Origin of the sequence: Advenella sp. (genome assembly GCF_052108595.1) — a bacterium.
Classification (GTDB): Bacteria; Pseudomonadota; Gammaproteobacteria; order Burkholderiales; family Burkholderiaceae_B; genus Advenella.
On record NZ_JBQEAU010000001.1, the window covers coordinates 1 to 85,013 of the forward strand.

An 85,013-nucleotide genomic window follows, 5' to 3' on the forward strand; every position below is an offset into this window, starting at 1 on the left:
ACAATGGCCAGGGTCGGGGTCTGGACCCGGCCGATAGGCGGCTGGAAAAAGCCCCCGTCCTTGCTGTTGAAGGCAGTCATGGCCCGCGTGCCGGTGATGCCGAGCCGCCAGTCGGCTTCCGCGCGCGAGCGAGCCGCCGCTTCCAGCGGCTTCATCACGCTGTCGTCGCGCAGATTGTCGAAGGCCTCAATAATGGCGTTGCGAGTCATGGACTGCAGCCAGAGCCGCTTGATGGGCTTATTGACGCCCGCATACTGGATAATGTAGCGGAAGATCAACTCTCCCTCTCGTCCGGCGTCACATGCATTGATAATGGCAGTAACATCCTTGCGTTTGAGCAGGCGCACCAGCATTTTGAGGCGGTCGGTGGCTTTTTTGTCCGACGGTTTGAGGTCAAACGCTTTGGCCGGGATGGCCGGCAGATGATTGAAGGACCATTTGCCGCGGACAACATCGTCGGGATTGGTCAGGGTGAGCAAATGCCCTACGCTGGACGACAGGACATACTGGTCGTTCTCAAAGTAGTCGCCTTCACGATGCATGCCGCCCAAGGCACGGGAAATATCGAGTGCAACTGAAGGTTTCTCAGCGATAATCAGGGTTTTCGTCATGGTTTTCCGAAGTTATGAACCGCAAGCGGATGTGTTATTTTTCACCGAGTGTACTACACGGTTATTTTCCACACAGCTATAATCGCTTGCCGTGCTGTTTCTGGTGGCCGGCACTTTCCCGTCAGCCCAAACGCGGATAATACGAGAGGTAATTCAATTGATGCAAGCTCCGACGGCTCATTCTGCACAATCCGGGCATGATCAAATCGTCCGGTGGCGTCTCTTTTTCAATATAGGATTGCGGGTACTGGGTATTGGGCTGCTGGCCAGCGGCATTGTGACCTGGATCGCGGCAAACTGGGACGGCCTTGGCAAATTTGAGCGTATTGCGGGTGTCCAGCTGTTACTGGTTGCCGTTGTAGCCGTTGCCTTGGTGCAGGCCTGGCGGGGACAGCCCAGGTCCGGCCATACCCCAGGCGTTCCGGACCTGGCTCGCTCAGGCCGCCAGGGCGTACCGGTTTTTGCAGGCGCGTTGTTTCTCGCTTGTGTCGTTACCGGTGGCCTATTGGCGCTTCTGGGGCAAACCTATCAGACCGGCGCCGATCCCTGGACGCTCTTTGGCTGGTGGGCTCTGCTGGCGATTCCCTGGCTGCTGGTCGCGCGCAGCTGGTTTGTCATCGTTCTGTGGCTGGTCGTGCTAAATACCGCCATCATATTGCTGCTGGGTACGCAGGTGCTGATCAGCCCGCAGCGTTATACACCCATGGGCTATGCATGGGTGGTGGCCGCAATCAATGCCGGCCTGCTGGCGGGCGCCGAGCGTTTGCGCAGCCACTACAGCGATCCCTATCGGATGGTTCCCCGGCTGCTGGTGCTTATCATACTGATTGCCTTGTTTTGTACGCTGGCCGCGTCTGTGGAATCACTGTTTGATGATGGACCCAATCAGGCCATGCTGCTGCAGGCTGTGCTGGTTGGGGTGGTTGTCTCAGGCGGGTTCTATCTTTATCACCGTGTCAGGCCCGATTTTTTCATTCTTTCGCAACTGGCCGTCTTTACGGTCCTGTATGCGGGTACCTACGTGCTCATCGCAAGCTGGCTGTTCGCCGAGTCGATCGAGCTGAGCGTGGCGCTGGCCTTTGTGGTGGCACTTGGGGGGATGCTCGGTTGCGTGTCCTGGCTCAGGAAAGTGTATCAATCGCAGGCTGACGCGCCCGGCCAGCCAGCCCCTTCGGATAGTTCGGCAGCCTTACCTGCTGCGGTCACAGATACAGCCACAAACACAGCAAAGGCTGAATCTGCAGTCACCCCGGCGCAAAGTTCGCCGTTGTTGTTCCTTTTTTCATTCGGTTTTATATTTTTGCTGGGCCTGGCCCTTATTGTGGTCCTGGAGATACCGCTGGCAGGGGCTGCAGGTGCGGCGCTGGTCGCCGGGCTGTTGGCATACTTCGCCGCGGGCGGAAAAGGGCGTGTCAGCGGTGTAACGCTGATGCTGGTCGGTTTGCTGTTGCTGGCATTCGAGGTTTTCAACGGAACCTATATAGACTACGCGGACCGCGCTTTGCCGGTATTGGGTCTGATTGCCGGCCTGCTGCTTCTGTACCATATGCATCAAATACCGTGGTTTCAGTTCCTGTGCGCAGTCGCAGCGCTGGTGCTCTTTGCCATTCTTTGGCCGCAGTACAGTCCTGGTCTGGCATTCGATCATGCAGATACCGGCCTATCGGGCTATCGTCATGACGCAGACTGGCAGTCGTTTGTGAGCGAACTGGCGCCTGTTTATATTGTGCTGGCCACCGTGATTCTGATAGGGTTGCCACAGGCCTGGCTGCGTCGCTACAAAATGCTTGCTTGGGCGCTGCTGTGCGTCCCGCTTGGCGCTTATGTTATTGATATGTCGGGGTTGCCCTACAGCGGCAATCACAGTGCGCACGATGGGCAGAACATGCTGGCCATGGTGCTGAGTAAATGGCGTCTGCCCACACGGTTCCCGATGGTTTATCTGTGTAATTTGGTGTTTGCCCTGCTGCCTGTGGGGGTCGCGTGGCTGTCTGCCAGGCGGTCACGCGTTTGCGCGGTGGATCAGGCCGTTGTGCTGCTGGTCCTGTTGGCACTGGGCGTACTGTGGGGCGACCTGCCCGGTGTGCAGTTGGGGCTGTTGTTGTGCCTGCTGGGCTACGAGCTGCGTTACCGCAGCATGCTGGTTGTCGGCGTGGTCAGTATCATCGCCTTTCTGGCTCGGTTTTATTTTCAATTGCATTTTCTTCTGCTCGATAAAGCATACTTTCTGATCGCTCAGGGCGCCGTTCTGCTGGTGCTTGCACTGCTGTGGTACCGGCTGCGTCCTGTTGCGGTCATTGGCGGGCGACCCGCCGATCATCATGGCGCATCGGATCCGATCTCCGATACGCCCGCCGGGCGCGACGGGTCGCGCTTGCCCACGCATGACACCCTGTCTGCTCCTGAGACCAGATCGGGCCGCGGGTGGCCAAGGGTGCCGGTGCTTGTGAGTATCGTGGCCGGGCTGGTTGCCGTGCTGGCAGTGGCCAATGTGGACATCCTGCAAAAAGAGGCCATCATTCGCGACGGGACGCGTTTTGTTGTTGCATTGCGGCCGGTGGATCCGCGCTCTTTGATGCAGGGCGACTATATGACGTTAAATTTTGCGTCACAGCGGGGCGACGATGGGAATCTGTTTTCCGACTATTCACACCGATATGTCGAACTGAAACCCGATGCGCAGGGTGTCTACCACTTTACGCGAACGCTACCTCAAATGGCACCGCCTGCGCAGCCCGGTAATGTGGTGGTGCGTTATCGCCGGCAGCTGGATGAGCGGGTGCTGTTTGTGACCGATGCCTATTTTTTCCCGGAAGGGCAGGGCGAACACTATGCGCGTGCCCGCTATGGGGAGTTTCGTGTCAATCAGGACGGCGTGGCATTGTTAACCGGGTTGCTGGATGAAAAGCAGAATCGGCTTTAGGGCTTGAGCATCACTCGATAAGCACTTGAGACCGGCACGGCGGGGCTCGGTGGCCGTTATGCAGGGGCTCACTTGTGGGGGCGTGCGTTGTGCCGCACATTTTGCAGTGTGCGTTCGGGCGTTGGCGGTCACTGTACAAAGGCAAAAAATAACGGCTAAAAATCATAACCGCCCAAAACAGCGGTTACACATAACGGTCAAAATAGCGGCGGGAAATAACGGTTAAAACGGGCGTCAGCGTATGGTAAAACGTTGGCGCCATGCCGCCACTGCTGCGTCCCAGAAGTCGTTCACCGTGTTTACGGGCAGCACATCAAACCCCAGCGCTGCCCAGGCCCGCTGCAGGCTTTTAATCGGGTTGTGTACATCAATGGCCTGTGCGTGATTCTGTTTCGAGAGCTTTCTGCCATCTGCGTCCAGCACCAGAGGAACATGCATCATCCGCGGTGGCATAAAACCCAGCATGCGAGCCAGTTGATGCTGCCTGGCTGTAGAAGAAAGTAGGTCCTGGCCTCGCACAATGTCCGTCACCTGCTGATCGTAATCGTCCACAACCACAACGAGCTGATAGGCGAACAGGCCATCGGCGCGTTTGACGATCATATCGCCGACGGCCTGGGCAACGTTTTGGGTTCGTGCGCCCACCCATCGATCGGTAAAGGCGTATGCTTCATCGGGCATTCTCACGCGCCATGCACGGGGTGAGCGGCCAGCAGCAATACCGGCCCGACAGGTGCCGGCGTAGGGGCGCTCACCGTCCTCTCCCAACAGCCCTGCCCGCAGGGCGTTGCTGGCGATTTCCTGGCGTGTACAGGCGCATCCGTAAATCAGGCCTTGTCTGCCAAGTTGCTCGTATATGTCAGCATATCGTGACAGCCGCTGCGACTGCCAGATAATGTCGCCGTCCCAGCGCATGCCCAGTTGTTGCAATTGCGACAGGATAATTTGGTCGGCACCCGGCGCCACGCGCGGCGTGTCGATGTCCTCGATGCGTAACAGCCAGCGGCCGTGATGGGCGCGAGCGTCCAGAAAGCTGGCCATGGCCGCGACAAGCGACCCGTCGTGAAGGGGACCGCTGGGGCTGGGCGCAAAACGCCCCGTATAGGGGGCGCAGGTGGTGTAAGACGAGTTGGACAAAATCAGCGGGGGCAAGTAGATAGAGTAGACACGAGCAGCCACTGGCCTGGCTGCAAACATGCTTATGTTCGCATAGGTTATGGCGGCGTGCTTGCCTCATGGTCGCTTCATGCGACACATGGCGCAACCACGCCGCCGAACCTTCGGATCAGTGAAACAGTTTTTCTTCGTCGTCGGTAACCAGTTCTTCCAGGATCAGATGATCAATTTCCGCTTCCTGGCTCCACAACACCATCAGCGTGATGATTTTGATGTGCTGCAAGGACAGGGGAGCCTCCGGCGCTGCCATGGCCCGATCAATGATGATTTCACGCAGTGGTGGTGCCACTGCCCCGCTATACTCCAGAAAACTCAGGAACCCGAGGGCCGCAACGCCCAGGTGTTGTTGTTCGCCTGGTGTATAAAAACGTGTGCTGGAGTCTGACATGCTGGTCAGTTCCACGCATTTTTCTGTGGATTCGGCCAGACCGAAAAGCCAGCCGATCGCATCGTCAATGTCATCGTGCTCAAAGCCTGCAGCCATGAGCCTTTTGGTCAGGACGTCTGCGGAAGGGCAGGATTCTGGAGTGTAATAGTTCTCGAAGAGATAAACCAGGACATCATACATAATGCGTTTTCCCCAAAAGGTTTATTCAATGATAGCCCTTCAGTCAAATGACACCATCCTGCCTTCAAAATTCTTTAATTAAGCTGAAAGCGTATATAAATGGTGCTATATGACAGGCTACACCCGTCAGCCGTTACGCAGGCTTAATGATTATACTGTACGGGTTTTTGCGTGGGCAGGCAACGGTTTATTGGATCTCGTCATAAAAAAACATCACAGTGGCTTCCAGGCTCATGATTCCAAAAGACTTTCCGATGACAGAACCGTTGTCTGGCCGCCGCGCCTTCTGTTTCAGTCGATTGCACTGTACATAGCTGGCCGGCCCAGTAGCGCAAAAAATGAGCAAAAAAAAAGCGCAGATGACGCCGTTGATTTGACCATGCTGGCGCGACAGGTTAGCGCAGGAAAACAAGCTAAGCTGAGGAGGCGGCAAATGGCGCTGCGCAAAGAACACCCAAGCGCCAGGCCAGGTGCGCGAACAGGGAGTGAGCGGCGCGAGTTAAATCCGGGCGTCAGAGCAAAGAACCGGGAGTCAGAGCAAAGCGTTAAAGTGTAAAGCGACGTGTGCAACTGGGAGTTAAATCCGGGATAAAAATCGAGCGTTAAAGCTTGGTGCGTGAAAGCGGTAGGTGCAAAGATTGCCTTTTGGCAGATCGATGGGTCGCGGCAACCGGCCTGCGTAAGCGTGTATTTTTCATGCAGACCGGACAGCCGGGGGGAATTTGAATACAATGAAAACTTACTTCGTCCCCCATTTGCATTTATAAGGAAATGCCATGTCATTCAGTTCTGCCGATGCTCAGTCGCTAATGGAGATTACCGCCCGTCCACCTTTGTATTTCGTCAGTGGCGAGGGTTCCTGGTTGACGGACGACACAGGCAAGCGATATCTGGATTGCATTCAGGGCTGGGCGGTAAATTGCCTGGGGCATTGTCCGCCGCAATTGGTCAAGGCGCTTGCCGACCAGGCCGGAAAACTGATCAACCCATCTCCTGCGTTTTTCAATGAGCCGTCCGTGGCGCTGGCCAAGCGGCTGATTGATGCGTCGTGCTTCGATCGGGTGTTTTTCACCAACAGTGGCGCCGAGGCCAACGAGGGCGTGATCAAGCTGGCGCGCAAATGGGGCCAGAAAAACAAGAAGGGCGCCTACAAGATTATCACTTTCGACCATAGTTTTCACGGCCGCACATTGGCTACCATGTCCGCCTCGGGCAAGGCTGGGTGGGACACGAAATTTGCGCCCCAGGTCGATGGCTTTCCCAAGGCTGAACTCAATAACCTGGAGTCGGTCAAGGCGCTGATTGACGACGATACCGTTGCTATCATGCTGGAACCGGTGCAGGGCGAAGGCGGCGTTATTCCTGCAGAGATGGCGTTCATGAAAGCGCTGCGCGAACTGACCCGCGAGAACAATATGCTGCTGATCGTGGACGAAGTGCAGACAGGCATGGGCCGCTGCGGCGAACTGTTTGCCTATCAGGCTTATGGCATTGAGCCCGACATCATGTCGCTGGGCAAAGGGATCGGCGGCGGCATTCCCCTGGCCGCCATGCTGGCCCGCGAAGAAGTGTCGTGCTTTGAGCATGGCGATCAGGGTGGAACCTACAATGGCAACCCATTGATCACCGCCGGTGGTATTGCTGTTTTCGATACCTTGGCTGCCCCCGGTTTTATGCAAAGTGTTCAGGCCCGTTCCGAACAGTTGTCGCAAGGACTGCTGGCGCTGTCGGAAAAATGGGGCATGAAAGGCGAGCGTGGCATGGGCATGTTGCGTGCGTTGATCCTGGACAAGGACGACGGACCGGCGATTGTGGACGCAGCGCGTGAGCGCGGTCCGGAAGGCATGCTGCTGAACGCGCCGCGGCCGAATCTGCTGCGCTTCATGACCGCATTGAATATGACTGAAGATGAACTCAAGTTGATGCTGGCATGGCTGGACGAAGCGATTGCCCAGGTCAGAACTTGATCGATCCCTGTCTGCCGACAGGGCAATGAGGTAACCGGATGGTCGAATCCGTCCGGTTTCTCCCAACGGATGACAAGGAGCAGACATGCAGAACGAGATGGAACTCAAAGAGCTGGTAATCGAGCTATCGGATAATCTGAATCAATGCATGGCGCAGCAGGCGGCCCTGCAGCATGCGGTGTATGCATTGCTGGCCAATGTGAGCGACAAAAAGGCCGTGCGCAATTCGCTCAATATCTGCGCCGAAAGTTTTCTGGAAGCCCAGGAGTCTTTGGGTTTGCCGGATGATATGATTGAAACTTATCAGGACGAGATCGCTGAATTGCTCGATACGCTGTCAGACGATATCGAACAGCAGCGTGATGCTGAGTGGGCCAACGAAGGTGGCAATATACATCTGGACGAAGGCAAGCAGTAAGACCACGCTTTTGAACAATGGAAAATACGGGCAGCGGCTGGCGCTTCACGTGCCAGTCTCATGCGCCGGGCAAGTGACGGCAAACGGTTGCTCGCAACGTTCTTTTGATTTGACGGCCTGATTTGGCCGCGCATTCAGCGTAGGCAATCTGGAACGGCATGTAAATAGCGTGGACCAATCTGGAAAATAGGCGGAAATTTCTTCTCGCATACCGCCTTTCTGTTATTTCTAAAGCGCAGTCCGGGACATGGTGGGATGTGTATTTGCAGAGAATTCCGAGACAGTGTCTCGGAATTTTGATTTCTTCAAATTAGCTCAGATCGTCATCTTGCCCGGGTTCTTATCCGGGGCCGTTTACGTTCGACTTCTTTTTTTTGTGAAAGAGAATGCGAAAGGTCAGGTGTCGGCCTCTTCAATCCTGATCAATTCCGCTCCATCCGTTACCTGATCGCCAACAGCAAAGAACACTTCCTCGACAATGCCCGATGTGGGTGCGGTAATGGCGTGTTCCATTTTCATGGCCTCCATGACCATCAGGGCGTCGCCTTTTTTTACGGTGTCGCCGGCCTTGACCGACAGAGAGATGATCTTGCCTGGCATGGGGGCGGTCAGGTTGCCACCATGGTCGGCGCTCTCGTCGGCGGCATGGCGCAACATGTCCGGCAGGCCAAAAATACGGGTGCCACCGGTTTGTCCGGTGCCAAACAACCAGGCCTGTTCTCCCTCGCGCACGACGGTACCGCGATAATTGCGGCCATCCAGGTTGACCTGGGTGTGCCAGCTGGCGCCATCGGCTTGGGCTGACCATGACAGGGGATAGTTACGGTCCTGGTGCACCAGTTGCCACTGTCCGTCAACGCGCTGCATGTGCAGCGTGTGCGCGATATCGCCATCGAGCAGTTGCAGGGTCTGTCTATAGGAACCCGACAGGCGCCAGCCGTCGGTGCTGTCCCATGGGTCGATACTGTGATCGCCCTGGTTGCTGTTATGGCCGGTTTGTCCCTGGGCGCTGATCCAGGTGGCCGCCACGCAGGCCAGCGCCGGCAATGTGGCTTCGGTATGTTCGGGCAGCAATTGCTCGCGGTTTTTTTCGATCAATCCCGTATCCAGGTCGGCGGAGGCAAACGCCGTGTTTTCCATGAGCCGGCCAAGAAACGCCAGATTGGTGCGCACGCCAACAACATGCGTTTGCGCCAGTGCCGTATGCATGCGCGCAATGGCCTGTTCGCGGTTTTCACCCCAGACAATCAGCTTGGCGATCATGGGGTCGTAATAGGGCGAGATGGTATCGCCCTGGCCCACCCCGCCATCGACACGAACCGTGCCGTTGCGGAAGGTGACATGTTCAGGCAGGCGCAGGTGGCTTAGCGTGCCGATGGACGGCAGAAAGCCGTTGTCTGGATTTTCTGCGTAGATCCGTGCTTCAATGGCATGGCCTTGCATGGTCAGTTCGTCTTGCGTCAATGGCAGGGGCTGCCCGGCGGCAACGCGCAATTGCCATTCGACCAGGTCCAGCCCGGTAATCATCTCGGTGACCGGGTGCTCCACCTGCAGACGGGTATTCATTTCCATGAAGTAAAAGCGTCCGTCGGGTTCAGCGATGAACTCGACCGTGCCGGCACCCACATAGCCCACGGCCTTGGCGGCAGCGACTGCCGCCTCGCCCATTTGCTTGCGGCGTTCGGCGGTCATGCCCGGCGCCGGGGCCTCTTCGATGACTTTTTGGTGGCGGCGCTGTACCGAGCAGTCACGCTCGAACAAGTACACGGCATTGCCCTGGCTGTCGGCAAAGACCTGGATCTCGATATGGCGCGGTTTGGTCAGATAGCGTTCGATCAAAACCATGTCGTCGCCAAAGCTGCTGATCGCTTCACGCTTGCATGAAGCCAGTGCGGCGATAAACTCCTCTGAGCTATTGACCACGCGCATGCCTTTGCCGCCGCCGCCGGCACTGGCCTTGATCAATACCGGATAGCCGATGCGGTCGGCTTCCTGATGCAAAAGGGTGGGGTCCTGGTCTTTGCCGTGATAGCCAGGCACCAGCGGGACGCCTGCCCGTTCCATCAGAGATTTGGCGGCAGACTTGCTGCCCATGGCGGCAATGGCAGAGGCCGGTGGTCCGATAAAGGTGACGCCTGCCTGCCCGCAGGCCAGGGCAAAGGCTTCGTTTTCGGACAGAAAACCGTAACCGGGGTGAATTGCCTGGGCGCCCGTCGCCCGGGCAGCGTTCAGGATCACATCGCCCAGCAGATAGCTGGCGCGAGGTTCGGCGGCGCCAATATGAACCGATTCATCGCAGGCATGCACGTGCGCTGCGTTGGCATCGGCATCGGAGTAGACCGCGACAGTGCGAATGCCCATGCGGCGGGCAGTGGAGGCCACGCGGCAGGCGATTTCGCCGCGATTGGCAATCAGGATGGTATGGAACATGGTCTAGTCTCCGGTCAGATGCGGAACACGCCGAAACGGGTGTCTTCTATCGGGGCGTTCAGGGCTGCGGACAGGCTCAGCGCCAGCACCCGGCGGGTGTCGGCAGGCTGGATGATGCCGTCATCCCACAGGCGTGCAGTGGCATAGTAAGGGTGACCTTCGCGTTCGTACTGATCGCGAATCGGGGCCTTGAATAGTTCTTCTTCGTCGGCAGACCAACTGCCGCCCTTGGCCTCGATGCCATCGCGGCGGATCGTAGACAGCACGCTGGCCGCCTGCTCGCCGCCCATGACCGAGATACGGGCATTGGGCCACATGAAGAGCATGCGCGGATTGAAGGCGCGGCCGCACATGCCGTAGTTGCCGGCACCGAAAGAGCCGCCAATGAGGACGGTGATCTTGGGGACTGACGCGGTGGACACGGCGGTGACCATTTTGGCGCCGTGACGGGCAATGCCTTCGTTTTCGTATTTGCGACCCACCATAAAACCAGTAATGTTCTGCAAAAAGATAAGCGGGATCTTGCGCTGGCAGCACAGTTCAATAAAGTGTGCGCCTTTTTGCGCCGCTTCGGAAAACAGAATGCCGTTATTGGCAATGATGCCGACCGGCATGCCATGCAGATGGGCAAAGCCGGTAATCAGCGTGGTGCCAAAGCGCGCCTTGAACTCATCGAATTCGGATCCGTCGACAATGCGCGCAATCACTTCGCGAACGTCGTAAGGCTTGCGGGTATCGGCCGGAATGATGCCGTTCAGTTCCGCAGGATCGTACAGGGGCTCACGCACCGCTTGCAGTTTAAGGGGTATGTTCTTTTTGATATTTAAGCGCGCCACCGTGTCGCGTGCCAGCTGCAGGGCATGCAGGTCGCTGTTGGCCAGATGATCCACCACGCCCGACAGGCGCGTGTGCACATCGCCGCCGCCCAGGTCTTCGGCAGTGACGACCTCGCCCGTTGCCGCTTTTACCAGTGGCGGGCCGCCCAGAAAGATGGTGCCCTGGTTTTTGACGATGATGGATTCATCGCTCATGGCAGGCACATAGGCGCCGCCGGCCGTGCATGAGCCCATGACAACGGCAATTTGTGCAATGCCCATGGAGGACATGACCGCCTGATTGTAAAAAATGCGTCCGAAATGATCGCGATCCGGGAACACCATGTCCTGGCGCGGCAGGTTGGCGCCACCCGAATCCACCAGATAAATGCAGGGCAGGCGATTTTGCTGGGCGATTTCCTGGGCCCGCAGATGCTTCTTGACCGTCATGGGGTAGTACGTGCCGCCCTTGACCGTGGCATCGTTGCATACGATAACGCACTCGATGCCATTGACCCGGCCGATGCCGGTAATGACGCCGGCGCCGGGCGCGTCGCCCTCATACATCCCGTGCGCTGCCATGGGCGAGAGTTCGAGAAAGGGCGAACCGGGATCCAGCAGTCGTTCAACACGGTCGCGTGGCAGCAGTTTGCCGCGTGCCACGTGTTTGGCGCGGGCGGTTTCGCCGCCACCCTGCGCGGTTTTTTCCAGGTGCTGCTTCAGATCATCAATCTGTTGCTGCATTGCTTGGGCGTTTTCCAGAAAGCCTGCGGAACGGGCATTTATTTTTGAGGTGATAACGGGCATAAAACATTTCCATGCAAGTGGCCGGCAGCTGCGTGCCGACCGGCGCGAGCAACAGGGTGGATGGTTGGGTGTGAGCCGTGCCGGGCAGATTGCTGCCCGACACGGATAAACCACAAGGTCAGATCATTTCGACGGCCAGCGCCACAGCTTCTCCGCCACCGATGCACAAAGAAGCCACGCCGCGTTTTCCTTTGGTCTTGCGCAGCGCGCCAAGCAATGTGGTCAGAATGCGTGCGCCGGATGCACCGATAGGATGGCCCAGCGCAGTGGCGCCGCCATGGATATTGACTTTGGCGTGATCCAGTTCCAGCTCTTTCATGGCGGCCATGGTTACTACGGCGAACGCTTCGTTGATTTCGTATAGGTCAACGTCGTCTTTGCTCCATGAAAGCTTGTCCAGCAGTTTTTTGATGGCGCTGACCGGCGCAGTGGTAAACCACTCGGGTTCATGAGAGTGCTGGGAATGGCCCACAATACGCGCGATAGGCGTTGCCCCCAGTTTTTTTGCGGTGGACTCACGCATGATGACCAGTGCTGCCGCGCCATCGGAAATGGATGACGAGTTTGCCGCCGTGACCGAGCCGTCTTTTTTGAAAGCAGGCTTGAGGGCGGGAATTTTCTCGGGCTTGGCCTTGCCGGGCGATTCATCGGTACTGACAATGGTGTCGCCGCCCCGGCCACTGACGGTCACGGGGGCAATTTCCCATTCGAAGCTGCCATCGGCAATGGCGGCATTGGCGCGCTTGAGTGACTCGATGGAAAACGCGTCCTGGTCCTGGCGACTAAAGGTGTATTTATCAGCGCATTTTTCAGCAAAAACGCCCATGGCGGTACCGCGCTCATAGGCGTCTTCCAGTCCGTCCAGCGCCATATGATCATAGACGGTAGAGTGACCATAGCGATAGCCCTGGCGGCCTTTGAGCAACAGATACGGGGCGTTGCTCATGCTTTCCTGGCCGCCGGCAACCACGACCTCGGCACTGCCGGCCAGCAGCAGGTCATGCGCAAGCATGGCCGCTTTCAGGCCCGAGCCGCAGACTTTATGGATGGTGGTGCATGCCACGCTTTTAGGCAACCCGCCGCCCAGTGCTGCCTGGCGTGCCGGTGCCTGGCCCTGTCCTGCCTGCAGGACGTTGCCCATGATCACTTCCTGGACGTCGTCGGCCTTGATGCCCGCCCGCTCTACGGCGGCGCGGATGGCGGTGGCGCCCAGTTCATGTGCAGCCAGCCCGGAAAGGCTGCCCGTCATGGCACCCATGGGCGTGCGGGCAGCAGAAACGATTACGATAGGATCATTCATGTCGATTCCTTTAATGAATTATGTTGCCGCGGCACGTCTGCACGATGCAGACAGCGCTCGGCGGGGTAGGGAAAGATATCTTCGATTTTACCGGACGCCACCCGGTTCTGCCGGTTCTGCCACCATTGGTAGTCCAGCAGTTGGGCATGGTGTTTCAGGAATGCCCGCCGCACGCGGGGGTCGCCCAGCAGGAATCGTTCGAATTCCTCGGGAAACACGTCATTGGCGTGAACGGCGTACCAGGGCTCGTCGGACATTTCGGCTTCTTCGTTGGGGGCCGGTGGAATCCTTCGGAAAACCATCTCGGTGATCGGCTGTATTTCGTCATAGTCATAAAACACGACGCGGCCCAGACGGGTGACACCGAAATTCTTGTACAGCATATCGCCTGCAAAAATATTGGCCGCAGCCAATTCAGCGATGGCATCCCCGTAGCCTTTGACGGCGTCTTCAAGTGCAGCATCGCTGGCCCGGTTCAGATACAGGTTCAGCGGCGTCATGCGGCGTTCGATATAGACATGTCGAAAGATGATGGCACTGTCGGTCTCTTCGATCAGACTGGGCACTTCGGTGCGCAGCTCTTTGAGCAAGGCATCGGAAAACCGATGTAGCGGCAGGGCAACTTGTGAATACTCCCAGGTATCTGCCATGCGTCCGACCCGATCATGCAGTTTGACCATCTGGTATTTCTGGCGAACGGTCTTGTGCACCATCCCGTCCTTGCGGATCTTGTCGCGGATGAGCTTGAACACATAGGGATAGGAGCCCAGTGTAAATACGGTCATCACCATTCCTTCGATACCCGGGGCAATGTCGAAAGTATCGGTCGAATGCGTGAGGTGATGCAGGAAGTCGCGGTAGAACAGGGTCTTGCCCTGTTTCTGCAGCCCGATAGCCGTATACAGTTCTGCCTTGGGTTTGGCTGGCATCAGCGTGTGCAGGAACGAGACGTACGAGGAGGGCGTTTCCATGTCTACCAGAAAATAGGCACGGGTAAAACTGAACAGCGTGCTGATATCGGCGCGGGTATGCAGCAGTGCATGCAACCTCACTTCGTGGGCCGGCGTATGCAGCAGTGGAATGGAAAACGGATAGAGCTGTCCGTTGTTGATGAAGCGACCTATGATATAGGCGCCCTTGTTACGGAAAAACAGACTGCGCAGCACATGAATCTGACAGTCGGGCGCAATGCGCGAACCGCCAGTTTTGATGATCTCCCTACGCAGCACGCTGACGGCGCGACGGGCAAGCAGGCGGGCATCTGCGGGCAGGTCATGGTAAGGCAGGGCCAGCCCGAAGTCGGCCACCATGTCGATAACCGTGGATACAATGCCGTGCGTGTGAGGGTAGTAAACGCGATAGGAACTGCCCTGGGCATCAATGTAATCGGTGGCAACGGCGGGGCGCACGAACAGGAAGTCGTTATGAAAATAGTCGCGGTGCATGATCCGGCTGCATACCGAATTGAAGAAGGTTTCTGCACACTCGGGCTGGCTATGCTCCAGCAGCAGTTGCGTATAGGCTTGCTTGATATCCTGCCAGTACTGGCTTTGTTCTTCGGTAAAGGCGCCGCTGACCGTCGGATCCTGCATGGCCATGCGGGTCCTGTCCAGCAACTGGGTGATCTGTCGTGTGCATTCGCGCACCCGCGTGTCGTAGTAGTCTATCCGCTCGCGGTTGACCCGCTGCATGCCATGCCAGTCGTGTGACTCAAACAGCGCTTTGGCCCGTTGCGCGACAAAGCGAAACAGCGAATAGTGCCGGTTGAAGCCGGCCAGGATTTCGGCGGCCAGGGCAGAAGGTTCCGGCACGGGCGGATCGACTTGTCGGACTTGCTGATGATCTGCGGTGAGCGGCATAGTCATGTGTCTTTTGTCTTGCAGCTAGCGGCCCGGTTCGCCGACCGGGCCAAATGACTAGCGTGTTTCGTTGAACAGCTCACGTCCGATGAGCATGCGGCGGATTTCGCTGGTGCCGGCGCCGATTTCGTACAGCTTGGCATCGCGCCACAGACGTCCCGTGGGGTACTCGTTGATGTAACCGTTGCCGCCCAGGATCTGGATGCCTTCGCCGGCCATCCAGGTGGCTTTTTCTGCGCAATACAGGATAACGGCGGCGCAATCTTTGCGCACTTCGCGCACATGGCCGTCGCCCAGGCGATCCAGGTGTTTGCCGACGGTGTAGCAAAAGGCCCGGCTTGCCTGCAGCGTAGTGTACAAATCGGCCATTTTCCCCTGAATCAGCTGGAACTGGCCGATAGCCTGGCCAAACTGCTGGCGCTCATGCACATAGGGCACGGTGATATCCATCACGGCCTGCATGATGCCCAGCGGCCCGCCGGCCAGCACGGCGCGCTCGTAATCGAGCCCGCTCATGAGTACCTTTACGCCGCCGTTGAGCTGGCCCAGTATATTTTCTTCGGGGACTTCACAGTTTTCAAACACCAGTTCGCCGGTATGGCTGCCGCGCATGCCCAGTTTGTCCAGTTTCTGGGCGACGGAAAACCCCTTGAAGCCTTTTTCGATGATAAAGGCGGTGATGCCTTTGGCATTGGCCTGTGGGTCGGTTTTGGCGTACACCACCAGGGTATCTGCATCCGGGCCGTTGGTAATCCACATTTTGGTGCCATTGAGCACATAGCGGTCGCCTTTTTTCTCGGCGCGCAGTTTCATGCTGACCACATCGGAACCGGCACCCGGTTCGCTCATGGCCAGTGCGCCGATATGCTCGCCGCTGATGAGTTTGGGCAGGTATTTTTGCTTTTGCGCTTCGGTGCCGTTGCGATGCAACTGGTTGACGCACAGGTTGGAGTGAGCGCCGTAGGACAGGGCCACCGAGGCGCTGGCACGCGAAAACTCTTCCATGACGATCATATGAGCCAGATAGCCAAGGTTGGCGCCGCCATATTCTTCACTGACCGTCATGCCAAGCACGCCCAGATCACCGAATTTTTTCCACAGGTCCATGGGGAATTGGTCGTCGCGATCCAGCTGGGCAGCACGTGGGGCGATTTCTGCCTTGGCAAAATCGGCTACGGCATCGCGCAACATATCCAGATCCTGGCCCAGATCAAAATTCAAACCGGGAAGCGTCATGAAAAGTCTCCGTCGTTGTGGTGTGTGAGTGGACCCACAGAATAAGGCCGCACTGACAGATATAAGTTTACGTGAACCGGATCACGGCTTGATGACCGAAGTGGGTAAACAAGGGTAATCGCCAGTGTGGAAATTGCCCACTGATCATGGGTATCGCACCAGTCCGGAATAAGCGCTTAATATATCATTACGTTTACGTAAACGTCAATAAGAGACCGATCAGTATAAACCCGTAAGCCGGCGGTGTATTTCTGGTGTATTTCAATAGGCAGGATGGGCGACGCGCGCAGCGTATCTACACGTTCCTGCCAGGTACGGGTGGTAATGATTTTTCCGTCAAACTCAAGCGAGGCATCCTGACTGTGGTTGCCGTAGCCTATCCGGGCTCCCATAGCAGTGGCGCCTGCCTGCGCCGGAGGGCTTATGCGCTCACTTTGACGCAGCGGCAGCGTCCACTTCGCTCAGCAGTTTCAGGCAGTTTTTTTCCTGTTCGTCGATTTCCGCCAGGGTCTGGTCCAGGTCCTGCTTTTGCTGCATCAATTGCAGTTTGTGGCGGGTGAGGATGGTCAGGTAGCTTTGCAATTGCGGCTGCGTACTGCCAGGGCCCTCGTACATGCCGATAAGCGAGCAGATTTCGGACAATTGCAGTCCCAGTCGTTTGCCACGCAACGCCAGCTTCAGGCGCGTCCGGTCCCGATGGGTATAGATACGCTTTTGTCCGTCCCGGATGGGATTGACAATGCGGTGATCTTCGTAGAAACGAAGCGTTCGCGGCGTGATATTGAATTCTTCCGCGAGTTCGGAAATAGACCAGGTGCGTGGGTTCATGGAGGCAAAGCAGCCGGAAAAGGGATTCGGACTTGCATGTTTACGTTAACGTAAACTATGATCTATGAATTAAAACCAAATGTCAATGAGGAGCGGTACGCATGAACGAACTTGAAGCAAGACTGGATTATCCCTTCGGCGATGAGTTGCCACAACCGGGGCAGGCCAGAGAAATTGCCCCCGGCGTCAAATGGATTCGCATGCCCCTGCCGTTTGCATTGGATCATATCAACTTATGGTTGCTCAGGGATGAGGTCGATGGCCGCCAGGGCTGGACGGTAGTGGATACCGGCATTGCCAAGCCCGAAGTCAAGGCGTTGTGGGAAACCATTTTTGAAAACGCGCTGGAAGGCCTGCCGGTCCTGCGCCTGGTTGTCACCCATATGCACCCCGATCATACCGGTCTGGCTGCATGGATCTGTGAACGCTGGAACGCACCGCTGCATATGAGCATGACTGACTTTTACGTGGCATCGCTCTGGTCGTCACGCCCGGCAGGCGGCGCGGGCACCGGAGGCGATGTGGCGGTTGCGCATTTTGCGCGCCATGGTCTGACCGATGCGAATGCGCAGGAGCAGATCCGCCAGCGCGCCGGCTACTATCCTTCGCTGGTTGAAGGCATGCCGCGGCGTTTCGTGCGAATGCTGGGCGGAGAGCGCCTGCACATCGGTGGCCGCGTGTGGGAGTTCATTGCGGGCTACGGTCATGCGCCGGAACACATCAGCCTGTACTGTCCGGAACTCAAGGTGCTGATTTCCGGCGACATGGTGCTGCCGCGCATCTCGACCAACGTCAGTGTCTTCGATCATGAACCCGACTCGGATCCTTTGAAGCTGTATCTGCAATCGCTGGACAGCTACGAACCGCTGGCCGAAGATACCCTGGTGCTGCCTTCGCATGGCCGACCGTTCAAGGGCCTGCATGAGCGGCTTCGCCAGCAGCACGCCCACCATGCCGAACGGCTGGCCGAAGTACTGCAATGGTGTCGTGAGAAACCGATGTCGGCGTCGGACGTGGTGCCGCTGATGTTCAAGCGCAAGCTGGATCTGCATCAAATGACATTTGCCATGGGTGAGGCGTTGGCCCATCTGCATACGCTTTATCACGAGGGTAAACTGACACGCACTGAGGACGACAACGGTGTGCTGAGGTTCTCTGCAACAGCCTAGTTCAAAGGCCCGGCTGCTGTCGGCTTGACACGAGGTCGCTCGTTTCGTATCAGATGGATAAATTCGGCGCGCGTGTCCGGGCACCTTCCAGGCCATGACACGGGCCGGCGTGTCGCGCGTTCTGGATACGTTGCACGAGCCGGTCGGTAGCGCATTGTCAACACGTTTTCTGCTTTAAGTCTTTCCTGCCGCCTTGACGCTTGTTCAGGCGCGGGATTGATGTTATATTTTAAAGGTCATAAGTATGGCTTTTTCGCCTTTTGTTTTTTCGCCATTAACATTCATCATGACACATTCACACTTGCGGCATTCACCAATGTGACCCTGGCGTCGGGCAAAACCATGACTTTGGCACACACGGAGACAAATAATGTATTTCGATATGCAGGCACTGGAAGGAAAAAATACCTACAAACTGATGGGGAGCGTCGTGCTGCCGCGCCCCATCGCCTGGGTGGTCACCCAGGCTGAGGACGGCGCCTACAATGCTGCGCCGTTTTCTTTTTTTAACGTGCTGTCCGGTGATCCGCCTGTCGTGGCGCTTGGCATTGGTCATCATGGTGACGAAAAGAAAGACAGCCTGCGCAATATTGAACGCACTGGCGAGTTTGTTATCAATCTGGTGCCGGCCTCGCTGATGGACGCCATGAACATCACCGCCACCGAGTATCCCTTTCACATTGATGAGCTGCGGGAAGCTGGACTGGCTACGCTGCCTTCGGAAAAGATCAAGCCAGGCCGGATTGCCGGCAGCCCTGTGGCGCTGGAATGCCGGTTGTGGAAGGAAATTGATGTCGATAGCAAACGCATCATTTTGCTTGCCCGGGTCGAAGGCCTGCACGTGGATGATGCCGCCGTGATTGACGCAGACAAATGCTATATCGACGGCAATAAGCTGGACCTGGTCGGACGCATGCATGGCGCCGGCTGGTATTCGCATACCAGGGATGCCTTCCAGCTGGCCCGTATCCCCTATAAAAAAGCCGTGTCCTGACCAACCGCAGGACGCCTGAAAATTGCAACTTAACTATCAAGAGACATGATGAAACTGCATTGGTCACCCCGCTCGCCGTTCGTGCGCAAAGTAATGATCGTTCTTCACGAAACCGGCCAGGCTGACGCCGTTGAGCTGGTTCGCACGCCGGTTGCCATGGCCGAGCCGAATCTGACATTGCTTCCCGACAATCCGCTGATCAAGCTGCCCACGCTGGTGCTTGACGATGGTTATAGCCTGTTTGATTCGCGCGTCATTTGTGAGTATCTGGCCTGGCGTGCCGCTGAACGGGGCCTGGCGTTGTTTCCTGCAGACCCGCAACAGCGCGTGCGCGTGTTAAGGCAGCAGGCGCTGGGCGATGGCTTCATGGATGCCCTGCTGTTGTTTCGCCAGGAACGCAATAAGACCGAAGAAAAACAGACGCCTGCCTGGTTAAGCGCGTTTGCGCTTAAAACCGAAGCGACGCTTAATTTTCTGCAGGACAACGTGGACGATATTGAGCAAGGGCAGTTTGATATGGGGGCCATCACGATTGGCTGCGCGCTTTCCTATCTTGACTACCGGTTTGCCGATCTGAACTGGCGCCAGCGTGCGCCCGATCTGGCGCGCTGGCATGCCGACGTATTCGTGCGCCGCTCTTCCGTTGTCGCCACCGAACCGGCAGAAACTCCCTGACTGCCAGGGTGCCTGCCCTCTGTTTTCAAAAGATATCACTGCAACAACTCCAGGAACATTTATGAGTCGTATCCCTTTTCCCACTGTAGAGACCATGAACGAAGCCCAGCGTGCCGTCTATGACGACATCGTGAGCGGCCCGCGTGGCCGGCTGGTTGGACCATTGCGCGCCGTACTGCACAATCCTGAGCTGGCCCAGCGCTGGCAGAAGCTGGGCGAAATGCTGCGCTTTGGCACCAGCCTGCCGCCTCGACTGAACGAGTTGGCGATTCTGGTGACGGCGCGCCACTGGAATAGTCAGATCGAGTGGTATATCCACGAGCAGGCTGCGCTGTCCGCCGGCCTGCCGCAGGCAATTGCAGATGAAATCAAGCACTGCCAGGCGCCGGGTTTTACCGAGCAGCAGGATGCCGCTGTTTATGAGTTTGCGCGGCAGTTGTTGGCGCACGGCACCGTTGCGCCCGCTGTATATGAGCGCATCCGCGCCTGGTTCGATGTGACCGGCGTTGTCGAGCTGACCGCCGTGGTGGGCTATTACACCATGGTGTCCATGACCCTCAATGCCCACGAAATTCCGCTGCCCGATGGCGCGGCCAGCCCCCTGGTGCCAGCGCAGCGTGACGGCGTACAGGCCCTGAGTACGCTGGCGGCCATCTGCCTGGAGGATATTGCGGCGTGACCGAAAACTACATTCCCGATAGCGTGGAAATGCCGCGCATGCCAACGTCGCCCGCGGTGACGTTGTTCGACGACAGTTGTGATACTCATTGCCATGTCTTTGGCCCCTATGGCGATTTTCCCTTGCACTTGCGCTCTACCTACGCGCCGCCGGATGCGCCCGCAGCCCGTTATCTGAACATGCTCGATACCGTCGGCATGCAGCGTGGGGTGCTGGTGCAGCCAGCGCCTTACGGCACCGATGTATCGGCCATCATCGACGCTATCGCGCAACGGCCTGCGCAACTGCGTGGTATTGGCGTGGCCGCGCCGGGAACCGATGCCCAGCAGCTGCTTGCCTGGCGTGCTGCCGGCATTTGCGGTCTGCGCTTTATCGAAGCGCGCGATCCGCAAGGCAATCTGTTTCCGGGAAGCGTGGGGTTTGACAGTATCGAGGCGTTGGCGCCGGCCATGCGCGCTGCCGGTATGCATGTGCAAATGTGGGGCCCGTATGAGCGCTATGCGCCGTGGCTGGAGCGCGTGACAGATCTGGGCCTGCCTGTGGTCATTGACCATATGGCCAGTGTTGTGCTTTCCCAGGGTGTGCAGGACCCGCTGTTCCAACTGATCTGCCGGTTGCTGGGTGAGAACCGTTTGTGGATCAAGCTGTCGGTGTGTCGGGTATCGACCCAGGCACCGGACTACGCTGATGTGCGGCCGTTTCACGATGCGCTGCTTGCGGCCAATGTAAACCGTGTGCTGTGGGGATCAGATTGGCCGTACGTTCGAATGGGCGAGCGGGCTCCGGATGCGGGTCGGCTGATCGAGCTGGCCTGGGACTGGTTCGGCACCGACGCGACTCGCCAGCAGGTATGGGTGAACAACCCATCGAAACTGTATGAATTTGCTCAGGGAGCAGGAAAGTAAATGTCACTGGACAAGCAACAAATCGATGCCTTTGGCGACAGCGCCAGGGATTTTCTGTCACGCACCAATCACGCTGAGCGCATTCGCCAGCGTGTATTGCAGCCGCCTACCCTGGACCGTGCGTTCTGGCAGCAAATGGCTGAAGCGGGCTGGCTGGCCGTGCTGGTTCCCGAGGAGCAGGGCGGGTTGGGTCTGGGTCTGGGTGAAATGAACGCCATTGCCCAGGAACTGGGTGCCGCGTTGCCGGCAGAACCACTGCTCGCTGTGGCCGTGCAAACCGTGACGCTGCTGTGTTCACTTGCGCCAAGCCCGCTGCGAGATCGCCTGCTTGCAGCGATTGCGGATGGGTCCCTGGTTGCCGGCACTGCCTGGCAACAGTTCCCGGGACAGGTCCAGGCATGCCCGGGCCCGGTCGTGTCAGGGGATGGCGCAGCGCGCGCTGTTTCGGGACGCTTTGTAGGCGTGTCGCCCGGCACGGGCGCCAGCGGTTGGCTTATTCTGGCGCGCGAGCAGAACGACGATGTTCTGTTGTGGATTCAAGCGGGCACAGAAGGCATGCAACTGACCGACTTGCGGCGGGTGGATGCGGGTAGCATGGGGTCACTGCAATTGCAGGCATGTCCCGTTGATGAGGCACAGGTGCTTGCGCGCGGCTCACAAGTGCTGGCTGCAGTGGATAAAGCCAATGATTACGCCCGGATTGCGCTGTCGGCGCAATTGCTCGGCTGCGCCCGGCGCGCCTTTGATACCACCCTCGAATACATGAAGGTGCGGGTGCAGTTTGGCAAACCGATAGGTTCATTCCAAAGTCTGCAGCATCGCATGGTAGACAGTTATATCCAATTGCAGATGCTCGAATTTGCCCTGTGGGAAATCACTGCGGCGCCAGGGCAGACGCCCGCTGTGCTGGCCATGCAGGCCAGCCGACTGAAGGCTCGCGCCGAACAGGCCGCGGGTCACGTGACCCGTCTGGCAGTGCAAATGCATGGCGGCATGGGGTATTCGGACGAATCCGATGTCGGCCTGATGCTCAAAAAAGCCATTGCGCTGTCCAGCGAGTTGGGCAACCGGCGCGCTCATGTGACGCGTTATTTGAAGGCGCTGCAACAGCAGCCGGCCGGGTCGGCCGACCCCGCTGGCAACGCGGAAGCACCAGAAAAAACCTGGACTTCGTTTCCCACCGAAGGCGATTGGGACGCGATGCCTGAAACCGAGTTCCGGCAAATGTTGCGTGCTTTTTATCGGGGGCACTATCCGGAGCACTTGCGCCATCGCACCCGCCGCCTGCACTGGCACGAGATCGGCGACTGGTATCGCACGCTGGCGCGTCAGAAATGGATAGCGCCTTCATGGCCCAGGCAATACGGCGGCATGGCATTGTCTGCGGAAAAAATGATTGCCTATATCGAAGAGCAGGAACGCTACGGCGTAGGCCGCCCGCCCGATCAGGGTCTGGTCATGCTGGGGCCGATTTTGATTCGCTACGGCACGCCGGAGCAACAGCAAAAGTACCTGCCGGCCATCCTGTCGGGTGAGCATGTCTGGGCGCAGGGCTATTCGGAACCCAACGCCGGGTCCGATCTGGCATCCCTGCGCTGCGAGGCTGTGGCGCAGGATGAGTATTTCGTTGTCAATGGCCAGAAAACCTGGTCCACGCTGGCCCAGGATGCGAGCCATATGTTTATGCTGGTGCGCACCGACAAGGAGGTGAAGAAGCAGGCAGGCATCAGCTTTCTGATGGTGGATCTGCGCACGCCCGGCATCACGGTCAGGCCGATCCGCACCATTGCCGGAGACGAGGAATATTGCGAGATCTTCTTCGATGATGTGAAAGTGCCCAAAGAGAACCTGGTGGGACAATTGAACCAGGGGTGGACCATTTCCAAGGCGCTGCTCGGCTTCGAACGCCTGTTTAGCGGCAACCCCAAACATGCACAGAACACGCTGGCCATGATTGACAAGGTTATCGGCGCGACCGGGCTGAACGAAGATCCGGCCTTCATGGCCGAGTATGCCCAGTTGCATATGGATATTGTCGATCTGTCTTCTGCCTATGCGGCGTTTTCCGATATTGTCCGGCGCAATGAGCCGTTGCCGGCCAATGTGTCGCTGCTGAAAATATGGGCGACGGAAACGCACGAGAAGGCATCGCTTCTGCTGCTGGATGCGGCAGGAGAACAGGCAGGCACGGCAGGCGCCGCCGCATTTTTGGCCACCGGCCAGGGGCAGGTTGATGAGACCGGTGAGCAGGTCGTGACCGTGGATGATTTGCAGATGCCCCTTTACAACGCCGCAGCAGCCAAGATATTCAGCGGAACCAACGAGATCCAGCGCAATATCCTGGCCAAGGTGGTGCTGGCGCTGCCAGTGTCATGACCAGGAGCCTTGCCGGCAGCGCGCGGGTCAAGCCGTTGACATGCGCCATTGCTTCCATCCGGAAAAACAGGTTTTCCGTCCGGAACATTGTGGCGCATAACGTCGCGGCGCCGGACATGGCGAGAACACAACTGAAAATCGCCATTGAATAGCGCGTTCAATGGCGCATCTGACTATAGCAACTGAAATGAAATTGGAGTAGACATGGCACAAACGCTTTCGCATATCCGGGTCCTGGACCTGGGACGGGTATTTTCCGGGCCGTGGACCGGTCAGATGCTGGCCGATCTGGGTGCAGACGTAATCAAAGTGGAGCGCCCCGGTCGCGGCGATGATGTCCGGCAGCAGGGCTACCGGGCCAGGGATGAAGCCGGCAACGACACAGCCGAGACCTCGTCGTTTCTGGCGATGAATCGTGGCAAACGCTCGGTCACGATCAATATCTCCAGCCCGGAAGGCCAGGAGATGATTCGCCAGTTGGTCAAGCAGTGCGATGTGCTGATCGAGAACTTCAAGGCCGGCGATCTGGCCCGTTATGGTCTGGATTATGCGTCGCTCAAAGCCGTCAATCCGCGTCTGGTGTATTGTTCCATTACCGGCTTCGGCCAATCCGGGCCCTACAGCCATCGGCCCGGGTACGATCCGATATTCCAGTCCATGAGCGGTCTGATGAGCCTGACTGGCAACCCTGCAGAAGAGCCAGGGGGCGGGCCACAAAAAGTCGGCTACGCGGTGTCGGACCTGACGGCAGGCTTTTACGCCATTATCGGTATCCTGGCAGCGCTGAATCATCGCGATGCGGTTTCGGGCGAGGGTCAGCATATCGACATCGCCCTGTTCGACGCGCAGGTGGCATCCATCGGGCATGTCGCCATGAATTATCTGGTGTCGGGCATTGTCCCAAAGCGCATGGGGACGGCATCGCCCATTACCTGCCCGTACCAGGCCTTTGAATGCAGCGATGGCTATCTCATGATCGCAGTTGGCAACGACTCGCAGTTTCGCCAGTTTGTACAACTGCTGGGGTTGCCGCAGCTGGCAGACGATCCCCGTTTTGTGCTGAACCGCCTGCGCGCGCAAAACCAGAAGGAGCTCATTCCGCTATTGCAGGCCGAGATGGCCAAGCATCCGATCCGGCATTGGCAGGATCAACTGGACGCCATGAACGTGCCCTGCGGGCCGATCAACGATCTGAGCCAGGTGTTCGAGGATCCGCAACTGCAGCACCGCGATATGCTGATGCATATGCAGCATACGACCGCGGGCCGTATCCCGCAAATTGCCAACCCGTTGAAACTGTCGGCAACCCCGGTCAGCTATCGACGTCCGCCTCCGACTCTGAGCGAACATACCGACGAGGTGCTCAATGAGTTACTGGGGTTGGACCCGGCGGCCATTGCCCAGTTGCGCGAGAAAAAAATTATCTGAAATTGAACCGCAGCACATGCCGCGCACGCAGGCTTGGCTATCGCGCCAGGCGACACGCTGGCGTTGGCATGCCGGCAAGCATAGGGTTGCAAATTCTTTTAATATTGAATGAAGCAGGGTGCGTATTCCGATTTTTTTCGAGGGAGGCTGCCTTGCTTGTGCCGGCTGGCGTTATCGCTGGTGTTGGCAAACGGGGCGAGCGTTGTCCAGATTAATGACGGCTGCCCGTGTCAGGTGCGAGGGGGCGTGGTTTGGTCTGAATTTGCCTTGGTCCGAATAATACTCTGTGGGCATTGAGCGCGTTACTGTAGATGTGCATTGATGCGAATGCCGGCGGCAGGCAGGGCTGCGTATCTGGCACGCTTCGGCTTCGATAGAGGCATCTGCTGCCGGGTATGACCCGCCGTATTTTAGTTGTCATAAATAAGCAGCAGCATGGTGGCGACCAGTGCGGGTCGCGTTTCCCCTTTTATTTCAAATGTATTGGAAAACGTAAAGAGCGTACCACCGTTTTTCGGTTGCGCATCTTCCAGTGTCTGCTGCAGCCGTACCTGCGAGCCTACCGGCACCGGGCTGACAAAGCGCAAGTGATTCAGGCCATAGTTCAAACCCTTGCCGCGCCGGCTGATTTTGAAAATATCCCTGGCCATCACCGGAATCAACGAGAGAATAAAAAAGCCGTGCGCAATGGTCTTGCCTTCGGGCATCTCTCGCTGCGCACGGTCAACATCAACATGTACCCAGTGATCATCACCGGTAAGACGCGCATAGTGGTCGATCTGATCCTGCGTGACGGTAAACCACTGACTGGTGCCCAGAGATTGTCCGCAATGGGTTGCCAGTTCGGCAGGGGTATCTACAAGCAGCATTCACATTCCTTTCATCAGATGCGCCCGCCTTGCAACAGGCGGGCGACAGAAAAAATCAGATCGCCGAAAAAATCAGGTTATCGACCGACGCTGCCCGTGCGTCACGCGCCGGCCGGCTATTGTCGCAAGCTTCCGTGGCCGGCCGGCTTACTGTCCATTACTGCCCTTTATTGCCCGATTGTCACGCCGGTCGTCTTGACAATGGTTTCCCATTTCTTGCGATCGGTTTCAACAAACGCTTTGGCCTGTTCCAGCGACATGGGCACCGGGGGCAGATAGCCCTGGGCATCCAGGCGAGACACCGTGTCTTGTTCTTTCAGAACCTGGTTCATGGAAGTGTTCAGGCGCGCCAGGATGGCCGGATCGGTTTTTGCAGGCGCAATCAGCAAGTTCCAGATCTCGATGTTCAGGTCTGGATAGCCGCTTTCGACCAGCGTCGGAATCTTGTCCATTTGCGGATAGCGCTGCGCACTGCTGACGGCCAGAAACTTGAGCTTGGGATTGCTCAATTGCGCTTTTGCGGCCGGCCCGGTCAGAATGCCGATAGGAACCTGGCCGCCGATCAAATCGCTGGTCAGCGGCGAGTCGCCTTTGTACGGGATATGCACGATGTCAAGGTTGGCGATTTTTTTGAAGTACTCGAATACCAGATGGCCGGGCGTGCCTGCGCCGGAAGTGCCGTAAGACAGACTACCCGGCTTGGATTTAGCCAGCGCCACCAGTTCCTTGATATTGCTGACCGGCAGGTCCTTATTGACGGCAACCACAAGTGGGAGCGAGCCGATGTTGGCAATGGGGACCACGTCTTGCGGCTGATAAGGCACTTTCATGCCGATCAGGCGGCCAATGATCGTGCCGCCTACCGGACCTACACCCAGATTATAGCCATCGGGCTGGGCACGGACCACCGAAGCGATGCCAATCGTGCCGGCGGCACCGGCGCGGTTTTCCACCACCAGGGTTTGTTTCAACTGCTTGGACATGCCGTCGGCCAGAATGCGCGCGGCAGTATCGCTGGAGCCACCCGGTGGAAACGGTACGGTCACCTTGATCGGCTTGGACGGATAGGCGTCGTCGGCAGCCAGCGCCGGCATGGGTGCCAGCAGCGTGGCGCAGAACGTCAGCGCAACTGCCAGGACACCCTGGATGCGCAAACCGGCGCCAGGGGCAAGGGACGAAATAGGGGAAGACTGTCTCATTGAGTTCCTCATTAATAATGTGTTGTGCCCGTTTGTTTTTCTATCTAAGGCTGTGGCGGGTATCGCAGCACTGGACACCGAACATGCTAGGGTATTCTGTATGTAATGTCAATAGGTCGTATTATTGAACTATATAGGCTATAATTATGTCCTATTGGTGCAGCGCGATATCGTGTTCGGATGTTGGTATACCGGCACATGCGGCGCAGACGATGCGCCAGGATAAATCGTCATGGTTTGTTGACGGTGCGCATGACCACCGAAGCGGTCATGCCAGTTTAAGGAGAGGGAAGGATGAGTCAGAAAAGCGGGCCACTGTCGCACGTACGGGTGCTGGATCTGAGTCGCATCATGGCTGCGCCATGGGCGAGCCAGTTGCTGGCAGACATGGGAGCGACGGTCATCAAGGTAGAACGGCCCGGGCAGGGGGACGATACACGGGCATGGGGTCCTCCGTTTTTACAGGACGGTGCGGGCAACAACACGGCCGAGGCCGGCTACTATCTGTCGGTCAATCGTGGCAAGGAATCCATCACCGTGGCCCTGGATACCCCTGAAGGACAGCAGATTGTGCGCGATCTGGCTAAAGACTGCGATATCGTGCTTGAAAATTTCAAAACGGGCGCGCTGGCAAAATATGGTCTGGATTACGCCAGTCTGAAACAAGTGAATCCGCGTCTGATCTATTGCTCGGTGACCGGTTTCGGCCAGGACGGTCCTCGTAAAAACGAAGCTGCCTACGACTTTCTGATTCAGGCCATGGGCGGCTTGATGAGTGTGACCGGCGAGCGGGACGACAAGCCCGGCGGCGGGCCGCAGAAAGTGGGCATCCCCATCGTCGACCTGATGACAGGCATGTATACGGCGGTGGCTGTGCTGGCAGCACTGGCCAATCGCGAGCAGACAGGCGAAGGCGAGTATATTGATCTGGCCATGCTGGACGTCCAGACTGCTGTGCTGTCGAACCAGGCCATGAATCATCTGCTGTCCGGCAACACACCCAGGCGCGGCGGCAATGCGCACCCGAATATTCAGCCGCAGGATGTCTATTGCTGCCAGGATGGGGATGTCATTCTGGCTGTCGGCAACGACAGGCAATTCGTCAAGTTATGCGATGCACTGCAGCGGCCCGAGTTGGCCAGCGATGCGCGATTCAGTGTCAATGCCCAGCGAGCGCGCAACGTTGCCGAACTGACGGCGCTGTTGCAGGAAGAGTTTGCCCGCTGGCCGCGTGCCAAACTGGTTGCGGCCCTGAGCGCAGCCGGCGTGCCTTGCGGCCCGATCAATAGTATTCCCGAGGTGTTTCAGGAGCCGCAAGTTCAGCATCGTCGCATGCTGCGTAGCGTGCCGCATCCTGCCGGCGTTGCAGTGCCACAGGTCGTCTGCCCGATCAATTTCACCAACCAGCCGCTGCAGTTTGAGTCGCCACCGCCGCTGCTGGGACAGCATACAGAAAAAATTCTGACTGATCTTGGTTATGACGCAGCGAAGGTTCGCCAGCTACGCGAATCTGGCATTGTTTGAAGCAAAGGAAAATCAATATGAATGAAATCCAATTGGAAAAGCAGGGAAACATCGCCATCGTCACACTAGACTCGCCACCGGTCAATGCCCTGACCCTGGCGCGCTATGAGGCCATCACCCGGACGTTTGAATCGATCAATGCCATGGACGATATCAATGTCGTCGTATTGACCGCCAAGGGCACCAAAGCCTTTTGCGCCGGACTCGAACTCAAGGAGTTTCTGGCCGCAACACCGCAGGAAGATCCCGCAAGGGCCAAAGTGGTGCGCGCCACATTCCATGCTATTCGCCATTGTGTTGTTCCGGTCATTGCGGCGGTCAATGGGCCGGCGCTGGGCGCTGGCAGTGTGCTGGCCAGCAGCAGCGATATTCGCGTCGCTTCGGAAAAGGCCACTTTTTCCATGCCGGAAATTAATGTCGGGCGTTGTGGTGGCGGTGCGCATACCGGTCGCCTGGTGCCGCAAGGCAGCTTGCGCTATATGGCGTTTACGGGCGAACAGATTAGTGCCTGGGAAGCGCATCGCGTAGGCTTTGTGGAGCGGGTGGTTGCGCCAAGATTGCTGATGCCGACTGCGATGGATATGGCGCAGGTCATTGCGTCCAAAAGCCGGATCGGCCTGGTGACCATGAAAGAGGCTTTGAACCGGATCGAAGCCATGCCGGTGGACGAAGGCTATGAACTTGAACAGCAGTACAGCACCAAACTGATGAATTCGGAAGATGCGCGCGAGGCTGTGCGAGCCGTGGTTGAAAAGCGGACGCCGGTGTTCAAGGGACGATAGTCTGATTGATATGCCTTTGGTTACATGGCCGGCTGCATGACTCGGTATAATGCACTAGTTAATGGCGGTGTCGCAGGTGGAAAGGTGCTTATGCATTTTGTTTTCCGGCCGGCCGCGCCAACACAATGGACAGGAAGATGACGCAAGCGCAGACCAGAAACAGCACCGCACCAATTGATTTCAGCCGCAGCGCTGCCGCCCGCTATGTACAACTGGCCAGCCTGTTTCGGCGGCGGGTCGAATCGGGTCAGTGGCCTGTCGGCTCGCAAATTCCGACCGTTGATGAATTGGCCGAGGAATGTCAGGTCGCCCGCGCAACGGTACGCCAGGCCCTGGACTTGCTGCAAGCGGAAAAGTTGATTGAGCGGTATCGCGCAAAAGGCACCTTTGTTATCGGCAAGCCGCAAGAACAGTTCTGGTGCGAAGTGGCATCCAACTGGGACGGTCAGCTTATCGCTCCCGAGGGGGTGAGTATTGAAATTCTGTCAGCCAGGGACCGGCGCATGCCGTCCTCGGCCGACCTGTCGTTGGGCAAGCTGGCGCAAAGTTACCAGTACTGGCACCGCCGTCACTGGCGCAACGGGCGTCCCTATTACCTGGGCGAAGTCTTCATCGACGAGAAGGTGTGTCGGCGTATTCCGGCCAAGGCTTTCGAAACCAAAACGTCCATGCGCATTTTGCGTGACTTGCCCGGGCTGGACATTGTCGAAGCCCACCAGACATTGACGCTGGGTTCGGCTGACCCTGAACTGGCCGACCTGCTGCAACTGCCCCTGAACGCACCGGTTGCCCATGTACACCGCAGCGCTGTTGACCAGAATGGCACCATTGTCTTTATTGGCGACGGTATTTATCGGGGCGACGTGGTCCGGCTGGATATTCGCCTGAAGTAGGCGCTGGCCATGGCAGGCGGCGGTTGCGGCAACAGGGCCATACGGCAGCGCTGCGGTACGGCATTACGGTACCAGGACGAACTGGCTGCACAGGCTATCAAGCAGAACAGGCAGATGTGCACCCGACAGGCCCGGCGTTTTTATTTGCTGCTCGTGGCCAGTTTGACCGCCAGGCCGACAAATATCACGGCGGCCAGTTTGTTGAGCACGTGCTGGGCCAGTGCCGATTGCTTCAGATAACGTCCCACAAAACTGGAAAAGGCTGCCACCAGGTTGAAGACCAGGAGCGCGCACACAATGAATATGGCGCTGAGCATCAGCAATTGCAGTGTGACTGAGCCCGCCTCGGGGCGGGCAAATTGCGGCAGAAAGGCCAGGAAAAAAATACTGAGTTTGGGATTGGTGGCGCTCATCAGAATGCCGCGTCGGTAAAACTGCAGGTCACTGCGGCGCGAGGGGGCGGTCTCGCCCGAGGCAAAGACCGGCGGCGCGTGCCATGCCTGCCAGGCCATGTAGAGCAGATAGGCGGCGCCAACCAGCTTGAGCACCAGAAACGCAGTCTGCGATGCGGCGATCAGGGCGGCGACGCCGATCGTCACGATGAAGGTATGCCAGAGCAAGCCGGTGCACAGCCCCAGCGTTATCATGAATCCGGCACGCCAGCCCCAGAACATGGATTGAAACAGCACAAACAGATTATCGGGCCCTGGCGAGAGCGCCAGCAGGCAGGCAATACCCGCGAAAACGAATGCGGTGTCGACGCTGATCATGATGTCTCCGGATCGGACGTGGCTATAATGGTTGACTGTTTGAATCATAAACCACAGGGTCGCACCATGTCTTCTGAATCTTCCATTCATACCCGTTTACAGCATCTGGGCACTGCGCCGTGTGACGCGCAGCATCCGGTTGCGCCAGTGGGTCTGCCGGCTATCCGTACCAGTACAGTCAGATTCAATACGGTCGAAGACCTGGAGGACACCTACAAACGCAAAAGCCGCGGCGAACGCCTGGTCACTTATGGTCGCATGGGCATGGAAACTCACGCCGCCCTGGAAGATATATTCTGCGCGCTCGAAGGCGGGCAACGCGCCTTTCTGGCCTCGTCGGGCCTGGGCGCCATCAGCATGGCGCTGCTCTCGCTGCTGAGCGCGGGCGATCACCTGCTGGCTGCCGATTGCGTATACGGGCCGGTTTATCACCTGAACAATACCGTGCTGCAGCGCATGGGGATTGATGCCACCTTTACGTCGGCCAAAGACCTGCACGCGCTGGAGCAGCACGTGAAGCCAAACACCAAAATACTGTATGTGGAAGCGCCTGGGTCTTTGCTCATGCAAATGCTGGATATGCCGGCGCTGGCTGAATTCGCCCGGCGGCACGGGCTGATCCTGGTTGCCGACAATACCTGGGGTTCCGGCTACGCCTACCAGCCCCTGGCATTGGGGGCCGATGTCAGTATCGTGGCCGGCACCAAATATGTGGCCGGGCACTCCGACCTGATGCTGGGCGCAGTCATTGCCAACGACCCCGAGCTTATCAAGACCATCGACACCAATCAGTATGCGATGGGTTTCTCCATCAGCGCAGATGATGCCTGGCTGGCCATCCGGGGGGTGCGTACGCTGCCGGTGCGCATGGAACAGCATGCGCGCAATGCGCTGGCAGTCTGCCAGTGGCTGGCGCAGCAGTCTGTGGTGCAACAGATTTTCCATCCGGCCTGGCCGCAAGATGCCGGTCATGATTTGTGGAAGCGCGATTGCACCGGTTCAAACGGCTTGTTGTCGGTTGCGCTGGCCCTGTCTGCCGAACAGATGCGCACCTTCGTCAATGCATTGACGCTGTTCGGTATTGGTTATTCCTGGGGCGGTTACGAAAGCCTGGTGCAGTGGGTCGATACCGGCGCGTTGCGTAACCATGCCTACTTTGGCGATCTTGCAAATGGTGATGCGCAGGTGGCGCGCCTGCATATTGGCCTGGAGTTTGTCGACGACCTGATTGCCGATCTGCAGCAGGCCTTGAGCAAAGCGGGCGTGGCCTGAGCAAGGACGGTCGCCCGTACTCGGTCGCAGATATCTGTGAAGTGTACGGGATCGGTGAGAAAGGCCATGCGGCGGGTACGTGCTGAAGATGCGTTCGATAGATAAAGATGCGAGATGGCATGTGTCGCGTCGAGCGTCCTGATGGCCATGCCAGGCGCCTGCTGCGCAGCAGGCAAAGACTATTCGGCCCGGGCTGCCTGGCCTGGCATAAAACCGGTGGCAGGGGGAAGCAGCAGTTCGGCCGATTGCGCCTGGCGGGTAAGTGTCAATGCGCCAATCAGTTGATCACAGGCGTAACTGGCTGCGTCAAATAGCGATGCGCCGCTTAGCAACTGGCCTGTGAGGGTGGCGCTGAACAGATCACCCGTACCCTTGGGCGAGGCATCAATGCGGGCATGGCTCAGGATCTTATGCTCATGTCGCGTCACCACGGCCACCAGCATCTGGTTTTCGGGCCAGGCGGCAGGTGCCGCACTGGTGACCACAATCCATTGCGTGCGGCCGATCAGCAAACGACGCGCGGCAGTGACCACGCCATCAATATCCGATCCTACTACACCCGTGAGCTGTTGCAGCTCGAAGCCATTGGGAGTGAGTCCGTCGGCCAGCGGCAGCAGATGGCGCAGATAGGCGTCTGCCATATCCGGGCTGACATACTGCCCGGTGTCATGATCGCCCAGGACGGGGTCGATCACTACCTGCAGGGCGGGACGGGCCTTCAGGACACGCACAAGCCACTCAGCTAATAACCGGGCCTGCTGCGGGCCACCCATGTAGCCGGTCAGGACGGCCCGCAGCTGTCCCAGTGCATTGCGTGCGAACAGATCGCTCAGGTACCCGTTGAACCATTCGGTGGGAATAGCGCCGCCGTGAAACGTGGGATAGTGCGGAGTGTTGCTGAAGACCACGGTCGGGACCGTGGCGACGGTCAGGCCCTGTGCCTGGAGCGCGGGTACAGCCACGTTATTGCCCACCCGGCCATAGACGACCTGCGACTGGACCGAGACCACGTCAATCGGGAGCGGGCGCAGCGAAGATACCTGGTCGGTGTACGTTCCGGGTTCTACTGTATCGGTCAACGTGCTTCTCCTTGTTCTGCTGATGGCCAGTAATAGGCGTCAGGCGTGTCGCGTGCGCCGAAAATGGCCTGGCCGACGCGTACCACGGTCGCGCCTTCTTCAATGGCAATTTCGTAGTCGCCCGACATGCCCATGGATAGTTCATCAAGTGCGATGCTGGCAGGCGCGTCCTGGCGCAGTCGTTCGCGCAGTTCGCGCAGCAGGATGAAACAGTTGCGCACGCGCGAGGCTTCGGCCGACAGCAGCGCCAGCGTCATCAAGCCTCGCACACGCAAGGCCGAAAATGCCGGTAGTTGCTGCAAAAAGGCGGCGACCTCCTCTGGCGGCAGGCCATATTTGCTGGCTTCTCCCGAGGTGTTGACCTGCACGAATACATCGAGCCCGCGGCCCTCGGCCTGCAGGCGCCGCTCCAGGGCCTCGGCCACACGCAGGCTGTCCAGCGCCTGGAACTCAGTGGCAAAGCGCGCGACCAGCTTGGCCTTATTCGTCTGCAAATGGCCGATCACCGACCAGTGCAGATCGGTCAGGTCGGCCATCTGCTCCCACTTGCGGTAAGCTTCCTGCGGCTTGTTTTCGCCGAACTGGCGGCAGCCGGCCGCATAGGCCAGGCGCAGGCTTGCCTCGGGTTTGGTCTTGCTTACCGGCAGCAGACGCACGCTGGCCGGATCGCGTCCGACTCGCTGGCATGAGGCCTGGATGCGTGCCTGAACCGACGCAAGATTGCGGCGGAAGTCTTCGACAGATTCAGCCTGCGGCCAGCGGCCGTGCTGATCGTGCAGGGTAGGGGTGTCCAAAGGGGGGCGTGTGCTCATGTGTCATCTCGCTGCCGACAGGCCTGTTGCATTCAATGGTCGCGCAGGCGAGGCGGCCATTGGCGTTCACACCGGGATGAACGTCCTTGAAAGCATTGCGTAGCCGCGACTGCGTTCTCTTGAACTGCAATAATGCGCAATTATCGCAAAATTGGAAAAGAGGATCGGATCAACGGTCAGTATAAACCCAAGCACCCGGTTTTCCCGTGGCGTGATCTGGCTGCGGGCACCTTGACATTGACAACCCGCAAGCGATCGGGCGGCGTCGGCACGCGTCGCACACCGTGCAGTATGCGAGGCGCGCAGATCCAGCACGCGTTTGCTGCCGTTTATTTTTTCTCGGCGAGAACCTGGTCAAGCAGTTTCTGCGCTTGCGTGATGCTGGACGCATAGTCGCCCGTCATGCCAGGAGATGTCACGTACTTTCCGCCGATGGCAAACGAAGGCGTGCCTTCAATGGCGTAGGTGTCGGTCATTTCTGCGGCACGTTTGACCTTAGCCGTCACGCCGAAAGAATCGAATGCAGCGGTAAAGGCCGCCTTGTCGATGCCCTGGCTGGCAGCCCAGTCGATAATGGCAGCCTTGGTAAACAGTTTTTTGCCTTCCTGGTGAATGGCATTGAATACTTTCGGATGCAGATCAAGCTTATCCAACGCTTCCAGCGAATAATACAGTTGCTGCATGGGTTGCATGGCGGCATTGAAAGCGACTGGAACTCGTACGAACGCGACGTTGGCAGGCAAGGTTTTTGCCCATTTTTCCACCATCGGTTCCATTTCTGCACAATGAGGGCAGCTATAGGCGAAAAATTCCATCACTTCAACTTTGTCTGCTGACCCTGACGGCTGGGCGGTATTCAACGTTTTGAATGCCGGTCCGGACTGGGCCATGACGGGAACAAAGGCTGCAGCACCGGTAAGCAGGGCGGCAGATACGAAACGGAGCACAATGGAGGATGATTTCATAGTCTGTTTGTAAAATGGTTAATATTCGGGCACTCATGCCCGCGAGCCGCCACTGGATCCGGCGGTACTGCATTAGGACCTGCTGCGCCCCGTAAAGTTCCCCGCCTGGCGTGCCCTGGCCTAGCGCACAATGGTGGAGTTTATCTTGGCCCCGGAGAGCTGGGCACGGGATTCACTCAGTTCCTTATCGCTATCGAAGGGGCCGATACGGACGCGATTGACGTCCATATTGTTCACTCTGGCTTTCTGGATCTGCACGTTGAAGCCCATCATGATCATGCGGGCGCGAAAGGCATCGGCCTCTTTCTCATCGCGATAGGACCCCACTTGCAGGTAACGCGGTGCGCTGCTGCGCGTCTGCGCTGTGGGCGGCGTATTTGCTGCGGTGGCCTTGGGCGCGGTGCCCGGGCCTGCGGCTGTCTGTCCGTTTTTGGAAGGGGTCGCTGCTGGGGCCGGCGCCTTGGTGGCAGTCGCTTGTTCTCCAGGCAGCGTATTAATCAGTGACGCAATCTGGTCGTCATCTGTTTTGGGCGCCGCTTTTGTAGGTGGTGTTGCGGGCGTCGGGGTGCCGCCAGCCGTAAACGGCATATCGTCGGCGTTTTCCGGGATGCCCAGTAGTGGGGGTAGTGGTTCAATTTTCGGGCGGGACGGCGGCTGTTGAGCAGAATTGATGCTGCCGTCGCTGTTCATCCACGCGTTTGGATCGATCAGTGTGGCGCCCGGGCTGGTTGGGGCCTGGCCGGTGAGGGCGCCAGGCTGGCCGGTTGTCGGTTGCCGGCGGTCCTGAATGGGAGAGGGCGAACGCATGATCATGAATGCGGCCACGGCAGCCACAGACAGACCGATGATCAGGCCCAGCAGGATAGACGAAAATGTCATGCCTTTGCCGGAAGAAGACCGGGAACTGCGGGCGGCGGGGCGTTTCTTGCGTGTTGCCATAGTGGAGCTGTCTCGCTTACATTTGCTGGGGTGCGGACACACCCAGTAGGCCAAGGCCATTGGCAATGACCTGACGGGTGGCATCGGCCAGACGCAGCCGCGCACGTTTCAATTCGATATCGTCAAGCATGATGCGTTCGGCGTTGTACCACGAATGGAAATCGGCTGCGCATTCCTGAAGCCAGAATGCGACCTGATGCGGCGACAGTTCCTGGCCTGCCGTTTGAATCAGGCCAGGCAGCTCTGCCAGGCGCTTCAGTAGCGTGATTTCCGTAGGGGCCACCAGCCTGCTGCTGTCGGCGCTGGCCAGACTGTCTGTCAGGTCGGCCGAGTCACGCAGCAGCTTGCAGATACGCGCATGTGCATACTGAACATAATATACCGGATTCTCTTCGCCCTTTGCCAGCGCCAGATCAATATCAAATACAAATTCGGTATCTGCCTTGCGCTGAATCAGGAAGTAGCGAACGGCATCCTGCCCGACCCAGTCGATCAGATCGCGCATGGTGACATAGCTGCCGGCGCGCTTGGAGATTTTGACCTCCTGCCCGTTGCGCATAACCTTGACCATCTTGTGCAGGATATAGGACGGATAGGTTTTGGGAATGCCCAGATTGAGGGCCTGCAGGCCAGCGCGCACGCGGGCAATGGTGCCGTGATGGTCTGTGCCTTGGATGTTGATGGCGTGGGTATAGCCGCGATTCCATTTGCCCACGTGATAGGCCACGTCGGGTACGAAATAGGTGTAGCCGCCATCGGATTTGCGCATCACCCGGTCTTTATCGTCGCCGGTGCCCAGTTCCGTCGTTTTCAGCCACAAGGCGTTTTCATGTTCGTATGTGTAGCCGCTGGCGATCAGCTTGTTGACGGTATCTTCCACCTTACCGTCGCTGTAGAGCGAGCTTTCAAGATAGTAATTGTCGAATTTCAGCCCGAACGCCAGCAGATCCAGGTCCTGCTCGCGACGCAGGCAGGCCACGGCAAACTGGCGGATGTCTTCCAGTGAATCGAGCTCGCCCGTGGCGGTGATGCTGCGGCCGTCAGCCACAACGGTTGCCTTGTTGACGTAATCGCGGGCGATATCGGCAATATACTCGCCACGGTAGCCATCGCTAGGGTAGGCCGCATCGTCGGGGCTGATGCCGCGGGCGCGGGCCTGCGTGCTCACCGCCAGGTTGTGAATCTGGTTGCCGGCATCGTTGTAATAAAATTCGCGCAGCACATCGTAACCGCCGGCATCAAGCAGCCGGCAGACGCAGTCGCCCAGGGCCGCCTGGCGGGCATGGCCGACATGCAGGGGGCCGGTGGGATTGGCAGAGACAAATTCCACAATGACTTTCTCGTTGCGCCTGGCGGCATTGCCATACTGGCTGCCCTGCTGTGCAATGGTCTGCAGGACCTGCTGGTGCGTTGCCTGCGTCAGTCGCAAGTTGATAAAGCCAGGACCGGCCACATCGGCCGATTCCACCACGCCGGCTGCGGCCGGGTTGGCCAGCACATGGGCGACAATCTCCTGGGCCAGTTCACGCGGATTCCGACGGGCAGGCTTGGCGATCTGCATGGCGACGTTGCTGGCAATATCGCCGTGATCGGCCTGCTTGGGGCGTTCCAGTTTGATAACCGGGCTGGCCTCGGGAAGGGTATGGTGAACGGCTGCCTGAAGCAGTGAAAGTAAGTGTTGTTGCAGCTCGGGGAGCATGGCGTCCGGAGGGTGGAAAAAAGGCAGATTTTACCATACCTGGCCTGTCTGTAACTCAAAGCCCGTGGTTTCCCGCAGCCACCGCGCATATGCCTGGATATCGGCGCGACCGACAATCGGCTGGCTGACCAGCGTCTTTTCTTTACCGGGCGGCACCGCCATCATGTTGCCGTAAAACAGGTCGGCTATCGTCAGCGGCCGGGTCTGCGGCAGATCACGCTCGATAAACTGTTCTACCTGCATGCGTCTGGCCCTGCCGACACGTGCAGACTGATGCTGCCTTATTGAGGCGCGGTCGGCGCCTTCCATTTCGCGGTCCGGCGCGAGTGTCTCTCTGGCCGGGTCTTGCCATTTATAGCGCATGAGATTGTTATGGACCAGCGGGTTGCGGATGCGCAGGGCGGTTCGCGGCAGCGGGCGCCAGGTTACGCCCGCCGCCCGTCCCTGTTGGTACATCCATTGCAATGTCACGTTACCCAGATCGCCGGGCAAGCCGCTGGCGTTGGCCACGTGGGTCTTATCCGCAGTCTGTATGGAACCGCCCATATCGGAGTGGTTGCCCATAAAGCCGACTTCGTAAAAGTTCTCATGCTCACTGTCGCCGATGGAGGTTAACGGGAAGATATTGGTATATTCGTTCAGGGCCACTGCATGGGCGACCCACTGCCAGGCGGGAGACACCTGATAGTTGTAGGCTGCGTTGTTCGAGCCCAGCACGCCAAGCTGCGTGACCGTATCGAACAGGCCCATGAAACGCAAGTCCAGGCAGGCGCTGACGGTCGTGAAGGCATCCGGGGTCTGGCCATTGTTGGCAAAGGGCGTGTGGACCCGGGCGCTGAACAGGCCGTCTCGTGTCTGCTGCAAAATCTGGTTCGCAAAAATGCGTGCTGCCGCCGCGCCGCGGGAAAAGCCGATGACATCGATCGGAATATGGCCGTTGGCGTTTCGCAGTGACTGCGCATCCCTGAGCAGAGTGTCAATCAGGCGATGCATCTGGGTGCGCACGATGCCGGCGACAGATTCTCCTGCCATGGCATCTGCAGGGCGCAGCAGTACGCCCAGCGGGCCCATGATGTAAGGGCTTTGCAGGGGATTGGCCGCGCCATAGACAGCCGGTTCGGCAAACGCAGACAGCCCGTCGTTGGTGCCCGGGCCGCCAATATAGTGTACAGGCCCTGAATCGTACAGTTTTTGCAGTTTGTACACGTTCGAATTGGTGTTGCTGCCTTGGTTGCGGGTGCCGTCGAAGGCGAATAACAGCAAGCCCAGCGGATCGACATAGCGGCGCGGTTGCGCGGCTGCATATCCCAGGGGATCGGCGCCGGGCACGGGGCCGATGGGGTCGGGTTCCAGATAATGGCCAAAGGCAGGGTCGTAGGTGCGATAGATATTATCGAACCAGCCGGTCGCTTCGTCTTCATACTGGCCCGGATAGCGCAGGGGGAGTTGTACGCGACTGATCAGTGGCGTCATCTTCCCTTCCGGTTCAGGCTGTGCCAGCCAGACGGGTTGCGCCTGCCCGTCGGTCACAGCCAGCGGCAACCCCTGGGTATCCGTGTGGATAAAGTGCAGCGTTCCCGCAGACCTGTCGCTCAGCAGACGGCGCAGCGCAGATTGAATGGACAGATCTGCCGGCTGCGACCCGTCGCTGAACGCTGCGGGCCTGGCGTATTCGATAAAGGCAACCGCAATGGCCCCAGCATAAATGTAGCGTCGTGAAATGGCGCCATTGGAGGGAGCCCGCAGTGGCGCGCCCGTAGGCACAGACCAGTGGCCGATAACCCGGTTGTCCTGATAATAAAAGTGGGTAAACGCCTGCGGATCGCGGCGGGCAATACGGTGGCCCTGGCCGTTGTGCAGATTTTGTTGAATACGCCGACCCTGCCGGTAAACCTCATTAAGGCGGCGGTTCACCCCATAGCGCGTATCCAGGCGGTCAACCTGCATCGGCAAGCCGCTGGCGTCACGCATGATACGGCTGCGCTGCGTACGGTGGCCGTCAAATCGCGCGATACTGGCGCCGCTGCGATCCCAGGCATACCAAACGCGCCGCTTTCCGGAAGCGACCGGCGTGTGTGACAACTGCCCTTTGGTGTAGAGGTAATGCTGCTCGGTCATTCCGGCCAGCCGCTGCTGCCTGCCGTAAAAATAATATCGGCGAACGGCGCTGGCTACTGCCGGATAATAATAGTCCTCCTTGAGGACGCGCCCGCTGCCGGCTACCAGGCGTTCCAGGCCCAGGATCGGACGACTGGATGTGCCTGCACGAGCCACCAGATGCAACTGCTGACGGCCAAAGTCATCCTGACGGTACTGCATCCGTACCTGGTTGCCGAACGTGGCATGCCCCGCAGCAGCTATCTGCAGAACCGGGTGTTGTTGTTGCCTGGCGTCTTCCCAGACAATGCTGCGCAGTCGCTGGCCCGGCGTATATGTGTAGAGCAGGCGACCGCCTTCGGGCAGCAGCTGTATCACCTGACCGGTCTGCGGGTGGCGCAGGATAATGTCCTCATAAAAGACCTGGTAAGGGTTGTTTGTGCTGGGGGGTCTGGAAATACGGGTACGCAAGGCGCCGCTTGCCCGATTCATGGCATGCACTTGTGTTTCGTTGGCATGCGTCAGCGAGAAGCCATCGTCTTCTGTGTAATGAAGGGTGGTCGTGGCAACGGCAGATGCCGTGCGGTCCGGGTCCTGGCCAGAGGCAGACGCCGGTAGGGTGGCCTGCCGCAAGGTGCGCAGGCGTTGCTGCGCATCATACTCGTATGACCAGTGCACCCCGTTGGCAAAGATCTGGGTGGTGGGCTGCCCCTTGCTGTTGTACTGGATGCGCTGGCTGCCGGTGAGCGTACTGGACCAGAAAATGCCCCGCCCTTGCCGGTCATAGTGCAACTGCAGGTCGGGCCAGAACCCTTGGGGCAGACTCAGCCGTGCCGGCATGCCGTTGGGGTGGCGGGCGATGTACAGGCCATTGATGTACGACAGACGCCCCTGCTCGTCATACGCGGCCTGTAGCCCCGGCGCGGCGCAGCCGATGCAGCCATGGCCTTTGACCGATTCGAGCAGATAACGGCCATGGATGCGTCGCCAGACGAAGCCGGTGTGCTGGCCGTTGCCGTCTGTGACGCGGGTGAAGCTGCGTTGCGTGCCCGCGACGCCATAGTTGAACAACTGGGTTCCTGGACCGACAGGCTGATCGTGCAATACGGCCCGAATCACTTTGCCGCTTTGGTCGTATTGCCAGGTCCGCAAGCGAAAGGACTGCGGCAGGAGGGGGTCAGACAGACTCGCTACGTGCGCAGAGCGGCCTGCCAAGGCCGGTATGGCGGTGCGCAGGACCGGGATGTCCAGCGCCGGCATAGCGCCTGCAGCGATATTGTTGCCGGCGTTCCTGTTGTGGTGGGGCACGATCGCCATGCCCGTCAGTTTGTATGGGTCGCCTGCCTGATAAGCTTCCTCGTACAGGTAGAGCGTCTGGCTGCCATCAGCACGCGACGCCGACATCAGACGCCCGGCAGGCAAGTCGTAGCGATATTGGATGGGTCCTTGCGGCGTGTCGATTCGGGTCAGGCGTGCGCGGGCATGCACGCGGTCGTCCTGGATGTAGTGAAACACCAGAGCGTGGCCGGCATCGCTTGTGACCTGACGGATCCTGTCGGCAAAAATCGAGGCGCGGCTGTGTCGCTGTATTTGCAGGTGGCGTCCGTCCACGTTCAGTCGGGTAAGTAACCCCTGGCGGTCAAAGGTAATGGTGCTGCCGTCAGGCCAGTGCCAGTCCCAGCCGCTGTCGGCAATCACCAGCCGCCCATGGGCAGGGATTGCGGCCGGAGCCGCTTTGCCAGCGCGTCTGCCGAACAGGATGCGGGAACCGTCGGCCTGGGTAATCTGCAGGCCGTCGGGCGTGCGTTGCAGATTAATATCGAAATTGTGCCGCCAGCCAACGCCCAGTCCCCGGTCTGCCCGGTCCATTGCGTTATAGCTGCGCATCACCAGCAAGCCGTCATGACGTAGCGGCAGATCGATTGTTTCCTGATATTTGTTGCCGGTGGCCAGATTAACCGGGTTGCCGGCGCCGCTATTGATGGCCGGCTCAATTGCGCCCAGGGTAAAAGGGTTGTTGCTGCGGCACGGATGACCGGTGCCGTTGGCCGGGCGCACGCATTGCGCAATATTTGCTTGTCCGGCAACGGCCTCTGGGGCAAAATGGAGCATGCCTGCAAGCACTAGAATCAGGTGCCGGAAAGCAGGAAAAATTGAGCGAGGACGGGTTCGCATGACCAATAACCTGAAAAATGCGTATCATCACCTTTTGAATGCATTTGCAGTGGTCGCAGTTCAATAAAATATCTAATGAGGAAAACCGTATGCTGATTACTTTTCGTTCGGATATAGCCGGCGATGTCCTGATGATGGCCGAGCAGGCCAGGACAGTATTGCAGGCGGCGGGGCGTGAGTATGAGACCGTACCTGAAATGGGCGTCTTTACCGTGGCTCAGCTGGAAGAAGCCATCCGTCATCTGGAACAGGCTATCAATGCGGATCCGGATTCTGCGCCTGATCATCAGTTTGATGACAAAGATCGCGAAGACGAGGACGACGAGGTCGCCGTGCACCCTATCAGTGAAAATGTGAGCTTGCGTCGTCGTGCCTACCCGTTGCTGGACATGATGCGCCAGGCCAAGGCAGCGGGCAAGGAAGTAGTCTGGGAAAAAGGCAGCGCCTGGTAAACAGGGCGGGCCAGAAATAGCGCAGGCCTTGCATGCCGATCCGATCAGCATGCAAGGCCTGGACAGCGGCTTTCCCGATATGAGGCAAGGGTCAGGCAAGGGTTGATTAATGCGACGCTAACGCACGCAGGCATCAGCCCTTTTCGGTTAGGATCGTGTTGGCATGACGGTGACGTTTGTCTGGAAAGCGTAATGATAATACGCGCCGGTGGCAACCCGGGCCTGTTGCCCGTTGGGTTGTCCGATCAGTATCCGCTGGCATTGCGCCAGCAAGGAAAGCAAGCGGGTACCGGTCTGCAAAGACACACGCCTGGCGCCCGAATCACACGTTGTTGCAACGATAAACATCAATGGACACCCGCCCCTGCCGCAGGCAGGTGACGGGCTCGGGTTGATCGCCTTGGACCCTTAAGCGACTTCGCGCAGAGCGGCGCCTTCTTTGGCCTGCTGGTTCAGATGGCGGTTGACCGCGCTCAAGACGGCCACAAATGACGCGGTAACGATGTCCTTGTGGATGCCCACGCCAAAACCGGTGGCAGATTCACCAAGCCGCAGTTCCACATAGCAGACGGCAGACGTTTTTTCGCCGGACCCCATGGCGTGTTCGTGATAATCCATAAAGCGGATAGGCAGACTCAGGGCGTTGATGAAGGCTGAAATGGCGCCTTCGCCGCTTCCTTCCACTACTTTGACCTGACCGTCCACCTCAAGCTCGGCGCGGATGCTGAACTGGTCGCCGGCTTCGCCATCGGCCTTGCTATCGATCTGGTGGCGCACCAGTTTCCATGGCGTGGTCTGTTTCAGGTACTCTTTTTCAAAGATGTCGAACACGGCATTGCCGTTGACTTCCGTACCGGTTTCGTCGGTCACGCGCTGGATGGCGCGGGAAAATTCGATCTGCAGGCGACGCGGCAGGTTCAGGCCGCGTTCGTTTTCCAGAAGATAAGAGACGCCGCCCTTGCCCGACTGGCTGTTCACTCGGATGACCGCATCATAGCTGCGTCCGAGATCGGCCGGATCAATGGGCAGATAAGGCACTTCCCAGACGCCGTCTTCTTTTTGCACGGAGAAGCCTTTCTTGATGGCATCCTGGTGCGAGCCCGAGAAGGCGGTAAAGACCAGGTCGCCTGCGTAGGGGTGACGCGGATGTACGGGCAACTGGTTACAGTATTCTGCAGTGCGACGCACGTCATCTATATCGGAGAAGTCCAGGCCAGGGTGAATGCCCTGGGTGTACAAATTGAGTGCCAGGGTGACCAGGCACACATTACCCGTACGCTCGCCACTGCCAAACAGGCAACCTTCGATGCGGTCTGCACCGGCCATCACAGCCAGTTCAGCGGCGGCAACGGCTGTGCCGCGGTCATTATGCGGGTGCACGCTGACAATGACGCTTTCGCGATTATTGACATTGTTGCAGAACCATTCGATCTGGTCTGCGTACATATTTGGCGTGGTGGCCTCGATGGTCGCAGGCAGGTTGAACACGATCCGGTCTGTCGCGGTAGGCTGCCATACCTCGGCTACGGCGTTACACACTTCTACTGCAAACTCCGGCTCGGTGGTGCTGAACACTTCAGGAGAGTATTCATAGCGCCATTTGGTTTCGGGGTGCCGGCTCATGGCCGTTTTGATCAGTGCCGTACCGGTGGTGGCGATATTTTTGACTTCTTCCTTGTTCATATTGAAGACGATTTTGCGAAACGCGGGGGCGCAGGCGTTATACAGGTGCACCATGGCCTGACGGGCGCCGGCCGCCGCTTCCACCGTCCGGTTGATCAGATCTTCGCGCGACTGGGTCAGCACGATGATCAGGACATCATCGGGAATATGGTTTTCTTCGATCAGGATGCGAACGAAGTCGAAATCCGTCTGAGAGGCGGCGGGAAAGCCAACTTCAATCTCCTTGAAGCCGATTTTGACCAGGTGTTTGAAAAAACGCAGCTTGCGCTCGATGCTCATGGGCTCGATAAGAGACTGATTGCCGTCGCGCAGATCGGTACTCATCCAGATGGGTGGATGTTCGATTTTTTTGCTGGGCCACGTGCGTTCCGAGAAATCGCGTTCGAACGCCTTGAAAGGAATGTATTTGGAAGCGGGGTTGGAGATCATGATGCACCTATTTTGGGGAGAATCCCGGTGCGAACAGACTGGAGTTAAGCAGCGACGCCGGGATTCAGAATAATAAAACGGAATCCTTGTGGCTTGTACAGGGGCTGTCGAACTGCCACGAACGCTCTAGGCTCGACAACCGATCGCTAGCAGTAGCGCAGAAGATGTGGCAACAGCAGAAAGCGTTGCGTCAGGTGTAGCAGCAGCCCACAGCTTAGCCGCGGCGCAAGCAGTGTTGCTACCGGTTAAAGCGTTGCGAGAAAATGCGGGCTGGCTCTTCATGCCTTAACTATAAGAAAAATTACCCCGGCGCGCAAGCGTTTTTTCGCCTGCGCGCCGATAACTGCAGTTTTGATTAGGTAATAGTATGTTTGACCTCATCGCGTGGCGGGCGCAGATGCGTGGTTTCGGGGCGAGCAATGGTCGGTTCCGTCTGTTCGGAGCTGGAGACCGTTGGTTGCTCTTTGGCCGGTTCATCAGGGATGACCGGATCGTTCTGTGTGGGCTTGACAGCATCGGTTGCGGCGTCTGCCACGTTGGCCGGGCGCTTCGGTTCAGAGGCCGCCGCGTCAGCCGTTTTTGGCTGAGAGGCCGGTGTGGTACGGGCGATTGCAGGCTCAACCGTTGTGGCATTGGACGCTGAACCCAGCGTGCCCGCAGTCGCCGCGCCGGCAGCCGGCGCTGTTGGGCGGGTATCGGTAGCGACGGGTTTGGCCGCTTCGGGTTCTGGCCGCAGGGTCGGCACCTGGCCAGGCTCCTCCTGCTCCTCTGTTTGTGCTAGTGTGGCGGCAATGCGATTGTCTGCCGCCACCATCGGGCCCGGGCCCAGCAGCCTTTCCTGTTCCCGGATCTGAGCCAGTTTGCTCACCCGGTTGTTATCCAGTTCATCCTTGGTGGTTTTCAGGTTACCGATATTGATGGGTTCGCTGCGGTCACGCCAGACCCAGCCGAGCACGTCCCGGCCTTCCGGAGAGAGGCTGCCAATCAATTGGGCTGCCGTATCTGCGGGCACGGTCTTGTATGCAGCGCGCTCAACGCTTCCGCTATACCAGGCACTCAGGAAGAAGTAGACGATCAGGGTGCCTAGCAGCACTACTGCCCACCACAGGTAGGTATTGATACTCTGTAAAAAAGAGACCAGTTGTACGTTAAACTTGTTCAGAAAAACGTAGTCTTGGGCGGCACCGAACTCAAGGATACTTGCGGCAACCCACAGCCAAATCACGATTGTGACAATAATCACGACGGCACGCATTATAATCCTTGGGGTAGCCAGTTTAAGCAGCGTTTTGCTTACCAATCTGGCATCATTTTGCTGAACCGCGGCATTACTGTATTTCATAGGTATTCCAAATCGATATGCGTCATGCGTTAGAACTTCGAACTGGCCAGCAGTTGGTGCTGACCCCGCAACTGCAACAATCCTTGCGCTTGTTGCAGTGTTCTGCGCTGGATCTCCAGACAGAACTGGCACAGGTGTTGCAGGACAACCCCATGCTTGAACTTGTCGATAATAACCAAATATCCGAAGATAGTACAAATACAAGCGAAAATGATGCCGAGCTTTTACAACAGGACTGGACCTCGCAGCCGGGTCAGAAATCGCGAGATGACGAGTATTTTCAACCCGAAACAGCGGTAGGGCTGTCGCTTTCCGAGCATCTGCGGGAGCAGTTGCGGCTTACCCACGCATCGGAGCGGGATGTCAGTCTGGCCGACTACCTGATCGAGGAACTGGACGATAACGGGTATCTGATGTCCAGCCTGCAGGAAATAGCAACGTTGTTTTCGGAAGAGGCCGATGTCAGCGAAGACGACCTGGCGGTTGCCTTGCGCCTGCTGCAGTCGTGTGATCCGCCCGGGGTGGGCGCGCGTACGCTTTCTGAATGCCTGCTGCTGCAATTGGATGTTTCTTCTCTGGCCAACCCGCCAGAGCCCGAGGTACTGGCTTGCGCCCGCCTTATTTGCGAGCACGGGCTGGAGGCGCTTGGACGTGCCGATATGGCGCAACTGCGTTCCGTTACCGGCGCCGATATTGACCGGATTCGACAGGCTCATGCCCTGATCCGGCAACTGGATCCGCGGCCTGGCAAGCAATTTAGCACGCCCACGGCCGATTATGCCGTGCCCGATGTTCTGGTGCGCAAGATAAAAGGGGAGTGGGTCCTGACCATCAATCAGGCGGTCATGCCATCGCTACGTATCAGCGAAGGATACGAAAGCATGATTCGTCGTCTGGGCAAAGAGGCTGGCTCGGCAATGAGCGAGCAACTGGCCGCGGCCAAGGGTTTTATGCGCCAGGTCAGTCAGCGCTTTACGACGATTCTGGACGTCTCGCGTGCCATTATGGACAAGCAGCGCGACTTTCTGGAGTACGGCATGGCGCGCCTGCAGCCTTTGACCCTGCGAGATGTGGCCGATGCAGTGGGGATGCATGAATCAACCATCTCCCGGGCCACGACGCAGAAGTTTATCGCGACGCCGCATGGGGTATTTGAGCTGAAACGGTTTTTTGGCTCCGGCGTGGCGACAGACAGTGGCGAAAATGCATCGGCAACAGCGGTGCAGATCCGCATTCGCAATTACATTCAGGCCGAGCCAGAGGGCAAGCCGCTATCGGACAGTCGCCTGACCGACCTGCTGGCTCAGGAGGGCATTACCATCGCGCGCCGCACGGTGGCCAAATACCGCGAAGTCCTGGGCATTCCATCGGCATCGCTGCGCAAGGCGCGGGCCAGTCTTAATCAGGAATAGGGACACGCAAGGAGACGCGGCCTCCTGCTGCGGCCGTAGAAGACGGTGATCAGGTTTGGCTGGCAACCTCTTGCGTGCCCTGCCGGCGCACCGCCTTGGCGCCCTGGTTGCACGCACCCATAGACCCGTGCACTGGCGGTGGCAGCGCCGTACGTGCCATGCCCCATAAATCTCAAAAAATTGCGGTAACACCCTGAAAGAACGGAATTGTTGGACATTTTCATCAAACCCGGCAAGGCGCTTGCAACTTTTTTTGCCTTGGATGATAATAACTCTCATGTATATTTGCATTTGTAATGCCGTCACCGAAGACGCCGTTGTCAGCGCTATTTCCCAGGGCGCCAGCACGCTGAGTGACCTGCAACGAGAACTGGGCGTCGCCACCAATTGCGGGTGCTGCGCACAAATGGCCTGTAGCTATCTGGAGCGCGCAGCCTGTACCGGTGCGCCTGTTGCTCATGATGGCGCCAATGACCATTGCGGCAAAGACAAATGTGACGCGCTGGCAACAGAATCTGTGGTGCTCTGGCGTTCGGCCGCCTGATCGGCTGGCGTTGCAAAGCACAAGTCACCATGCCACAAGGTTCACGCCTTCAAAAATCATTGCTACCAATAATGCTCAAAATCATAAGCCGCAAATAATAATTCGCCAATGATAAGCGGCAAATAATTAGTCCTAAATCACCATTTGCGGACCGGCGCCTGGTTTCTCTGCCTCAGCGCATTTTCAACCTCACGCTTGCAGTGCCACGTTCCCAACATTCAACTGCGTTATCACTTTCGCAATATCACCCGGATCGATCCTGATTTGTGCGCCGCGGTTGGCAGACAATTTGGCCATCCCATAGAACTGAACGAGGATATTATAGCTACAGCGCAAAAGTTGCACATTCAATCTCGGGGGTGGATTCCTTGGGTTTAACTCAACCCCGCCATCAGCTCACAAAGAAGAGTGCGTGCTGCCTCAGTCGTTCGAGTCACAGGGTAGGCAGTGCTCCATACTATATTGATGCTACGGCTGACTTCCGGAGAGCAAAGCCGGATATAAGTGATTCCATTTACTACGGCGGGGGCGCCACCCAGGTAGGGCCGTATCGAATAAACCTTATTCTGACGCATGAGCATATTGATCAAATGGGTCGAATTTGTGCTTAGAACCGGACTAACCTCGGAGCCAATACTGGTCGCTGCATGATCAATCATTTGGCGCATCCGGTTTGGACGCATGGTCAAAGCCAATGGCATCGACAACGCCCGCTTGAGTTCAATCTTTTTGGGAAAATTCGACATCGCCTCTGTTGCGCCGCACAAACAAAGTACCTGGCGACCACATTCAATCGTGTGCAAACTTGTGTCGTTTTGACCTTCCGGCAATAAGCCTATCTGAGCCATACCGTTGGTGATCCACTGATGAATTGCGTGACTATCACCTTCGAGCATCGTGAGCCTGATCAATGGATACTGGTCCGTGATTGCGGTAAAGAGCACAGGCCCCAATTGTTCAACCAATGCGTTCGGGACAGCAATCACCAACTCACCTGAGGGATCCGCCCCTACCCGGGCCATAGCCGCTTCGGCTTCTGCAACGTTCTGGAAAATTCGGCGCGCGAATTCAATGAGTTCGGTACCCGCTTCCGTGAGTATGACGCCGCCGGCTGTACGCTCAAACAGTGCCACTCCCATCGCCTCTTCAAGTAGCTTAATTTGCCGTCCCACTGCTGTTTGCGCACGCAGCAATCTTATAGCGGCACGATTGATGCTGCCCTCTTCTGTGACGACCAAGAAAGCATGCAGGTGATCGAGATTGAGCGCCAAGTCCAAGACTCCTTTGGGTGTGCAACTTTTTTGAGAAGGGGGCTGCGCCGATTGTACTACCACCCCTTGGTAATACTTCTTTAGACTGACATCGATTCTTACGCAAAACATCATACCTAGAACGAAAAGGGAGACATTCGGAAATGTTAATGAATCGGCGTCACTTACTTAAAACAGCCCTAGGGGGGGCGGCTTTCTGTGCCATACCCAAAATCGTCATTGCCAAAGGCTATCCAGACAGAGCGATAAAATTTGTCGTCCCGGTGAGCCCTGGCGCCGGCACTGATAGCGTTGCCAGGATAATGGCAGATTACCTATCCCGGACAATGAAAACCACCTGGGTAGTCGAAAATCAGGGAGGCGCAAGCGGTCAAATTGCGACCCAGGCAACGGCCCGTGCATCCCCAGATGGCTACAACCTGATCCTTGGTTATGTCAGCACCCACGGTACGCTGCCGGCCTATCGCAAAGTTCCTTACGACCCAATCAACGATTTTACGCATATTGCTATGATGGGAGGCGCCCCCAATGTGTTAGTCACCAATACGTCGGGGCCAGAGACTTTTGAGGAATTTCTGGAATTAACCAAAAAGAACCCTGGAAAATTCAGTTATGCATCCGGAGGCGTGGGGAGTATTACCCATCTGGTGTTCGAAGGTTTAAAACTGAGTACCGATATCGATGTGCTGCATGTCCCCTACCGGGGCCTGGGACCGGGCTTCAATGACATGGTGGCTGGTCAAATACAATTCTGTATGCCAGGGCTGGCAGGAGCGACTCCATACATCAAATCTGGCAGGATGCGTGCACTTGCCGTAAGCGGAGCGCAGCGCGCACCCCTATTGCCAGATGTCAGAACATTAAAAGAGATCGGCATTCCAGAACTGGAAACCGTTCAATGGCTTGGCATCATGGGCCCCAAAGATATGCCCCCAGACATCACTCACACACTGTGGTCGGCAGTGGATCGCGTGCTGGCTGAGCCAGAAGTCAAAAAAAGGCTAGCCGGCGAAGGAATCGAGATAATGCCGATGACCCAAGAAGCTTTTTCCAAATACGTTTCGGATGATTTGGCTCACTGGCAGAAAATCGTGAACAGTCAAGGCCTGAGGGAGGCATAAAGATGAATTCAATAACAACAAAACAATCTGGGCGACGTATAGCAATCGTTGTGATGTCAGATGAACATTCTGGCGTTGCTCTGTCCTCTGCCGGGCACCCTTGGATCAAAACACCATATATGGACTCATTTGGGGGCGCAAACACAAGATTTGCCTCAGCCTACACCAACTCCCCCATCTGTATCCCAGCTCGAGCCGCATTCACCACGGGTCTCTATGCGCATGAAAGCCGAAACTGGGACAACGCGCTTCCATATTATGGAACGCCAAAGGGCTGGACACATAAACTACGTGACGCAGGCATAGACGTAACCTCAATAGGAAAACTCCATTATCGCAGTGAGCAGGAAGATACAGGCTTTACACGACAGATATTGCCAATGCATGTGGTAAATGGCGTTGGCGATTTATTGGGTTCGGTGCGAGACCCTCTCCCCGTGCGTCACAAATCGCGCGCCATGGCCGATGAAGTGGGAATTGGAGAAAGCAGCTATACCCGATATGACAGAGATATCGCCAAAGCATCAATAGAATGGATCAAAGGTCATGCCGAGAAGGATCGATGGGTGCTCTTTTCTTCATTCGTTGCCCCGCACTTTCCGCTGATTGCTCCCGAACAATTTGCTTCCCAGTACCGATTGGAAGATATTCCCCTGCCAAAGCTATCCAAGGAACAAGATCGCAACGACCACCCCTGGATTGATAGCTTTCGCAAGTGCTTTACGCACGATAACTATTTCGATGACCAGAAACGGCGGCACGCACTGCTCAGCTATGGGGCACTCTGCAGCTTTATGGATGATCATTTCCGGCAAATTTGCGAGACAATCGACGAATGTGGACTGGCTGATGAAGCGCTCGTCATTTACACATCAGATCATGGCGACAATATGGGAACCCGAGGTTTGTGGGGTAAATCCACCATGTATGAAGAGGCTTCTCGAATTCCTCTGCTCATGCGTGCACCAGGACATACCACAAGTCGTGTTGTAGGCACTCACGTTTCACTCGTGGACGTTGCGCCAACACTATTGGAGTGGATGGGAGTCCCAGTTCCTGAGTCTCTACCTGGTAAATCACTCCTAAAGATTGCCGCCCAGCCAGATGATCCTCAACGGGTCGTCTTTTCTGAATATCATGCGGCAGGAGCAGAATCTGCGGCATATATGGTGAGACAAGGAAAATGGAAACTAATTTACTATGTAGGCAGGGAGCCACAGCTATTTGATATGGACAACGATCCTGAAGAATTAAACGATCTTGCCTCAGGAGAAAGCTATAGCGCAGTTGTTGAGCAACTGAAAACCGTATTGCGCACCATTGTCGATCCGGAACAACAGGATGCCATCGCAAAGGATGATCAGATAAAGCTGCTGGATGAGCACGGAGGCCGACAAGCTGTTATTGACCGAGGTGGGTTTGGTGCAACGCCGGCGCCGGGCGCACAACCTGAGTTTCGCTGAGGAAACAATAAAGCCAGTTGCGTGATTAAAGTAGAAAATTCGCCCCTATCGCACGAAGAATAGATAATTGTGCAATCAAGTTCGTATAGTCAAAACGCGGTGGATGCCGCAATAGCACAACGGCGTTCCCACGTTTGTCTATGTTCGCAAGCTCGCCTTTGCCCGCCGCCTTAAAAAGGGAAATGCGGGCAGAAAGGATGGCAGGAAATGAAGCCTGGTTGCTGAACAAAAACACTTTCATTTCCATTCTCATTTACCACCTGCAGGGCTTTTGTGGTAAACCGGAGCAAAGCTTGCGTCTTCCCTTATAATTTCTCTTAACTGCACCACCGGGCTGCCTTCGCAGCCAATCAGCCGCTACTGACGGTGCCTCTCACAGCAATGGAAACTATCATGAAAGGCGACAAGGACGTTCTCAAATTTCTGAATAAGCAACTGACCAACGAGTTGACTTCAATCAACCAGTATTTTCTACATGCCCGCATGGTCAAGAACTGGGGGTTGAATCGCTACAACAAAAGCGAATATCATATTTCCATCGAAAAAATGAAGAATGCCGATGCCATCATCGAACGCATCTTCCTGCTCGAAGGCCTGCCCAATCTGCAAGACCTGCACAAGCTGCACATCGGCGAAAACGTACCGGAAATTCTCAAATGCGATCTGAAGATCGAGATTGACAATCACCGGACATTGACCGAAGCGATTGCACACTGTGAAAGCGTGCGTGACTATGTCACGCGCGACCTGTTCCAGGAAAACCTGGAAGACGTTGAAGAACAGATCGACTGGCTTGAAACCAATATTGAACTGATTGGTAAAATTGGTCTGGAGAACTATCTGCAAAGCCAGATGGGAGACAATGACTGATTGCAGAACAAGGGGCCGAACAGGCCCCTTGTTCATTGTGTGTCAGATTCAATAGGGCAGATATGATCATGTTCAACAACACACCGCGTTACCGTGCAGTCGGTTGATCATCATTTCTGGCACCTTGCCCGTAAAGGGCAGGATCGTTTCCCCATGATGCTGTCTTTGCTGATAGTGGCACCTGCTTTTGCTGCCCGAGCACGATGGCCACGCGCACGGCACTGCCAATTGCGATGAGTGGCGCAATGGCCAGTATGGCGAATACCCAGAATGCGGCACTGGAAGTGCCTTCGATACCGCCCGGATGATTGATCCCGCCCAGGTTGGCAAGCATTCCTGCCAGTGCTGACCCTAGCGCCGTGGCGAGCAATTGCACCGTGGTAATAGAAGTGGCTGCGGTATCCTGGTCATCATCGGGCGCAAGCTGCAGTACTCGCGTCAGCAAATGCGGCCAGCCCAGGCCGATACCGAAGCCGATCAGCGTCAATCCCAGGCAGATAAAGGCAAGCACGAGCCAGCCGCCCTGGGCGTGGATTGGCGTGCTCAAGGCCAATACCACCATGCCGGCCAGTACCAACACCGGGCCACTCACTATAGCGCGACGTATACCGCTATGTTTGTAGTTCGAACTCCATATTTCCGATATAGTCCAGCCCGCTGCCATCAGCGCGGCCAGATAGCCGGACATCAGCGGTGTTTGTGCATGCAGTGTCTGCAAAAAATACGGCACGAAAGTTTCGCTGGTCATGCCGATAACCAGCAGGCCGATGGTAAGGTACAGAGCCAGCAACGGTGAATTGCGCCGTAGCGCGTTTCTGGGAAGCAGGCGCACCTGGCTGATGGATTCTTTGTAAACCAATAGCAGCATGAGCACGATCGCCAGCAGTACACCGGCGATATTCCATAGCGGGTCGGAAGACGCGCTGCCGACACTGACTGCCAGGACCGCAGCAATCAGTAGCAGCAACTGCGCGATCGGTATCTTGCTGGTTGTTGGCGTTGTTGCACGGCTGCGTGTGGGAAGCACCCACCATACCAGCATGATATAGAGCAGAGTCACGGGAATCAGTATGCCGAATGCGGCCCGCCAGGCATCCATTTGGGCAAACATGCCGCCAATGGCTGGACCCAGCAATGTTGCCACGCCCCACATGGCGGAAATCAATGCCATTGCTTTGGGCCAGAGGTATTCCTCGAAAACGGCATAGATCATGGCGTAGCTCAGGGCAAACAGAAAACCGCCTCCCAGTCCTTGCAACGTGCGGCCGATCAACATGACCGGCATGCTTGGGGCCAGTGCGCAGGTCAGACTGCCTGCGATGAATAATATCGTGGCTATCGCGTATGCGCCGCGTGAACCCGAATGTGATAGCAGCGTGGGTGTGAGCGCCGAGCCAAGAATCGAGGCGACCACAAACAGCGTTGTATTCCAGGCATACAGTTCAAGACCACCGATTTCCCTGACGACCGAAGGCAGCACCGTGGTGGCCACAAAGACGTTGATGGCGTGAAGTGCCACACCGCCAGACAGCGCCAGGGAGTGAGCCATATTCGGGCCGGAGAGCAGATTGCCCCAGCTTGCTTCTTGTTCTGCCATACAAACTCCAGATAAACGGACGCAGCCATTGCCAGCGATGACACGATGCGCTACAGTAATAAAAAAAGTAAACTCTTTGTATATTAGAAAGGCATCAATATTTTGTCAAGCAATCACTTGGAAAATTCAGGAAAAGCGCCATCGACCACCGGGCAACGGTTGTTGCATTTGCTCAAGACAAGAGGGCCGCAGCAGGCAGCCGACGCCGGTGAGGTTCTGGGCATGACGGCTGAAGCTGCGCGCCAGCAACTGGCCAAACTCGCTTCTACAGGCATGGTTGAAACCTTCTCGCAGGTGCGCGGCGTTGGCCGGCCAAGCCAGTTCTGGCAGCTCACCCAGGCGGGAAACAAGCATTTTCCCGATACCCATTCGGAGTTGACGGTACAGTTACTGGATACGGTGCGCCAGGCATTCGGAGAACAGGCAATTGACCGTCTCATCGATATGCGTGAGCAGACAAGCCGCCAGTTGTACCAGCGTGAGCTAAGCGGGTTACCCGAATTGAAAGATCGTGTCGCCAGACTGGCACAGTTGCGCACGCGCGAAGGTTATATGGCCGAGTTTGAGGAGCTTGAAGACGGCACGTTTCTGCTGATAGAGAACCACTGTCCGATTTGTGCGGCGGCAACAGCATGCCAGGGGTTTTGCCGGGCCGAACTCATGGTATTTGAGCAGGTGCTGCAAGCGCGGGTTGAGCGTGTTGAACACATCCTGGCTAAGGCCCGACGCTGCGCATATACGATCAGGCCATAGATCTGTATGGCCTGCTGTCGGCGTTGCATAGCACTTGTCATAAAGCCCTTATCACAAAGCACTTAGCATGCCTGATGCCTGACCATCTGTGTGCGCTGAGTATGGATAACCCTTGCTGCCCGGTTCGCAGCAGCGTAATGCTTAGCGGCTGAATGCAGAGGAAGATTCGTGTCCCAACGCTCGGCCTATTTCGGTCGTGTCAAAGTAATAGGGCCTGCCTTCAAGCAACAGCCCGTTTTCAAATCTCAGTATTTCTACGAAGGGTTGTTGGATTGTGATTCCGGTGGCCCTGGCAGTCAGGAACAGATTGCATGAGACATATAAATGCGCCTCGGTACCGGCGCATTGCAAGTCCTGTACGCGCATATCACTAAAGCACCTGTCCATCTGGCACAATAATGTGGCAATACCGTGCAGCCCGTTCCAGTCGCCGCAATAGGGAAGGGACGACGGTTCATGCACGACAACATCGGGATGGAACGCGGTAGCCAGGATTGCGGTGTCTTTGTGCCCGGACTTCATGTAAGTCATTTCCGCCAAAAACATGCGTTCAAGCATCAACATTGCAGATGTATCTGTGGTCGACATAGCGTTCATACCTTTTGATGGCGATTGGGAGTATTGCGAGTGTGTCGCATAACGCATCCGGGCACTATCTGTAACTTGCTTTTGATTTTTAATACTTAGCGGTTTCGTTTAACCCTGTTGTGATTTCATTGAACCCCGTAGCGTCTGACACAGATAAGGTCGCTTGCAATATCGGGCGCGCCTCGCTAAGCGTGCAGTAAAGCAGATCAACAATTTCCGTACGTTATGTATGTCTGTCCATTCCCAGGTCTGCTTCCTGGGCCGCTCCTGCTCGGCCAACTGGATGCCGGATCTCGAATAATTGCGCCATTTATTTCAAATGCAATAAAAGCAGTCTGATGTGCAGCAGGTTGGAAAGTCACGCCAGGCTGACTATACACAGCAAAAAAAACCACCTTCAAATGCCGTTGTTTTATCAGGCTGTTGAAGGTGTTGTGTGATCCACAAAAAAGCGTTGTCTTTGTGGTCAGGGTCGGGAGGCGATCATCGTGACGGGCAGTCGGACACATTGCCCCATGCGTTGTTCGCGCCGCAATACTGATTGCGTACCCGCGACAGGCAGGCCGGACGATCAAAAAAGCCCATGGCGCGACATTCACTCATTGCCTGATGAAACGCCGGTTCCCAGTTGCCTGCTGGTGCCGCGCGGCTGGCCCGTGACGAGCGCCGGATAGGGACCATGCCCTGGTCAATGTCGCTGGCATTGCCGCCGTCAATCGTATCGGTCGCTTCACCAATGGTTACTTCACTATTGGTCGTGGTGACGGCCTGTTCAATGGCCTGCTCACCTTGCTCTACATCCACGTGCCATTGAACCGGATCTGGCCGCTTGGGAACACCCTGGGCACCGCTCATCAACGGCTGCTGGGGTTGCAGTTGAATCGGACGGCCTTGTGCATCCACCATGGGATTAGGGTCGGACTCCATGACGTTAGGTACATTGGCAGAGACAGGTGCGTGTTCAATCAGCCAGTCTCCCGCCTGCAGGCCGCCCCATGTGGCTACGCCAGCCACAATGAGAAGGGACAAAAATAATAAACGCCAGGACATCTGCATACCTCGGTTGTAATTCGGCCAATTTTAGCCGTTTTCCCCAAATACTTTGCCGCCATGTTCACGCATGGCGTGAAAATTAATCTCCGGATTCAGCTCCTGCGCCACCCGCAACTGCGCGGGTGAAGAAATCAGGAACGCCAGTGCATCCACCACATCGTAGGCAATATGTGCTGCATTGCTGTCGATGAACTTCTTGAGCGCTTTCGGGTTCTCGCTGGTGACCCAGCGCGCCATGGTATAGCGCGAGGGGATCATGCGGGCGTCGGCGCCGTATTCCGTCTTGAGGCGATGCGCCACAACTTCGAATTGCAGTTGCCCGACCGCGCCCAGCAGCAAAGCGCCGCCTGCGGCCTGTGGACGGAACACCTGAATCGCCCCTTCCTCGCCTAGTTGGGTCAGGCCGGTGCGCAACTGCTTGGTGCGCAGGGGATCCTTGACTTCCACGCCCTGGAACAGTTCCGGGGCAAAGAACGGCAAACCGGTAAACTGCAAGGTTTCGCCTTCTGTCAGGACATCGCCCAGCTGCAGCACGCCATGGTTGGGGATACCAATCACGTCGCCGGCATAGGCTTCATCAAGCAGGTCGCGTCGCTGGGACAGGAAAGACACCACGTTATTGGGGCGGATTTCCTTGCCGGTACGACTCACTTTCAGGCGCATGCCACGCTCAAAGCGACCGGAACTGACACGGACAAACGCGACCCGGTCCCGATGCGCAGGGTCCATATTAGCCTGAACTTTGAATACAACCCCTGAAAATTTGGTTTCATCCGGTTGCACGACGCGCTGCAGAGCCTGCCGCGCACCCGGTTTGGGCGCCCATTCGACCAGTGTATCCAGTACTTCCTGCACGCCGAAGTTGTTGATGGCCGAGCCGAAAAACACCGGCGTCTGCTTGCCCGCCAGAAAAGCTTCGTGTTCGAAGGCTGGCGCGGCGTCCTGCAGCAGATCGATCTCTTCCTTGGCCTTGTCGAACGCGCTGCCGAAACGGCGGCTGATCTCAGGGTTATCCAGGCCGTCGATGATGTCTTCGTCATTGTTGCGGCGTTGCTGGCCGGCGCGGAAAACACGCATGCGATTGCGTCGTATGTCGAACACGCCACCAAATGACTTGCCCATGCCCACGGGCCAGGAAAACGGCACGGCGTCCATGGCCAGATGCGATTCGATTTCGGCCAGCAGATCCAGCGGTTCCTGGACTTCACGGTCCATCTTGTTGATGAACGTAATAATAGGCGTGTTGCGTGCGCGGCACACCTGCAACAGGCGAATAGTCTGCGGTTCGACACCGTTGGCGGCGTCAATCACCATGAGCGCGGCATCCACAGCGGTCAATACCCGATACGTATCTTCGGAGAAGTCCTGGTGGCCCGGTGTGTCCAGCAGATTGATCACGCAGTCTCGATATTCCATCTGCATGACAGAAGAAGCGACCGAGATTCCACGCTGCTTCTCGATCTCCATCCAGTCTGAAGAGGCATGCCGACTGGCCTTGCGCGCTTTGACGCTGCCGGCAATCTGAATCGCACCCGCGAACAGGAGCAGTTTTTCGGTCAGCGTTGTTTTACCGGCGTCGGGGTGAGAAATAATCGCAAAAGTCCGACGGCGGGCGACTTCCTGCGGAATGGAATGAGTAGACATCTAGGGCTATTTTCTGAATTTGAAGAAGGGAGCAAGGGCGAATGTGCCCGAAGAATGGGCCGATTGCCTGCAAACCCTACATGTTAAACGCAATTGGCGTATCTGGTCTCGGAAACGGGGCTGGATGCAAATGATTCATCGAGTATGCGTCGGCGACCGGTTGGCGGGCCGGTGGCCGACTGAACAAGGCGGCATCAGGTTCGGGCCGCCAGCACGCCCGGATCGCCGGCGCCGCCGGCAGGCCACACAATAGTCGCTGTTGACGATTATTGATCGTCATAGTAATGACAAGCCTTCGTGCCCTTTTTGAGACCGAGCTGATGGCGCTGATTCACGCCCAAAATATCTCGCCGGCGGCGCTGGTCAGAACAAGCCTGGAGCGCGCCGACGCGCTCACTCCTGCCCTGAACTGTTTCATTACCATTGGCGGCGCTAAGGCTCTGCGGCAGGTGCGGGAGATAGGGCGTTGTGACCTGCTATGGCTTTTCTTTCGCGCTGAAAAACAGAATCAAATACCCGAGGACGGCCGCAAGTACTGAACCGGCAAATACGCCGATCTTGGCCAGATCCTGCACCGCCGGGTCAGTAAACGCCAGGGCGCCGATGAACAGGCTCATGGTAAAGCCGATGCCGCACAGCATGGCCACGCCGTAGATCTGCGGCCAGTTGGCCCCTTCCGGTTTTTTTGCCAAACCGAATTTGACCGTTAGCCAGACCAGTCCGAAAATACCCAGTTGCTTGCCAAGAAACAGGCCCGCGGCGATGCCCAGCACGACCGGGTGTCCCAACTGGCTCCAGGAAAGTCCCCCAAACGAGACCCCGGCGTTGGCAAAGCCGAAAATCGGCACGATCAAAAATGCAACCCACGGCGACAGGCCATGTTCCCATTTAAGCAGCGGGCTGGAGTTCATATCCTGATTTTTGCCTGACATGGGCAGCGTCAGCGCCAGCGCGACACCGGCCAGCGTAGCGTGAATGCCGGACTTGAGCACGAACCACCACATGAACACGCCCAGGATGGCGTAAGGCAGGGTGCGTACGACGTTGTTGCGGTTCAGCAGTATCAGCGTGATAAGGGTGCCTGCAGCGAGTGCAAGGTACAGGCTTTGTATTTGCGCCGTGTAAAACAGGGCGATCACGACAATGGCGATCAGGTCATCAATAATTGCCAGCGCCGTCAGAAAGATCTTCAGCGAGGTGGGTACACGGGAACCAAGCAGCGCCAGCACGCCAAGTGCAAAGGCGATATCGGTTGCTGCCGGTACAGCCCACCCGCGGATTTGTTGCGGATCATGATAGTTGAAGGCAAGGTATATCAGGGCCGGAGCAACCACACCCGCAATAGCGGCAATGCAGGGAAGCAACCGCTTCTGGTTGCTGGACAGCTCTCCGGTCAGCAATTCCCGTTTGACTTCCAGGCCCACATAAAGAAAAAACACGGCCATCAGCCCGTCATTGATCCAGTGCAGAACCGATAGGCCTGCAATGTAGCTCGACAGAGTCGAGAAATAGGCATCGGCCATGACGGAGTTGGCGAGCCAGATTCCCAACACGGCAGTAACCATCAGGATGATGCCGGAGGCGGGTGCGCTATTGAAAAAATAGACAACTTTTTTTGGAATATATCGTTTCATTCTACTGAGCGGTTAATGAAGGGCTGTGGATTTGTTACGGGATTTAAAAGGCTAACATAAATTCAGCTTTGTGTAAGTTAACTGAGCCAAAATGAGTCCGGTTTTTTGGCTTGCGCGTGGACGATGGACTGGACATGGCTCGCCGGTTATGGACTCATCATATATGGGCTTACCGGTTTGAGGCAGGCAATCTGGTAACAAGGAGAGATCAAAGGGGATATCAGGCCGGCAGGGGCAGGACACCATTGACCAGAAAAAAGCTGATGCCATAGGTCATGACTTTGCCCGAGCGCAGTTGCGTGAACGATACCTGATCTGCGCTGACCGCACCAAACCACTGGCTGGTCTCTTGTGGTTTTTTTTGTTTGAATGCCACTGGGGAAAAGAGGGCAACACACAGGCCGTGTTCAGGATCGCGGGCCGAGCAGTATTCGAAGGCTTCAATGTTGGCCTGGCGCATGGCGCTGCCCATCTGCTGGGCAGCCTGGTAATTGACCGGATCAGTCAGCTCGGCCTGATACTGATCAAACGGTTGTTCCTGAAGCTGTATCCCTTTTTCTGTGCCGTAGCGTACCGAAAAAAGCGTATGTTCGCTGCGGATCCTGTCCTTGACCGGCATGCCATCCATTGAGTGCCAGAACACGAAACGATAGAATGCGCTTTCGGCAAGCACGGCACCGATATTCTTGCCCCCGTAGAACAGGCTGCGTTCGTGCACCCGGCCGAAGCGCGAACCCCATTTGAGCGGCGGGTAGCGGAACGGTGTTTTGAGCAGATAATGCAGGGGCTCGCAGTCTGGTTGCGAAACGGGCTTGGCCTGGTCCAGCATCTGTTCCAGCAGAGCCTGTTCGTCCAGCGTGTCTACATAGCCCAGCGTGGCAATCTGCTCCTGGCTTTCCACAAGCCGGTACAGCTTGCCGTCAATAGGCCGAATATGGTCGGGACCGTTGCAGGCTTGCCAGATCATTACACTTTGCCGCGGATGGCATCGACGAACTGCAACACCGTGGTCATTCCCTGGATGGTTTCAATCTGGGCTGCAGGGATGCCGCCGGTGATTTTGTTTGGCGTGCGCATGAAGTGGCGGATCCATTCCTGGTCGCCGCCCGTGAGGGCGAAAAGGGCGCGGGCAAGACGCAACAGCAGCAAGGCCAGTTCGCCCTGTTTGCTGTCAGGGTCCAGCGATGCGGTGGTTTTGAGGCGGCTGATTGCGGTGCGGTGCATGCCCAGCACCGCGGCCAACTCTGCCTGCTTCAGGCCGAGTTGTTCGGCAGCGCGCAGCACCGCTTTGGCCAGAACGGCTTCGGGCGCGGGTTTGGGTTGTTGCAATGCGGTCATGGCTAAGCCTCCGATGGGATGAGACGTTAGTTCAAGTATAGCTCATTTGTGCGTATTTCACAAAATATATATAAAAAGTGCCATTTGAACACAATATCCGAGGTTGATCGGAAGACACGCTTTCTGCTGCCGACAGCGATTGCTGCGGCAGTTTGCCAACTGCCACCTCACGCGCTACCGCCTGCCGGGTATCAACCACCAGCCATCAGTGACCCATTAACGGTTGCCTGTCATCGCTGCCCGCTGAGGGGGGCAGAAGCGATAATTGTCGCGCATCGCCACAAGGCCGCCTTTGTAGGCAGCACGTCACGCCAAACCCTCAATTTAATGAAATTAACACTCTGCAACGCGTCTGCAGGGCTCCAATTGCATCGGCCTGCAAAAAAAACGGCTATCATTAGGGCATTGTTTTTTCCGATTCACTACCTTATGGGTTGCTACCAACATGAAACGATTTTTCGGAATGATCTGCGCATTGATGATGGCCGTGTTTTTGTCCGGTTGCGGCTATAACCAGATCCAGACGCTGGATGAGCAGGTCAAGGCGGCCTGGTCCGAGACGCTTAACCAGTATCAACGTCGTGCAGATCTGGTTCCCAAGATCGTCGCCAGTGTAAATGCCTATATGGTCAACGAGCGCGAAGTGCTCACACAGGTCACCGAGGCGCGCTCCAAGGTGGGCACCGTACAGATTTCTGCCGATACGATTCCCTCGCCGGAACAGTTGCAACAGTTTCAGGCTGCCCAGAACCAGTTGGGTTCCGCGCTGTCACGGCTGATTGCCGTATCGGAAAACTATCCGCAACTGAAGGCCGACGCCCTGTTTCGTGACCTGAATGCGCAGCTGGAAGGGACAGAAAACCGGATCGCTACCGCACGTGGCCGCTACATTAAGGACGTCCAGGCATATAACACGCTGATTCGCCAGTTCCCGACATTAATCACCGCCAAAATAATGGGCTATCAGGTCAAGCCCAATTTCGGCACCGATAATCAGGACGAGATCATGCGCAATCCGGAGGTCAAGTTTGACACGGGCGCCCGCGCCCCTGCGGGTAATGCAGCACCGGCCCAACCTGCGCCCGCCCAGTAATGCTACTGTCTGTCGTTTTTCAATCCTGCCGATCGATTGTCATGTGTCGTTTTCAATCGCTGTTTCGCTTCCTGATTCTGCTGGTTGCAGTGGCCGCTTTCGCGCCGGCCATGGCGCAGCAGGAAGTACCGGTCCCGCAACTGACTGCCAGAGTGACCGATACCTCTGGTACGCTTGACCAGGGGCAGAAGGCGGCGCTTGAAGCCAAGCTGCAGGCGCTGGAAGAAAAGAAAGGCGCGCAGGTGTTTGTACTGATGGTCCCGACCGTGCAGCCCGATACCGTCGAGAGTTATTCGCGCCGTGTATTCGATCAATGGAAAGTGGGCCGCGCCAATGTGGATGACGGTATCCTGTTTCTGATCGCCAAAAATGACAGGCGCATGCGACTGGAAGTTGGCTACGGGCTGGAAGGGGCGGTGCCGGATGCCCTGGCCTCGCGCATTATCAATGATTATGTCGCACCGCATTTCAAGACCAATGATTACGCCGGCGGCGTCAATGCCGGCGTCACGGCCCTGGCGTCCCTGATCGAGAACGAAGCGCTACCTGCGCCCGAAAGAAAGCCGGTGGGCGATAGCGATGGGTTTGATGAAGGTTTGTTTGGTGCGTTAGGCCCCATGCTGATGTTCGGCTTTTTTCTGATCGCATTTTTTCCGCCCGTGATCAGCGCGGTAGCGGCCGGCGTCATGTTGTTTGTGATCACCGGCAATATTATATGGGCAGGGCTGGCCGCCATTGCAGCATTGGTCATCAGCGGTATTGCCCGAAAAATTGTCCCCCGTGGCGCAGTGCGAGGAGCACGGCGTAACGGCACTATTCTTGGCGGTGGTCTGGGGGGCCTGGGTGGCGGTTTTGGTGCCGGACGCGGTGGACGCGGCGGTGGTGGCTTCGGAGGCGGCGGCTTCGGCGGTGGTTTCGGTGGCGGTGGCGGCAGCAGCGGTGGCGGAGGAGCTTCAGGTGGCTGGTAATAAATGGGAATGGCTGGGACTGGACGGGCTCGATGGTTGGTGGCTGTCGCGACGTGTGTTTACGCAAGCTATGATGGAGCGGCTGACTGGCGAAATACGCAAGAGTGAAGCGCGCCATTCCGGGGAGCTGGTGCTGGCAATTGAACACGACACACCGGGGCACAGCCGGGAGACCGCCATCCGGGCGCTGGAAATATTCGGACGCCTGAAGGTATGGGATACGCCTATGCGCACCGGCCTGCTGCTATATATTTCACTGAATAAACACAAATTCGAGATTGTCGCCGATCGCGGTATTGGCGTGGATCCGCAGCAGTGGGATGAAATCTGCGCGATACTGCAGACGCGTTTTGCCGCCAGGCAATACGAACAGGGACTGCTGCAAGCGATCGGCGCTATCGAAGCGATATTGCAGACCTCATGTGCCGAGCAGCCGTCAGGCGACGATGGACGCAATCATCTGCCGGATGCGCCCGTCCTGTTGTAAGCAGACTAAGGTAGCGCGCGCCGTTTTCTAGGGCTGGCGCGCGCAAAACGGTCTGGCGGTTTAGGGTTAAACAGGCCAAAAAGCAAACAGACCCAACTGGCTAAAAATCCAAAAAACTAAAGCCTCGAAAACTAAAGATTAAAAATTAAAGACTGAGAAATAACGGACGCCTTCCTGGCGTCCTGCATCTGTTGTTGCTGTGCTCGTTTACTGCGATCGCACGATTGCAGGACCGCTATTGGGTGCCGATGCGAGCGAGTGTTCTGCCCAATTGCCCTACCGCGACGTTGCGTCGCGAACCCGGCGAAAAATGATCTCCCAGCCTTGACCATTCTGGATGGCTGCGCGCCTCTTGCAATTGTTCGGGCAGGGCCTGTTCCTTGAGTTCGTCCTGGACGGCTTGCATCGAGATCTGCACCGGCGCCATATCGGCATGGCCGCGTAGCTCTAGCGCACGTATCAACTGGTGTGCGCGAATGGCCAGCAGACGCAGAATGCTGTCTTCGACGGTAATTTCATGAAAGCCCTGCAGGCGTCCGTACAGCCGTTTGCCTAGCTTGTCGGTGCCCTGCCAGACGCTGCCCAGGACGCCGCCAATCAGCGCGGCGGTCCCCAGGCTCAAGCCTGCGGTAAATACATCTACCGCGGCGCCGGCCATGGCGCCGGCGGCGAAGCCTTTGCCAACGTGAATGCCCGTGTCCAGCAGAGCCTGCGGATTGAACAGATCCATATTCCATCGACCCCCTTCAAGCGGCAGGGGCTGGCCGGGATAATCTTCAGGACGGAAACGGTAGTGTGTCAGCAATGCCTTGATGCCGGCCTGCTCGCGTTGCCGCACTTTGTCCTGCATGAGCCGGGTGCTGTTTTTGACACTATCGTCGTCGGTTTGGCTGCTCAGGCGCAGCGCGGCAACGTCGATCAGCATATCGGCAACCAGCGCAAAGGCGGCATTGCGGCGCCGTTCGCGCTGTACGCCGACATCTTCGGACAGCGCCTGCAGTGTTGCCGCGTGCGTGTCGAGCACTAGCGCCAGCTTCTGATAAAGCTGCGCTTCGCCATCGAGCGCGGGCGCGACTGTGTCAAATTCGATAACGACATGCAAGCCCAGGCGTGCCAATGTTTCCTTCCAGTCCTGCTTGCGCGCGTGGGCATCGTTGATGAAATTGAGCACCGGAACCAGGGGCTTGCCGCAGCGAGCCAGAATGGCCAGTTCATCCTTGTGCTTGGCCAGGACCGGATCCCTGACGTCAATGACATAGAGCCCCGCATCACATCCGATGAGTTTGTTGAGCACACGGGCTTCCTGCTCGAACCGCCGTTTGCTCTCCGGCGAGTCAAGAAATCGCGCAATGCTTTCGGGGCCATCATGCCGGCTGCCGGTTTGGGTCTGCAACTGATCCAGATAATCCAGCAGCCCGATACCGTCTTCCAGACCAGGGGTGTCGTACAGTTCGACCGCCGCTACGCCATTGAGCAGCAGGCGCGCGCCTTCCACGTGGCGGGTGGTGCCGGGCGCATCTGAAACCTGCCCGAAGCCAGCATCGTGTGTGAGCGTGCGCAACAGCGAGGTCTTGCCGGTATTGGTATGGCCAACGACAGCCAGACGCAGTGCAGTGTTTGTGGTCGTCATGGCGCAGCGATCCAGTCTGGAAGCGAGGCGGGGTCCAGGTGGAGCGTATCGGGCAAAAAGCCGGCGTCTGCCAGTTGTGTCTGCCAGGTCTGTTGGCGCGATGCCTGGCCGTCGCGCTGCCACAGCAAAATATGGGTGGCGCGAGCCAGGCCGGCCAGTTCCGAAATCAGGCGCAGGGTGCCGCGATCGGGCGTCTGCGCCGCGTCCACGACCAGCAGCAGGCCGTTGACGGGCTGGGCATGGAGCCGATCAAGCAGGGCATGACGCTGTTCACGCGATTCGAGCACGCCGCCATCCTGCACGCCTGCGGCGACGGGAAACACGGGCCAGGTAGTGTCGGGGGGCAACTCAATGCCCACATAAACAGGTTCGGACGAATAAGCGCGCGTGACGGTGTTGCCCGGTGCCGATAGTGTGTCATCGCTGGCCGGGGCATCAATGCCCAGGTTTTCGCTGGTCGGCGCAAGCCGGGAAACCAGTGGGCTGTACGAAGGCAGATCAATATCCAGCCTGAGTGCCAGCAACGCCCGGCGCAATTGCCAAAGACATATTGCCAGACTGACGACGCGCAGCAGCAGGCCGTAGCACAGGACTACGCCCAGCAGCCAGGCCGACCAGATGGCATAGGTGCTTTCCGATAGCGTTGCGCCAGCCGTGCTCTGGCGCACCAGTTCGGCATCCGGTACGGGAAAGCCCAGCATGGCGGGCAGCCCGCCCAACGTGCGCGTCAGCGAGACAAAAACGTCGGGAGACAGAATGGTCGTCTCCCAGCCAAAGGTATAGCGCTGCGCTGCCAGCAGACCCAGCATGGTCAGCAGGGCGGCAAGAAAAAACAATACCCAGAATCCATGACTGACACAGGACAAAGCCCACTTGAGTGCGCTGTTTTGCGCCAGCAGCGAGACAAAAGACTGTGGCGCCAGCGCAGCTTCGGGGCCGCGCGCGATCTTGCGGCTGAGCCACAGCCAGAGCTGTCCCAGCCAGCTGAATGCCCGTGAGGACAAGAACAGGGAAAGAATCCAGAACAGGAATGTCAGGCCGTGTACGCCGAGCAGGGTCACAATGGCCAGCAGTACATTGATATGGCGATTGGCAGAACCCAGAACGCCAGCGGCAGCGCCTGTACCACCCAGCAGGGCCACTACGGCCAGGATAAGCAGGGCCAGTTTCGCACCTTGCGTCCACTGTTCAACAAGCGTGGTGGTGTTTTCGCGATCCGCGAGCAGGCGCGCACGGCGCACGATTTTTTCTTCGGGGCTGTCGTTGCCACTGCGCAACTGGCGAATGAGGGCGGCGTCATCAAGCGGTCCCCAGTGATCTTCGCGCAGGCGAACAGCCTCGGTCAGCCAGAAATCCTTGAATGAAAAATTACGACGAGCCATCGCGTGGATTGTCTTGGGGGGTGTCAGTGCTTGAACCAGCGTTTGGCAGCCTGCTCGGCCTGCTGCCTCACTTCTGGCGTAATGTAGTAGGCGACGGCAGCCAGTGCGGCGGCAAGCACGCTCAGGTCGTCGGTATACCCAACGCCCGGTATGAAGTCCGGCAAGGCATCCAGCGGCAACACGAGGTAGGCCAATGCGCCGTATATGACCCGACGGGCCCAGGCGGGCGTGGCCGGATTGCGAACGGCATAGTACAGTAGCAGGGCTTTCTGAATAGCGGTACGCCCGGCACGTTTGGCGATACGGGCAATTTTTCTGACAAGACCTGCCGGTTTTTCGGCGTCCTGAGTGTTGGCATCAATCGTGTGGTAATGAGTCATGAGCCTCCCGTAATCAATGAAAATAAGGCGGATAAAACGAAAAATGCGTGCCACTTGGGCACGCACTCTTTATAACATGCCGGTGTCAGGAGCGCTTGGCGATCAGACCATATACGAAAAGAACAATAATGGCGCCGACAACAGAAGCGATCCAGCCTGCAGCGTCACCCTGCGCGTACCATCCCATCGCCTGACCCAAGTAGGTTGCAACGATAGACCCGACGATACCCAGAATCGTGGTAAGAATGAGCCCCATGGACTGGTTGCCCGGCATCACGGCGCGAGCGATCAAGCCAATAATAAAACCAATCACGATAGTAATGATAATCGACATATTCTTTTACTCCTGAAATGAGTGGATTTACCGACTGCATGTAACGATCAGATCATATAGGAAGGATTACTTCCGCACAAATGGAAAATGTTTCCATATATTAGTAAAGCGATCGCTGCCGCAGTCTGTCCTTAAAGCATACCGGCTATGCGCGTTCCCTGTGTGACTATTGACTTTTATTTTGAAACGCACCGGCGATTTCGTGGTTTATCTGCCTTTGTCTGTTGCTGTACGTACACGAATATCCTTTTTTTGCGGCGCCTTACCTGCCCGTACGCGAGACAGTTTGCCACCGAAAATATTGATGGCCAACCCCATGACAACCACGGCGCTGCCAAGCCATTGCACCAGCGACAGTTTTTCGTGCAAGACCAGTTCAGCCGACAGCAGACCGACCACGGGAATCATCAATGACATTGGGGTCACCAGGCTGACCGGGTGGTGCGCCAGCAGGCGCCCCCATAAGTAGTAGCCAACGAATGAGGCCGCATAGGCCAGGTACATGACCGAGCCGACGCCGGTCCACGACAGATTGGTCAGACTGTGGGTCATCGCCTGGGGACCTTCGAACCACAAGGAGGCCAGCAGAAAAGGAAAGACAGGAAATACGGCGCCCCAGGTCAGCAGACTGAACATATTGACCGCTGGGCCGGCCTTTTTTATGACGATATTGCCGCAACCCCAGCTGAATGCCGCACACAAGGTAAGAAAGAACGCAAACAGCGGCACCGGCTGGGCACTGTCAGCGCCCATTTCAATAACGGCCAGACCGATGGCGGCCACGGCCATGGCAATAATACTGTGCAGCCGTACTTTTTCATTCAACAGTAGCGCTGCGATCAAGACAGAAAAGAATGCCTGCGACTGCAGCACCAGCGAGGCCAGGCCCGCCGGCATGCCCATTGCAATGGCGCTGAACAGAAAGGCAAATTGTCCGAAGCATAGCGTCAGGCCGAAAAGCAGCAGCAATCGCAGTGGAATGACTGGTCGGGGGATAAACAGAATGGCGGGGAAGGCGACCATGGCAAAACGCAAGGCGCCCAGCAGCAAAGGAGGAAATTCATCGACACCAAACTTGATCACCACGAAGTTGAGCCCCCACAGGAGGACAACAAGAAGGGCAGCAAGCCAGTGACGCAAAGGCATGGAAATTCCGGGTAACGGTAAGAGGAGGGAAGCAGGACCGATTATGCGCCACCACATAGGCGGCTTGCAAGCCGCAGCGGCGTTTTATCCGGCAGGCGCGATAGTTATGGCCACGTGATGCTCGCGCCAGCCATTGACGAAATACCCCGTATTGTCGGTGGTGAAGTCGGGCTGCTGTTGTCCGGCGGCATTGGTGGCGCGGCAGGCCAGTTCGATGGGGCCGGGTGGCAGGCTAAGCGAAATCTCGAACAGGCGCCAGGCGAATGGGCCCAAATCGCTCCCGGTAAACTGGGCGGGGTGCCAGGTGGCGCCGCCGTCGGCGGTCACCTCGATTCGGGTCACGGCTGAAGCGCCTCCCATGGCCACTCCACGGATTGGCACGGTGCCTGCTTTGACCGGTTCGTCCGAGCCCAGGGGCTCGGTGATCCAGGATTTGACTGGAAGTCTCCAGGCAGGGATGGTAAGGCGTGGTTCGCCCGGTCGCAGCGGCACCCGGAAATCGGCTGTCTGGATGTGGGCGCTGGATTCTTCGGTGGTGAAGGCGATGCGCCTGACATACTTGATGTAATTGATGCCGGCATAGCCCGGCAATACGAGACGCAGCGGGCCGCCATGCGCCAGGGGAATGGGCGCGCCATTGAGGGTCCAGGCCAGCAGGGCGTGTTCGAGTGCGGATAACGGGACCGAACGTTCAACCCGGGTGAAGTCCGAGGCAATGCCATCGGGCAGGCTATCGGCCCCTCTGGCGGTGAGAAAACGGCTGCCGGGGACAACGCCCCCTAGCTCATGTATGACTGTTGTCAATGGCACGCCCGTCCAGATCACACAGGCGGCGCCGCCCGTCTGCCATTGCGTGCCAATGGCCGGCCTGCTTTGCAGGGCGCGGCCGTTTTCGGCACACTGCAGCACCGTGGCCACCGTTCGGGTGGGCATTGCCTGCAACTCGGCCAATGTGTAGGCGTCAGGCTGGGCGACCCCGTCGAAGGCGACGGGCCATTGCCCAGCCTCGGCCAACAGCCGCGCAGGCGGAGGCAGGGCGTTGTCGCGGACAAACAGGCACTGCGTCGGGGTAATTAACTGGCGACCAAGCACCGCGCGGCGCGTTTCAATGGCATGCGGGTTATGAACAAGCAGGCTGTCGGCGTCTTTCCAGGCCAGGCTTGCGGGTAGCGGCGCCGGCTCGGCCGGCGGCGGCAAAGGGGTGCTTGTGTTCGCGGCGGCAGGGGATGGCGGTGCATCGGTCGGTGTTGGTGCTTTTGTTGTTGCGTCGGCCGAGCCGCCGCGGGCGCTGGTGGCAGCGGCATGGAGTTTGCCGCAGGCCGCGCTCAATGCAAACGCGAGCACCTGTATCAGCCGTGTGCGTCTTTGCGGGTTGACCGTGGCGTGGCGTGGCATGGTGTGACCTGTCAGTGAACGATGTGTGGGCGAGTCCGAAGCGGGCTGCCGCAGGAAAAACAGGCTCCATGTTATGGATTAATCGGTTCGCTGTAAACCGGAAAAAAATGTCCCGTTGCTGCCGGCTGTGTCGGGCGTTGCATCCGTTCTTTTCACGCAGTGCCGGTTTACCAAGGTATTATTCGGAATGTCACAATCATGAAATATAAAGTTTTTACTATCGTTCAATTCTACCGCTTATAAAATGAGGTCTTCATGAAGGTCGCAGTAAACTCAATTGCAGCCGCGCTGTTGGCGTTTTCCGGTGTCGCTGCCGCCGATACGCTGGTCCTGTATACAAGCCAGCCGGCAACCGATGCGCAGATGACTGTTGACGCATTCCAGAAAGCGCACCCGGATACCACGGTAGAATGGGTCCGCGACGGAACGACAAAACTGATGACCAAATTGCGTGCGGAAATGAACGCGGGTGTTGCAAAGCCCGATGTGTTGCTGATTGCCGACAGCGTGACCCTGGAACAATTGAAAAAAGAAGACCAGCTGCTGGCTTATAAATCGCCGGAAAGCGCGCAATATGACCCTGCGCTGTATGACAACAGTGGCTATTACCATGGCACCAAATTGATTACGTCCGGCATTGCCTATAACACCAAGGCCGCGCAAAAACCCCAATCATGGAACGACCTGGTCAAGCCTGACTATAAAAACCAGGTGTCCATGCCCAGCCCCCTGTATTCGGGCGCAGCCATGATTCATCTGTCGGCCCTGACCAGCAATCCTGATTTTGGGTGGAAGTACTATGAGGATCTGAAGGCCAATGGTGTGGCTTCACAAAAAGGCAATGGCGGGGTGCTGACCGATATTACGTCTGGCGGCAAGCCCTATGGTATTTTGGTCGACTACATGGCAATCCGTGAAAAGGCGAAGGGCGCGCCGATTGACTTTGTCTTTCCTGTCGAAGGGGTGAGCCTGGTGACCGAGCCTGTTGCCATCATGAAGTCGGCAAAAAATCCCGACGCTGCAAAAAAATTCGTTGATTTCCTGCTGTCGCAGCAAGGCCAGGAACTGGTGCTGCAGCAGGGCTATATTCCAGGCCGCAATGGCATGAAAAACCCCCCGGGCTTTCCACCACGCGACCAAATCAAACTGCTGCCATTTGATGCCGCTGCAGCACTACAGAATGCGGGTGCGAACAAGGAAAAACTCAGCAATACCTATGGCGGTTGAGCGCATTGTGCGATAGTGCCCGCAAACATGCTGTCCGCGCATGCCCGGGTAGCGCAGGGCAACGTTGCAATGTGACGCTTGCCAACTATGCTTCCAATCGCAGGGCTGCAGGTACAATGGCGCAGGCGCTTGCCGGCGCGTGGACCCCGCGGCCCCATCAGGGTCGACATAAACCCGCCCCGGCGATGTATCCCGATATGTTTGAACACAACACGATTCGAAATCAGGCGGTCGGGCAAGCCAGACCACAAACCTGAATTTCATTATGGCGACATCTCTTTCCTTTTGGCGGCCGTTTGGCAGAAACCCGGCATCGATTTTGACGCCAGTGCTGCTGTGTCTGGTGCTGGCGCTGGCCTTGCTGCCACCGGCGCGGCTGCTGATCATGGCAATGACCGATCTGCCCGGGGACGACGGCGGGGCCATGTGGTCCATGCTGCGCAGCGCATCAACCTGGCGGGCGACCGGCAACAGCCTGCTGACTGCCGGCCTGGCCACTTTGCTCTCTGTGCTGCTGGGTACCACACTGGCGTTGCTGGTGGTGCTCACCGACATCCGCGCCAAAGGTTTCTGGGTGTTTATGATCATGCTGCCCATGATGATCCCGCCACAGGTAACCGCCCTGAGCTGGTTGCAGTTAAGTGGACCGGGTAGTGCGCTGCTGCAAATGCTTCATCTGGCTCCGCCGCTGGGCAGTCCGCAACATCTGCGTTCCTGGTGGGGTATTTCCATGCTCATGGGAATCCAGCATGCGCCCCTGGTCTATTTGGCGGTTCGTGGGAGCCTGATTGCCCTGCCCAAGGAATTGATCGAAGCGGCCCGTCTGGCCGGCGCCTCGCAACGTGATGTGGTCCGCGATATGATCCTGCCACTGTGCCGCAACGGTCTGCTTGCCGACACAGCCATCGCCTTTGTCTCCGCCCTGGGTAACTTCGGGATTCCGGCAATGCTGGGCATCCCGGTGTCCTATTACGTATTGCCCACGTTGATCTACCAGAAAATGGCCGATTTCGGACCCGATATGCTGGCCGACGTGTCCAGCCTGTCGGTGATCATTGGCGTGATTGCGCTGGTGGGCGTGGTCGCGCAGCAGCATTTTTCCTCACGTATGCCGCTGACCGGCATGCCAGGCAGCCCGCTCGCGTTTTCTCTCGGGGCACGGCGCAGGCTGGCAGAGCTGGCGCTGTTTTTGCTGGTGCTGGCCATCGTCGTGGTGCCGCTGATCGCCTTGATTTCCAGTTCACTGGTTGCGGCCATGGGGATTCCGCTGTCGCTGGATACCGTCAGTCTGCAGGCCTACTGGCAGATACTTTTCCATCAGAGCGTGACCTTTCGGGCCTTCAGCAATAGCATCCTGCTGGCCGGCTCTGCCTCGCTGATCCTGGCCTGCATCTGCCTGCCCCTTGCCTATCTGTTTGTGCGCTTTCCTTCGCGCAGCAACGCTCTTTTACAGGGGCTTATCGATATTCCCTATGCCATTCCTGGTGTGGTGCTGGCAGTGGCGTGTATTCTGCTTTTTGCCCGCCCGCTGCCGCTGATTCAGGTGACGCTGTATGGCACGTTGGGGCTGATTCTGTTTGCCTATCTGTCCCGCTTCATGACGGTGTGTCTCAAACCGATACAGAGCAGCATGCAGCAACTGGATCCTGCGCTTGAAGAAGCGGCGCAACTTTGCGGGGCCGGGCCGATGCGCCGACTGCGTGATATCGTTTTCCCGCTACTGGCTCCCGCGGCATTCGCTGGCATGCTGCTGGTCTTTTTGATTGCAGTCAATGAGCTTACGGTATCGGCCCTGTTGTGGAGTGCCGGCAACGAAACCCTGGGTGTACTGGTGTTCAATCTGGATGATGGCGGTGAAACGGTGCTGTCCTCAGCTGTGTCGGTGCTGATTGTGCTCATGGTGCTGATTCTGATGCTCTGCCTGAACGCCCTGGGCAGACGTGTTCCACAAGGAGTGATTCCATGGCGCAACTGACCCTGGAAAATATTAGCAAACGCTATGGCGAGCATGCGGTCGTCGACGACATCAGTCTTGCCATCGAGAAAGGACAGTTTGTAGCGCTGCTTGGCCCCAGTGGCTGCGGCAAAACCACGACCCTGAGAATGATTGCCGGTTTTGAGCAGCTTGATCAGGGGCGTATTGTGCTCAATGACAGGCTGCTGGCTTCACCGGATCAGCATATCGCGCCGGAGCAGCGCAATATGAGTATGGTGTTTCAGTCGTATGCGCTGTGGCCTCACAAGACCGTGCTGGACAATGCAGGATATGCATTGTCGCTGCGTGGACTCCGGGGCCAGCCTTATCGTGACCAGGTATTTGCCGCGCTTGAAACCGTCAATCTGGGCCATTTGGCCGATCGCTTTCCCCAGGCCTTGAGTGGCGGCCAGCGCCAGCGTGTCGCTTTGGCGCGCTGTCTGATCTCCCATCCCGACGTAGTCCTGCTGGACGAGCCGCTGGCCAATCTGGATGTGCATTTGCGTGCCTCAATGGAAACCACCTTTCGCGACTTCCATGCGCGCACCGGGGCAACATTCATTTATGTGACGCATGATCAGGCCGAAGCCATGGCGATGGCCGATCGGATTGCCGTTATGAACCACGGCCGTCTTGAGCAGTGGGACACGCCGGAAAATCTGTATCGCCGTCCCGCCTCGCGCTGGATCGCCACCTTTATCGGCCAGGGAGCGGTGCTGGATGTGCCCAGCCATGTGCATGGTAAAAACCTGAGAAGCGACGACATTCTCAGCCTGTTGTCCAATAGTGGGGCAATGCATCGCGGCGCCATGCTGGTGCGACCCGAACATGTCATGGTTGTCGATGATGGCATCGACGTAACCGTACGGCATCGGGTCTATAAGGGCGAGCGCTACCAATATATCGCCAATCTGGCCGATGGCCAGTCCGTGACTTTTTACCACGCCCGCCTGCTTGAGCATGGGCAGACCGTGCGGGTGCAGATCGAGCATGCCTGGGGGCTGGATCTTTGATGCCGGTGTGAGTATTGGTCACACGTTCAATAAATAAGCAGAATATGAAAAGGGAATACGCGTTTCCGTCAGCGCGACGGTCAGGGGGCAATTGGCATGTTGTTCTCTTAGTCTATTGCTGCGTTGTGCGATTAGTCCATTAATTCATTGGTCCATTATCGCTATAAGGCCGGCCTAATTGCTACTCCAGCCCTCTGCGATAATCCGCGATGGCGCAGTAGTGCTGAGGTTCTATCCTTGCTGCGCCGTGGTTGCCGACCACAGGGCCCAGCGTAGGGGGCCGAAGAGGGCTTGTGCCTACGCAAAAAAAAACAGGGGCGCGTATTGTTGCGCTGCCCCTGTTTGCCGGTGCCGGATAAGCAGTACCGATAGCATGCCGGCATGCGTTTATGGGTCCTAAGGATTCTTACCAGTCCTTCAATAAGTCCTTATGGTGCAATGGTCATTGCCCACGACACGCTCATTATTGTCCGGGGCATTCGGCACATTCGCCAGCCAGATCCTCTGCCAGACGCAATTGCTTGCTCAGATCACGCAATGCGGTGCGAACACCCTCTTCAATGACAGGATGATAAAACGGCATATCCAGCATCTGTGCGACAGTCATCTTTTGCTGATGAGCCCAGGCCAGCAGGTGCGCCAGGTGTTCTGCTGCCGGTCCGACCATTTCAGCGCCCAGCAAGCGCCCACTGCCATGCTCTGCATAAATGCGCAGATGTCCCTTGTTGACACCCATGACACGACTGCGGCCCTGATTGCTGAAAGAGACTTCCCCGACCGCGTAACAGCCACAATTATCAAACTGGCTGGTGACGTCCTTGAAACGCACGCCGATACTGGCAATTTGCGGATCACTGAATACCACGCTGATCGGAGAACGGCGCAGGCCTTCTGTAACGGTTGGGAACGTGCCGGCGTTCTTGCCTGCGATAAGCCCCTGGTCGGACGCTTCGTGCAGCAGTGGCAGCTGGTTGGACGCATCTCCTGCGATGAAAATATGCGCCACGCTGGTTTGCATGGTGTAAGGGTCGGCCTTTGGCACACCGCGCGCATCCAGGTCAATGTTCAGGTTATCCAGGCCCAGGTCTTCTACATTGGGCTTGCGACCGGTGGCAGCAAGCAGGAAATCGACCGTGACCGAGCCGCTTGTGCCGTTTTCAGCATAGTCAATTTTTACGCCCTTGCCGCTGGGCAACAGGCTGACCTGCGTGTCTGCATCCAGATGCAGATCCATTTCCTTGCCGAAAATGTCCAGCGCGTTTTCCAACACAACCGGATCGGTAATCCCACCCAGCGCATTGTCCTTGCCAAACACAGATACCTTTACACCCAGTCGATGCAGGGCCTGGCCGATTTCCAGGCCGATCACGCCGGCGCCAAATACAGCCACGCTGGCAGGCAGGGTTTCCCAGTCAAAGACATTATCGTTGACAATCAGGCGCTCACCCAGCGACTGCCAGGCAGGTATGATAAAAGGACGCGATCCGGTAGCAATCACGATACGCTGCGCAGTAATTTCGGTATGGTCATCGACCACGACCACATGTTCATTTTTGAAGCGTGCACGGCCAAGAATCCGGTGGGTGGCGGGAAACGCTTCCACGTCTTCCAGCACAAAACCGACGAACCGGTCGCGTTCGGCACGCACTCTTTCCATCACCTGGCGGCCATCGATGCGCAGGGCGCCATCGGGATGCACGCCGAACTGATCGGCCGTGCGCACATGATGGGCAGCGTCGGCGGCGGCAACAAGCAATTTTGAAGGCATGCAGCCCACGCGTGCGCAGGTGGTGCCAAACTTGTGGTCTTCTACCAGGTATACATTGTCTGTGGATTTGCGGGCGGCGCGAAATGCGCTCATGCCGGCCGTGCCACCGCCCAGGATAAGGACATCGGCGTTGATTGATTTCATATTCGATCCCTGATATTGGTGTTTTTGACGCAACCAGCTCTGATTCTACCGGTTTGCGGGCGAAAAAAAAGCAGCGGCATCACCCAGGTGTGCTCGCTGCCGATCTATCGGCTTTGTGATTGCGTTATCGAGGTTGCAATAACATGCCGTTGGACAGCGCAGTTGCTGTCTGCCGGAATGGTTCCGGCAGACCCGGGCAGATCGCCGCTTCAGGTTACTGACCTGGCTGCGAGACCTGCTGTTGCCACTGCAACATCCGCATTACTTGCCGGCGAAATGTGCTGCCAGTTCGTCGCTGCCGCCGATATATTGACCGCCAATGAAAACCTGTGGTGTGCTGGTTTTGCCGGTGATCGCGCGAATGGCTACGGTGCTGGCGTCCTTGCCCAGAACCACTTCTTCAAAGGGCAGGTCTTTTTCTTTCAGCAGTGCTTTGGCTTTGGCGCAATAGCCGCAACCAGGCTTGGTGAACATGACAATGGACGGTTTGTCCTGGTAGTCTTTATCGATATAGCGAATCATCGTATCGGCATCAGACACTTCAAACGGATCGCCTTCTTTTTCAGGCTCGATGAACATTTTTTCAACGACACCGTCTTTGACCAGCATGGAATAGCGCCATGAACGTTTGCCAAAGCCCAGGTCGGCTTTGTCTACCAGCATGCCCATGCCTTCTGTGAATTCGCAGTTGCCATCAGGGATTACCGTGATATTGTCGGCTTCCTGCTGTGCTTTCCATTCGTTCATAACGAAAGTGTCGTTTACAGATACGCAGACGATTTCGTCAACACCGCGTTCTTTGAACGCTTTGGCCAGTTCGTTATAGCGTGGCAGGTGCGTGGACGAGCACGTTGGGGTGAATGCGCCAGGCAGTGAAAAGACAACAACGGTTTTGCCCTTGAAAATGTCGTCGGTAGACACTTTTTTCCAGTCGTCTCCAGAACGCACGGGAAATGTAACGGATGGAACGCGTTGGCCTTCTTTATTCTGCAACATATTGGATTCCTTATTGAGTGAAACAAACAGTAGATGAAAGCAAGCTGGTGGCTGCCAAGCCTTATTGATAACACAGCGATGTTTCATCAGATGTATCCATTGTACGCAATGGATCGTAATTAGTAAAATTTATTATTTTTATATAGTTGATAGTTAAAACTAAACACTATTGCAGGATGCAAGGGCTACAGTTTTGCGCTTTGGCGATGACTAGATGCCGGATGCCTGATACCTGCGATATGTGGTGCCATAGCGAAGCCACGCAAGCGTAATAGCCGCTGCACGAAGTTGAAAAGGGCGCGTCTTGCCCCAGGTGACAGGTACGTGTCTGCACGTGCCGTCATGGCGCTTGTTAAGCGCTGGCGTGTCCGGCTTATCGGGAACTTGCTTATAAGGGGTACTTGCTTGTCAGTATTTTCAGGTGTTTTTATCAGACCTGATATATCTGGCTGACTGCGGACACGTCCGGGCCGAGAAAAGCCAAATGGCACAAAAACAAAAAACGATAAAATAGCCAAAGCTACAAAATAGCTTTTAATTAACAATAACCTTCAATTAGCGTAAATTAAGCGAATTTAATCATTAATTAACAACAATTATAGCATATTCAGTCAAACAATGAAAGCACGTAGCTAAGCAGGAAGGGTGCGACAAGGCTGAGCACGACGCCGGAAAAGATGGCCGTTACCAAGAAAGGATTGCCGGCAGTTTTGCGAACAATAGGCAGCGTGGTGTCCATGGCGGTTGCGCCGGCAGCGCCGATGCCTGCCATGGGATAGCGGGCTCCGGCAAAGAACAGCACGACAATGGCAAGCAACTCACGGAACAGGTCTGTGAGCAAGGCTGTCGCACCGTAAAATTCGCCAAGTCTGGCGGTAACGAGCACGCCCGAGAGCGAGAACCAGCCAAATCCGCTGCCAAGCAGCAGGCCGTGCCGGATGTCTGTGTTGGTGGCCCAGGCGATGAGGGCGCCCGCCAGCAGGGAGACAATAATGACCACCAACGGCAACGTGAACATCGCCGGACGGATGGCATTGCGCTGCAAGGGCGTATGCGCCAGATCGGCGCCAATCAGAAACAGCAGAGCGTACAGAAAAAACTCAGAGCCCGGTACGGGGACAGAAATGGCCCAACGGGTCGCGAGCGTCGCCAGTCCAAGGCCGACCAGCAAGAATGCCAGCGCAATACCGCATTCTCGAATGACGTGCATGATGCCCAGGTCATGCTGCCCCGTCTGTGCACGGGTGCCGGGGCGAAACAGCACCAGCAGCGCCAGAGAACACAACAGCGTAATGCCCACCGAATAAAGTACCGCGGTTTGCAGAATAAGCAGTACTTGATGCATGACTGACAATTGCTGTCCGAAGCGATAGCCGATGGCAAACAGCATGATCCAGACGAATGGGGTGATGGCGCGGGACAGCACCGACACGGCACGGGCAGATAGCAGATAGCCAACAATGTAGCCGGCCAGCAGCCAGGCAGCGATGGGCAACAGGGAGAGCAGCAAAGAAGTCATGGAAACTGCAAAAAAAGAGGCATTGGATGCGGCGCGCAGGCGCCGCTAGCGGGACTTCGGGATCAGGGGTTTACTTGGGCAGTTTTTCCTTGAGCTGGTGTTTGATGGCCGGCCATTCCTCTTGCGTCACGCTGTACATATGGGTGTCGCGAACCGTACCATCACGACGCAGGGCGTGGCCGCGCAGCACGCCATCTTTTTTGGCGCCCAGGCGCTCAATGGCATTCTGGGAGCGCTGGTTCAGATTGTCGGTACGCCAGCCGACTACATTGGCCTTGAGCGATTCGAACGCATAAAACAGCATGAGATATTTGCAGACAGTATTCACATGCGTGCGCTGCCAGGATTGACCGTACCAGGTGTAGCCGATTTCAAGCCGGGCGATCTCGGGCACAATGTCGTGGTAGCGGGTGGTGCCGATAATTTTGCGAGATTTGGCATCCAGCACCACGAACGGCAGCATATGACCTTCCTGCTGTCCCTTGAGCGCCGCTTCGATATACGCCGCCTCCTGGCCCGGGTCTGGAACCGATGTGAACGTCAGATTCCATAGTTGCCCGTCGGCCGCCGCGTTGCGCAGGCCCTCTGCATGGGCAAGACGCATGGGTTGCAGCACGAGGCCGTGCCCTTCAAGCTGAATAGGCGCAAGAGGCTTGGGAAAGGGTGTGATCATAAGAAAATCCAACGTAGGCCAAGGGTCAAAAGATAGCATTATAAAGAATAACAGGCGATCGTAAATGGCCTTTGAGCTACCGCCCGGGGCAATTCGATCCGGACAAAATTCGCGCTAGAGGTGATCCCTAGTGGTCAGACGGTTCACAAATCAGTACTATTTCGACTTCAGCAAGCGCGGGTGCAGGCCGTGGCGATTGATCACCGCCCCCGCACGGCTTTCGTGGTAAGACAAATTTTTGAAGTGAGAAGATGATGAATGTGAAAAATTGGCTGCTTGCCGTTACGGTGGGGCTGTCTGCCGGTTTTGGCGCCACCGCGCTGGCCAGCGATTGGAAAGAACTGAAGGTGGGCATTGAGCCCGGCTATGCGCCGTTCGAATACAGAAATGCAAAAGGGGAGATCGAGGGGTTTGATGCTGATGTCATGACCGAGATTTGCAAGAAAATGCAGGCCAAATGCACCTGGGTGGAACAGTCTTTCGACAGCCTGATTCCAGCTCTGGCCGCACGCAAAATCACGCTGATCCACTCAAGCATGCAAATTACGCCGCAACGGGAAAAAATCCTCTCCTTCAGTCAACCCATTTATGGGATCCCCACCCACTTGATGGCCCGCAAGGATAGCGGGCTGTTGCCGACCGTCGATTCCCTGAAGGGCAAACGGGTTGGCGCGCTGCAGGGCAGCACCCAGGAAACCTATGCCAAACAGAAATGGGGTAGCAACGGCGTGCAGATAATCTCCTATCAGGACCAGAACCAAACCTTCGCCGATCTGGCTGCCGGCCGGATCGACGCCGCCATTATTGAAAAACCCAACGGTCAAAGCGGTTTTCTGAGCAAACCCGCCGGCAGCGATTTTGCGTTCGTGGGCCCGGCCATTACCGATGACAAGGCATTGACGGGTGAAATCGCCATCGGCATGCGCAAGTCGGACAGTAAGCTCAAGCAGGCCATCGATACGGCGCTGGGTCAATTGCAGCAGGATGGCACCATTGCCAAACTTGCCGGGAAGTACTTCAAGCCGGGTGAAATCAACCTGAAAAACGTGAAGCCATAGCATGTTTTTGCATGGATATGGCGCCCAGATCCTGCACGGCACCTGGGAAACCATCAAACTGGCTTTGTTGTCGCTGCTGGTCGCTTTTGTGCTGGGCCTGATCGGCGCCAGCGCGAAGTTGTTCGGCAACCGGCTGTTGCGCGGCATGGCCCAGGTCTACACGACGTTGATTCGGGGCGTGCCCGATCTGGTGCTGATGCTGCTAATATTTTTCAGTATCCAGATGGGGCTCAATGAAATTACCGATATGCTGGGCATGCAGGTGATTGAAATCGAACCTTTCTATGCCGGCGTGCTTACCATCGGTTTTATCTACGGCGCCTATTTTGCCGAGACCTTTCGCGGCGCGTTCCTTGCCGTGCCACGCGGCCAGCTGGAAGCGGCGCGCGCCTATGGCATGCGCAGCAGCCAGGTGTTTCGGCGTGTGCTGTTTCCGCAAATGATGCGCTTTGCGCTGCCGGGCATAGGCAACAACTGGCAGGTCGTGCTCAAGGCCACGGCCCTGGTTTCCATTATCGGGCTTACTGACCTGGTTCAGGTGACTCAGGGTGCCGGTCGGGCCACCTCGTCCATGTTCCTGTTCATTTGTGTGGCCGGGTTCATCTATCTTGTGCTCACCAGCGTGTCCAACATTGTCCTGTGGCTGCTGGAACGCAAGTATTCCGTGGGCGTGCGAGAGGCGCAGCTATGATCGAGTCGCTCAATAATTTTCTTACCATCCTGAACGATTATTGGAAGCCGCTGCTGTTCTGGGATGGCACTGCGTTTTCCGGGCTGGCGGTCACCCTATGGGTGCTGGTGCTCTCCCTGGTCCTGGGGCTGGTGCTGGCCATTCCCATGTCGGTGGGGCGGGTCTCGAAAAATCGCTGGATCGCCTGGCCGATCTGGTTCTTCAGTTACGTGTTTCGTGGCACGCCCTTGTATGTGCAGATTTTGCTGATTTACAGCGGCGTCATCGGCCTGCAGGTGGTGCGCGATACGCCTTTGCTGCACGCTTTTTTCATGAGCGGCTACAATTGCCTGGTGCTGGCCCTCATGCTCAATACGCTGGCCTACACCACCGAGATTTTTGCCGGTTACATCAAAAACAGTGCGCATGGCGAACTGGATGCCGCGCGTGCTTTCGGGATGTCCCGGTATAAAATGTATACGCGAGTTATTTTACCTTCGGCGCTGCGTCGGGCGTTGCCGGCCTATAGCAACGAAGTCATTCTTATGCTGCATGCCACGTCGCTGGCCTTTACCGCCACTGTGCCGGATATTCTGAAGGTGGCACGCGACGCCAACGCCGCCACCTATCTGACGTTTGCCGCTTATGGTACGGCAGCCGTTTTGTATATGTGTGTCTCGTTTGTTCTCGTGGCACTGTTTCGCCGGCTGGAAAAGAGAACGCTGGGCTTTCTGGGTCACAGCCAACACTAGGATCGTTATGTATAAACTCGATGTTCAGAACATCTATAAGTCTTATGGACAAAACGAAGTATTGAAAGGCGTGTCGCTGCAGGCCAAAGCAGGTGACGTGATCGCCATGATCGGTTCCAGTGGCTCCGGTAAAAGTACATTCCTGCGCTGTATCAATTTTCTTGAACAGCCCAATAGCGGATCGGTCTCGCTCAATGGCCAGGCGCTGACGGTGAGCAAAGACGCCAGGGGACGCTTGCGCGTCTCCGATGAAAAGCGCTTGCAGGTATTTCGCACCAAGCTGGCCATGGTGTTCCAGCACTTCAACCTGTGGGCGCACATGACGGCGCTGGAAAACATAATTGAAGCGCCTATGCATGTGCTGGGCGTGCCGAAGGCCGAAGCCATCGAGCGCGCACGACAATACCTGAACAAGGTGGGCCTGCCGCCGGCGGTGGAAAATCAATATCCCTCCCAGATGTCCGGCGGTCAGCAGCAGCGCGTGGCCATTGCCCGGGCGCTGGCCATGGAACCTGAGGTGATGCTGTTTGACGAGCCCACGTCGGCGCTTGATCCTGAGCTGGTCGGAGAGGTGCTGCGCGTGATGCAGAAACTGGCCGAAGAAGGGCGGACCATGATTGTGGTGACCCATGAAATGGGCTTTGCCCGCAACCTGGCCAGTCATGTCATGTTTTTGCACCAGGGTACGGTAGAAGAAGAAGGTACGCCCGATGAGGTCTTCGGCAATACACGTAGTCCACGCCTGCAGCAGTTCCTGTCCGGAAACCTGAAATAATGCGGGGCTACCGCGCCGCTATCGGGCGTGTTTTTGCTGCTGCCGCTTTCCCTGTGCCGATGCGCATTCACGCAGGAGACTGCCGATGAGCGTGCTGACCATTATTGCCTTGTTGTGTCTGGGGGCCTTTGGCGGCTTCATGGCCGGTTTGCTGGGTGTGGGCGGCGGCATGGTGCTGGTGCCCTTTCTGACCCTGTTGTTTGGCGCCTCCCTGATGTCGCCCGACCTTGCGGTTCACTCGGCCATCGCGACCAGCATGGGCATGATCCTCTTTACATCGATCTCCAGCATGCGAGCCCACCATCTACAGGGCGCTGTCCTGTGGCCGGTGGTCTTTACGCTGGCTCCGGGCATCGTGCTCGGTGGCCTGCTCTCGGGAGGCGCGGTATTTGCCTATTTGCATGGCGCTGCGTTGTCGCTGTTTTTTGCGCTGTTTGTTGGCTATTCGGGCGTGAACATGTTGCGCAATAAAAAGCCCAAACCGTCCCGGCAACTGCCCGGCATGGTGGGACGCACGGCAGCCGGTACCGGCATCGGATTTATTTCTGGTCTGGTCGGCGCCGGTGGCGGGTTTTTGTCGGTCCCTTTCATGGTCTGGTGCAATGTGCCCCTGCGCAACGCGGTTGCAACCTCTGCCGCACTTGGGTTTCCCATTGCATTCTCCAATAGCGTGGGCTATATAGCGTCCGGTATCCGCGAAGTAGGCGTGCGCGACGGCATGCTGGGCTATGTTTACTGGCCGGCCCTCATATTGCTGGTTATCATGAGTGTGTTATTGGCGCCGGTAGGTGCACGCATGGCACACACCTTGCCGGTAGATAAACTGCGCAGGGTCTTTGCCTGCCTGTTGTTTGCGCTGGCCGCCTATATGCTGTTCAAGGCGCTGCAGCAATACGGTGTGTTTAGCGGGTAACGCAGTTGCGCAGGCGCTGGCCGCTGCGCCCTAGGGGCACGGGCCTTATGAGCCTTTATGGAGCCTTACGGGCGTGGCGGGTCCTACAGGCTTTACGACCTTTATGGGCCCCAAGGCCCTGGTGAAGCGTTATGGGCGCGGCGGGCGAAATACCTGCGGGTCGTCGTAGAAAGCCGGATTCTCGCTGGCGGCATCCCAGCCCGGGATGCCCATGACAGGCAAGGGGCAGTGTGGCTTGGCCTGCAGTTGTTCCTCGGTCAGGAGGTTTTCCAACGTCTGCGCCATTACCCCGTCGATATCACAGGTGGGCGTATCCGACGGGATGCGTATCACATTTGCCGTGATTGCCTTGTATGGATTTACGCATTTTTCCAGCAGGGCATGGCCGACAATGGCAACATGCGTCTGCTGCCACAAAGCGCGTTCCTTGACAAACGCGCGACGCCAATCCCGTTGCTCGATTGCGTCCCACAAGGCGGATGGCGCTTGCAGAAACAGGCCGCCCTCGTCCAGCAGGGTGATCGTATCGCGAACCACGCCGCGTCGCTGACCCACACCCTGGCGCAAAATCTGCTGGCACTGGATTCTGTTGAACAGGGTTTTTACCTTGGGAAACCGGAACCAGCACAGGCCGTTGAAAAAATCATGCAAATTGTCCCGCGTCGGACACTCGCCGTTCTGTCCGATGAACTGCTCATAGGCCATGTCCGCAGGCAGTGCAGACTGGCTGGTAAATCGGATGGGGCACGACGCCGGCGCCAGTGCATTGAGCAATGGCGCCACTGGTATGGGTGCGTTCATGGCCGCTGCTGCCAGGGAGGCCGCGTCCCAATGTGTATGGCCTGGCAGCCAGGCGCGCAAAGGCGACCACCATGGGCGCCTCGTGTCCAGCCTGGACAGCACATCAACAATCATGCAATGCGACCTTGCATCCGCTTGTTGTCATGGCGAACTCACTTGAATGTGATGACCGGCTCGATATCGCGCCAGGGCATCAGCGGCACAACGGAAATGCTGTTGTAGGGCGAGCCGTCAATCAGTTTTTCGCTGACAACCAGATAGATCAGGGATTTGTTTTCGATGTCAACCAGGCGCGAGACATTGAGTCCCTTGAACAGAAAACTCATGCGCTGGGTAAACACATCTTCCTGTACCTTGCGCACAGGCTGCGCAGCCTTGAGCGGGCCTGTCTGGCGGCACGACAACGAGAAACGTGACGGGTTTTCTGCAAAACCCAGCGCGCCTGACACACCGCCGGTTTTGGCGTAGGACAGATGGCATG

The 85,013-nt window shown here is 57.2% G+C and carries 76 protein-coding genes; 33 read left to right on the forward strand and 43 right to left on the reverse strand.

Annotated elements, in window-relative coordinates; translation table 11 throughout:
• A partial coding sequence (locus ACTIKR_RS00005) for a toprim domain-containing protein (RefSeq protein ID WP_442326930.1) occupies positions 1 to 611 on the reverse strand: 611 nt, incomplete at its 3' end.
• 160 nt (positions 612 to 771) lie between these two features.
• On the opposite strand from ACTIKR_RS00005, the gene ACTIKR_RS00010 reads away from it, so the two are divergent.
• Positions 772 to 3,534 (forward strand): GDYXXLXY domain-containing protein, encoded by a 2,763-nt coding sequence (locus tag ACTIKR_RS00010; protein WP_193088239.1) that lies wholly within the window; start codon positions 772 to 774, stop codon positions 3,532 to 3,534.
• Between the two features lie 234 nt (positions 3,535 to 3,768).
• Here ACTIKR_RS00010 and gluQRS read toward each other — a convergent pair whose 3' ends face one another.
• Positions 3,769 to 4,731 carry a tRNA glutamyl-Q(34) synthetase GluQRS gene (gene gluQRS, locus ACTIKR_RS00015; RefSeq protein WP_193088240.1) on the reverse strand — a complete coding sequence of 321 codons (963 nt, stop codon included), beginning with the start codon at positions 4,729 to 4,731 and terminating at the stop codon, positions 3,769 to 3,771.
• Between the two features lie 88 nt (positions 4,732 to 4,819).
• Positions 4,820 to 5,278, reverse strand: coding sequence for a DUF494 domain-containing protein (locus ACTIKR_RS00020; protein ID WP_100694625.1), 459 nt, complete (start codon positions 5,276 to 5,278; stop codon positions 4,820 to 4,822).
• Between the two features lie 109 nt (positions 5,279 to 5,387).
• On the opposite strand from ACTIKR_RS00020, the gene ACTIKR_RS00025 reads away from it, so the two are divergent.
• From ACTIKR_RS00025 to ACTIKR_RS00035, 3 genes are all read left to right on the forward strand, one after another.
• On the forward strand, positions 5,388 to 5,834 hold the full coding sequence (locus tag ACTIKR_RS00025; RefSeq protein WP_193088241.1) for a hypothetical protein: 447 nt from the start codon (positions 5,388 to 5,390) through the stop codon (positions 5,832 to 5,834).
• Positions 5,835 to 6,054: 220 nt separating this feature from the next.
• Positions 6,055 to 7,245: an acetylornithine transaminase gene (locus ACTIKR_RS00030; RefSeq protein WP_193088242.1), complete on the forward strand. Its 1,191-nt coding sequence runs from the start codon at positions 6,055 to 6,057 to the stop codon at positions 7,243 to 7,245.
• Positions 7,246 to 7,330: 85 nt separating this feature from the next.
• Positions 7,331 to 7,663, forward strand: a complete 333-nt coding sequence (locus tag ACTIKR_RS00035; protein WP_193088243.1) for a hypothetical protein — start codon at positions 7,331 to 7,333, stop codon at positions 7,661 to 7,663.
• A 396-nt stretch (positions 7,664 to 8,059) separates the two neighbouring features.
• Here ACTIKR_RS00035 and ACTIKR_RS00040 read toward each other — a convergent pair whose 3' ends face one another.
• The 7 genes from ACTIKR_RS00040 to ACTIKR_RS00070 form a co-directional block, all read right to left on the reverse strand.
• Positions 8,060 to 10,093: an acetyl/propionyl/methylcrotonyl-CoA carboxylase subunit alpha gene (locus ACTIKR_RS00040; protein ID WP_442326931.1), complete on the reverse strand. Its 2,034-nt coding sequence runs from the start codon at positions 10,091 to 10,093 to the stop codon at positions 8,060 to 8,062.
• Between the two features lie 14 nt (positions 10,094 to 10,107).
• A complete protein-coding gene (locus ACTIKR_RS00045) occupies positions 10,108 to 11,715 on the reverse strand; it encodes a carboxyl transferase domain-containing protein (RefSeq protein WP_193088245.1) in 1,608 nt (535 codons plus the stop codon).
• 118 nt (positions 11,716 to 11,833) lie between these two features.
• Entirely contained in the window at positions 11,834 to 13,015 is a 1,182-nt protein-coding gene (locus ACTIKR_RS00050; protein WP_193088246.1) for an acetyl-CoA C-acyltransferase, read from the reverse strand.
• The gene (aceK, locus tag ACTIKR_RS00055) at positions 13,012 to 14,874 is read right to left on the reverse strand and encodes a bifunctional isocitrate dehydrogenase kinase/phosphatase (RefSeq protein WP_193088287.1); all 1,863 of its coding nucleotides are present in this window, start codon (positions 14,872 to 14,874) and stop codon (positions 13,012 to 13,014) included. The genes ACTIKR_RS00050 and aceK overlap by 4 nt, the downstream gene beginning before the upstream one ends.
• A 57-nt stretch (positions 14,875 to 14,931) precedes the next feature.
• Positions 14,932 to 16,110 carry an isovaleryl-CoA dehydrogenase gene (locus tag ACTIKR_RS00060; RefSeq protein ID WP_193088247.1) on the reverse strand — a complete coding sequence of 393 codons (1,179 nt, stop codon included), beginning with the start codon at positions 16,108 to 16,110 and terminating at the stop codon, positions 14,932 to 14,934.
• A gap of 176 nt (positions 16,111 to 16,286) precedes the next feature.
• On the reverse strand, positions 16,287 to 16,502 hold the full coding sequence (locus ACTIKR_RS00065) for a hypothetical protein (RefSeq protein WP_193088248.1): 216 nt from the start codon (positions 16,500 to 16,502) through the stop codon (positions 16,287 to 16,289).
• A gap of 37 nt (positions 16,503 to 16,539) precedes the next feature.
• Positions 16,540 to 16,938, reverse strand: a complete 399-nt coding sequence (locus ACTIKR_RS00070; protein WP_193088249.1) for a MerR family transcriptional regulator — start codon at positions 16,936 to 16,938, stop codon at positions 16,540 to 16,542.
• Positions 16,939 to 17,039: 101 nt separating this feature from the next.
• Here ACTIKR_RS00070 and ACTIKR_RS00075 point away from each other — a divergent pair, with 101 nt between their 5' ends.
• The 7 genes from ACTIKR_RS00075 (at position 17,040) to ACTIKR_RS00105 (ending at position 25,164) form a co-directional block, all read left to right on the forward strand.
• On the forward strand, positions 17,040 to 18,107 hold the full coding sequence (locus ACTIKR_RS00075) for an MBL fold metallo-hydrolase (RefSeq protein WP_193088250.1): 1,068 nt from the start codon (positions 17,040 to 17,042) through the stop codon (positions 18,105 to 18,107).
• A 370-nt stretch (positions 18,108 to 18,477) separates the two neighbouring features.
• Positions 18,478 to 19,101 (forward strand): flavin reductase family protein, encoded by a 624-nt coding sequence (locus tag ACTIKR_RS00080; RefSeq protein WP_193088251.1) that lies wholly within the window; start codon positions 18,478 to 18,480, stop codon positions 19,099 to 19,101.
• Between the two features lie 48 nt (positions 19,102 to 19,149).
• A complete protein-coding gene (locus ACTIKR_RS00085) occupies positions 19,150 to 19,776 on the forward strand; it encodes a glutathione S-transferase family protein (protein ID WP_193088288.1) in 627 nt (208 codons plus the stop codon).
• Positions 19,777 to 19,837: 61 nt separating this feature from the next.
• The gene (locus ACTIKR_RS00090) at positions 19,838 to 20,455 is read left to right on the forward strand and encodes a carboxymuconolactone decarboxylase family protein (protein WP_442326932.1); all 618 of its coding nucleotides are present in this window, start codon (positions 19,838 to 19,840) and stop codon (positions 20,453 to 20,455) included.
• Positions 20,452 to 21,360 carry an amidohydrolase family protein gene (locus ACTIKR_RS00095; RefSeq protein WP_193088253.1) on the forward strand — a complete coding sequence of 303 codons (909 nt, stop codon included), beginning with the start codon at positions 20,452 to 20,454 and terminating at the stop codon, positions 21,358 to 21,360. The genes ACTIKR_RS00090 and ACTIKR_RS00095 overlap by 4 nt, the downstream gene beginning before the upstream one ends.
• A complete protein-coding gene (locus ACTIKR_RS00100) occupies positions 21,361 to 23,736 on the forward strand; it encodes an acyl-CoA dehydrogenase (protein ID WP_193088254.1) in 2,376 nt (791 codons plus the stop codon).
• 204 nt (positions 23,737 to 23,940) lie between these two features.
• The gene (locus ACTIKR_RS00105; protein WP_193088255.1) at positions 23,941 to 25,164 is read left to right on the forward strand and encodes a CaiB/BaiF CoA transferase family protein; all 1,224 of its coding nucleotides are present in this window, start codon (positions 23,941 to 23,943) and stop codon (positions 25,162 to 25,164) included.
• 410 nt (positions 25,165 to 25,574) lie between these two features.
• Here ACTIKR_RS00105 and ACTIKR_RS00110 read toward each other — a convergent pair whose 3' ends face one another.
• Positions 25,575 to 26,033, reverse strand: a complete 459-nt coding sequence (locus ACTIKR_RS00110; protein WP_193088256.1) for a MaoC family dehydratase — start codon at positions 26,031 to 26,033, stop codon at positions 25,575 to 25,577.
• Between the two features lie 167 nt (positions 26,034 to 26,200).
• Positions 26,201 to 27,232 carry a Bug family tripartite tricarboxylate transporter substrate binding protein gene (locus ACTIKR_RS00115; RefSeq protein ID WP_193088257.1) on the reverse strand — a complete coding sequence of 344 codons (1,032 nt, stop codon included), beginning with the start codon at positions 27,230 to 27,232 and terminating at the stop codon, positions 26,201 to 26,203.
• A gap of 294 nt (positions 27,233 to 27,526) precedes the next feature.
• Between ACTIKR_RS00115 and ACTIKR_RS00120 the strand changes: the two genes are divergently transcribed.
• The 3 genes from ACTIKR_RS00120 to ACTIKR_RS00130 all read left to right on the forward strand — a co-directional run bounded on the left by ACTIKR_RS00120 (position 27,527) and on the right by ACTIKR_RS00130 (position 30,431).
• Positions 27,527 to 28,756 (forward strand): CaiB/BaiF CoA transferase family protein, encoded by a 1,230-nt coding sequence (locus ACTIKR_RS00120; protein WP_193088258.1) that lies wholly within the window; start codon positions 27,527 to 27,529, stop codon positions 28,754 to 28,756.
• Positions 28,757 to 28,773: 17 nt separating this feature from the next.
• Positions 28,774 to 29,538: an enoyl-CoA hydratase-related protein gene (locus ACTIKR_RS00125; RefSeq protein ID WP_193088259.1), complete on the forward strand. Its 765-nt coding sequence runs from the start codon at positions 28,774 to 28,776 to the stop codon at positions 29,536 to 29,538.
• 137 nt (positions 29,539 to 29,675) lie between these two features.
• The gene (locus ACTIKR_RS00130) at positions 29,676 to 30,431 is read left to right on the forward strand and encodes a GntR family transcriptional regulator (protein WP_193088260.1); all 756 of its coding nucleotides are present in this window, start codon (positions 29,676 to 29,678) and stop codon (positions 30,429 to 30,431) included.
• A 140-nt stretch (positions 30,432 to 30,571) separates the two neighbouring features.
• On the opposite strand, the gene ACTIKR_RS00135 is transcribed toward ACTIKR_RS00130, so the two are convergent.
• Positions 30,572 to 31,201: a LysE family translocator gene (locus tag ACTIKR_RS00135; RefSeq protein ID WP_193088261.1), complete on the reverse strand. Its 630-nt coding sequence runs from the start codon at positions 31,199 to 31,201 to the stop codon at positions 30,572 to 30,574.
• Between the two features lie 66 nt (positions 31,202 to 31,267).
• Between ACTIKR_RS00135 and metC the strand changes: the two genes are divergently transcribed.
• Complete coding sequence (metC, locus tag ACTIKR_RS00140; RefSeq protein WP_442326933.1) at positions 31,268 to 32,473, forward strand: cystathionine beta-lyase; 1,206 nt, start codon at positions 31,268 to 31,270, stop codon at positions 32,471 to 32,473.
• Between the two features lie 179 nt (positions 32,474 to 32,652).
• Here metC and pdxK read toward each other — a convergent pair whose 3' ends face one another.
• The 6 genes from pdxK to ACTIKR_RS00170 all read right to left on the reverse strand — a co-directional run bounded on the left by pdxK (position 32,653) and on the right by ACTIKR_RS00170 (position 42,239).
• A complete protein-coding gene (pdxK, locus tag ACTIKR_RS00145; RefSeq protein ID WP_193088263.1) occupies positions 32,653 to 33,552 on the reverse strand; it encodes a pyridoxine/pyridoxal/pyridoxamine kinase in 900 nt (299 codons plus the stop codon).
• Positions 33,549 to 34,364 carry a YggS family pyridoxal phosphate-dependent enzyme gene (locus ACTIKR_RS00150; protein WP_193088264.1) on the reverse strand — a complete coding sequence of 272 codons (816 nt, stop codon included), beginning with the start codon at positions 34,362 to 34,364 and terminating at the stop codon, positions 33,549 to 33,551. Before ACTIKR_RS00150 ends, pdxK begins: the two co-directional genes overlap by 4 nt.
• A 329-nt stretch (positions 34,365 to 34,693) precedes the next feature.
• Positions 34,694 to 35,329: a thiol:disulfide interchange protein DsbA/DsbL gene (locus tag ACTIKR_RS00155; protein WP_193088265.1), complete on the reverse strand. Its 636-nt coding sequence runs from the start codon at positions 35,327 to 35,329 to the stop codon at positions 34,694 to 34,696.
• A gap of 120 nt (positions 35,330 to 35,449) precedes the next feature.
• A complete protein-coding gene (locus ACTIKR_RS00160; protein WP_193088266.1) occupies positions 35,450 to 36,268 on the reverse strand; it encodes an SPOR domain-containing protein in 819 nt (272 codons plus the stop codon).
• Positions 36,269 to 36,284: 16 nt separating this feature from the next.
• Complete coding sequence (argS, locus tag ACTIKR_RS00165) at positions 36,285 to 37,967, reverse strand: arginine--tRNA ligase (RefSeq protein WP_193088267.1); 1,683 nt, start codon at positions 37,965 to 37,967, stop codon at positions 36,285 to 36,287.
• A 30-nt stretch (positions 37,968 to 37,997) separates the two neighbouring features.
• Positions 37,998 to 42,239, reverse strand: coding sequence for a phospholipase effector Tle1 domain-containing protein (locus tag ACTIKR_RS00170; protein WP_442326934.1), 4,242 nt, complete (start codon positions 42,237 to 42,239; stop codon positions 37,998 to 38,000).
• Positions 42,240 to 42,328: 89 nt separating this feature from the next.
• On the opposite strand from ACTIKR_RS00170, the gene ACTIKR_RS00175 reads away from it, so the two are divergent.
• Positions 42,329 to 42,691 (forward strand): DUF1840 domain-containing protein, encoded by a 363-nt coding sequence (locus tag ACTIKR_RS00175; protein WP_193088269.1) that lies wholly within the window; start codon positions 42,329 to 42,331, stop codon positions 42,689 to 42,691.
• Positions 42,692 to 42,838: 147 nt separating this feature from the next.
• Here the strand turns inward: ACTIKR_RS00175 and ACTIKR_RS00180 are convergent, their stop codons facing one another.
• The 3 genes from ACTIKR_RS00180 to ACTIKR_RS00190 form a co-directional block, all read right to left on the reverse strand.
• The gene (locus ACTIKR_RS00180; RefSeq protein WP_193088270.1) at positions 42,839 to 43,039 is read right to left on the reverse strand and encodes a hypothetical protein; all 201 of its coding nucleotides are present in this window, start codon (positions 43,037 to 43,039) and stop codon (positions 42,839 to 42,841) included.
• Positions 43,040 to 43,099: 60 nt separating this feature from the next.
• A complete protein-coding gene (gene leuA, locus ACTIKR_RS00185; RefSeq protein ID WP_193088271.1) occupies positions 43,100 to 44,803 on the reverse strand; it encodes a 2-isopropylmalate synthase in 1,704 nt (567 codons plus the stop codon).
• A 355-nt stretch (positions 44,804 to 45,158) separates the two neighbouring features.
• Positions 45,159 to 46,145: a hypothetical protein gene (locus ACTIKR_RS00190; protein ID WP_442326935.1), complete on the reverse strand. Its 987-nt coding sequence runs from the start codon at positions 46,143 to 46,145 to the stop codon at positions 45,159 to 45,161.
• Between the two features lie 17 nt (positions 46,146 to 46,162).
• Between ACTIKR_RS00190 and rpoN the strand changes: the two genes are divergently transcribed.
• Complete coding sequence (gene rpoN, locus ACTIKR_RS00195) at positions 46,163 to 47,557, forward strand: RNA polymerase factor sigma-54 (RefSeq protein WP_193089875.1); 1,395 nt, start codon at positions 46,163 to 46,165, stop codon at positions 47,555 to 47,557.
• Positions 47,558 to 47,834: 277 nt separating this feature from the next.
• Positions 47,835 to 48,101: a (2Fe-2S)-binding protein gene (locus ACTIKR_RS00200; RefSeq protein ID WP_014749194.1), complete on the forward strand. Its 267-nt coding sequence runs from the start codon at positions 47,835 to 47,837 to the stop codon at positions 48,099 to 48,101.
• Between the two features lie 374 nt (positions 48,102 to 48,475).
• Here ACTIKR_RS00200 and ACTIKR_RS00205 read toward each other — a convergent pair whose 3' ends face one another.
• Positions 48,476 to 49,372: a LysR family transcriptional regulator gene (locus tag ACTIKR_RS00205; RefSeq protein ID WP_193089876.1), complete on the reverse strand. Its 897-nt coding sequence runs from the start codon at positions 49,370 to 49,372 to the stop codon at positions 48,476 to 48,478.
• Positions 49,373 to 49,521: 149 nt separating this feature from the next.
• On the opposite strand from ACTIKR_RS00205, the gene ACTIKR_RS00210 reads away from it, so the two are divergent.
• Together ACTIKR_RS00210 and ACTIKR_RS00215 are read left to right on the forward strand one after the other, a co-directional pair.
• Entirely contained in the window at positions 49,522 to 50,493 is a 972-nt protein-coding gene (locus ACTIKR_RS00210; protein WP_193089877.1) for a Bug family tripartite tricarboxylate transporter substrate binding protein, read from the forward strand.
• 2 nt (positions 50,494 to 50,495) lie between these two features.
• The gene (locus tag ACTIKR_RS00215) at positions 50,496 to 51,956 is read left to right on the forward strand and encodes a sulfatase-like hydrolase/transferase (RefSeq protein WP_226817205.1); all 1,461 of its coding nucleotides are present in this window, start codon (positions 50,496 to 50,498) and stop codon (positions 51,954 to 51,956) included.
• 25 nt (positions 51,957 to 51,981) lie between these two features.
• Here the strand turns inward: ACTIKR_RS00215 and ACTIKR_RS00220 are convergent, their stop codons facing one another.
• The gene (locus ACTIKR_RS00220) at positions 51,982 to 52,203 is read right to left on the reverse strand and encodes a hypothetical protein (RefSeq protein ID WP_193089878.1); all 222 of its coding nucleotides are present in this window, start codon (positions 52,201 to 52,203) and stop codon (positions 51,982 to 51,984) included.
• A gap of 146 nt (positions 52,204 to 52,349) precedes the next feature.
• Between ACTIKR_RS00220 and bfr the strand changes: the two genes are divergently transcribed.
• Positions 52,350 to 52,826 carry a bacterioferritin gene (bfr, locus tag ACTIKR_RS00225; RefSeq protein ID WP_128393768.1) on the forward strand — a complete coding sequence of 159 codons (477 nt, stop codon included), beginning with the start codon at positions 52,350 to 52,352 and terminating at the stop codon, positions 52,824 to 52,826.
• 88 nt (positions 52,827 to 52,914) lie between these two features.
• Here the strand turns inward: bfr and ACTIKR_RS00230 are convergent, their stop codons facing one another.
• A complete protein-coding gene (locus ACTIKR_RS00230; protein ID WP_226817207.1) occupies positions 52,915 to 54,423 on the reverse strand; it encodes an MFS transporter in 1,509 nt (502 codons plus the stop codon).
• Between the two features lie 117 nt (positions 54,424 to 54,540).
• Between ACTIKR_RS00230 and ACTIKR_RS00235 the strand changes: the two genes are divergently transcribed.
• Complete coding sequence (locus ACTIKR_RS00235) at positions 54,541 to 55,176, forward strand: helix-turn-helix transcriptional regulator (RefSeq protein WP_226817209.1); 636 nt, start codon at positions 54,541 to 54,543, stop codon at positions 55,174 to 55,176.
• A 141-nt stretch (positions 55,177 to 55,317) separates the two neighbouring features.
• Here ACTIKR_RS00235 and ACTIKR_RS00240 read toward each other — a convergent pair whose 3' ends face one another.
• The 6 genes from ACTIKR_RS00240 to ACTIKR_RS00265 form a co-directional block, all read right to left on the reverse strand.
• Positions 55,318 to 55,698, reverse strand: a complete 381-nt coding sequence (locus tag ACTIKR_RS00240) for a nuclear transport factor 2 family protein (protein ID WP_442326936.1) — start codon at positions 55,696 to 55,698, stop codon at positions 55,318 to 55,320.
• Between the two features lie 549 nt (positions 55,699 to 56,247).
• Complete coding sequence (locus ACTIKR_RS00245) at positions 56,248 to 56,793, reverse strand: hypothetical protein (RefSeq protein WP_442326937.1); 546 nt, start codon at positions 56,791 to 56,793, stop codon at positions 56,248 to 56,250.
• 51 nt (positions 56,794 to 56,844) lie between these two features.
• Positions 56,845 to 58,461: a peptide chain release factor 3 gene (locus ACTIKR_RS00250; RefSeq protein WP_193089881.1), complete on the reverse strand. Its 1,617-nt coding sequence runs from the start codon at positions 58,459 to 58,461 to the stop codon at positions 56,845 to 56,847.
• Positions 58,462 to 58,937: 476 nt separating this feature from the next.
• On the reverse strand, positions 58,938 to 60,095 hold the full coding sequence (nhaA, locus tag ACTIKR_RS00255) for a Na+/H+ antiporter NhaA (RefSeq protein WP_193089882.1): 1,158 nt from the start codon (positions 60,093 to 60,095) through the stop codon (positions 58,938 to 58,940).
• 220 nt (positions 60,096 to 60,315) lie between these two features.
• A complete protein-coding gene (locus tag ACTIKR_RS00260) occupies positions 60,316 to 61,062 on the reverse strand; it encodes an RES family NAD+ phosphorylase (protein WP_193089883.1) in 747 nt (248 codons plus the stop codon).
• The gene (locus tag ACTIKR_RS00265) at positions 61,062 to 61,433 is read right to left on the reverse strand and encodes an MbcA/ParS/Xre antitoxin family protein (protein ID WP_193089884.1); all 372 of its coding nucleotides are present in this window, start codon (positions 61,431 to 61,433) and stop codon (positions 61,062 to 61,064) included. The genes ACTIKR_RS00260 and ACTIKR_RS00265 overlap by 1 nt, the downstream gene beginning before the upstream one ends.
• Before the next feature lie 445 nt (positions 61,434 to 61,878).
• Between ACTIKR_RS00265 and ACTIKR_RS00270 the strand changes: the two genes are divergently transcribed.
• The 3 genes from ACTIKR_RS00270 to ACTIKR_RS00280 are packed head-to-tail and all read left to right on the forward strand — an operon-like array spanning position 61,879 to position 63,981.
• Positions 61,879 to 62,526 carry a LemA family protein gene (locus tag ACTIKR_RS00270; protein ID WP_193089885.1) on the forward strand — a complete coding sequence of 216 codons (648 nt, stop codon included), beginning with the start codon at positions 61,879 to 61,881 and terminating at the stop codon, positions 62,524 to 62,526.
• Positions 62,527 to 62,567: 41 nt separating this feature from the next.
• Positions 62,568 to 63,494 carry a TPM domain-containing protein gene (locus ACTIKR_RS00275; protein WP_226817213.1) on the forward strand — a complete coding sequence of 309 codons (927 nt, stop codon included), beginning with the start codon at positions 62,568 to 62,570 and terminating at the stop codon, positions 63,492 to 63,494.
• Complete coding sequence (locus tag ACTIKR_RS00280; RefSeq protein WP_193089886.1) at positions 63,484 to 63,981, forward strand: TPM domain-containing protein; 498 nt, start codon at positions 63,484 to 63,486, stop codon at positions 63,979 to 63,981. The genes ACTIKR_RS00275 and ACTIKR_RS00280 overlap by 11 nt, the downstream gene beginning before the upstream one ends.
• Before the next feature lie 235 nt (positions 63,982 to 64,216).
• On the opposite strand, the gene ACTIKR_RS00285 is transcribed toward ACTIKR_RS00280, so the two are convergent.
• The 6 genes from ACTIKR_RS00285 to ACTIKR_RS00310 form a co-directional block, all read right to left on the reverse strand.
• Positions 64,217 to 65,611 (reverse strand): DUF3482 domain-containing protein, encoded by a 1,395-nt coding sequence (locus tag ACTIKR_RS00285; RefSeq protein WP_193089887.1) that lies wholly within the window; start codon positions 65,609 to 65,611, stop codon positions 64,217 to 64,219.
• Positions 65,608 to 66,993 carry a DUF2868 domain-containing protein gene (locus ACTIKR_RS00290; RefSeq protein WP_193089888.1) on the reverse strand — a complete coding sequence of 462 codons (1,386 nt, stop codon included), beginning with the start codon at positions 66,991 to 66,993 and terminating at the stop codon, positions 65,608 to 65,610. Before ACTIKR_RS00290 ends, ACTIKR_RS00285 begins: the two co-directional genes overlap by 4 nt.
• A gap of 23 nt (positions 66,994 to 67,016) precedes the next feature.
• The gene (locus tag ACTIKR_RS00295) at positions 67,017 to 67,373 is read right to left on the reverse strand and encodes a YkvA family protein (RefSeq protein WP_193089889.1); all 357 of its coding nucleotides are present in this window, start codon (positions 67,371 to 67,373) and stop codon (positions 67,017 to 67,019) included.
• Between the two features lie 85 nt (positions 67,374 to 67,458).
• Complete coding sequence (locus ACTIKR_RS00300) at positions 67,459 to 67,707, reverse strand: GlsB/YeaQ/YmgE family stress response membrane protein (RefSeq protein WP_193089890.1); 249 nt, start codon at positions 67,705 to 67,707, stop codon at positions 67,459 to 67,461.
• Between the two features lie 207 nt (positions 67,708 to 67,914).
• A complete protein-coding gene (locus ACTIKR_RS00305) occupies positions 67,915 to 68,853 on the reverse strand; it encodes an EamA family transporter (RefSeq protein ID WP_442326938.1) in 939 nt (312 codons plus the stop codon).
• An 84-nt stretch (positions 68,854 to 68,937) separates the two neighbouring features.
• Entirely contained in the window at positions 68,938 to 70,248 is a 1,311-nt protein-coding gene (locus ACTIKR_RS00310) for a sulfite oxidase (protein WP_442326939.1), read from the reverse strand.
• Between the two features lie 255 nt (positions 70,249 to 70,503).
• Here ACTIKR_RS00310 and ACTIKR_RS00315 point away from each other — a divergent pair, with 255 nt between their 5' ends.
• The 3 genes from ACTIKR_RS00315 (at position 70,504) to ACTIKR_RS00325 (ending at position 74,463) form a co-directional block, all read left to right on the forward strand.
• A complete protein-coding gene (locus tag ACTIKR_RS00315) occupies positions 70,504 to 71,475 on the forward strand; it encodes an ABC transporter substrate-binding protein (RefSeq protein WP_193089893.1) in 972 nt (323 codons plus the stop codon).
• Between the two features lie 265 nt (positions 71,476 to 71,740).
• Positions 71,741 to 73,450 carry an ABC transporter permease gene (locus ACTIKR_RS00320; protein ID WP_442326940.1) on the forward strand — a complete coding sequence of 570 codons (1,710 nt, stop codon included), beginning with the start codon at positions 71,741 to 71,743 and terminating at the stop codon, positions 73,448 to 73,450.
• On the forward strand, positions 73,438 to 74,463 hold the full coding sequence (locus ACTIKR_RS00325) for an ABC transporter ATP-binding protein (protein ID WP_193089895.1): 1,026 nt from the start codon (positions 73,438 to 73,440) through the stop codon (positions 74,461 to 74,463). The genes ACTIKR_RS00320 and ACTIKR_RS00325 overlap by 13 nt, the downstream gene beginning before the upstream one ends.
• Before the next feature lie 463 nt (positions 74,464 to 74,926).
• Here the strand turns inward: ACTIKR_RS00325 and ACTIKR_RS00330 are convergent, their stop codons facing one another.
• The 4 genes from ACTIKR_RS00330 to ACTIKR_RS00345 form a co-directional block, all read right to left on the reverse strand.
• On the reverse strand, positions 74,927 to 76,375 hold the full coding sequence (locus ACTIKR_RS00330) for a dihydrolipoyl dehydrogenase (RefSeq protein WP_193089896.1): 1,449 nt from the start codon (positions 76,373 to 76,375) through the stop codon (positions 74,927 to 74,929).
• 261 nt (positions 76,376 to 76,636) lie between these two features.
• Positions 76,637 to 77,371, reverse strand: coding sequence for a glutathione peroxidase (locus tag ACTIKR_RS00335; RefSeq protein WP_193089897.1), 735 nt, complete (start codon positions 77,369 to 77,371; stop codon positions 76,637 to 76,639).
• 607 nt (positions 77,372 to 77,978) lie between these two features.
• Entirely contained in the window at positions 77,979 to 78,890 is a 912-nt protein-coding gene (locus ACTIKR_RS00340) for a lysine exporter LysO family protein (protein ID WP_193089898.1), read from the reverse strand.
• Between the two features lie 70 nt (positions 78,891 to 78,960).
• On the reverse strand, positions 78,961 to 79,563 hold the full coding sequence (locus ACTIKR_RS00345; RefSeq protein WP_193089899.1) for a GNAT family N-acetyltransferase: 603 nt from the start codon (positions 79,561 to 79,563) through the stop codon (positions 78,961 to 78,963).
• Positions 79,564 to 79,814: 251 nt separating this feature from the next.
• Between ACTIKR_RS00345 and ACTIKR_RS00350 the strand changes: the two genes are divergently transcribed.
• From ACTIKR_RS00350 to ACTIKR_RS00370, 5 genes are all read left to right on the forward strand, one after another.
• Positions 79,815 to 80,621: a transporter substrate-binding domain-containing protein gene (locus ACTIKR_RS00350; protein WP_193089900.1), complete on the forward strand. Its 807-nt coding sequence runs from the start codon at positions 79,815 to 79,817 to the stop codon at positions 80,619 to 80,621.
• A gap of 1 nt (position 80,622) precedes the next feature.
• On the forward strand, positions 80,623 to 81,312 hold the full coding sequence (locus ACTIKR_RS00355; protein WP_193089901.1) for an ABC transporter permease: 690 nt from the start codon (positions 80,623 to 80,625) through the stop codon (positions 81,310 to 81,312).
• Positions 81,309 to 82,043 carry a histidine ABC transporter permease HisM gene (gene hisM / locus ACTIKR_RS00360; RefSeq protein WP_193089902.1) on the forward strand — a complete coding sequence of 245 codons (735 nt, stop codon included), beginning with the start codon at positions 81,309 to 81,311 and terminating at the stop codon, positions 82,041 to 82,043. Before ACTIKR_RS00355 ends, hisM begins: the two co-directional genes overlap by 4 nt.
• Positions 82,044 to 82,050: 7 nt before the next feature.
• Positions 82,051 to 82,818 carry an ABC transporter ATP-binding protein gene (locus ACTIKR_RS00365; protein ID WP_193089903.1) on the forward strand — a complete coding sequence of 256 codons (768 nt, stop codon included), beginning with the start codon at positions 82,051 to 82,053 and terminating at the stop codon, positions 82,816 to 82,818.
• A gap of 85 nt (positions 82,819 to 82,903) precedes the next feature.
• Entirely contained in the window at positions 82,904 to 83,731 is an 828-nt protein-coding gene (locus ACTIKR_RS00370) for a sulfite exporter TauE/SafE family protein (protein ID WP_193089904.1), read from the forward strand.
• 129 nt (positions 83,732 to 83,860) lie between these two features.
• Here ACTIKR_RS00370 and ACTIKR_RS00375 read toward each other — a convergent pair whose 3' ends face one another.
• Positions 83,861 to 84,646, reverse strand: coding sequence for a DUF3025 domain-containing protein (locus tag ACTIKR_RS00375; protein WP_226817215.1), 786 nt, complete (start codon positions 84,644 to 84,646; stop codon positions 83,861 to 83,863).
• Between the two features lie 38 nt (positions 84,647 to 84,684).
• Positions 84,685 to 85,013 (reverse strand): CreA family protein (locus ACTIKR_RS00380; protein WP_442326941.1); only part of this gene is annotated, 329 nt, incomplete at its 5' end.

Excerpts from the sequence above, each read along its gene's own strand:
- ACTIKR_RS00305 (WP_442326938.1), bottom strand. The coding sequence starts at position 68,853 with ATGCCTTTGCGTCACTGGCTTGCTGCCCTTCTTGTTGTCCTCCTGTGG.
- ACTIKR_RS00190 (WP_442326935.1), bottom strand. The coding sequence starts at position 46,145 with ATGAAATACAGTAATGCCGCGGTTCAGCAAAATGATGCCAGATTGGTA.
- ACTIKR_RS00320 (WP_442326940.1), top strand. The coding sequence starts at position 71,741 with ATGGCGACATCTCTTTCCTTTTGGCGGCCGTTTGGCAGAAACCCGGCA.
- ACTIKR_RS00215 (WP_226817205.1), top strand. The coding sequence starts at position 50,496 with ATGAATTCAATAACAACAAAACAATCTGGGCGACGTATAGCAATCGTT.
- ACTIKR_RS00295 (WP_193089889.1), bottom strand. The coding sequence starts at position 67,373 with ATGACTCATTACCACACGATTGATGCCAACACTCAGGACGCCGAAAAA.
- ACTIKR_RS00315 (WP_193089893.1), top strand. The coding sequence starts at position 70,504 with ATGAAGGTCGCAGTAAACTCAATTGCAGCCGCGCTGTTGGCGTTTTCC.
- ACTIKR_RS00010 (WP_193088239.1), top strand. The coding sequence starts at position 772 with ATGCAAGCTCCGACGGCTCATTCTGCACAATCCGGGCATGATCAAATC.
- ACTIKR_RS00325 (WP_193089895.1), top strand. The coding sequence starts at position 73,438 with ATGGCGCAACTGACCCTGGAAAATATTAGCAAACGCTATGGCGAGCAT.
- ACTIKR_RS00120 (WP_193088258.1), top strand. The coding sequence starts at position 27,527 with ATGAGTCAGAAAAGCGGGCCACTGTCGCACGTACGGGTGCTGGATCTG.
- ACTIKR_RS00050 (WP_193088246.1), bottom strand. The coding sequence starts at position 13,015 with ATGAATGATCCTATCGTAATCGTTTCTGCTGCCCGCACGCCCATGGGT.
- argS (WP_193088267.1), bottom strand. The coding sequence starts at position 37,967 with ATGCTCCCCGAGCTGCAACAACACTTACTTTCACTGCTTCAGGCAGCC.
- ACTIKR_RS00230 (WP_226817207.1), bottom strand. The coding sequence starts at position 54,423 with ATGGCAGAACAAGAAGCAAGCTGGGGCAATCTGCTCTCCGGCCCGAAT.
- ACTIKR_RS00340 (WP_193089898.1), bottom strand. The coding sequence starts at position 78,890 with ATGACTTCTTTGCTGCTCTCCCTGTTGCCCATCGCTGCCTGGCTGCTG.
- ACTIKR_RS00300 (WP_193089890.1), bottom strand. The coding sequence starts at position 67,707 with ATGTCGATTATCATTACTATCGTGATTGGTTTTATTATTGGCTTGATC.
- ACTIKR_RS00355 (WP_193089901.1), top strand. The coding sequence starts at position 80,623 with ATGTTTTTGCATGGATATGGCGCCCAGATCCTGCACGGCACCTGGGAA.
- ACTIKR_RS00285 (WP_193089887.1), bottom strand. The coding sequence starts at position 65,611 with ATGACGACCACAAACACTGCACTGCGTCTGGCTGTCGTTGGCCATACC.
- ACTIKR_RS00180 (WP_193088270.1), bottom strand. The coding sequence starts at position 43,039 with ATGTTTATCGTTGCAACAACGTGTGATTCGGGCGCCAGGCGTGTGTCT.
- ACTIKR_RS00170 (WP_442326934.1), bottom strand. The coding sequence starts at position 42,239 with ATGCGAACCCGTCCTCGCTCAATTTTTCCTGCTTTCCGGCACCTGATT.
- ACTIKR_RS00090 (WP_442326932.1), top strand. The coding sequence starts at position 19,838 with ATGAGTCGTATCCCTTTTCCCACTGTAGAGACCATGAACGAAGCCCAG.
- ACTIKR_RS00100 (WP_193088254.1), top strand. The coding sequence starts at position 21,361 with ATGTCACTGGACAAGCAACAAATCGATGCCTTTGGCGACAGCGCCAGG.
- leuA (WP_193088271.1), bottom strand. The coding sequence starts at position 44,803 with ATGATCTCCAACCCCGCTTCCAAATACATTCCTTTCAAGGCGTTCGAA.
- ACTIKR_RS00370 (WP_193089904.1), top strand. The coding sequence starts at position 82,904 with ATGAGCGTGCTGACCATTATTGCCTTGTTGTGTCTGGGGGCCTTTGGC.
- metC (WP_442326933.1), top strand. The coding sequence starts at position 31,268 with ATGTCTTCTGAATCTTCCATTCATACCCGTTTACAGCATCTGGGCACT.
- ACTIKR_RS00175 (WP_193088269.1), top strand. The coding sequence starts at position 42,329 with ATGCTGATTACTTTTCGTTCGGATATAGCCGGCGATGTCCTGATGATG.
- ACTIKR_RS00150 (WP_193088264.1), bottom strand. The coding sequence starts at position 34,364 with ATGAGCACACGCCCCCCTTTGGACACCCCTACCCTGCACGATCAGCAC.
- gluQRS (WP_193088240.1), bottom strand. The coding sequence starts at position 4,731 with ATGTTTGCAGCCAGGCCAGTGGCTGCTCGTGTCTACTCTATCTACTTG.
- ACTIKR_RS00045 (WP_193088245.1), bottom strand. The coding sequence starts at position 11,715 with ATGCCCGTTATCACCTCAAAAATAAATGCCCGTTCCGCAGGCTTTCTG.
- ACTIKR_RS00130 (WP_193088260.1), top strand. The coding sequence starts at position 29,676 with ATGACGCAAGCGCAGACCAGAAACAGCACCGCACCAATTGATTTCAGC.
- ACTIKR_RS00275 (WP_226817213.1), top strand. The coding sequence starts at position 62,568 with ATGTGTCGTTTTCAATCGCTGTTTCGCTTCCTGATTCTGCTGGTTGCA.
- ACTIKR_RS00110 (WP_193088256.1), bottom strand. The coding sequence starts at position 26,033 with ATGCTGCTTGTAGATACCCCTGCCGAACTGGCAACCCATTGCGGACAA.
- ACTIKR_RS00345 (WP_193089899.1), bottom strand. The coding sequence starts at position 79,563 with ATGATCACACCCTTTCCCAAGCCTCTTGCGCCTATTCAGCTTGAAGGG.
- ACTIKR_RS00080 (WP_193088251.1), top strand. The coding sequence starts at position 18,478 with ATGTATTTCGATATGCAGGCACTGGAAGGAAAAAATACCTACAAACTG.
- ACTIKR_RS00335 (WP_193089897.1), bottom strand. The coding sequence starts at position 77,371 with ATGTTGCAGAATAAAGAAGGCCAACGCGTTCCATCCGTTACATTTCCC.
- rpoN (WP_193089875.1), top strand. The coding sequence starts at position 46,163 with ATGCGTCATGCGTTAGAACTTCGAACTGGCCAGCAGTTGGTGCTGACC.
- ACTIKR_RS00310 (WP_442326939.1), bottom strand. The coding sequence starts at position 70,248 with ATGCCACGCCACGCCACGGTCAACCCGCAAAGACGCACACGGCTGATA.
- ACTIKR_RS00260 (WP_193089883.1), bottom strand. The coding sequence starts at position 61,062 with ATGATCTGGCAAGCCTGCAACGGTCCCGACCATATTCGGCCTATTGAC.
- nhaA (WP_193089882.1), bottom strand. The coding sequence starts at position 60,095 with ATGAAACGATATATTCCAAAAAAAGTTGTCTATTTTTTCAATAGCGCA.
- ACTIKR_RS00060 (WP_193088247.1), bottom strand. The coding sequence starts at position 16,110 with ATGACGCTTCCCGGTTTGAATTTTGATCTGGGCCAGGATCTGGATATG.
- ACTIKR_RS00115 (WP_193088257.1), bottom strand. The coding sequence starts at position 27,232 with ATGAGACAGTCTTCCCCTATTTCGTCCCTTGCCCCTGGCGCCGGTTTG.
- ACTIKR_RS00270 (WP_193089885.1), top strand. The coding sequence starts at position 61,879 with ATGAAACGATTTTTCGGAATGATCTGCGCATTGATGATGGCCGTGTTT.
- ACTIKR_RS00375 (WP_226817215.1), bottom strand. The coding sequence starts at position 84,646 with ATGATTGTTGATGTGCTGTCCAGGCTGGACACGAGGCGCCCATGGTGG.
- ACTIKR_RS00135 (WP_193088261.1), bottom strand. The coding sequence starts at position 31,201 with ATGATCAGCGTCGACACCGCATTCGTTTTCGCGGGTATTGCCTGCCTG.
- ACTIKR_RS00070 (WP_193088249.1), bottom strand. The coding sequence starts at position 16,938 with ATGAACCCACGCACCTGGTCTATTTCCGAACTCGCGGAAGAATTCAAT.
- ACTIKR_RS00085 (WP_193088288.1), top strand. The coding sequence starts at position 19,150 with ATGAAACTGCATTGGTCACCCCGCTCGCCGTTCGTGCGCAAAGTAATG.
- aceK (WP_193088287.1), bottom strand. The coding sequence starts at position 14,874 with ATGCCGCTCACCGCAGATCATCAGCAAGTCCGACAAGTCGATCCGCCC.
- ACTIKR_RS00065 (WP_193088248.1), bottom strand. The coding sequence starts at position 16,502 with ATGGGAGCCCGGATAGGCTACGGCAACCACAGTCAGGATGCCTCGCTT.
- ACTIKR_RS00125 (WP_193088259.1), top strand. The coding sequence starts at position 28,774 with ATGAATGAAATCCAATTGGAAAAGCAGGGAAACATCGCCATCGTCACA.
- ACTIKR_RS00025 (WP_193088241.1), top strand. The coding sequence starts at position 5,388 with ATGACAGGCTACACCCGTCAGCCGTTACGCAGGCTTAATGATTATACT.
- hisM (WP_193089902.1), top strand. The coding sequence starts at position 81,309 with ATGATCGAGTCGCTCAATAATTTTCTTACCATCCTGAACGATTATTGG.
- ACTIKR_RS00160 (WP_193088266.1), bottom strand. The coding sequence starts at position 36,268 with ATGGCAACACGCAAGAAACGCCCCGCCGCCCGCAGTTCCCGGTCTTCT.
- bfr (WP_128393768.1), top strand. The coding sequence starts at position 52,350 with ATGAAAGGCGACAAGGACGTTCTCAAATTTCTGAATAAGCAACTGACC.
- ACTIKR_RS00240 (WP_442326936.1), bottom strand. The coding sequence starts at position 55,698 with ATGAAGTCCGGGCACAAAGACACCGCAATCCTGGCTACCGCGTTCCAT.
- ACTIKR_RS00105 (WP_193088255.1), top strand. The coding sequence starts at position 23,941 with ATGGCACAAACGCTTTCGCATATCCGGGTCCTGGACCTGGGACGGGTA.
- ACTIKR_RS00020 (WP_100694625.1), bottom strand. The coding sequence starts at position 5,278 with ATGTATGATGTCCTGGTTTATCTCTTCGAGAACTATTACACTCCAGAA.
- ACTIKR_RS00350 (WP_193089900.1), top strand. The coding sequence starts at position 79,815 with ATGATGAATGTGAAAAATTGGCTGCTTGCCGTTACGGTGGGGCTGTCT.
- ACTIKR_RS00250 (WP_193089881.1), bottom strand. The coding sequence starts at position 58,461 with ATGTCTACTCATTCCATTCCGCAGGAAGTCGCCCGCCGTCGGACTTTT.
- ACTIKR_RS00075 (WP_193088250.1), top strand. The coding sequence starts at position 17,040 with ATGAACGAACTTGAAGCAAGACTGGATTATCCCTTCGGCGATGAGTTG.
- ACTIKR_RS00155 (WP_193088265.1), bottom strand. The coding sequence starts at position 35,329 with ATGAAATCATCCTCCATTGTGCTCCGTTTCGTATCTGCCGCCCTGCTT.
- ACTIKR_RS00030 (WP_193088242.1), top strand. The coding sequence starts at position 6,055 with ATGTCATTCAGTTCTGCCGATGCTCAGTCGCTAATGGAGATTACCGCC.
- ACTIKR_RS00290 (WP_193089888.1), bottom strand. The coding sequence starts at position 66,993 with ATGGCTCGTCGTAATTTTTCATTCAAGGATTTCTGGCTGACCGAGGCT.
- ACTIKR_RS00330 (WP_193089896.1), bottom strand. The coding sequence starts at position 76,375 with ATGAAATCAATCAACGCCGATGTCCTTATCCTGGGCGGTGGCACGGCC.
- ACTIKR_RS00210 (WP_193089877.1), top strand. The coding sequence starts at position 49,522 with ATGAATCGGCGTCACTTACTTAAAACAGCCCTAGGGGGGGCGGCTTTC.
- ACTIKR_RS00220 (WP_193089878.1), bottom strand. The coding sequence starts at position 52,203 with ATGGAAATGAAAGTGTTTTTGTTCAGCAACCAGGCTTCATTTCCTGCC.
- ACTIKR_RS00265 (WP_193089884.1), bottom strand. The coding sequence starts at position 61,433 with ATGACCGCATTGCAACAACCCAAACCCGCGCCCGAAGCCGTTCTGGCC.
- ACTIKR_RS00035 (WP_193088243.1), top strand. The coding sequence starts at position 7,331 with ATGCAGAACGAGATGGAACTCAAAGAGCTGGTAATCGAGCTATCGGAT.
- ACTIKR_RS00040 (WP_442326931.1), bottom strand. The coding sequence starts at position 10,093 with ATGTTCCATACCATCCTGATTGCCAATCGCGGCGAAATCGCCTGCCGC.
- ACTIKR_RS00200 (WP_014749194.1), top strand. The coding sequence starts at position 47,835 with ATGTATATTTGCATTTGTAATGCCGTCACCGAAGACGCCGTTGTCAGC.
- ACTIKR_RS00365 (WP_193089903.1), top strand. The coding sequence starts at position 82,051 with ATGTATAAACTCGATGTTCAGAACATCTATAAGTCTTATGGACAAAAC.